Origin of the sequence: Sphaerisporangium sp. NPDC049003 (assembly GCF_043197795.1) — a bacterium.
Lineage (GTDB): Bacteria > Actinomycetota > Actinomycetes > Streptosporangiales > Streptosporangiaceae > Sphaerisporangium.
In genome coordinates this window covers 230,687-341,806 of the sequence record NZ_JBICTU010000005.1, presented here as the reverse complement: position 1 = coordinate 341,806, position 111,120 = coordinate 230,687, and the positions used below count along the sequence as shown (strand labels likewise).

Below are 111,120 nucleotides of genomic sequence, written 5' to 3'. Positions count from 1 at the left end.
AGACGCGATCAACGAGAAGAAGAACAGCGGCCAGGCCAAGGAGTCGCTGGAGGTCGTGGACGTGGCCCAGCTCCTCATCACCTCGGTCAAGGGCCGGGCCTGAGGTTCGGCCGCCGAGGAGTTCGGCCGTTCAAGATCGTTTGACGGTGCTGGGGCGATACCAGCAGGCGGGTTGATCGCGTGGACAGACAGCCATGGGGCCTTTGGCCAGGCTCCTACAAGGTCACGCGCCGCGTCCGGTGAGTGCAGGTGAACGCCACCCGGGCAGGGGCGACAGATCCCGTTGAGGAGCCCGCGGTCGGTCGGCCGCTGGGTCAGACCCGCCGGGAGGCGCCCACCTACATCCTCACGGTCAGTCGTCGGACCGGTGGTTGCCCTCCGAAGGCACGTTCGTGAGCCGCGCGAAGACGTCGATGGCCCGGGCCACCAGCTCCTCGGCCTCCTCGCGGGTCGCGCAGGCGGCCACCTCACGGCAGATTCCGCCCATGGCGTCGGTGACGATCGCGACCATCGCGCGGACGCCCAGCGCGTCGTCCTGCCCCAGCAGATTCGGGCTCTCCCGCAGCAGGGCGGCGTTCTGCCGGAACCAGTCCTGGTTGATGCGGCGCATCCGCAGCCCGAACCCGGGAGGCGTGTCGCCGTCGGCGACCAGTCGCACCACGTCGCGATGCTCCCAGGCGCCCAGAAGGTAGGCCCGCGTCCCGGCCAGGAACAGGCGCAGCCCGTTGGTGACCCCGGCGGCGCGCACGGCCACGACCGTCTCGCGCGCACGCGCCTCCTGGCTGCGCTGGTACCTCAGCCAGATGGCGAGGTAGATATTGGTCTTGCTCCCGTAGTGATAGTACAGAGAGCCCACGCTCATGCCCGCGCGCTCGGTGATGTCACTCACGGTCGTCGCCGAGAAGCCCTTCTTGACGAAGAGCTCACGTGCGGCGTCCGCCAAGCCCTGGGCGGCGTCCGTCTGCAACCGCGGGTCGTCCAGATCGATCGTCACCTCGGTCTCCTCGACCACCCGGGGCGACGTGCCCTGCTTTCTGGGCCTCGTTCCGGCCTTCACCATGTGCTCTCCGATCCAGGTCGGCGGCCGCGTTGACGACCGATCGGCTCACGCCGAGAGGTCTGAATGAGATTCAGTCTAAGGCAACCACCCGGCCCGATGGAGGCGCTTGTCGCGATCCGGTCGCGGTGAGGCGCACCCGGCTTGGCGGGTCAGGCCTCGCTGACCGCCTTCCTGGCCTGGGCGGGGTCCCCGGCCGCCAGCGCGAGCCGGGCGTGCTCCTCGCACGCGGCCATCGAGTGGCGGCCCAGCGCCTCGCGTACGGCCGGCACGCTCGGGGCGGCCATCGACAGGCTGCCGACCCCGAGCCCCACCAGGACGGTGGCGAGGAGCGGGTCGGCCGCGGCCTCGCCGCACACGCCCACGGGCTTGGACGCCTGCCGCCCCGCCTCGCCGCACATGGCGATCAGCCGGAGCAGGCCGGGCTGCCAGGGGTCGAGCAGGTCGGCGAGGTCGCCGTGCTGCCGGTCGGCGGCGAAGGCGTACTGCCCGAGGTCGTTGGTGCCGATGCTGAGGAAGTCGACCTCCTCCAGCAGGCGCCGGGCGTGCAGCGCGGCGGCGGGCACCTCGACCATCACCCCGACGTGGCTCAGGCCGCGCGCACGGGCACGCTCGGCGAAGCCGGCGGCCTCGCCCACGGTGCTCACCATGGGCGCCATCACCCAGGTCTCGGCGCCGCTCTCGCGGCCGGCGTGCGCGATGGCGTCGAGCTGGACGTCCAAAATCTCCGGCTGGATCCTGCTGGTGCGCAACCCCCGCACGCCCAGTGCGGGGTTCGGCTCGTCGGGCAGGCGCAGGAACGGCAGGGGCTTGTCCGAGCCCGCGTCCAGGGTGCGGATCACCACCCGCCTTCCCGGCACCGCCCGGAGCACCGCCGTGTAGGCGGCCACCTGCTCCTCGAAGGAGGGGGCGGCGCGGCGGTCCAGGAACAGGAACTCGGTGCGGAACAGGCCGACCCCCTCGGCGTCGCCGGATCCGAGGTCGTGCGCCGAGCCGATGTTGAGCAGCAGCGGCACCGGACGCCCGTCGGCGGTCCGCCCGGGGCCGTGGCCGCCGGCCAGGCGCTCGCGCGCCGCCGCGGCCTCGCGCTGGATCCCCGCGGCCGCGTCCTCCCCCACGCCGACCTCGACCTCGCCGCTCGCCCCGTCGACCGAGATCCACATCCCGTCGCCGATGTCCGCGGCGCCGCGGCACGCCACCACGGCGGGCAGGCCGAAGGTCCTGGCGAGGATGGCGGTGTGGCTGGTCGGGCCGCCTTTCTCGGTGACGAGCGCGAGCACGGTGCCGGTGTCCAGGTTCGCGGTGTCGGCGGGCGCGAGGTCGTCGGCGATCAGGATGTACGGGTGGCCCGGGTCGGGCACGCCGGGCATGGGCAGGCCCAGTACGGCCGCGACGGCGCGGTTGCGGATGTCGTCCAGGTCGCCCGCCCGGTCGGCGAAGTATCCGCCCGCCGCGAGCAGCGCCTCGCGGTGGTGCGCGCAGGCGGCGTCGACGGCGTGCGCGGCGCCGAGGCCCGAGGCGACCCCCTCCTCGACGGACTCGCGCAGGGCGGGGTCGGCCGCCATGAGGCTCTGCGCTTCCAGGATCTCCCGCGCGTCCGGGTTCGAGGCCTTGGCCGCGTGGCTCTCCAGGTACTGCGCGACGGTGTCCAGGGCGCCGGTCGCGAGGCCGATCTCGCGGACGGCGTCGGTGACCGGGGCGGGAGGCGGCAGTACCGGGGGCCTCGCCATGCGGTGCGCCCGGCCCGCCGCGCGGCCGGGGCTGACCCCGATGCCCCGCACGACCTCAGGCATCGGCGGACTCCTCCGCGTCTAGGTCGCGCGAAAGCAGCTCGGCGAGGGACTCCAACGCCTCCTCCGCCCCCGGGCCGTCGGCCTGCAGGGTCACCTCCGTGCCCTGCCGCGCGCCGAGGGCCAGCACTCCGAGCATGCTGGTGGCCGGCACGGACGGCTTGTCGGCCGTCCGTACGCGCACGGCGACGCCCTGCCGGGCGGCTGCCTGGACGAAGAGCTTCGCGGGCCTGGCGTGCAGGCCGCTGCGGGAGGCGATGGTGACGGTCTTCTCTGCCATGGCGGGGCTTCCTTAGGGTTCGACGGTGACCTTGATCGCCGTGCCTCGGCTGACGATGTCGATGCCTTCCAGGACCTCCGCGAGCGGGATCCGGTGGGTGATGAGGTCGCTGACCGGCACGGCCCCGGTGGCGATCAGGTCGAGCGCCCTGGCGTTGTGCGCGGGGCTCGACCCGTTGGCGCCGACGATGGTCAGCTCGCGGTAGTGCACGAGGTTGGAGTCGAGCGCGATGATCGGGTCGTCCTTGGGCAGGCCGCCGAAGAAGCTGATCCGGCCCTGGCGCGCGGTCATCTGGAGCGCCTGCTGCTGGGCGGCGCCGGAGGCTGCGGCCGTGATGACCACGTCGGCGCCCCGGCCGCCGGTGAGCTTGAGGACCTCGTCCACGACGTCCGCGTCCCGGCCGCTGATCACCGCGTCCGGCCGTACGCGGTCGGCGGCCATGGTGAGCCGTTCGGGGTTGAGGTCGGCCAGGAAGACCCGCCCGGCCCCGCGCGAGCGGGCGAGCCGCACGTGGAGGCAGCCGATGGGGCCCGCCCCGAGGATGACCACGTCGTCCCCGTCGCCGACGCGGGCCAGCTCCTGCCCGTTGAGCACGCAGGCGAGCGGTTCGGCGACCGAGGCCTCGGCGAAGCCGACGCCGTCGGGGATCCGGTTGAGACCGCCGACGGACAGCACCTTGGCGGGCACGATGGTGTGCTCGGCGAACCCGCCGTCGTAGTGGTAGCCCATCGACTCCTGGTTGGGGCAGACGGTCATCCTGCCCCGCAGGCACTCCTCGCAGCGGCCGCACGGGATGGCGGCGATGACCTGCACCCGGTCGCCCGCCGTCCAGCCCTCGACGCCCTCGCCCACCTCGGCGATCTCACCGGCGATCTCGTGGCCCATGACGCGGGGCGGGCGGATGTGGTGGTGACCGTGCCTGAAGATCTTGACGTCGGTGCCGCAGGTGGAGCAGTTGCGGACGCGGATCTTGACCTCTCCGGGCCCCGGTGAGGGCTCGGGCGCGTCCTCCACGCGGATGTCACCTGGGGCGTGGAAGCGGGCGACCTTCACTCGGGCGTTTCCTCTCTCACGGGCGGCCCGCTCACAGGTTGCGGGGCCGCGTCGTCTTCTTTCACGGGTTGCAGGAGGCGGACCACCTCGTCGACCTCGGTGGCCTCGCGGAGCGCCTTCGCGCGGTCGGGGTCGAGCAGGATCTGCGCCAGCTCGGACAGCAGTTCCACGTGGCCCTCTCCACGGGCGGCGATGCCGATGCACAGCACGACGGGGAACCCGTCCCAGTCGACGCCGCCGGGGAAGCGCACGACGCTGATGGCGTCGTGGTGGACGGCGTCCTTGCCGGCGAGCGTGCCGTGCGGGATCGCGACGCCCTCCCCGACGTAGGTCGAGATGGACCGCTCACGGTCGATCATCGTGCCGATGTAGGACTCGTCGACGGCGCCCACGGCGAGCAGCGCCCGGCCGCACTGCCGGATCGCGTCGTCGCGCGATCCGGCCTCGGCGTCGAGCCGTATGGCCCTCGGGTCCAGCGGCAGCGGCGCCGCGTCAGGCATCGACCGTGCCGCCGTTCTTCATCGTGCCGACGAGTTTGGTGACGGCGGGGTCGCCGATGAAGAGCTGGAACGGCACGAGCACGGTGCCGGGAGCGGAGGCCCTCGCACGGTCGGCCAGCCCCGCGTGGCAGACGATGACGTCGGCGTCGGCGGGGATCGAGTTGACCGGCGTGTGCTCCACCTCGACCGGGAGCCCCTTCAGGGACTTGCGGAGCTGGGTGGCGAGCATGACGCTGCTGCCCATTCCCGCGTCGCAGGCGACCACGATCTTCTTGACGTCCTTGCTGTCGATGCTCGGCATCCGCTCACACCTCTCTGATGACGGGCTGGGCTTGCTTGTCGCCCTCGGTGACGGGCGTGGTGACCCCGCCCGGCTCCACGGCGGAGGCGCCGGACGCGGCCGGGACCGGCTGCTCGGCGGGGGCGTCCGGCGCGGTGGCGGGCTCGTCGCCGTTGGCGCGGCCGAAGCCCAGCAGCGCCGAGGCGACAACGAAGGAGACCGCGGCGGCCACGAGGACACCGGCGAGGACCCCGAAGTAGCCGCCTCTGGGCGTGACCGCCAGGTAGGCGAAGATGCTTCCAGGCGCCGGGGTGGCGACCAGCCCGGCCCCCGTGACCATGAAGGTCAGGACGCCCGACGCGCCGCCCGCGATCACCGCGAGGATCAGGCGGGGCTTCATGAGCACGTACGGGAAGTAGATCTCGTGGATGCCGCCGAGGAACTGGATGATGATCGCGGCGGGCGCGCTGGGGCGCAGGAGCCTCGGGCCGAAGAAGAAGTACGCGAGCAGCAGGCCGAGCCCGGGGCCGGGGTTGGACTCCAGCATGAACAGGATCGACTTGCCGGACTTGACCGCCTCCGCGACGCCCAGCGGGCCGAGGACGCCGTGGTTGATCGCGTTGTTGAGGAAGAGCACCTTGGCCGGCTCGATGAGCACCGAGGCGAGCGGGAGCAGTTCGTGGCCGACCAGCCACGAGACGGCGCGGCCGGCCGCGGTGGTGACCGCCTCGACGACCGGGCCGATGCCCCACATGCCGAGGACCGCCATCCCCGCGCCCACGATGCCGGCGCTGAAGTTGTCCACCAGCATCTCGAACCCGGCCCTGGTCCGCTGCTGGGTGAACCCGTCGACCTGCTTGATGACGAAGGCGGCGAGCGGCCCGATGATCATGGCCCCGAGGAACATCGGGACGTCGGCCCCCACCACGACGCCCATCGTGGCGACCGCGCCGACGACGGCGCCGCGCTGGCCGTGCACCATGCGCCCGCCGGTGTACCCGATCAGGATGGGGAGCAGGGTGCTGATCATCGGCCCGACCAGCTCCGCGAAAGCCTTGTTGGGCAGCCAGCCCGTCGGGATGAACAGGGCGGTGATCAGGCCCCAGGCGATGAAGGCGCCGATGTTGGGCATGATCATGCCGGCGAGGTGACCGCCGAAGCGCTGGATCGTCGCCTTGACGCCGGTTCCGGTAACCGTGGGGGTGTATGTATCGGCCATGTGGTTTGCTCCTTCCGGGGCGGCCGGCGTGGGGCCGGCTGGGGGGTCGAAACGCGCCGTCTAGTCCCCGGGCGTCAACGGCGTGGCTGGATCGGGATCGAGGACGCGGACGTCGCCCCGCTCGATGTCGGCGGGCGACGGCATCCGGCTGCCCGGGAGTGACACCGCGGCCGACGCCCAGGCCAGGGCCTCGACGAGGGCCATCTCGCCGGCGGCTCCCGCGGCGAGGAAACCGGCGAGCATGGCGTCCCCCGCGCCGACGGTGCTGCGCGGCTCGCGCACCGGGCACTGGCCGTACCACACCCGGCCGTCCTCGACGAGGACCGCGCCGTCGGGGCCGAGGCTCGCGAGGACGGACCTCGCGCCGAGGGCCAGCAGCTTGCCCGCCGCGTCGATCGCGTCCCCCAGCGACGCGATCGACGTTCCTGTGGCCTCGGCCAGCTCCTCACGGTTGGGCTTGACCAGCGCGGGCGCCGCGGCCAGCGCCGACACCAGCGCGGGACCGCTGGTGTCGACCGCGACGTTGATGCCCGCCCGCGTGAACCGCCGGCACAGGCGGGCGTACATGTCGACCGGGACGCCCGGCGGGAGGCTCCCGGAGGCGACCACCCAGTCGGCCGACTCCGCCGCGCTGAGCACCGCCTCGGCGACGGCGTCCAGCTCGTCGGCCGAGAGCGCCGTGCCCGGCTCGTTGATCTTGGTGATGGTGCCGTCGGGCTCGGCGAGCGCGACGTTGGACCGGGTGGTCCCGGCGACCGGCACGGTGATCATCTGGATGCCCTCCTCGGAGAGCAGCCTGACGAGCTGGCGCCCCTCGGCCCCTCCGTAGGGGACGACCGCGCACGACCTGACCCGGTTGGCCAGCAGGGCGCGGCACACGTTGACCCCCTTGCCACCGGGGTCGAGGTGGGCCGTCGCGGCGCGGATGACCGTGCCGCGCGCGAGGGTCGCGATCTCGATCGTGCGATCGAGGCTCGGGTTGAGCGTCAGGGTGAGGATCACGCCCGTACCACCTCCGGCCCGGCCTGCGCCACCTCGGACACCGTCGCGGGGTCGAGCCCGGTGTCGGTGATGACCACGTCGATCTCGGACATCGACGCGAACCGGGCGAGGTAGGTGTCGGCGAACTTGGTGTGGTCGGCGAGCAGCACGCTGCGCTTGGCCGCCTTGATCATCGCCCGCTTGATGGCCGCCTCGGCGGGGTCCGGCGTGGTGAGGCCCCTGGCCACCGAGCAGCCGTTCGCCGCCATGAACGCGACGTCCACGTTGAGCCGTGAGAGCGGCCGCATCGCCCAGTCGTCGACGGTGGCCAGCGTGCGCCCCCGTACCCGGCCGCCGAGCATGATCACGTTGAGGTTCGCCCGCGTGGCCAGCACCGTGGCCAGGGGCGGGGAGTTGACGATCACGGTGAGCTCGCGGTCGGCGGGGAGCACCTGCACCAGCCGGCCCGTGGTGGTGCCCGCGTCGATGATGATCGCGCCGTCCTCGGGCAGCTCCGCGACGGCGGCCTTGGCGATGCGCTCCTTCTCGGCCGTCATGACCTCGTCGCGGGTGGCCAGCGCGGGCTCGAAGCCCAGCCGCTCGACCGGGATGGCCCCGCCGTGCACGCGGCGCAACACGCCCGCACGCTCAAGAACAGTCAGGTCGCGGCGGATGGTCTCGGTGGTGACCGAGAACTCCTCGCCCAGCGTCACGACGTCCACCCTGCCGATGGCCCGTGCCCGACGCAGGATCTCCTGCTGCCGCTCCTCGGCGTACATCGTGTTGATTCACCGCCGTTTCAAGTTGGTTTCGTCTTTGTTTATACCCGCCCTTGTTGAGGCGTCAAGGATTTCCGGTCATTCCACCCGCGGCCTCGGCGAGGGCGGGCGCAGACCGGCGAAAGGCGCAGACCAACGAAACAGGCGGTGAACCCCACCGCGGGGAGCGGCACTCCAGGCGCGAGCAGGTGGCCGCGCGACGCCCTCAGACCCCGGAAAGCGCCAGGGTGAGCAGGGCTGTGCCTCCTCCGGCGACGGCCCCGGCGGCGACCTGGGCGATCGTGTGGTGCGCCAGCCGTACGCGGGCCCAGCACACGACCGCGACGACCACCGCACCGGCGACCAGCGTCGGCGTCGCCGGCAGGACGCGGGCGAGCACCAGCACGGTGCCGGCCGACACCGCCGCGTGGAAGGAGATCTTCCACCGCAGGGTCACAGGGACGGTCACCGCGAGGCCCGCCAGCATCGCGGCCACCGTGGCCACCAGCAGGCGCGGGGCCCCGAGGCCCGCCAGCAGCATGAGCGCCGCCAGCACGGCCGCGACCGCCACCAGCAGCGGCACCGTCCTGCGCGAGCGGTCCACGATGTGCCGCGAGTCGAGCCGTCCCGAGCGGACGCCCATGGCGATCACCAGCGCCGGGACGCCGCCGCACAGCAGCGACGCGAGCAGGCCCCACTGGAAGCCGGCCCAGCCGTCGGAGACCAGGCCCACCACCGGCGGCAGCCCGATGACGAGCACCTGCGGGGCGAACAGCTCGGTGACCCATCGCGCGACCCGGTCGGACAGGCCGGAGGCCCCGCTTGCCCCTTCCTCGGCACTCGCCACACGCTGGCCACCCATCGGCACTCCCCCGTCGAGACTTCCCGCAGCTACGCAGACTGCCATACCTGGCCGACCGGGGGACGCCGCGACGCGATCTTCGCCTCACTCCCGCTCGGCCGCCTGGCGTGGAGCCGGTGGCGAAATCCTCCGGCCGCCTATACTTTCGAGGAGATCAGCGTCATGGGAGGGGTATGCGAAACGCCGAGCCCCTGGTCGTCGGCGTGGACGGCGGCGGCACGAGCACGCGCTGCCTGGTCGCCACCCTGAGCGGCGAGATCGTCGCCCGAGGCCGGGCGGGAGGCGCCAACCCCCGCTCCGCCCGCGACCCCGGTGGCAACCTCACCCACGCGCTCACCGAGGCCCTGCTCGGGCTCGGCCCGCGCTTCCACCCGCGCGACGTCGCGGGCGGCGTCTTCGGGCTCGCCGGCGCGAGCGCGGCGGGCCGCGAGCGGGCGCTCGTCCTGGCCGAGGACGCGTGGCGCGCCGCCGCCCTGCCCGGCCTCCCCGTCGTGGTCCCGGACATCCTGGTGGCCTTCGCCGGAGCGACCCCTGTCCCCAGCGGCAGCGTGATCATCGCGGGTACGGGCGCGGTGGCGGCCCGCATCGCCGGCCGGCTGATCATCCGGCGCTGCGACGGCTACGGGTGGCTGCTCGGCGACGAGGGCTCGGGGGTGTGGATCGGGCGGCAGGCGGCCCGGGCGGCGCTCGCGGCCCTCGACGGCCGGGGGCCGCCGACCGCGCTCACCGCCCGTGTCCTGCCCGCCTTGCTGAGGCACGCTCCTGGAAGGGACGCCGGCGCCGCCCCTCTGGCGGGCGAGGCGCTCGCCCAGGCCATCGTCGCCGCCGTGTACGACGGCGAGCCCGCGCGGCTCGGAACGCTCAGCCCCCTGGTGGAGTCGGCCGCCCGCGAGGGTGACCGGGTGGCCCTCACCATCCTGGACGACGCCGCCCGCCTGCTCGTCCGCACCCTGGACACCGTGAGAGCCCCCGACCCCGCGCTGCCCGTGGTCCTCGCCGGCTCGCTGCTGACGCGGCCGACCCTGGTGGCCGACCGGGTCAGGGAGGCGCTGATCGGCCGTACGGTCGTGCCGGCCAAGGACGGCGCGGCCGGAGCCGCCGCGCTCGCCCTGCGCGCCTTCGCCGCCGCCGGGGGTCCCGGCGCGGCCCGCGACGCCGAGATCGAAGCGGCGCACCGGCGGATGCTCGCGGCCGGCGACACTCCCGGTCAGGCCTGACCCGGCGGAAAGGGTTCAGCTCACCCAGAGGGTGGGCGGGCTCTGGCGTCCCGCCGCGTCGACGGCCGTGACGCGGTAGCGCGAGCCTGGCTCCCACGCCGGGTCGGTGAACCGGCCTCGGGGCCCGCCGGGCACGATCGCCAGCAGGTACCCCTTGTCGTCCGCGTCGTGACGGTAGACCGCGTACAGGCGGGGCTCGGCACGGCCCTCGGAGGCGAAGGTGAGCTCGGCGCTCCGGCTCGTACGGCGGGCGCCGGTGACGACGGGCGGCGGAGGCGGGGCGCCCGCGGCCAGGCGCGGCGGCACCGGGCCGAGGGCCGGTCGCGCGTAGTGCTCCCGCTGGAGTCGGGTCATCGCCCCGAGCCGGTCGGCGCGCACGTCGCCCGAGTTGTAGTAGACGTCGCCGCCGATGCCCGGATGGTCGCCGTTGAGGGTGAGGTGCCGCGACAGCTCCTCGGGGTCCTGCCAGGCGGCGGGCTGCCCGGCGGCTCCGGCGTTGTAGACCGACTGCCCGATCCACAGCTGGGTGCCCGTGCCGGCCACCGCCTTCGCCCACCAGGCGGCGAGCACGGCGTAGTCGGCCACCGGCAGGCCGATGTTCCAGTAGAGCTGCGGGACGACGTAGTCGAGCCAGCCCTTCCGCACCCAGCCCCGGCTGTCGGCGTGCTGGTCGTCGTACGACTGGGAGCCCGACGTGGCCGAGCCGAGGGGGTCGGTGGCCGCGTTGCGCCAGATGCCGAACGGGCTGATCCCCCACTGGACCTCGGGCTTCTCCTCGCGGACGCGCCGCCCCATCTCGTGGATCAGCAGGTCGACGTTGTGCCGCCGCCACGCCGCCCTGTCGGCGAACCCCTTGCCGTGGCGGGCGTAGGCCTCCGCGTCGTCGAACTCCTGGCCCTCGACCGGGTAGGGGTAGAAGTAGTCGTCGAAGTGCACGCCGTCGACGTCGTACCGGGTGACCGCGTCCATGATCGCGTCCTGGACGAAGGCGCGGACCTCCGGCAGCCCGGGGTTGTAGTAGAGCCCGCCCGCGTAGGCCACGCCCCAGCCCGGGTTGCGGCGCAGGGGATGATCGGGCACGAGCCGGGCGGGGTCGGGCTGCGTGGACACCCGGTAGGGGTTGAACCACGCGTGGAACGCCAGCCCGCGCTCGTGCGCCGCCTCGACCATGAACGCGAGCGGGTCGTACCCGGGGTCGCGCCCCTGGACGCCCGTGAGGAACTGCGACCACGGTTCGCGCGCCGAGGGCCAGAAGGCGTCCGCCGTGGGCCGCACCTGCACGAACACCGCGTTGAACCGGCGCGACACCGCGAGGTCGAGCCACGAGATGAACTCGCTCTTCTGCCGCTCCACCGGCAGGCCCGTGCGCGAGGGCCAGTTGGTGTTGTTCACCGACGCGATCCACATGCCGCGCATCTGCCTCGGCGAGGCCAGGACGGCCGCGTCGCCGGGGCCGGTGGCGCGGAGTGCGCCGCCGGGACCGCCGGGGGGCAGGGCGCCGCCGGGATCCGGTGCCTGCCCTCGGGCGAACGGGGCGAGCGCCGCCACGGCCAGGCCACCCAGTACGGCCCTGCGGCTCAGCGGGCGGCCGTTCACGCGGACTCCGGACGTCCCGGCGACACCGGTCTCCCGGCGGCTCCGGCGGGGAGGGCCCGGTGCCGGCCATGGCCTGGGTGCCGGCCGAAGCCTCCGGCGTGAAGATGACAGATGACTTTCACCGGATCAATGAGTCTGAAGAATGTTGTCATCAGGCCGTGACCTAACCGGGAGCGAATGAAGGAAAGCTTCATAGAAGATATGCGCAATGGCGCAGGATGCCACATCGGCGTCAAGACCATGCAAAACCACACGTAGCACGCAAGTCAGACGGTCCTCGAAGGGGAAGATCGATAGGGCCGCCGCCGACACGAGCGGAAGTCGCCAATGCCGCACAGTCCCGATCTCGACCGCCTCGCCGCCACGGTGCTCCAGCCGGGGTTCGAGGGCACCGCCCCACCCGGCTGGCTGCTCAGCCAGCTCGCCGGCGGCCTCGGCGGGGTGGTCCTCTTCGCGCGCAACGTCTCCCCCGGCACCGCCGGGCTCGTACGGCGGCTTCGCGAGGAGAACCCCGAGGTCGTCGTCGCCGTGGACGAGGAGGGCGGCACCGTCACCCGCCTGGAGGCCGCCACCGGCAGCTCGTGGCCCGGCAACGCCGCCCTCGGCCTCGTCGACGATCTCGGCCGCACCGAGCGGACCGGCCGGGAGATCGGCCGCCTCTTGGCCGCGACCGGCATCACGCTCGACTACGCCCCCGACGTGGACGTCAACGCCGACCCGGACAACCCGGTGATCGGCATCCGCTCCTTCGGAGCCGATCCGGGGCTCGTGGCCCGGCACGCCGCCGCGTGGATCTCCGGGCTGCAGGGCGCGGGGGTCGCCGCCTGCGCCAAGCACTTCCCCGGGCACGGCGACACCGTGACCGACTCCCACCTCGCCCTGCCCGCCGTCCACGCGTCGCGCGAGGTGCTGGAGCGGCGCGACCTGCCGCCGTTCCGCGCGGCCGTCGCGGCGGGGGTCCGGGCCATCATGTGCGGCCACCTCATGGTGCCGGCCCTCGATCCCGAGCTGCCCGCGACCCTCAGCCGCCGTGTGCTCACCGGGCTGCTGCGCGAGGAACTGGGCTTTGAGGGCCTGCTGGTGACCGACGCGATCGAGATGAGGGCCGTGGCCGCGCTGATGCCCCAGCCGCAGATCGCGGTACGGGCGCTCGCGGCGGGCGCCGACGCGATCTGCGTGGGCGCCTCCTCCTCGCCCGGCGGGGAGAACGTCGCCGAGCTGCGCGAGGCGATCGTCCGGGCCGTCCACGAGGGCGTCCTGGACGAGGCGCGGCTGGCCGAGGCGGCGGGCCGCGTACGCGGCCTGGCGGCCTGGCACGAGCGCGAACGCCTCACGGAGGCGGGGGCGACCGAGCTCGACGCCGAGCACGGCGTCTCCCTGCTCGGGCTGGACACGGCCCGCCGGGCGCTTCGCGCGAGCCCCGGCGACGGCACGCTCGTACGGCCGGTCCTCACCCGGCCCCCGCTGGTGATCGAGATGACCGCACGGCCCCACCAGGCGATCGGCGGCGGCGTGCCGTACGGGCCCGGCGAGGCCCTGGCGGCTCTGCTTCCCGGCACCGCCCGTACGATCCTGACGCCCGGCCTGCACGAGCTGCCCGAGCTGGGCGAGTCGCCCGTGGTGGTGGTCACGCACGACGCGCACCGGCACGCGTGGATGGCGGCGGGCCTGGCGGAGATCCTCCGCCGCCGCCCGGACGCCATCGTGATCGAGATGGGCCTGCCGGGCCGTCCCGTGGGCTCGGTCTACCTGGCCACCGGCGGCAGCTCCCGGGTCTCGGCACTCGCCGCCGCCGAGTGGCTCACCGGCCGCTGAGCCACCGGCACGCGAGTCCACGGGCCCGTCACGAGCGCGATCCGGATGGGCGCGCGGTCCCGCACGAGCACGGTCCCGATGGGTCCGCGGTCCCGCACGAGCACGATCCGGATGGGCGCGCGCGGTCTCGTACGAGGGGGATCTGGATGAGGGTCCGCGGGTTCCCTACGACCAGGATTGAGTAATCTGTCGGTAACAGTAAAGGAACCCAATGATCGACCCGCAACGCTCGACCCCCGAGAACCTGGTCGCCCGGGTGCGGGCCGTGCTTCCCTCACTCACGCCGTCCGCACAGATCATCGCCCGGCTCATCCTCGACGACCCGGCGACGGTCGCCCGCAGCACCATCACCGAGCTCAGCGCCGCCTCCGCGACCAGCGAGGCGACCATCGTGCGCACCGCGCGGGTGCTCGGCTTCTCCGGGTACGCCCAGCTCCGGCTCGCGCTCGCCGCCGCCGCGGCCACCACCCGCCAGGGGCCCGACCGCCTCGTCCCCGGCGACCTCGCCCCCGACGACCCCCTCTCCGACGTGATCGCCAAGGTCACGCGGGCCGAGGCCGAGGCCATAGAGGACACCGCCGCGCAGCTGTCCCCCGAGCGGCTCGGCGAGGTGGTCGACGCGATCACCGGGGCCCGCCGCGTCGACGTGTACGGCGTCGCGGCCTCCGGGCTCGTGGCGGCGGACATGTCGCAGAAGCTGCTGCGCATCGGCCTGTCCGCCCACGCGTTCACCGACGCGCACCTCGCCCTGACCAGCGCCGTGCTGCTGAGGCCCGGCGACGTCGCGGTCGGCGTGAGCTGCACGGGCGAGACCCCCGACGTCCTGGAGCCCATGCGCCGGGCCCAGAAGGCCGGGGCGACCACAGTGGCGATCACCAACAACCCCCGGTCGGCCCTCGCCGAGGTCTCCGCCCACGTGCTGATCTCGGCCGGGAGGGAGAGCGCGTTCCGGCCCGGCGCGCTGGCCAGCAGGATCAGCCAGCTCCTGATCGTCGACTACGTCTTCGTCGGCGTGGCCCAGCGCACGTCCGAGGTGTCCAACGGGGCCCTGCGCGCGACCCGCGACGCCATCGACCACTTCGTCATCGAGTCCCGGCCCCGCAGCAGGAAACCGTCGTAGCGCCTGAGGGCCGGCGCGGCCGTTTCAGGATGAGCGCGCCGGTGGCGACCCTCCCCCGGGCCGTCAGCCGGCGTCCCGGGATCGGAAGATCTTGGAGAGGGCGGTGACGGCGAGGATGACCACCCCGATGATCAGTGCCCACTTGACGATGCCGGCGACCAGGCTCAGCAGCGCGCCGAGGAGGAAGAAGGCGGCGATGACGGCTACGACGAGAAGAAGAATGCGTCCCATGGCTTCACGCTAAGCGCCCGCCGGTCCCGGCGACATACGTGGAGATCGAGTTCAGGGACGAGTCAGGGTCGGCACTCAGGGTCGCGTGGGGGTCCGGCGAGGAGGCTCACAGGACCGCGCAGCCGATGCGCACGGGCACGCGTGCCGACCAGCGGCCCGAGAGCACGTCGTAGGCCTGGGCGTAGCCGTTGGCGGGCTTGCCGGCGGAGGCGCAGTCGAACACCCCGGTCTTCTTGCCGAAGCTGCCGCCCGCGAAGCCGCTGTGCGCTCCGGCTGTCACGGTCCCGCTCCAGAACAGGCGGCCGGTGTTGTACCGGAGGTAGAGCTTGACCTGGCCGAAGTTGTAGTGGTCACCGCTGATCTTGATGCGGGGGATGTCGTCCACCGAGGTCGAGGTCGCGGTGCCGTCCCCGTTGTCGGTCAGGGGAACGGTGTACCGGTTGATCCACAGGCGGGCGGAGACCTTGCGGTTCGCGGCCTGGGCGTTGTCGGCGGCGGCCTGCGAGCGGACCGAGGGGACCACGCAGACGTCGTCGCCGGTGAACGCCTCGCGCCACACGTACCCGGTGACGCAGGTGTGCGCGCCGAAGGCCCCGGAGGTCCAGCGGCCGGCGGCGGCCGCGTTGTCCGAACGCGTCTGGGTGCGGGTGGCGGAGCTGACGCAGACGTGGTCGGAGGGGCGGGCCTCGCGCCAGACGTAGCCTTCGCGGCAGGTGTCGGGGCCGAAGTCGCCGGTGGCCGCGGAGGCGGACGTCGAGGGCAGGGTGACGACGGACAGGCCGGCCACGGCGGCGACGGCGAGACCGAGCAGGCTGCGCTTCATCTTTGTCTCCTGAGTGTGAGTGTGTTCTCCCGGTCCTGTTCGCTCGGCCCCGGGGGTTCTTACACACTCAGTGATATCGGCCTCCACCTGCACGTTCATTGACAACCGCTTGACGCCTACCGATGCAAGGGCGTGCAAGGGCTTCAAGCGCCCCGCCGGGCCGCCGGCAGGCCGTACGCCGCCTCCCGGATCAGGGGTCGCCGCAAGCGGCCGGCGCCTCTCACACGGGCGCCTCTCACACGGGCGCCCCTCACACGGGCGCCCCTCACACGGGAACCCCTCACACGGGAACCGCGAACACCACCCGGCGGCCCTTGAACTCGGTCACGCTCCACAGCTGGTTCTTCTCGGTCCAGCAGGTGAGATCCTCCGGGCCGACAGGGAACTTCTTCACCTGGGCGGGCTGCCCGGCGGGGACGACCAGCAGCGAGCCGTTCTTCGTGGAGGAGGCCGCCTGGCTGAGATACCAGCGGCCCTTGTACGAGAGCCCGCCCTGGATCTTGGCCGCCGGAAGCGTGAAGGCGTCCGCCGCGTTCGCCAGGCCGTCGGCCCCGGCGACGAGCGTGCCGTCCGAGGCGAGCGGCCAGCGCGCCACGCGCCCGGTCCTGCCGGGTTCGTCCGCCGGGTCCACGTACTCTCCCGAGACGAGCATGTGCGGGGTGAGGCTCCTGTCGACGGCGGCGAAGGAGTACCGGGCCGCCCCGGCGGTGCTCCAGGCGTCCACCTGCGGCATCACGTAGCGGTACCCGAAGGCGTGGTACTTCCCGCCCTTCAGGCCGATCTTGTCGTCGTCGCCGCCGACCTCGTAGATGTGCCGGGTGTCGAACACCCGCAGCCCCCGCGAGGTGTCTACCACGTAGATCAGGTTCCCGTACCACGCGATTCCGCCCGCGTGGATGTTGATCGGGCCGTACGAGGTGCCCTTGGGCTCGACGAGCAGCACGTGCCGGTACTTCAGCGTCTTCGCGCTGAGGAACGAGACCCGCACGCCGCGCTCGGTCGCCGCGCCGTCCGGCTTCCAGTACCAGGTGACGGCGAACGCCTGGACGTCCGCGTGGCCCGCCTCCGAGCTGGCGGCCACGCCCTGCGGGTACCAGTCGGTGGTGTCGTTGTCGCCGGACTCGAAGCAGTACCAGTCCGCCGGTCGCGGCGACATCGAGCCGAACGCCGTCGTGCTCCCCTTGCGGGTGGCGGTGCGGTTTGCCTGGGCGAGCACGGCCTTCAGGTCGCGAGCGGGCAGCGCCTTGCCGAGCGTCTCGACCGCCTGTGGCAGGTCGCGGGTGCTCCGCCGGAGCAGGAACGGCCCCGGATCCGTCCCGGTCATGAGGCTCGGGCTCATGGGGGCGCCCCCGTCGTACGTCAGGAGCGGGAACGCGTCATCACGCCACCTGCCCGCGCCCCCACCCAACCGGTGATCAACCCGGCCAGTCTCCCGCAGGAGTGACATATACGTCTACGTAATGACCAATTAGGCGCAAGGCACGGCCACCTCCATTGCCGAACATCCCCGCCCAAGCGCAATGAGATGGCCCCGGACCGGAACAGCCGGAAGACGTCGAATCGACGGGACGGCACGAGCCCGCTTTCGGGCCGATGCCGAGGACCGGCCGGTGGTGTCGCAGTTCGGTCAGGACCGAAACGCATTGACGTGCGGCAGCGCGGACCTTGATCCTTCAAGAGCGCTCCACAGCAAGCCCCTCACGAATCTCGATTTCCCTCCAGGTGAAAGCCGGGAGGGTCGGTCGCCGACGGCCCGGCGCGCCTCATCGGAGTAGGCAAAGGCGACAAAGACGCGCGTACACACCTACGGGGGAGCGTATGCATCTGACCTTCGGTCTTCTGGGTCCATTGTCGGTACAGCGCGACGGGATCGCGCTTTCTCTCGGTGCGGCCAAGCAGCGTGGCCTGCTCACCGCCCTGCTTCTCGACGCTCGTACCGTGGTGTCGGTCGACCGCCTGGTGGAGCTTCTGTGGGAGGACGAGCCCCCTCGGTCGGCCGTGGCCAACATCCGGACCTACGCCTCGCGCCTCCGCTCGACGTTACGGGACGCGGCCGGCGAGCGGCTGGTGAGCCGGCCACCGGGATACCTGCTCGCCGCCGATGCCGGCGAACTGGACCTGCTGCGCTACGAGGAGTTATCGCGCCGTGGACGGGACAGTCTGTTCCAGGGTGAAACGGCGGCGGCGGAGACCGCCATCCGTGAGGCGCTCTCGCTGTGGAGAGGCGCGGCGGCGGAGGACGTGCCAAGGGGCGTCCCCCTCGGTGCCCGGCTGGCCGCCCTGGACGAGGAGCGCGTCACTCTGATCGAGGACTGGATGGAGGCACGGCTCCGGCTCGGCGACCACCGGGCCGCGGTCGGGGAGTTACGCGAGCTCACCAAGTCCCACCCGCTGCGCGAGCGACTGTGGTTCCATCTGATGGTCGCGCTCTACAGGTCCGGCAACATCGGTGCGGGGCTGGCGGTGTTCGCCGAGGCCCGTCAGACCCTGGTGGAGCAACTGGGCATCGAGCCGGGACCCGAACTGAGCGGACTGCAAGCGGCCATGCTCGCCCACGACCCGGCACTGGTGGCCGATCCCTACCCGCCCTCTCCCGAGAGGGTGACCACTTGGGCGTCCCTCGTGCCCCGGGAACTGCCTGCCGACTGTGCCGGGCTGTCCGGGCGGCAGGCGGAACTCGCGGCGATTCGAACCGCGATAGCCGGCAACCCGCCCATCGTGGCGCTGCACGGACCGGCCGGCAGCGGTAAGTCCGCACTCGCCCTGCGTGCGGCGCACCAGTTGCGGGACCTGTACCCGGACGGCGAACTGTACGTCGACCTGCAAGGCTCCACCCTTGTGCCGGAAGATCCCGTCAATGTGCTCGACCGGCTGCTCAGAGCCCTGGGCGACCGCGGTGACCACGTCTGGAACGGCCTCGCCGAGGCGGCGGCGCGTTTCCGTACCGTCATTGCGGGCCGGAGGATGCTTCTCCTGCTGGACAACGCCGTCGACGAGGCACAGGTCCGGCCCCTGCTGCCCGGCACGGCGGAGGTCCGGGTCATCATCACCAGCCGGCGCATGCTGGCGGCACTGGACTGCGGAACGAACATCGACGTCGGGCAGGTCGGCCTGAGCCGTGGTCGTGAGATGTTGCGCCATCTGACGGACGGGCTGTGCGACAGGTTCGACGATCACGACCTCGACCGGCTGGTCACCCTGTGTGAAGGGCTGCCGCTGGCCTTGCGCATCGTGGGCGCGCGGATGGTGTCCCAGCCTCATCGGTCGAGCCGAGGGCTGGTCGCGCGGTTGTCCGACGAACGGACTCGCCTGCGGACGCTCTGCTACGGAACGCTCTCGGTCCGGTCCGCGTTCGCGGCGAGCCATCGACGGTTGACCTACGGAGCCGAGCTCTTCCGCCTCATCGGCGCGCTGCACCTGCGACGGCTCTGCCCCGGGGTGGCCGCCGCCGCGCTCGGGCAGTCCGCCGTGGACGGCGAGCGCGCCCTGGACGACCTGGCCGGCGTCAGACTCCTCGATCAGGTCGACGCACGGACGTACCACGTACCGGACCTGGTGAGGCTGTACGCCGCCGAGGTGAACGCGGGCGGCGATCCGAGGGAGCCGGTGAGGCGGATCCGTGCGGGAACACGCCCGGTTCTCACCTCGATCGAGCTGCTGGACCAGCACAGCGGCGCCCGGCCGGCGCCGTGGAAGGAGTGACCGATGCGTCTGTCCCGGATGGTGGCCGCCGGCGGCCTGTTATGCGTCGCGGCGGCCACAGCGGCTCGTCGACGGCTCGTAGTGATCACTGTGGAAGGCCACAGCATGGAGCCGACCCTGCTCGACCGCGACAGGGTGCTCGTACTGCGCCGCCCCTTGCGCCGGGTGCGGCGCGGGCAGATCGTCGTGCTCGAAAGTCCCCACCCCGAGGGGCTGTGGGCCCGCCTCCCTCCCCCGGGGCACCGGCTCCAAGGCCGCGAATGGGTGGTCAAAAGGGCGGTCGCCCTCCCGGGAGATCCGGTCCCGCCCGCGGTGGCGGCGGCGGCCGGAATCGAAGACGAAGACGCCCGGGTGCCGTCCGGTTCCCTGGTCCTCATAGGCGACGGTAAGAGGAGCGGGGATTCTCGTAAATGGGGACCGTGCCCCGGCGATCGGTTATTGGGGGTGGTGGTGGCCCGGTTGCCCCGCCGGAATTCCGCCGGACCGCCGTCGGCATTGGGCTGATCGGTGAATGTACCGAAGGTGTATTCCGGCTTCGTAGTCTCGGCGCGTGCACTACATCGATGTCGGCTGCCGCGCTCTTATCGCCCTGGTCTTCATCGTGTCGGCCACGAGTAAGCTCCGTGGCCGGGAAAGGCTGAGGGCGTTCGCCGAGTCTCTCCCGGCCCTCGTGCCCGTCAGGGCCGGGCAGGCGAGGTCGCTGGCGCCCGCTGTCGCGCTCGCCGAGCTGGCGATCGTGCCACTGGTGGTGACGCCTTTCACCGCGTCCGTGGGGTGCGTCCTCGCGTTCGCCCTTCTGGCGGGCTTCACCGTCGCGATCGCGGCCGTCGTGCGCCGGGGCCGGACCGCGACGTGCCGCTGCTTCGGCCCGGCTGCCACGCCGATCGGTCGTCACCACCTGGTGCGCAACGGCCTGTTCATGGTCGCCGCGCTGGGCGGCGCGGTGCCCGCCGCCGGCCAGGCCCACCCGGGCGGGCTGGTCGTCGCCGTCGTCGCCGGGCTCGCGGCCGGATCGATCCTGATCCGCCTCGACGACCTGGTCGCACTGTACGCCGCCCCGGCCGTAGGCCGGAACAAATCCCCCTAGGAGGCGAAATGCTCATCACCGCCGTCATCGTCGTCGGCGTCCTCGTCCTGCTCGATCTCGTCCTGACGTTCGGAGTGATCCGGCGCCTGCGCGAACACACCGAACAGCTCGGCCAGGCACACCACGGCCCGACGGACCTCATCTGCGGCAAGGGGACCGAGATCGCCGGATTCGCGGCGGTCACCACCGAGGGGGAACAGGTCTCCCGCGGCCTGCTGTCGGGCGAGACCCTGGTCGGCTTCCTGTCCCCGACCTGCCAGCCCTGTGAGAAGCTGCTTCCGAGTTTCGTCGAGTACGCGGCGGCCATGCCTGGCGGGCGCGACCAGGTTCTCGTCGTCATCGCCGACGACGGCCCCGGCAAGGAGAAGGTGCCGGAGAAGGTCGCCATGGTGAGCCCGTACGCGCGCGTCGTCACCGAGGGCTACGAAGGCCCGCTCCACAAGGCCTTCGCGGTGAGCGGCTACCCCGGAGTCTGCCTGGTACGGGACGGGATCGTGGAGGTCAGCGGGTCCAGCCTCGACGCCTTCCCGGATCACGTCCGGAGATGAGCGGGTCGCGCCCGGCCTCGTCCGGCGGACCGGCGGGAAAGGAGGCGGGACCGTCCGCGACGTACAGGGCCCTGGGCGTGGCCGCCCGGCTCACCTGGCGGGCCTGCCGTGGCGCCACCGTCATGTACGTCGTGTGCAACCTGGTCCTCGCGGCCGTGCCCGTCGCCGTGGCCTGGCTGACCAAGCTCCTCCTCGACGGCCTGTCCGCCGGCGCCGCGCTCTCCTCCCTGCTGGCGATCTCCGCGGGACTGGCCGTCGCGGGAGTCGCGGTGGCGGTGGTCGGCCAGTCCGTCCAGTTCCTCCGGGGGGAGATCGGCCGCAAGGTCGGGCTGGCGGCCGAGGACGAGCTGTACCGTTCGGTCGAGCGGTTCACCGGGCTCGCCCGCTTCGAGGATCCCCCCTTCCTCGACCGGCTGCATCTGGCGCAGCAGGCGGCGAGCACGCCGGCGCTGCTGGTGGACGGAGCGCTCGGCGCGGTCAGAGGCCTGCTGACGGCGTCGGGACTGATCGTTTCGCTGGCCGTCATCAGCCCGGTGATGACGGCGGTCGTGCTCGGCACCGCCGCGCCGATGCTCGTCATGGAGTTGCACCTGTCCCGCAACAGGGCCGCGATGTTCTGGGACATCGGATCCGCCGAGCGGCGGGAGCTCTTCTACCGTCTCCTGCTGCAGGACCCGCAGGCGGCCAAGGAGATCCGCCTGTTCGGCATCGGCCCGTTCCTGCGTGCGCGGATGCTCACCGAGCGGCAGACCGCGGACGCGGCGAAACGCCGGGTCGACCTGCGGGAATCCCTGGTGCAGAGCGGCCTCGCGCTGCTGGGCGCGGCCGTCGCCGGGGGCGGTCTGGTCTGGGCGGCGATGGCCGCCCAGAAGGGGGAGCTCACGCTGGGGGACGTCTCGATGTTCATCGCCGCCGTGGCGGGAGTGCAGGCGGCGCTGACCGGCCTGCTGCAGTCCTTCGCCCAGGCGTATCAGCAGCTCCTGCTGTTCGGCCACTTCACCGCCATCCAGGACATGCCCCCGGACCTGCCGCCGGCCCTGACACCGGCGGCCCTGCCCGCGCTGAGGCGCGGGATAGAGCTGCGCGACGTCTGGTTCCGTTATGGCGAGGACCACCCGTGGGTGCTGCGCGGGGTCAGCCTGTTCATCCCCCAAGGGAGCTCCGTCGGGCTGGTCGGTGTCAACGGCGCGGGAAAGAGCACGCTGGTCAAGCTGCTGTGCCGCTTCTACGACCCGACCCGCGGCGCGATCCTCTGGGACGGGGCCGACCTGCGGGACACCGACGTGGCCGTGCTGCGACGGCGCATCAGTGCGGTGTTCCAGGACTACATGGAGTACGACCTGACCGCGGCCGAGAACATCGCGGTGGGGGACGTCGACTCACCCGCGGACGAGGACCGGCTCCGCCTGGCCGCGCGGCGTGCCGGGATCCACGACGTGCTCGAAAGGCTGCCTGGCGGGTACCACACGCTGCTGACCCGCATGATCTGGAGTCAGGCCGAGGACGGAGACCCGTCGACGGGCGTCCGCCTCTCCGGCGGCCAGTGGCAACGCCTGGCGCTGGCCAGGGCCTTCCTGCGTGACCGCCGTGACCTGATGATCCTCGACGAGCCCAGTTCGGGCCTGGACGCCGAGGCCGAGTACGAGGTGCACGCCAAGCTCCGCGTACACAGGCGCGGGGCCACCACGCTGCTGATCTCCCACCGGCTCGGTTCCATCCGGGACGCCGACGTCGTCGTCGTGCTCGCCGACGGCGTCATCGCCGAGCAGGGATCGCACGCGCGGCTCATGGCCTCCCAAGGCCCCTATGCGCGCCTGTTCGGCATGCAGTCGGCCGGTTACCGGGACGATTCCCATGCTGACGGGATAGACCCGGCGGCCGAAACGCGGACGGCCTAGCTCGCCGTATGGCAGCGAGTCGCCGCGTTGCCGTCGCGAGCGGCGGCCGGTGACCTTCCAACGCACAAAAGGGGATGAATCTCTCCCAGGTTCGGTGCGAGGCTGGGCTCGTGAGCGACACGCGAACCGTGGTCCTGGTCGAGGGAGCCAGTGACAAGTCCGCCATCGAAGCGCTGGCCGAGCGCCGTGGCCGGGACCTGGCGGCCGAAGGCATCTCCGTTGTGGCCATGGGCGGTGCCACGAATATCGGGACGCATATCGGCAGGTTCGGCCCTGCCGGTCGCGATCTCCGGCTGGCCGGTCTGTGCGACGCCGGGGAGGAAGGCGCCTTCCGGAGGGTTCTCGAGCGCGCCGGCCTTGGATCCGGTCTCGGCAGAAGCGACCTGGAGGCGCTCGGATTCTTCGTGTGCGTCGCCGACCTGGAAGACGAGCTGATCCGCGCCCTCGGCACCGCCACGGTCGAGCGCGTTGTCGATGCCGAGGGCGAGCTCAGCTCGTTTCGCACGCTCCAGAAGCAACCCGCCTGGCGCGGGAGCACCACTCACGACCAGTTGCGCCGGTTCATGGGTTCGGGCGGTGGCCGCAAGATCCGCTACGCCGGCCCGCTCGTCGCGGCACTCGATCTCGATCGCGTGCCGAGGCCTCTGGACAGGCTGCTGGCCCACCTCCTGGGCAGCCGGAGATGGTGATTTCGTCATCGCCGGGTGAGACCGGGGACGGCGGTGAACCGCCTCTGGTGATCCGTCCCCGCGCCGGTCGCCGTCAGTGGCCCGGCCCCCCGGTCCCGAGGCGCTTCGCGTCATTCTGGTGATGCGAATCGTTCTCGGCTGGCGGGCATGATCCGGCCGGGCACGATGATGTATCACACGTCAAATGCGAATGTATCCACCCCTCCTATGGTTGCTTCATGGAACTGAAGAGGGGGTGAGAATATGAAGATGCTCGGGAAGATGGCGGACCGTATGCTGACGGCATTCGTGCCCAAGGCGGGGGCCGGCGCGTGCTGCGTGGAAAGAGGTCTGTGTTACGACGAACCGGGCCCCTGCGCGTCGGGCAAAAAGCGGAAGTGCTGCTTTGACTGCAATTGCCGCCCTGTCTGTGGTGGCTGCAGCTGATCCGGTCCCGCGGTGGGTCTCCGTAATCCTGTATGGCCTCATGAGGCCATACAGGATTACTCACCGCGTCGATCTCCCCGGCCAGACGGTACGGACGCGGCGGGCCGAGCAGAACCGGCCCCCGGCCTCACCGATGGCCGCGCCCAGGACCGGTGTCACGCGGGCCCGCCCTCCATGGACCTCCTGGCCCTTTCGATGACCTCCTCCGTGGTTAGCGGACTCTTGGGATGGTGGCTCAGGCACAGAGGAGCCTGCGTCTTCTCGAACCTCGCCCCCTCGATGGCCGCGTAGAACTGCCCGGTGCTGAGCCGGCCGATGTCGGTGATGTGGCTGCCCTTGGCCTGGGCCATCTCCCTGGCGGCGTCGATCTGCGTCGGGCTGTTCAGCAGGCCGAAGAACTGGGTCGCGGAGTTCCCCGGAATCCGGTTGTGCAGCCCTCTCGGAGCCTGCGTCGCGAACACCAGCCCGAGCCCGTACTTCCGAGCCTGGGATGCCAGAGCCAGCGTGCTGTGCGTGCAGGCGGTCATCGCACCGGACGGGGCGAACGTCTGCGCCTCGTCCATGACGAACAGACCCCCCAGCGGGCGGTCCCCGGACGGATGCTTCTTGATCCAGGCGAACAGCGCCATCTGCAACTGGTTGACGAAGCTCTGCCGCTGGTCGTCTGACGGCAGTCCGACGAGACTGATCACCGAAACGCGGGCCCGCTTCCCCTCGGGCGGGGTCAACAGGATCCCCGGGTCCATGGGCGCACCGGCACCGCCGAACAGCGGATCATTCACCATCGCCGCAGTGAGGTTCTGCGCGATGTCGGCCGCGAGCTTCTCCGCGTGGAGAAGCTCGCTCACCCCCTCCGGCAGCGCGGCCAGGACGTCGATGAGGCCCCGAAGACTTGTCGGGCCCCGGTGTCCGTAGTACCGCAGCGTCTCGCGGAGCACTGCCAGTCCCTGGTGGACTTTGTTGGTGTTGCCCACGAGCTTGGCGCGGGGAGCGATGGACGCGACGGCGGCGTCCACGGCCTCGCGGAACTCGTCGGGATCATCTGACACGCCGCTGAAGTCGGGCAACGGCTGGAAGCTGAGCGGACGCCCCGCGTCGCGCAGCGGTGTCCAGACCACGACGTCGGTGTTCGCCAGGTACTCCTTCGCCTTCCCCGCGTCGCCCATGCCCCAAAGCGGCGGCTCTTCCGGCCAACCGTCCCCAAGACGAGCGAGGTCGTTGTTGGGATCGAGCACGATGGACGAGACCCCCTGGAGCGCGCACTCCTCGACCAGACGCCGGATCAGCACGGTCTTGCCCGACCCCGATCCGGCGAAGATCGCGGTGTGCTTGCGAAGCGCCTCCAACTCCACGTTGACGGCCCTGCCGCCCGTGATCGTCGTGCCGATCGTGATGGACGGCGCCCATCCCATGACCGTCTTCTTCGCCGGGGGCGGTGCCGGCGCCGATGCCTCCTGAACGCTCCCCGTGGGAACGCTCCATGCCCCACCCGCCGGTTCTTCGGCAGATGTCGAGCCGGAGGCCCCGTTCGCGGCCACTGTCGTCGGGTGCCCGGCCTCCCCCGATGGCATGGACAAGCCCGTGAGCCAGGCGACGTCCTCGGGACGTCCGGACGCAACGTCCCCGTTCTCGCCCAGGGCCTCTTTGAACAGAAGGATCTTGTTGGCAGGCTTTCGCTCCACGAGCCAGGCATGCAGGTTCGGGGGATTCTCAGCCAGTAGATCCCGCAGCGCCGCGAGTCTCCTCAGATCGTCCTCCCCGACGGGAAGGGCCCTACCACCGGCCTTCTCGAACGCCGCGACAGCCTCCTGCGTGCGAACACCGGGAGACCAATCGTCATTTCGCAGGACGAACAGCCGTCGTTGCGGCACCTCGGCGTCCAGTCCGGCCGCCACACAGGCGGTGCGCAGCCGATTGAGCGCGGCTATCGCGTTGGGAGCCGCGATCCCGCGAAAGGACCAGTGCGCCTCGTCTTCGTTGTGCTCACTCAGGCTGCGGCGGAGTCGCGCGTGCAGAGAGGGCTTCGCACTGGGCGCCGCATCCTGGTCGAACTCCCTGCCGCCCTCGCCCTGCCCGGCGATCCAGGCGGCGAGCCCCGCGGACAGGAGTTTCGGCATCTCGGCGTCCTCGGTCGTGAAGTCGAGGGCCAGCTTGCCGTCCGCGTTCTTCACCAGTTCCGCGAATCGGAGGTCCAGTGCGGACAAATCGGGCAGAGGTGACACCGGTCCGTCCGGGAGAGGGATTTCGTCACCCGTCACGATCGGGTCGGCCAGGCACTCCAGCTCTTTGACCACACCACTCAGCAGGCAGCTCTGGATGTGGCTGTCGATCTTTTTGAGGAGTTCCCGCGGGTTGAAGTCGGGGGCTTCATCGAACGCGGACGGTTTCACCGGCCAGGTTGGATAGGGAGGGCGGAAACCGATCTTACGGAACCGCGCGGTGAACCTCTTCTCAATCAGGTCGTGGCCGATCTTGGCATCGGGGATCGCCATGAGCGGCACCGTCTCCCGGAACCGGTCCTGGACCGTGTCGGTCGCGATCTCCTTGATGAAGATCCAGGTCGGCGGGATGCACGAGACCATGATGAGCGTGCGGTGGGTGTACTCCCGCAGGGCCATCAGGCCCCCGGCGACCTGCTCGATAACAAGCGCCTCGCGCCAGCCTTGGGCTGTCTCCCTGTTCCTGCTGTTGATGGACGCCTGCGCGATGAGGACGTCGATCTGGTCGACGGCGATCACGGACGGCCCGGTGAAGGCGAGGAGCCGGGAAATGTCCCGGACGATCTCCTGCGGCGTTTTGCGGGTCTGCCGCATTCCCCATTTGGCGCGCTCACCCGGTTCCTCTTCGGAGTTCGAAGACAGGTACGTGAGTCCGACATCCTGCGCCCGCCAGTCTTCGGAGGCACACAGGACCAGTGCGCGAGCGGTGTCTTGGACGTCACCGCCCACGCGCGGGTCGAAGCGGCGCAACGCGTCCACGAAGGCGTCCAAGGCCTCTCTCGAAAGCGGCGCCTTCCCGATCAACTCCCGCCGGGAAAGCCGTTGCACGCCCACCAGCGAGGACAGGCGCCGCAGAAACATCCTGAGCTGGCTCTCACCGTCGACCTCGCGCGCCAGGCTGTCCTGCACCGAGACCACGACGCTTTCCCAGAAGTCCTTGGCGTCAAGCAGGCCCACCAGGAAGAAGTAGCCGCCTTCCTGCTGCACCTTCTCCCTCACCCAGCCGAGCAGGTGCGTCTTGCCGGTTCCGCGTCCCCCCTGGACGGCCACTCCGATGGGGCTCGCGTGTACGCTGTCGCCGGCCTCCGCCAATCCGTCGAGAATCGCCTGCACTGTGCTGCGGTGCAGGCCGTCGACATGGAATTCCGAGGGATGCCACACGTCACCCGGACCCTCGACCCAGTTGAATCTGAGCGCCTCCAGGGCACGCCGCTCGTCGCCCGTCATCATGCCCCAATCCAGAGCGCGTGCTTCGCCTGATCGCCGATGGTCACCGCCGCCTCGCGGTCCTCCTGGGTCAGGGTCTTCTGGTTGGACTCGGGGATGAGAGTCACGTCGGGCATCCGGTTCATCAACCTGAGCGTTTGATCGACGGCTGCTCTCGGCAAGTCGGAGATGAGCGCACGGATCTCGGTGAGCCCGATCCAGGTGCCCGGCTTCTCGGCCAGCTGGGTGTAGGCGGCACGGATACGCGCCTCGACGGCCGAATCGGGTGAAGGCCGGCCGGACGGCACAGGGAAGGCCGCCGGGGGCGAATCGTCGAGCGACGAGGATTCGCTCGACGACGCGAAGATGTCGGCGAGCCTGCGGTCGGTGCGATCCATGAATGCCTGCAGGCCGACCAGCAGCGCGTAAAGTGCAGAACCGGCCGAACCTGTAGTCCTGACGATGCCGCCGCGAAGCTCTTCACTCAAACGCGCCCAGCCAGCGTCGGTCAGTACGTGAAAGAACGTCCGACCCTGCTTCCAGCTTTCGACCAGCTTCAGGTCGTTCAGCTTGAGACGGGTCTTGCCGGTAATCGTCAGGCCGTAGCGCTCGCTGAGATCCAGATTCGAGACCTCTCCTGCCTCGCACATCAGTACCAGCAAGGCGGCGGTTTCGGACGGCTTTAATTTTTCTTCAGACATGTCCTGATCCTTCGAATGTTGGGGAGCGGCGGCCGTGGAGGAAACGCCTCAGCTGGCCGACGACGGCTTCTGTGTCGGTTAAGACCTGGTTATTCGTGAAGCGCAGGACGGCGTAGCCGTCGAGCTGGAGTTGCACGTCGCGGTTCCGGTCCGTCTCGAACTTGAGCGAGGCGCGATGCTCATGGCCGTCGATCTCGACCACGCACCGCTCCTCCTGCCACAGCAGGTCGACCCGGATGGGGTTGGCGAGGGCGTGTGACTGGTAGGTCTGGTTCCAGGCCCGTCCGCGCGCCCACGAGCACGACGCGAGCGCCGCCTCAAGGGCCCGCTCCGCCTTGCTGGCCGGATGCGGCATTCCCGCGACGGCCGGGTACCTGAGCGGACCGCCACCCTCCGGCAGCGGCGGCGCCTCCCGGCCGAGGCCGTCCACCTCACCGGGCACGCGTAGGGTCATCGCCCCCACGCGGTCGACGGCGGCCAGCGGCGGGCCGGTCAGCCAGACGCCGAAGCCGCCCCGGTCGGCCAGCCACTCGCACCCGGCGACGAGCACCTCTTCCTCGAAAGGCGTGAGGTCCTCGGGGACCTGCATGAGGATCGCGGCCTCACGCCGGCCGAAGCTGGACGCGAGCACCCGCGCGAGACCGGAGGCCCGCACCTCGGCACCGAACCGGGTGGCCTGAGGACCGGAACGGGTGGCTCCGAGCGGCGTGCCCCTCAAGGACAGTTCGGCCAGGTCGGCGAGGAACGGGCCGAAGTGGTGGCTGGTGGAGGCCATTCGCATGGCGAGGGCACGTGCGGCGCGCACCCCCGCGCCGCCCGGGCCGTCGATGGCCTCCGCGCCCGGGAGCCAGGACGGGAACAGTTCGACGGCGGCCTTCTCGAGTTCGCGCAGGGCCGTGGAGACCATTTCGGCCACGGAACGTGCCGCGTCCGGGAAGTACGTGAGAATCGCCGGCGCGCCGTCAGGGGGCGGTTCGGCCGACAATGCAGTGGTGTCGGCATTCAGCCCTGAAAGTCGCACCACGCGACCTATCGGCAGGTCCACCCACGACAGCGCCACGCTTTTCCCTCGGATTCCGGCCGTTCCCCGCTGGATTGCCGAGGTTATATTAAAAGGTCACCATGCGCACCACATTGCCCAAGACTCGTTAATTTGCACTGCTTTCACCAGCGCAAGCGCCGCAGACGCCCAGATCCGCTAATCGGTTTACCTGCCACGCGAACCGATACACCAGGTAAGCAAGAAAGGGATGGATACCGGAAAGCGGTGACGGTCCGTGTCCCTAAGGTCCGTGTCCCTAATCAGGGGGAATACAAGAAGGGCCGGGTACGGCGATGCCGTACCCGGCCCCCAGGCCGATGCCGTACCCGGCCCCCAAGGCCGATGGCGTCAGCCCAGCGTGCAGGCCGATCCGTTGAGCGTGTACGCGGTCGGCGAGGCGTCGCTCGCGGCCCAGGTGCCCTGGAAGCCGAACGAGGTGTTGCCCCCGGGCGGGATCGACCCGTTGTGCGCGACGTTCTTGGCGGTCACGGCGGCGCCGCTCTGCGTCACGGTGGCGTTCCAGGCGCTGGTCACCCTCTGGTCGCCCGGGAACGAGAAGGCGAGGGTCCATCCGTTCACCGCGCTCGTGCCGGTGTTGGTGACGGTCACGTTGGCCGTGAACCCACCCGCCCACTCGTTCTTGACGTACGCGACCTTGCAGGCCCCGCCGCCTCCGCCGCCCCCGGAGGTGGTCACCGTGACGGTGTTGGAGGCAGGCGAGGTGTTGCCGGCGGCGTCGCGGGCCCGTACCGAGAAGGAGTACGACGTCGAGGCCGAGAGCCCTGTGGCGTTGTAGGACGTGCCGCTCGCCGTGCCGACCACCGTGCTGCCCCGGTAGACGTCGTACCCGGTCACGCCCACGTTGTCGGTGGATGGGCTCCACGACAGGCTCACGCCGCTGGAGGTGACGTTGGAGGCCGTCAGGTTCGAGGGAGCGCTGGGAGCGGTCGTGTCCCCGCCGCCTGAGCCGCCGATGCTGTACGAGAAGCTGTTCACGGCGAGGCCGGTGCCGCCGACCCAGGGCTCGAACCCGGCCTGCACGCTGGTGACGTACCACGAGCTCTGGGCGTACCCCCGGCTCAGCATGTCGTTGTAGAACGCGCTGACGGGGAAGCTGATCGAGCTGGTCGGCGAGGTGCGCACGTACGAGACGACGTTCCAGCCGCTGTTGCCGTACCACACGTCCCACGTGCCGCCCGCGAGGTTCACGGTGGCGACCCGGGAGCCGACCGGCTGGACCGACCCGGTGTGGTTGAGCCAGACCATCAGCTCGGCGCCGGTGTTCTGCCCGTCGGTGCGGGCCGTCGGGTCGAACCAGATGTCGTACGACGCGTCGTACACGCCCGCCGACGACGGGTAGGTCATGCTGACGCTGGTCTGGATGCCGGCGAACCTGCTGTCCGACACGCGCAGCGGCAGCCCGCTCCCGGTGGTGCAGTTCGCGTAGTGGCATCCGGCGTAGACCGCGGGATAGGAGCCCGGGGCGCCGTTCTGCGGCTTGTTGTGGCTCGCCTGGGTGACGGTGAACCCGGTCGAGGTGACGTTGATGCACTGCTGGGTGTCGTCGCCCCAGTTGTTGTTGATGACCGCGTACTTGCCGCCCGCGATGGTGGTCGCCCCGTACTTCTCGCAGATCACGGTGTCCGCCCTGGCCGGGCCGGTGACCACCACCAAAAGGAGGATCGAGCCCACGGCGGCGAGGACGGCCGTCAGGGCTCGCAGTGCTCGACGTTTCATCTTGACTCCGGGGGATGAGGTGGTGGGAGCGCTCCCATTCCCTCGTGACATTAGGACGGGCTCACGCCCCCGCGACAGCGGCCGTGAGGGGAACCCGTACTCGCCACCGTCTGACCAGGCGTTACACGCCTTTTCAGGGTGAAACTTTCACCCCTGGACGCGGAGGTCGCCCGGCCTCGGCCACGGCGGCCCTCGCGACGTTGCCGGGCATCCCGCCGAAGATGAACCCGTGGAAGGGATAGACGCCCCACCAGTACAGGTGGCCGAGCAGGCCTCGCGGGTGGAAGATCGCCCGCTGGCCGTACAGGGTCCTGCCGTCCTGCCGCGCGCAGGTCATCTCCAGCCAGGCGAGCCCGGGCAGCCGCATCTCGGCGCGCAGCCGGAGCAGGTGGCCCGGCTCGATCTCCTCCACCCGCCAGAAGTCGAGCGCGTCGCCGACCCGGAGCCTGTAGGGGTCGCGCCTGCCCCTGCGCAGCCCGACCCCGCCGACCGCGCGGTCGAACAGGCCCCGGATCCGCCAGGCGAGCGGGAGGGAGTACCACCCGGTGTCGCCCCCGATGCTCTCGATCACCCGCCAGAGCGCCTCCGGTGGAGCGTCGACCACCTCGCTGCGCTCGTCGACGTACAGGCTCCCGCCCGCCCAGTCGGGGTCGGTGGGCAGCGGGTCGCTCGGCGCGCCGGGCGTCGAGGCCGACGACCAGCGCGTGGCCACGTCGGCCTCCTTGATGCGCAGCAGGGCCAGCCGCACCGCCTCGCGGAACCCGATCAGCCCCTGGGGAGGATCCTGGATGTACCGGGCGATGTCATGCTCCCGGCAGACCGCCTCGTTGCGCAGCGACTCCACCAGCGGCCGTGCCACCCCGGCCGGGACGGGCGTGACCAGGCCCACCCAGTGGCTGGACAGGCTGGGCGTGAGCAGCGGCACGGGGATGATGAGGCGGGGAGGCAGCCCGGCCACGGCGGCGTAGCCCTGCATCATCTCGGCGTAGGTCAGGACGTCGGGCCCGCCGATGTCGAATCCCCGGCTCGTCCCCTCCGGGAGGTCCACCGCCCTCACGAGGTAGCGGAGCACGTCCCTGATCGCGATGGGCTGGGTGCGCGTGCGCACCCAGCGTGGCGTCGTCATGACCGGGAGCCGCTCGGTGAGGTACCGCAGCATCTCGAAGGAGACCGACCCCGATCCGATGATCACCGACGCCCTGAACGCCACCGTCGGCACCCCGGAGCCGAGGAGGATCCGCTCCACCTCCGCACGCGAGCTCATGTGGGGCGAGGGCCGCTCCGCGGGGGTCAGGCCGCCGAGGTAGACGATGCGGCGCACCCCGGCGTCCCTGGCCGCCTCGGCGAACGTCGAGGCGGCCCGCCGGTCACGCTCGGCGAAGTCGCGGCCGGCGGCCATGGTGTGGATCAGGTAGTAGGCGACGTCGACCCCTTCGAGCGCCGCACGCGTCTCCCGCTCCCGGGTCGCGTCCGCCACGGCGACCTCCACCCGGTCGCTCCACGTCTGACCGCGCAGGCGGTCGGCCGATCTGACCATGCACCGCACGGCATGACCGGCGTCCAGCAACTCGGGCACCAGCCTCCCGCCGATGTAGCCGGTCGCGCCGGTCACCAGACACCGGGTCATCTGACCACCCCCCGCAGTTCGCCTTCGTACAAGGAGCCCTACCCGGTCGCGCCCGTCCCGCCCCGCGGCCGGTTCGCCGACGGCGTGGCCCGGGAGCCGGATTAGCTGGGCGCGTTGGGGTAGGCCACCCGGAGCACACGTCGATTCGGAGGGTGAACCGATGCTTTACGGCAAAGAGCACGTGGACAGATATCGCGCGACCGACGGCCAGGAGGGTCACGACTGGAACGGCACGACCGTCCTGTTGCTGACCACCACGGGGCGCAACAGCGGGCAGAAGCACACGAACCCACTGATCTACCAGAAGCACGGTGACGACTACGTCATCGTGGCGTCCAAGGGCGGCGACCCGAAGTCACCCGACTGGTACCGCAATCTTGAGGCGAACCCGGACGTCGAGGTCCAGGTCGAGGGCGACAGGTTCCGCGCCCGTGCCCGCACGGCGACGCCGCAGGAGAAGCCCGAGGTCTGGCGGCTGATGACGGCCACCTGGCCCCAGTACGACGAGTACCAGACCAAGACCGACCGCGAGATCCCGGTCGTGATCCTCGAACGCGCCGGGAGCTGAGCGACACCGACGGACGCTGATCACGCTCGCGCGCCAGGCCTGGCAGCGGTCAGCCCTGGCGCGCCACGCTCCCCCGTACGGCCGGCCTCCCCGTCTCCGGCGGCCGGTGGCCCTCTTGGCGCGAAGTTTGCGAAGATACCTGCGGAAGCGATGTCCGGGCCGTCCGGCCGGCAGGGACTCCGGCGCGCGTGCGCGCCGTCAGGGAGGCAGGGGTGGGCACCGAAAACCGGAAGGCCGAGATCATGGTCGCCGAGGCCCAGAAGGCGTTCTGGGTCATGGTGGGGTTCCTCGCCTTCATCTGGCTCGTGCAGATCGCCAACTGGGCCACCGGCTACTCCCTCAGCCAGTCCTTCGGCATCGCCGCCCGCGAGCCGTCGCGGCTGCCCGACATCGTCTCGGCGCCCTTCCTGCACTGGAGCTGGGCGCACATCGAGGGCAACTCCGGGCCGCTGTTCGTCTTCGGCTTCCTCGCGGCCTACCGGGGGGTGATGAAGTTCCTCGGCGTCACCGCGCTGATCGCCGTGGCGAGCGGCCTCGGCGTGTGGTTCGTCGCAAGCCCCCTCACCGTCACGGCGGGTGCGAGCGGCGTGGTCTTCGGCTACTTCGGCTACATCCTGGTACGCGGGATCTTCGACCGGCACCGCATAGACATCGTCGTGGGCCTGGTCATGGCGCTGTGCTTCGCCTACCAGTTCACCGGGCTGCTGCCGAGCGACGAGTTCAGCTGGCAGGGGCACCTGTTCGGCTTCGTCGGCGGCATCCTCGGCGGCTGGCTGTTCCGCGACCGGCGTCCGCGCGCCGCGGCGGCCACGCAGGGCGCCCCCGCCGCCGGGGCCGTGGGCGGCTTCCCCGCCAAGGGCCTGGAGAGGCCGCCCGCCACCAGCGGCGATCCCTCCCGGGCCGCCCTGATGAAGGAGCTCGACGACCTCGGCCTGTGAGGGCCGGCACGAACGCCGCGCGAGGCGTACGCGGGCCTCGGACCGCGAGCCTTCCCCCCTGGGCGCCGGGCACGTCCGAAACGTACAAGAGCTCAGGCCGGGCCGGTGCCAGAGTGGGGGCATGCGTCAGAGACTCGACCTCATCACGCTCGGGGTGCCCGACCTCGGCAGTGTCAGGACCTTCTACCTCGACGGCCTCGGCTGGGAGCCCGCCCTGGAAGTGCCCGGAGAGATCATCTTCCTGCAGGTCGGCCACGGGCTGCTGCTGGGGCTCTTCGGGGCGGCCGACCTGGACGCCGACGTCGGCTCCGGTGAGACCGCGGGCCGCGCCGCCCCCTTCACCCTCGCGCACAACGTGGACGACGAGGAGGAGGTGAGAGCGGTGATGGAGCAGGCGAGAAGGGCAGGGGCGACGATCCTGAAGGAGCCGCAGAGAGCCGACTTCGGCGGGTTCCATGGATACTTCGCCGACCCCGCCGGGTTCCGGTGGGAGGTCTGCTTCAACCCGGGCTGGAGCGTCGCTCCCGATGGGAAGGTCACTATCGTCCCCGTGTGACCGTCCTCATCGATCCGGCGGACCGGCCAGGGCCGCGTGGCCCGCTCGTCCCCCGGTGAAGGCGAGATCAGCCAGCTCGGCCCGTACGTTCGCGCGGGCCGCGGACTCCCACAGGTCGCGTGCCATCGGCGTGCGGTAAAGCGTGGGCATCGCGAGGAGGCTCTCCAGCACCTGTGAGCGGCCGGCCCGGAAGGCCTCGTCGGGCACGTGCCGGTACTCCTCCCGCACGGCGCGGGCATAGGCGTCGTACCCGGGCCCGGCGAGCACGGCGAGGTCGGCGTCGCACAGCACTTCGCCGTCGCGGTCGCCGGGCGCCGGGTCGTGGGTGGCCGTCAGCCGTACGAGCCTGGCCACCTCACCGACCAGCGCGGCGCCACTCCCTGAAGGCCGTGGAGACCGCGCCGGCCCGGAAGGCGCTCCCGGCAGCGGCAGGAGGCGGGGAAGGCGGGACTGCGCGAGCTGGGCGCTGCGCTCCTCGTCGCGGCCGGGCCTGCCGTCGTACACCGCGTCGTGGAACCAGGCGGCCAGCCGCACCGCCACGGGGTCGGCGGCGAGCACCGCGATCGGCTCGATCGCCGTGAGCACGCCCCGCAGGTGGTCGAGCGTGTGATAGCGCCGGTGCGGCTCGGCCCACCGGGCGATCAGCTCCGCCCCGACGGCCAGAGCCGCCGGGGACCCGCCCGCGAGCACCGACCACTCGTCCGCTAGATCACGCATCCCCCAATCGTCCCATGCGTACGCCCGCCCGAGGGCTCCCGTCCGGGCGAGGACGCCCAAGGCCCGACGGTGACCGGGAAGTCCTGGGAAGGCGGTCAGTCGGCGATGTAGGAGATCGAGCGCACCTCGTAGCCGCGCGCCGCGCTGCCACGGGTGTGCATGAACATGGCGCCGCCCTCGTAGGAGTAGGCGCAGGACTTCCCTCCCTTTTCTGGGTCGCAGCCCTGGAAGACGTAGCCGGGCCCGCCGAACCTGGTGCGGAACAGCGTCTTCACCGCGCCCGTGGAGGCGATCTCCCAGCCCCGGTTCCTGTCCCCCGCCTTCCACGCGCCGTACAGGTACTTCGCGGCCCTGTCGGCGGTGGTGAGGTGCCGTGACTCGTACACCTTGGCGACCGTGCCGCCCGAGACGATCATCCGGATGCCGTTCAGCGCGCCGGGCACGCGGACGCTGGTGTGGACGAACCGGCACGTGGTGCCGGCGCAGCCGTCGAACCGGTCAGGCGCCCGGTAGGCGTACGCGAACAGCGTCTTCACCGCCGCGGGGCTCGCCACGGCGGCCGCCGCGGTCCTGTCGCCCTTCAGCCAGGCCTTGAACAGCCTCTTCGCGACGCTCGCCGGGGCCGGCACCGCCTCCCGCGCCTTCACGGCCGTACCCGCCCGCGCCGCCGTGCGCGCCTCGGCGGGCACGGGGAGAACGAGCACTCCCGCCGCCGCCAAGACCACGGCCGCCTTCGATCCACGCATCGCCACTCCCTCTCCCCCGGAGCCTGTCCGGCTCCCGCAGGAAGACGCGGGAGCCGGCACCGGGGTTCACAAGATTCACCAGGCGACGATCTCCGGGCCTCCGGCGGCCCGCTCGTGATCGAGGGCTCCGCCACGCCGGGGTGAGGAAGCTTTCCGGGGGGTCGCGTAACCGGGCCGTGGAGAATCTTGGACCGACCATGGCGCGGCTTTCGGCAGTATTGACGGTGTGACCCTCCTCGAGCACCTTCCCCAGGACACCGGCCCCGACGCCCTCTTCGAGGCCTTCGCGGAATGGAACTCCCAGCGCGGGCTCACGCTGTACCCCGCGCAGGAGGAGGCGCTCATCGAGATCCTCTCCGGCAACAACGTGATCCTTTCCACGCCGACGGGGTCCGGCAAGAGCCTGGTCGCGGCGGGCGCCCACTTCGCCGCGCTGGCCGCCGGCGAGCGCACCTTCTACACCGCGCCCATCAAGGCCCTGGTGTCGGAGAAGTTCTTCGACCTGTGCGCCGTCTTCGGCACCGAGAACGTCGGCATGATGACCGGCGACGCCGCCGTCAACGCCTCGGCGCCCATCATCTGCTGCACGGCGGAGATCCTCGCCAACATCGCCCTGCGCGACGGCAAGGACGCCGACATCGGCCAGGTCGTGATGGACGAGTTCCACTTCTACGCCGAGCCCGACCGGGGCTGGGCCTGGCAGGTGCCGCTGCTGGAGCTGCCGCAGGTGCAGTTCGTCCTGATGTCGGCGACGCTCGGCGACATGACGCGGTTCGAGACCGACCTGACGCGGCGCACGGGGCGCGAGACGGCGGTGGTGCGCTCGGCGACGCGCCCGGTCCCGCTCTTCTACAGCTACCGCACGACCCCGCTGCACGAGACGCTGGAGGAGCTCCTCTCCACCCAGTCGGCGCCGGTCTACGTGGTCCACTTCACGCAGGCGTCGGCCATGGAGCGGGCCCAGGCCCTGATGAGCGTGAACATGTCGACCAAGGCCGAGAAGGAGGCGATCGCCTCCCTCATCGGCGGTTTCCGCTTCACGACCAAGTTCGGACGGGCGCTGTCCCGGCTCGTACGGCACGGCATCGGCGTCCACCACGCGGGGATGCTGCCGAAGTACCGGCGGCTCGTGGAGCGCCTCGCCCAGGCCGGGCTCCTGAAGGTGATCTGCGGCACCGACACCCTCGGCGTCGGCGTCAACGTGCCGATCCGCACGGTGCTGTTCACCGCGCTCAGCAAGTACGACGGCAACCGGGTGCGCCTGCTGCGCGCCCGGGAGTTCCACCAGATCGCCGGGCGCGCGGGCCGGGCCGGCTTCGACACCCTCGGCTACGTCGTCTGCCAGGCCCCCGACCACGTCGTGGAGAACGAGAAGGCCCTGGCCAAGGCCGGGGACGACCCCAAGAAGCGGCGCAGGGTCGTGCGCAAGAAGGCCCCCGAGGGCTTCGTGAGCTGGGGCGAGGAGACCTTCGAGCGCCTCCAGAAGGCCGAGCCCGAGCCGCTGAGCTCGCGGTTCAAGGTCAGCAACGCCATGCTCCTGGCCGTCATCAACCGCCCCGGCGACTGCTTCGCGGCGATGAAGAGCCTGCTCACCGACAACCACGACGAGCGCAGGGCCCAGCGCCGGCACATCAGCCACGCGATCGCGATCTACCGCTCGCTGCTGGCCGGCGGGGTCGTCGAGAAGCTGAGCGAGCCCGACGAGTACGGCCGCATGGCGCGCCTCACCGTCGACCTCCAGCAGGACTTCGCGCTCAACCAGGCGCTGTCGACGTTCGCCCTGGCGGCCTTCGACCTGCTGGACGCCGAGTCGGTGACCTACCCGCTGGACATCGTCTCGATCGTCGAGTCGACGCTCGACGACCCCCGCCAGATCCTGCACTCCCAGCTGAACAAGGCGCGCGGCGAGGCCGTGGCGCAGATGAAGGCCGACGGCATCGAGTACGAGGAGCGCATGGAGCTCCTCACCGAGATCACCTATCCCATGCCGCTCCAGGAGCTGCTGTTCGGCGCGTACGAGACCTACAGGCGCGGGCACCCGTGGGTGGGCGACTACGCCGTCAGTCCCAAGTCGGTCGTGCGCGAGATGTACGAGCGTGCGATGACGTTCACCGAGTACGTGCAGTTCTACGAGCTGGCGAGGTCCGAGGGCACGGTGCTGCGCTACCTCGCCGACGCCTACCGCACGCTGAGCCGCACGGTGCCCGACCACATGAAGACCGAGGACCTTCAGGATCTCATCGAGTGGCTCGGCGAGCTGGTGCGCCAGGTCGACTCCAGCCTGCTGGACGAGTGGGAGCAGTTGCAGAACCCCGCCGACGAGCTGGAGCGGCCCAGCCTGGAGGAGAACACCAGGCCGGTCACCGGCAACCGGCGGGCCTTCCGGGTCCTGGTGCGCAACGCCATGTTCCGCATGGTCGAGCTGGCTGCGCTGGAGCGGTACGACGAGCTGCGCGAGCTGGCCGACATCGACTGGGAGAGCGCGCTCGACGCGTACTTCGAGGAGCACGACGAGATCCGCACCGGCCCGGACGCGCGCGGTCCCGCCCTGCTGCTCATCGAGGAGGAGAAGGAGCTCTGGCGGGTCCGGCAGGTGCTCCACGACCCGGCGGAGGACCACGACTGGGGCATCAGCGCCCAGGTCGACCTCGCCGCCTCCGACGAGGAGGGCCGCGCCGTGGTCCACGTCATCGGCGTCGACCGCCTCTGACCCCTGCCCAGGTGAGGGCTCAGCCGCCGGAGGAGTCGAGCTCGGCGTCGCCGGGGACGGCGACGTCCCAGGGGTCGTCGAGCCAGCCGGCGGGCAGGTGGACCCGCTCGCGGGCGTTGGACTTGCCGCGCGGCCCGTCGGCGGCGTCCCCGGGCCACGGCTGGTCACCTGGCAGCAGGGCCAGGCGCTCGCCCACCTCGGCCAGTGAGCGGGCGGTGGCGAGCTCGCGGCGCGGTTCCGCGCCGACGGTGAAGCCCTTGAGATACCAGCCGATGTGCTTGCGGAAGTCCAGGACGCCGTGGGTCTCGCTGCCGTAGAACTCCACGAGCAGCCCGGCGTGCCGCCTCATGGTCGCGGCCACCTCGCCCAGCGTCGGCCGTACGCGCTCCTGCCCGCCCTCGAAGGCGCTGTCGAGGTCGCGGAAGAGCCAGGGACGGCCGAGGCACCCCCGGCCCACCACGACCCCGTCACAGCCGGTGCGCTCCATCATGCGCAGCGCGTCGCCGGCGCTCCAGATGTCGCCGTTGCCCAGCACGGGGATCTCGGGGACCGCGTCCTTCAGGCGGGCGATCGCCTCCCAGTCGGCCGTGCCGCCGTAGTGCTGCACCGCCGTGCGGCCGTGCAGGGCGATGGCGCTCAGGCCCTCCTCGACGGCGATGCGGCCCGCGTCGAGGTAGGTCAGGTGATCGTCGTCGATGCCCTTGCGCATCTTCATCGTGACCGGGAGCGTGCCCGCGTTCGCCACGGCCTCGCGCAGGATGCGCCGGAGCAGGTCGCGCTTGTACGGCAGCGCCGACCCGCCGCCCCGCCTGGTGACCTTGGGCACCGGGCAGCCGAAGTTGAGGTCGACGTGGTCGGCCAGGCCCTCCTCGGCGATGATCCGGACGGCCCTGCCCACGATGGCGGGGTCGACGCCGTAGAGCTGGATGCTCCTGGGCCGCTCCCCCGGCTCGAAACGGATCATCGCGAACGTCTTGGGGTTGCGCTCGACCAGGGCCCTAGTCGTGATCATCTCGGAGACGTACAGGCCACCGCCCTGCTCGCGGCAGAGCGCGCGGAACGGGGCGTTGGTCACTCCCGCCATCGGCGCGAGGACCACCGGGGGCCAGACCTCGATCGCACCTATCTTCACCTGCCCATTTGTACCCCACCTCGAAGGAGGAGTGGTGAATCGCCTGGTCCGGCCCCCTGCCGCTTGGACCGGAGGGAGCACGGACGGATAGATTGGGGGGCAGGTGCCGTCGCACGTGACACCGGAGGCCGCTGGATGCTCCTGAGACTGCGTATCTCACTGTCCGACCGCCCGGGAACCCTGGGCCAGGTGACACGCGTCCTCGGGATCGCGGGTGCCGACATCATCCAGCTCGTCGTCCTGGAGCGCGGCGAGGGCCGGGCCGTGGACGACCTCACGGTCTACTGGCCCGACTCGGCCCCCCGCGACACACTCGTCCAGGGGCTCGAAAGCGTTCCCGACATCATCGTCGAAGGGGTGTGGGGCACCCGTGAGGCCCCGGGCACCTATCCCGAGCTGGAGATCCTCAAGTACATCACCACGGCCGGAGACCGGGCCCTGGCCACGCTGATCGACTCCATGCCCGTGCTGTTCAGCGCCGACTGGGCCGCCGCCGCCACCGAGAGGACCCCGAGGACCGTCGTCCACTCCAGCTGGCGTGCGCCGGACGACGTGCCGTTCCCCTCCATCACGCCGCCCCGGCCCGAGGCGCACACCCTGCCCTCCGGCCTTCACATCGTCGCGGCGCCCCTGCCGCCGCTCGCGCTCACGTTCCTGCTGGCCAGGGCCGACGGGCCGCCCTTCCACCGCATCGAGGTCCACCGGCTCACCCGGATCCTGGAGATCTTCCTGACCCTCCCGGCCGTCGAGCGCAGCGTGGCCCGCAACTTCCGCGGATCGGCCGCCGGTTAGGCACAGGCGCGGAAAACCCGCTAGAGTTCCGTGACGTCGCCGCGGGTGGGAAACCGCCCCGCGGAAGGCACGCGGACGTGGCTCAGCTGGTAGAGCATCACCTTGCCAAGGTGAGGGTCGCGGGTTCGAATCCCGTCGTCCGCTCGGAGAGGTCTCCACTCAGAGGCCTCGCCCTGGTGGAGTGGCCGAGAGGCGAGGCAGCGGCCTGCAAAGCCGCGTACACGGGTTCAAATCCCGTCTCCACCTCTGCGTGACGATCAAGCAAGGGCGATTAGCTCAGTGGGAGAGCGCTACCTTGACACGGTAGAGGCCACTGGTTCAATCCCAGTATCGCCCACCCCCGATTCCCCAGGTCGCCGACCTGGGGAATCCCTTTTTACCAGCGTCTTTCAGGGCAGGCGGCCGACGTGCGCGAGGGCCTGCTTCAGCAGGACGTCCTGCCCGCCGATCATCTCCTGCAGCACCTGCGGTGACGCGGCCTCCTGCGGCGTGAACCAGACGAGGTCGAGGGCGTCCTGCCGGGGGCGGCAGTCTCCCGCGACCGGCACCACGTAGGCGAGGGACACCGCGTGCTGCCGGGGATCGTGGTACGGCGTGACGCCCGGCTCCGGGAAGTACTCGGCGACGGTGAACGGCTGCGGAGAGATCGGGACGCGAGGCAGCGCCACCGGGCCGAGATCCTTCTCCAGGTGGCGCATGAGCGCGTCACGGACCCGCTCCTGGTACAGCACGCGGCCGGACACCAGAGCACGGCTGACCGTCCCGTCCGCTCCGATGCGCAGCAGCAGGCCGACATGCGTCACCGCTCCGGTGTCGTCGACGCGCACCGGCACGGCGTCGACGTAGAGGATCGGCATCCGGGAACGCGCCGACTCCAGCTCCCCAGGATCAAGCCAGCCGGGCATTGTTTCGGTCATTTCGGTCACCAGCCGATCGTACTTCGCTGCCGGTCCGGTGGTGTCACGGTCTCCCCTCGCACTCCGGCAGCCGGGCGCAGGCGACGAAGTGGTCAGGTTCCTCCTCAAAGAGGCCGCCCGAGGCCCCGCTGTCGTGGTACGGGCAGGACTCGACCGGCTCGGCGTCCTGCCAGGGCTCCCGCAGCCGGGGCACGGCCGCGAGCAGCTGCCGGGTGTAGGGGTGCAGCGGCCGGCCGAACACCTTCCCGGTCAGGCCCATCTCGACCACCGCGCCGCGCCGCAGCACCACCGTGCGCTCGGCCAGGTACGTGCCGAGCGACAGGTCGTGGGTGATGTACAGCACGCCCAGCCCGCGCGCCTTCAGCTCGGCCAGCAGGTTCAGCACGTCGATGCGCGTCGAGGCGTCCAGCATGCTGGTGATCTCGTCGGCCACCAGCAGCTTGATGTCCAGCAGCAGCGCCCGCGCGATGAGCAGCCGCTGGAGCTGGCCGCCGCTGAGCTGGTGGGGGAACTTCCCGAGGATCTGGTCAGGGGTGAGCCGCACATCCTCCAGCGAGGAACGAACGCGGCCCGCCCACTCGGCCTCGGGCACGCCCGGGAAGTACACCTCCTTGATCATCCGGAAGACCCGGTCGGCCTTGAAGACGGGGTTGAACGTGCTGAAGGGGTCCTGGAAGACGCCCTGGACGTCGCGGTAGTACGCCTTGCCCGGCCTGACGGGGGCGCCGTCCAGGGTGATCGAGCCGCTGGTGGCGGGGGTCAGGCCGAGGATCATCCGGCCGAGCGTGCTCTTGCCGCTGCCGCTCTCGCCGATGAGCGAGACGACCTCGCCGGGCCGCACCTCGAAGCTCACGCCGCCCACGGCCGTCAGGGATCCGCCGCCGAAGGCCCCGACCTTGAAGACCTTCGTGACGTTGTCGAGTCTCAGCATCATGCCTTCCAGCAGGCGACGACGTGGTTGGGCTCGATCTCCACCGCCGGGGGCTCCTCGGCGCACCGGTCGAAGGCCAGCGGGCACCGCTCCCTGAACCGGCAGCCGGTGGGCGGGTCGAGCAGGGACGGGGGGCCGCCGGGGATGCCGGCCAGCTTCCGTTCGGCGTGGCGCACGCCGACCTCGGGCAGCGAGTCGATCAGGAGCTTGGTGTACGGATGGCGGGGCGCCTCGACGATCACCTTGGCCGGCGCCCTCTCGGCCACCTTGCCCGCGTACATGATCATGATCGTGTCGGCGATCTGGTAGGTGAGCGAGATGTCGTGGGTGATGAAGATCATGCTCTTCACCACCCCGTTGTCACGGAAGCCCGCCAGCGCCCGCGCCACGGCCTTCTGGGTGGAGACGTCCAGGGCGGAGGTGACCTCGTCGGCGATGAGCAGCGAGGGGTCGAGCAGCGTGGAGATCACCATCACCATGCGCTGCTTCATGCCGCCCGACAGCTCGATCGGGTAGCGGCCGAGCACCTCCCTGGACAGCCCGACCAGCTCCAGCCGCGCGTCGAGCTTGGCCGGGTCCGGCGCCACTCCCCTGGATCTCAGCAGCTCGGCGACCATCTTTCCGATCTTGCGGGTGGGGTTCATGGCGCTCATGGAGTACTGCGGCACGAGCGAGACCCGGTGGAAGCGGAAGGGGTTCATGCGCCGGTCGTCCCCGATGGGCATCACCTCGCCGTCCAGCTCGACCTCGCCGCCGATGTGGCGCATGCGCCCGTCCATCCGGATCAGGCTCTTGCCCAAGGTGGTCTTGCCGCAGCCGGACTCCCCCGCGAGGCCGAGGATCTCACCGTCCCCCACCTCGAACGAGACGCCGTCGAGCGCCCTCACCTCCCCCTTGAGCGTCTGGTAGTGCACCCTGAGATCGCTGACCCGCAGGCTCATATCTGCCTCAGTTTCGGGTTGAAGACCTCGTCGAGGCCCACGTTGGCCACGTACAGGGCGCCGACGATCGCGGTGATCCCGGCGCCGGGCGGGATGAACCACCACCACAGGCCCAGCTGCATCGCGCTCCACTGGCCGGCGTTCTGCAGCATCAGCCCGAGCGAGACGCCCTCGGTGGGGCCGAGCCCGATGAAGTCCAGCGACGAGGCGATCAGGATCGAGCCGCCGAAGAGCAGGATGAAGGTCATGAACAGGTAGGAGCTCATGTTCGGCGCGATCTCCCTGGTGATGATCTTCCAGGTGTTCGCGCCGCTGAGCCTGGCCAGGTCCACGAAGTCCCTGGTGCGCAACGAGAAGGTCTGCGCCCTGATCGCCCGCGCCGCCCACGGCCAGGAGGTCAGGCCGATGAACAGGGCCTGCGCGCCGACGCTGCGGATGCCGAGGTAGGCGTTGATGATCAGCAGCACGGCCAGGGCGGGCAGGACGAGGACGATGTTGGTCAGCATGTTGAGGATCTCGTCCACCAGGCCGCCCCGGTAGCCGGCGACGAAGCCGACCAGCATGCCGACGACCGCCGCGACCCCTCCGCCGAGGACCCCGACCAGGAAGGTGGTGCGCAGCCCGTACACGAACTGGGCGAAGACGTCCTGGCCGAAGGTCGTGGTGCCGAACCAGTACTCCCCCGACGGCGGCCGCATGGGCGGGCCGACGTACTCGTTCGGCTGCGCGGCGACCAGGATCGGACCCGCCAGCCCGAGCGCGAGGAGAGCGAGGACGATGCCGACCCCGATCAGCAGCTTGGCGTTGCGCAGCGCGAAGTACAGGGCCTCGCGCCGGACGCCCGGCGGGACCGGGGCATCGCGCGCCGGGTTTTCTTGCGGAAGAGCCGTCATGCCGACGCACCCGCCATTCCCGCCCTCGTACGCGGATCGACCACGACGTAGACGATGTCGATGATGAAGTTGGCGATCAACACGCCGAGGACGATGAACAGGAACGTGCCCTGCAACAGGAAGAAGTCCTGGTTCTGGATCGCCTTGAGGATCAGGCTCCCGAGGCCGGGATAGGAGAAGACGATCTCGGTGACGAGGGCGCCGGCCACCAGCACGCCGAGCTGGAGGGCCAGGCCGGTGATCTGCGGCAGCACCGCGTTCCTGAACGCGTACCTCCTGATCAGCCGCTGCGGGGCCCCGAGCGCCGACAGGTAGTTGGCGTAGTCGGACTCCAGCTCGTAGATGATCATGTTGCGCATGCCGATCGCCCAGCCGCCGAGCGCCACCAGGAACAGTGAGGCGAACGGCAGGGCCCAGTGGTGCAGCAGGTCCAGCACGAAGTCCAGGGACCAGTTGGGCCTGATCGAGAAGCTGTAGCCGCCCGCGACGGGGAAGATCCCGAGCACCACGCCGAAGCCCCAGGCCAGCAGGACGGCCAGCCACATGTACGGCGTCGCCGTCAGCACGTACCCCACGGGCAGGACGGTGTTGTCGAGCAGCTTCCGCCGGGCGGCGTAGGCGCCGAGCCGGTTGCCGGCGACCCAGCTCAGCAGCACCGAGGGGATCATCAGCGCCAGCGTGTACGGGACGGCGTCCAGGATGACCGTGCTCACCGGCGTGGGGAACACCCAGATGCTGATGCCGAAGTCACCGCGCAGCAGCGCGGCCCAGAAGCTCAGGTACTGCTGCCACAGGGGCTGGTCGAAGCCGAACAGGCTGGTGTAGTAGACGCGCATGGCCTCCACGGCCTCGGGCTGGGACACCCGGGCCCTGGCCAGCATGCTGGCGACCGGATCGCCCGGCATGAAACGCGGGATCATCCAGTTGATCGTGACGGCGACGACGAACGTCAGCCCGTAGATGAGCAGTTTCCGACCGAAATATCGACGCACGAGAAGTCTCCCAGAAAGGCCCCCTCCTCTTCGCGCCGTGCGAGGGAAGAGGAGGGGGCGGCATCATGCGGTCAGGAGGCCGCGGGCTGGAGCTGCGTGAGGGTCTCGAACCCGCCCATCTCCAGCCAGTTGCGCCACATCACCGGTGCGGACTTGGGCGCCCCCTCGGCCGAGGAGGGCCAGTTCTTCCACGTGCCGGTGCTGGACTGGGCCCACAGGCCGTTGTACCAGAGCGGGATGATCGGCAGCTCGTCCAGATGGATCTTCTCGATCGCCGAGACGGCCGCCTTCATGCCCGCGATGTCGTCGGTCTTGACCTGGTCCAGCTTCCGCACCAGCTCCCAGGCCGCCTTGTTCTCGTAGCGCCCGAAGTTGACCGTGTTCTGCACCTTCTGCACGGGCAGCTGGAACACGTACTGGTAGTAGGTGAACGGCGAGTTCGACAGCTGGCGCTCGTTGTTGATCACCAGGTCGAAGTCGCCCTTGCCGCGCTTCTCGACCAGCGCGTTGTAGTCCGGGAAGTCGGGCGTGACGCTGATGCCCGCCTCCTTGGCGCTGGCCGCGATCGAGCGCGCGGCCTCCATCCAGTCGGTCCAGCCCGACGGCACCATGAGGGTCAGGCTGAGCTTGGAGCCGTCCTTGTTCTCCACGAGCCCGTCGCCGTCGCGGTCCTTGTAGCCCGCGTCGGCCAGCAGCTTCTTGGCCTTGTCCTTGTCGTAGGAGAAGCCGCTCTGGCTCACCACGCCCTGGTCGACGAACTGGTCCCACTGGGGCAGCAGGCCGGTGGGGCTGGCCGCCTTCACCAGGTTCCCGTAGACGCCCTCCACGATCTTCTTGGTGTCGACCGAGGCCGCCAGGGCCTTGCGGAACGCCACGTCGTCCATGGGCTTCTTGGTGGTGTTCGGCACCAGCCACGCCGTGTTGGCCGACAGCATGTACGGCGGTTCCTTGTAGAACGTCGTGAGCCCGAAGTTGCCCTTGACCAGGTTCGCCACCCCGGGCAGGAAGTTGTTGCTGAGGTCCATGCCCTTCTGCAGCAGCAGGCCCATCGCGACCTCGTTGCTGGTGTTGACGATGTCGACGATGTACTTCGGCTTCGGGTCCATGTTGAGCGCGGTCTTGCCCCACCAGTCGTCGCGCTTGGTGAGAACGGCGCGGTCCTGGTCGTGGCCGGAGAACTTGTACGCGCCGGTGCCGACGGGGTTCTCGTTCACCCCGTTGAGCACGTCCTCCTCCGAGAGCTTGCCCCACAGGTGCTCGGGCACGATGGCCCGGTTGTAGAGGTTGAAGTCCCACTCCTGGTAGTTGGCCGTGGAGAAGGTGAACTTCACGGTCTGGTCGTCGGTGGCCTCGACGTTCTTCAGCCACTCCCAGACGTTGTGGTAGGGGATCGTCTCCATCTTGCCGAGCCCGAAGGTGAAGGCGACGTCCTTGGCCGTGAAGGGCGTGCCGTCCGACCACTTGACGCCGTCACGGATCTTGACCTCGTAGGTCGTGTCGTCGGTCCAGCCGCCGCTCTCGGCCAGCCACGGGGTGAGCTTGCCCGCGTTGGGGTCGAAGTGGAACAGGGTCTCGTAGACCAGGCCCTTCGTGCCCGTGGCCGAGTCCCACTCCCTGATCGGGTTGAAGTTCGCCGGCGGCCCCCACTGCGTGCCGCTGGTGTACAGCGTCTCGTTGCGCGGCAGGGCATTGGGGTTCGCCGGGCCGGCCGACGGCGCGCCCGCCGCCCCGGAGCCTTGGGGGGCAGGCGTCGATCCGCCGCCCGTACAGCCGGCGGCGAGCATGCCGGCCGCCAGGAGCGGGATCATGATCCGCACCCGCTTACGCATCTGTCTCTCCTTCCCCCGCCTGTGCGGCGGAGGTCCGCGTGCCTGCCAAGCCCCGATGGATCCGCTGAGCCCCGCGGAACTGTGAGAGCGCTCCCACGCTGCGACTCGCGCGCACACTCCCAGCTCTGAACCGCCGGTGGTCACACCTCGTTCGTGGTCGCGGAGCAGTCGGCCGGCGTGAGACCAGGACCGGGTCTCGACGTTTTTGCTGAACCGGATAAGTACCGAGAACGTAAAATTTCCTTGTCCGCCCTGTCAATAGCCGTGACACGTTCGAGACGTCGCGGCGGTGGACGCCCAGGACGCCGGTTATCGGCGGTGCCGAAGGACATCCCGCCGACCAGGGACGACGGCGGCCCGAAGATCCATCCGCGCCGCACATACCAGGATCAACCGCCGGACGGCGCCCCTCCGCGCCGCCCTCTGGACCCCTCGGGGACACCGGACATGAACCGATTCAGTCAGGAACGCTCACGGAACGGCGGCGACCGCCGATCGGACCCGGACGGGCCGGCCGTACGAGGCGGCGCTTGGGAGAGTGCGGGGATATCGCTTACCCGGACGTTGCCGTACAGTACCCTCGGTGCCAGTGTCGTCACCATAAGTGAACCGCAGCAGTCGTCGGCTCAAGAGAGTAGGCACGCCTATGCAGGCTTTCACACTGCCCGACTTCTACATGGCGTATCCCGCCAGGATCAACCCCCACCTGGAGCGCTCCCGCGAGCACAGCGAGGCCTGGGCCGCCCGCATGGGCATGCTCGACGCCCCGAAGCCCGGCGGAGGCGTCGTCTGGGACCAGGCGGCGCTGGCCGAGATGGACTACGCGCTGATGTGCGCCTACACCCACCCCGACTGCGACGGCCCCACCCTCGACCTGATCACCGATTGGTACGTCTGGGTGTTCTTCTTCGACGACCACTTCCTGGAGCAGTTCAAGTACTCCCGCGACCTGGCCGGGGCGAAGGCCTACCTCGACCGGCTTGAGTTGTTCATGACCGTCGAGGGGGAAACGCCGCCCGAGCCGGCCAACCCCGCCGAGGCGGGGCTGAAGGATCTGTGGGAGCGCACGGTCCCGTCGATGTCGCCCGAGTGGCGGCGGCGGTTCATCACCAGCACGCACAACCTGATGGTCGAGTCCATGTGGGAGCTCGACAACATCGACCGCGGGCGCGTCGCCAACCCCATCGAGTACATCCAGATGCGGCGCAAGGTCGGCGGCGCGCCGTGGTCGGCCAACCTCGTCGAGTTCGCCGCGCACGCCGAGATCCCCGACGGCATCGCCGCCACCCGCCCGATGCGGGTCCTGTCGGACACCTTCTCCGACGCGGTACACCTGCGCAACGACCTGTTCTCCTACCAGCGCGAGGTGCAGGAGGAGGGCGAGAACTCCAACGCCGTGCTGGTCTTCGAGCGGTTCTTCGACTGCCCGACGCAGGAGGCCGCCGAGCTCGTCAACGACCTGCTGACCTCCCGGTTGCAGCAGTTCGAGGCCACCGCGCTGACCGAGGTCCCCGCCCTGCTGGCCGAGCACGCCGTGCCCGCCCGCGAGCAGGCCGCGGTTGCGGCCTACGTCAAGGGCCTGCAGGACTGGCAGTCCGGCGGCCACGAGTGGCACGCCAGGTCCAGCCGGTACATGAACGAGGGCGCCGTCCGGGGGTCCTCGGCAGCCCTGCCAGGCCCCACGGGCCTCGGCACCACCGGCCTGGCGTTCTCCCCGGGGAGCCTCGGCCTGGAGCGCCGGGCCCGCCAGCACTCCCACCTGCCGTACCAGCCGGTGGGGCACCTGCGGCTGCCCGATCTGTACATGCCGTTCCCGATCCGCACCAGCCCGCACATCGACGGCGCGCGAGGCCACGCGGTCGGCTGGGCGCGCGAGATGGGCATGTTCGACTCGGTGCCCGGCGTGGAGCTCGGCGGCGTCTGGGACGAGCGTCGCTTCGTCGGCTTCGACTTCGCGCACTGCGCCGCCATGATCCACGCCGACGCGAGCCCCGGCGAGCTCGACCTCTCGTCCGACTGGCTGGCCTGGGGCACCTACGGTGACGACTACTTCCCGCTGGTGTTCGGGACCACTCACGACGTCGCCGGGGCGAAGCTGTGCAACGACCGGCTGCCCGCCTTCATGCCGCTGGACGCCGGGGCCACCCCCGAGCCGTCGAACCCCGTCGAGCGCGGCCTCGCCGACCTGTGGCGGCGCACCGCCGGGCCGATGGAGCTCTCCGCCCGGCGGCAGTTCCGCACGGCGGTCGAGGACATGACCTCCAGCTGGGTGTGGGAAGTGGCCAACCAGGCCCTGCACCGCATCCCCGACCCGATCGACTACGTCGAGATGCGCCGCAAGACGTTCGGGTCCGACATGACGATGAGCCTGGCCCGGCTCGCGCACACCGACGAACTGCCGCCGGGCATCTACCAGACCCGGGTGATGCGCGAGCTGGACACCGCCGCGCAGGACTACGCGTGCTTCACCAACGACCTGTTCTCCTACCAGAAGGAGATCGAGTTCGAGGGCGAGATCCACAACCTGGTCCTGGTGGTGGAGCACTTCCTCGACGTCGACCGGTGGAAGGCACGCGACATCGTCGCCGACCTGATGGAGGCGCGCATGCGGCAGTTCGAGCACATCGTCGCCAACGACCTGCCGAAGCTGTTCGACGAGTACGCCCTGGATGAGACCGCCCGCGCCATCCTCACCCGTCACGCCGACGACCTCAAGGAATGGATGTCGGGAATCCTCGAATGGCACCGCAGGTGCGCGCGGTACACCGAGGCCGAGCTCCGCCGCACCCGGCAGGCCGGCGCGCCGGAGGACTTCGCGTTCCCGCCCACGGGCCTCGGCACCTCGGCGGCACGGGTCGCCGCGCTGGTGGCCCGCCCGCAGGCCTCGTAGAGGCGGGCGCCCGGCACCGAGTGAACGGCCTCAGGTGCCGGGCGCTTTTTTTCACATCGTGAATTTAATCCGGGGATAGGCGTTGCGCCCCCGTTTCGGGCGTGTTACCACTGCTTCACGCCAGTGCGATGCCGGGCAGGGCCGTACGGCAGGTCTTCACTCCTCCTCCAGATGGAGATCCGCATGCCCTTCCCAAGATCCAGGCTGGCCCTGCCCCTCGCCCTGCTGCTGGCAGGGGTGGGGCTGGGTGTCGCTCAGGCCCCGGCCGCGCAGGCGGCCGGCGAGACCGTGAACATCTGGCTCACGACGACCTCCGACTCGGGGGGCCGCACGGTGACCAGGGGCCTCCAGCAGCAGGCGCCCGTGGCGTTCGCGGCCACCAGCCCCTCGGCGTCCCAGACGATCACCGTCAACGACAACACCACCTACCAGCAGTTCGAGGGCGGCGGCGCGTCGTTCACCGACACCGCCGCCTGGCTGATGAACAGCAGCGGCGCGCTGAGCGCGAGCACGCGCACCGCCGTCATGCAGAAGCTGTTCGACCCGAACAACGGCATCGGCCTGAGCTTCGTGCGCAACCCCATGGGGTCCTCCGACCTGGCCCGGTCCAGCTACTCCTACGACGACACGTGCTGCGACCTGACGGGGTTCTCGATCAACCATGACCTCGCCGACGTACTGCCCCTGACCAAGCAGGCCAAGGCGCTCAACCCGGCGCTGAAGATCATGGCCTCGCCCTGGAGCTCGCCGGCCTGGATGAAGGACAACAACGCCTGGAGCCAGGGCTGGCTGCAGTCGCAGTACTACGGCATGTACGGCGAGTACTTCGCCAGGTACATCCAGGCCTACCAGGCCCAGGGGGTGCGCATCGACTACGTCTCGCCGCAGAACGAGCCCACGTGCTGCGCCGGGTACCCGTCGATGAACTGGAACACCTCCGGCCTGCAGTACTTCATCAAGAGCGCACTGTGGCCGGCCTTCCGCAGCGCGGGGATCACCACCAAGACGCTCGTCAACGACTGGAACTGGGACGCCTACAACACCTGGGCCGCCCCGCTGCTGGCCGACACGGCCATCCGCAACGACCCGCTGTTCGGCGGGATCGCCTGGCACGGGTACGGCGGCGACGTCACCACGCAGACCACGGTACACAACCAGTATCCGCAGGTGAACGCGTACATGACGGAGCACTCGGGCGGCAACTGGATCCCGGACCAGCAGACCGAGGACATGAACAATTTGATCGACTACACCCGGAACTGGGACCGTAGCTGGGTCAAGTGGAGCCTCGCCGTCGACCAGAACCAGGGCCCGCACAACGGCGGGTGCGGCACGTGCACCGGCCTGATCACCGTCCACAACGGTGACGCCCGCAGCGGACAGGTCGACTACACGATCGAGTACTACACCATGGGCCACCTCACCAAGTTCGTGAAGCCCGGGGCGTACCGCGTCGACTCCACCGCCAACTCCTCGGTGAAGAACGTGGCGTGGAAGAACCCGGACGGGTCGAAGGCGCTCATCGCGTACAACACCACCGGGAGCACCCAGTCGGTCAAGGTCAACTGGGGCGGCCAGTCGTTCACCTACAGCCTGCCCACCAAGACCTCGGCCACCTTCACCTGGTCGGGAACGCAGTCGGGCGGCGGCACCGGCGGCAAGGCCATCACCGGCTACGGCGGCAAGTGCGTCGACGTCGCCGGGGCGAGCAGCGCGAACGGCACCCAGGTCCAGCTCTACACCTGCAACGGCAGCGCCGCCCAGCAGTGGACCGTCGGCACCGACGGCACCATCCGCGCCCTCGGCAAGTGCCTCGACGTCAACGCCGCGAGCACTGCCAACGGCACGAAGGTCCAGATCTACGACTGCAACGGCAGCGCGGCCCAGTCGTGGAGCTTCAACGCCGACGGCACCCTCCGCGCCCTCGGCAAGTGCCTCGACGCCACCGGCCCCAGCTCCGCCGACGGCACCCCCCTGCAGATCTGGGACTGCACGGCGGCGGCGAACCAGAAGTGGACCCTGCAGGCCTGAGCGCCCACGCCAACGCACCCCTTGACTCATGGTGGCCCACAAGCGTTAAATTCGGGTCGTGAAATAAGAAAGAACCTTTCCTGTAGGCCGGGGCTGCCCACCCGGCCCGCAGGAAGGGAGCCGAGGAACCCGCCCGCCACCCCTTCTTCCACTGCTTATTTAAAGCTCTGACCTCTAGGAAGAGGCACCCCCCGATGAATCCCGAACGCTCTGGCTCCTCCCGCCTCCGGCTGCTCCTGGGCGCCCTCGTGGCCGCCCTCGCCCTCGTCCTGACCGGCCTGTCCCCCGCGTGGGCCGCCACCGGCCAGATCACCGGCTACGGCGGCAAGTGCGTCGACGTCGCCGCGGCCAACAGTGCCAACGGCACCCAGGTCCAGCTCTACACTTGCAACGGCAGCGCCGCCCAGCAGTGGACCGTCGGCACCGACGGCACCATCCGCGCCCTCGGCAAGTGCCTCGACGTCAACGCCGCGAGCACTGCCAACGGCACGAAGGTCCAGATCTACGACTGCAACGGCAGCGCGGCCCAGTCCTGGACCGCCGGATCCGACGGCACCCTGCGCGCCCTCGGCAAGTGCCTCGACGCCACCGGCCCCAGCTCCGCCGACGGCACCCCCCTGCAGATCTGGGACTGCTTCGCGAGCGCCAACCAGAAGTGGACCCTGCCGGGCGGCGGCACCACGCCCCCGCCCCCGGCCGGCAAGATGCCCGGCGCGCCGTACCTCTACATGGGCTGGGGAAGCCCGCCGAGCGCCACCTCGGTGATGAGCGCCACCGGGGTCAAGTCGTTCACCATGGCCTTCATCCTGTCCGGCGGCGGCTGCAACCCGATGTGGGACGGTTCCCGGCCGCTGACCGGCGGTGTCGACGCGCAGACGATCTCGGCCATCAAGGGCGCGGGCGGCAGTGTGCAGGTCTCCTTCGGCGGCTGGTCGGGCAACAAGCTCGGCCCGAACTGCTCCTCGTCCTCCGCCTTCGCCGGCGCCGTGCAGCAGGTCATCAACGCCGTCGGCCCGGCCGTGGTCGACTTCGACATCGAGAACACCGACGAGTTCTCCAACTACACGGTCCAGGACCGCATCCTCGGCGGGCTGAAGATCGTCAAGCAGAACAACCCGAACGTCAAGATCGCCCTCACCTTCGGCACCGGCACCGGCGGCCCCACCGGAGACGGCATCCGGCTGATCAACCAGTCGAAGGCGCTGAACGTGCCCGTCGACAACTACACGATCATGCCGTTCGACTTCGGCGGCGGCGCCAACATGTACCAGAACACGGTCAACGCCTCCGAGGGCCTGAAGAACGCCCTCAAGAGCGCCTGGGGCTGGACCGACGCGCAGGCCTACGCGCACATGGGCATCTCGGGCATGAACGGCCTGTCCGACCAGTCGGAGGTCACCACCACCGCGATCTGGACCCAGATCCGCGACTGGGCCAAGTCCAAGGGCCTGACCCGGCTGGCCTTCTGGTCGGTGAACCGGGACCGCCCCTGCCCCGGCGGCGGCGTCTCGGAGACCTGCAGCGGCGTCTCCCAGAACAACTGGGACTTCACCCGCATCACTGCCGGCTTCTAGGCGGGAGGCCTCATGTCAGTGAGACATCCGGTCCCCGCCATCCTCGCGGCGCTGGCCACGATCGCCCTGTCCCTGGTGACGCCGCCCGGCGCGAGCGCCGCGACCGTCCCCTCCCTCGAAGCCACCACGACCTCCGCCCTGGCGGCGGCGGCCGTACCGACCGGCTGGACCACGGTGGTGAACAAGGGCAACGGCAAGTGCGTGGACGCGCGGGCCGCCGGCTCGGCCAACGGCACGGCGGTGCAGCAGTACGCGTGCAACGGCTCGGGCGCGCAACTGTGGCAGCTCCAGGCGACCAGCGGCGGCTACTACCGCGTCAACAGCAACCTCAACGCCGCCCAGGCGTGGGACGTCACCAACGTCTCGACGGCCGACAACGCCCCCATCCAGTTGTGGTCGTACTCCGGCGGCAACAACCAGCAGTGGCAGCCGGTGGAGGAGGCCGGTGGGTCGTACCATTTCGTGAATCGCAACAGCGGCAAGTGCCTGGACGTGCCCGCCGCCTCGACGGCGGACAGCGTCCAGCTCGTGCAGTACACGTGCAACGGAACGGCGGCCCAGTCCTTCACCATGGGAACCACCCCCCCGCCGGGCAACGGCCCGGATCTCGGCCCGAACGTCAGCGTCTTCGACCCGTCGATGCCGGCGTCGACCATCCAGAGCAGGCTGAACTCGGTGTTCAGCCAGCAGGAGACCAACCAGTTCGGCGGTAACCGGTTCGCGCTGCTGTTCAAGCCGGGCACCTACAACGTCGACGTCAACGTTGGCTTCTACACCCAGGTTCTGGGCCTTGGGCTTTCGCCCGACAACGTCACCATCAACGGCGGCGTGCACGCCGAGGCCGACTGGTTCCAGGGCAACGCGACGCAGAACTTCTGGCGCGGCGCCGAGAACCTCTCGGTCACCCCTCCCTCCGGCACCGACCGGTGGGCGGTCTCGCAGGCCGCGCCGTACCGCCGCATGCACGTACGCGGCAACCTCCAGCTGGACGACGGCGGGTGGTCGAGCGGCGGCTTCATCGCCGACTCCAAGATCGACGGCCAGGTGCGCTCCGGCTCGCAGCAGCAGTGGCTGTCGCGCAACGCCCAGTGGGGAAGCTGGACGGGTTCCAACTGGAACATGGTCTTCGTCGGGGTGACCAACGCGCCCTCCGGCAGCTTCCCCAACCCTCCGTACACCACGGTGGGCACGACCCCGGTCGTCCGGGAGAAGCCGTTCCTCTACGTCGACCAGGCCGGCGCCTACCAGGTCTTCGTGCCGGCGCTGCGCACCAACTCCCAGGGCACGACCTGGACCGGCGGCGCGCCGGCCGGGTCGTCCATCCCGATCGACCAGTTCTTCGTCGCCAAGCCGGGCAACTCCGCGGCCGACATCAACACCGCCCTCACCCAGGGCAAGAACCTGCTGTTCACCCCGGGTGTCTACCACCTCAACGACACGATCAGGGTGACCCGCGCCAACACCGTGGTGCTCGGCCTCGGCCTGGCCACGCTGATCCCCGACAACGGCGTCACCGCGATATCGGTCGCCGACGTCGACGGGGTCAAGGTCGCGGGGCTGCTCATCGACGCCGGCACCACCAACTCGCCGGTCCTGATGCAGGTCGGGCCGTCCGGCTCCTCGCAGAGCCACGCGGCCAACCCCACCTCGCTGCACGACATGTTCTTCCGGATCGGCGGAGCGGGGGTCGGCAAGGCGAGCCAGAGCCTGGTCGTCAACAGCTCCAACGTCATCGGCGACCACATGTGGCTGTGGCGTGCCGACCACGGCAGTGGCGTCGGCTGGAACTCCAACACCGCCGCCAACGGCCTGATCGTCAACGGCAACGACGTGACGATGTACGGCCTGTTCGTCGAGCACTACCAGCAGTACCAGACCATCTGGAACGGCAACGGCGGGCGCACGTACTTCTACCAGAACGAGCTGCCCTACGACCCGCCGAACCAGGCGGCGTGGATGAACGGCGGCACCCAGGGGTACGCGGCGTACAAAGTGGGCAACTCGGTCACCAGCCACGAAGCGTGGGGCCTCGGCAGCTACGCCTACTTCAACGTCAACCCCAGCGTGGTGGAGGCGCACTCGTTCGAGGTGCCGAACACCCCGGGCGTGCGGTTCCACAGCCTGGTGACGGTGTCCCTGGGCGGCACCGGCACCATCAGCCACATCATCAACAACACCGGAGGCCCGTCCAACTCCTCCACCAACGTCGCCAACCTCGTCAGCTATCCCTGATCGCGACCGGCCCGGAGCCCCTGGCTCCGGGCCACCACCATCCCGGCCGCCCGCGTCCACCGGACGCGGGCGGCCGCGTGTCCGGCGGCCGGAAGCGGCCGCCACCCGGGGGTGCCTTACTTCACGTCCTGATCTAACATGACCGCAGGCCGGGGGGAAGGAAATCATGGTCAGGCTCGAACGCAGGACGGTGCGCGACCTCCGGCGGGGAAACCGCGCGGCGCTGCTGCGCACCCTGTACTTCACGGGGCCGACCAGCCGCCACGAGCTCAGCGGGCTCACCGGCCTGAGCGCCGCCTCGGTCAGCAACGTCACCGGCGACCTGATCGCCGAGAACGTGATCGTCGAGGCGGGCCTGGTGGAGTCCGACGGCGGGCGTCCCCGGGTGCTGCTGCGCGTCAACCCGGCGTTCGGGTACGTGATCGGGGTAGACGTCGGCGAGACCCACGTACACGTCGAGCAGTTCGACCTCGACATGAACGAGCTGGCCAAGGCCGAGTACACCCTGCGCCCCGGGCGGCACGACGTCGACCTGGTCGTGCGGCACATCCTCGACGGCGTCGACACCGTGCTCGCCGCGAGCGGCACCGACCCCGCCGAGGTGATGGGCGTCGGCATCGGCGTCCCCGGCATCGTCGAGAGCGGCCCCGAGGCGCTCATCCACGCCCAGACGTTCGGCTGGGACGCGGTCCCGCTCGGCGCGCTCCTGCGCGCGGGCACCCCCCTGCCCCTGTACGTGGACAACGGCGCCAAGACCATGGGCCAGGCCGAGCTGTGGTTCGGCTCCGGCCGGGGGGCGCGGCACGCCATCGTCGTGCTGATCGGCACGGGGGTCGGCGCCAGCATCATCACCGACGGGCTCACCTACCGGGGCGCCAACAGCAGCGCGGGCGAGTGGGGCCACACCAAGGTCGCGGTCGGCGGGCGTGCCTGCCGCTGCGGGGCGCGCGGATGCCTTGAGGCCTACATCGGGGCGGCGAGCATCCTCGAACGTGCCGGGCTGTCCGCCGAGATGGCCCGCGAGCAGGCCACGCTGGCCGAGCTGGTGAGGTCGGGCGACCCGGTCATCGACGAGACGATCGACTACCTCGGCGCGGGCCTGGCGAACCTCATCAACCTGTTCAACCCCGAGCGCATCGTCATCGGCGGCTGGGCCGGGCATCTCCTGGGCCGGCACGAGCTGACCAAGATCAAGAAGGCCGTCGCGGAGAACTCCCTCTCCCAGCCGTTCGAGACGGCCTCCATCGTGCTCGGGCGGCTCGGCCCCGACGCGGTGGCGCTCGGCGCGGCGACGCTGGTGGTGGACGAGTTCCTGCTCGGCAAGGCCTCCTCCCACCGCCGGCATCCGGCCGCCATCTAGGCCGTCTCAGTCGGAGACCGAGACGCGGGTGCGGTGATGGCGGGGCGTCTCCACCTCGTCGATCACGGCGACCGCGAGGTCCGCGTACGACAGGTGCGGGGACTCGGGCCACGGCGGCGTGTCCCCTCCGGTCCGGTAGCGGCCAGACCTCGGGCCGCCGACGTCCAGCCCGGCGGGCGGGGTCAGCACGAGCCAGTCGACCGCCGCGCCGGAAGCGCGCAGCCTTTCCAGACCGGCGGTGTGCGCGAGGGCGAACGGCCGGAGCTCGGGGGAAAGGCCGAGGGATCGTCCAGCACCAGGCCGCCCCGGCCGTCCTCCAGGTTCGCGAACAGGCCGATCACGACGAGGCGCGGCACTCCGGCCTCGGTCATGCCGTGGACCAGGGCGTCCGAGGCCTTGACGAAGAAGCCGTCGTCGAGGCCGGCGCGGGCCAGGGCCTCCGGCCCCGAGGCCGGGGACACGGCGCTGACCACGGCGTCGTGGCCGCGGACGATCGAGGACATCTCCCCCGCGTCCGTCACGTCGCCCCCCACGACGGACACCCCGTCAGCCTCCAGGTGACCGTATCGGCCCGGATCACGCACGACCGCGGTGACGTGGTGGCCCCGGTCGCGCGCCTCCGCGGTGATGGCCCGCCCGGCCCTGCCGCCCGCTCCGAAGATGACGATGCCGCCCATTTCTCGCTCCGTTCCGGCTGTGCGTCTCACTGCCGAGCCAGACGGTATCCACGAGATACTGGTTACCTCAACGATACTTCGCTAGCCTCGGGCGCATGGCACGGCGACTGGATCCCGAGATGTTCGACCCCGTGTGCCCTTCCGGAGCCATGCCGATCCAGATCGGCGACAAGTGGACCGCGATGGTCGTGCTCTGCCTGGAGGACGGCCCGCGCCGGTTCAGCGAGATCCGGGTGCCGCTGCGGCGCGTCACGCCGAAGGTCCTCACCCAGACCCTGCGGGCGATGGAGCGCGACGGCCTGGTCACCCGCACCGCCTACGCCGAGATCCCGCCCCGGGTCGAGTACGAGCTCACGGCCCTCGGCCGCAGCCTGCTGACACTCATCGACGCCGCCCGCGCCTGGAGCAAGGACCATCTTCCCGCCCTGCTCGAAGCCCGCCACGCCCACGAGGCGTCGCTGTGACCGGCACGCTGCCCGGCATGGACGCCGGACTGCCCGGCATGGAGGCCGTGCCGTCGGGGCACAGGGTGGCGCCGCGCCGCGCCGCGGGCTACGAGATCGAGGACGAGCTGCGCGCCGCCGGAGCCGTGCTGATCGCCGGGGTCGACGAGGTCGGCCGCGGCGCCTGGGCCGGGCCGGTCGTGGTGTGCGCCGCCGTCACCGACCTGAGCCCGCCGCCCGAGCTGCTCGGACGGGGCGAGCGTCCCGTCCGGCTCACCGACTCCAAGCTGCTCGCGCGGGCGCACCGCGAGCGGTTCGCCGAGGTGCTGCCGGGCTGGCTGTCGTGTCACGCCATCGGCGAGGCGGGGCCCGGCGAGATCGATGAGGTGGGCATGACCGAGGCGCTGCGCCGCGCCACGCTGCGTGCGCTCGCGGCCCTGCCCCGGCGGCCCGACGTGGTGATCCTCGACGGCGGGCACGACTTCCTCGGCAGGCCGTGGCGGGTGCGGTACGAGGTCAAGGCCGACCAGCGCTCGGTGACCGTGGCCGCGGCGTCGGTGCTGGCCAAGGTGCGTCGCGACGGGCTGATGGCGGCCCTGGCCCCGGCCCATCCGGCCTACGGGTTCGACGTCAGCGCCGGCTACCCATCCCCCGTCCACCAGCGGGCCCTGGCGGAGCACGGGCCGACGCCCCACCACAGACTGTCGTGGTCGTACCTCGATGATCTGCCCCAGTGGCGGCACCTCAGGAAGCGCCGCGACCCGCTCGCCGGGTCGGGCCAGCTCTCGCTGCTCTAGCCCGCCGCCGGGCCGTACGCCCCGGCACACGGGGTCCTCCGCACACGGCACCTCGCCGGGCCCTCCGCACCCGGCCCTTCGCCGGGTCACCCGCACGTGGCACCTCGCCGGGTCACCCGCACGCCTCACCGCGCGGGGATGGGCTGTCCCCGCGCACCGTCGAGCGGGAAGTCGGCGAGCAGGGTCGTGCCGCCGCCCTGGGGGCTGATGATCTCCAGCCTGCCCCCGAGCGCCTCGACGCGGTCCCTCAGCCCGATGAGCCCTGACCCGTGGCCGGGGTCGCTTCCCCCTATCCCGTCGTCGTGGACGCGGAGCTCGACCGCGATGTCCTTCATCTGAAGATCGACCTCCACCACCGACGCGTGCGCGTGCTTGGCGACGTTCGTCAGCGCCTCGGACACGATGAAGTAGATGGCCACCTCGACATGCTCGGACAGGCGCCGGACATCGCGCATGCTGAGCTCGACCGGGACCCCGGAGCGGCGCGCGAGCGTCTTGACGGCGGGCTCCAGGCCTCCCACCGAAAGGATCGCCGGGTGCAGGCCGCGCGAGAGCTCCCGCAGGTTCTCGACGACGTCGTCGAGCCCTTCCCCGGCGTGCTCCAGGCGTTTCCTGAGCTCATGCGCGCCGGGCGGGACGCAGAGCACCGCCCGGCGCAGTTCGAGCCCGAGGGAGACCAGATGCTGCTGCGTCCCGTCGTGGAGATCGCGCTCGATGCGGCGGCGGGTGTCGTCGGTGGCGGCGACAACCCGGGCCCGGGAGGCCGCCAGCTCGGCCACGCTCTCGGCATTGGCGATCGCGGTGGCGACGAGGTCGGTGAAGTCGCGCATGCGGGCCTCCGCGTCGCCGGGCTGCGGGACCACCGACATGGCGATCGTCGCCCCCCACAGCCGTCCCTGGACCACGATCGGGCAGCCGACCGCGCAGGCGAGATCATGGCCCCGCGCCCACTCGGACAAGCCGCCGACGGCGGACCCGTCGAGCGCGACCCGTCCCGGCCGCCCGGTGCGTGCCACCAGCTCGGCGACACCGCCCTTCCCGACCGGCCAGCGGGAGCCGAGACGCGGCGTGGGGTCGAGACCGCCGCCACCGTTCCAGAGCCCGACCAGGGCCATCGTGCCGTCGATCTCGAACCGGGTCACCGCGATGAGCTCGGCCCTGACGATGCGGCTCATCTCGCTCGCGACCGCCTGGAACAGCTCCTGCGGCGAGGTTCCCCGGGCCACGAGCGTCGCGACGCGCCGCAGCGCGGCCTGCCGTTCGGCGACCCGGCGGAGCTCGTCGTGAATGGCTTCCAGGGCGTTGCCGATGGCCTCGCGCTCGCGTGCCGCGCCCAGCAGCCCCTCCAGGGAGGGCACGATGCGCCTGTGCAGGCGGCGCAGGGTCCCCTGGGGCAGCCCGCTCGGGACGACGAGCGTGCCGAGGACGGTGGCGCCCTCGCGCAGCGGGAACACCGTGTGGTGCTCGTCGGCGGCGGCCATCCCGAACTCGATGGAGGCGGAGGGGAGGTCGAGTGCCTGCGCCAGCCGCCGGGAGGCCTCCGGGAGCGCCGAGCGCAGGTCACGGGCGCGCAGCAGGAAACGGGCCTGGTCGGCGGCGAGATCGGCCTCGTTGCGGCGTTCGCTGACCTCCGCGGCCGAGGACCGGGCCAGCCCGGTGATGGAGCTGGCCAGTAACGCGACCACGAGGAAGGTCGGGAGGATCACCAGCTCGATGCCGTCGTCGACGGGCCACAGGACGAAGTAGTGGAAGACGACCGCGCTGACCAGCGCGGTCGCCACGGCCAGGCCGAGGCCCCAGATGGTCGCGGTCACAAAGACGCCGATCAGGTAGATCATGCCCAGTGAGGTGACGGGCGCGACCTGCTTGATCAGATAGGAGAGGACCGTCTCGACCACCACGCACGAGACGCCGACCATGATGCCCAGCACGAGAGGCGGGCGCGTCGTGCGCAGCAGAGGCGACAGCATGCCTTCGCGCACGAGACCAGTTTACCCGTCGCCTGAAATGTGATCGACACGCGTCTGTGCTGGTCAATGCGTGTTCAAGGCGATTTCTTGCCGTTACGCCGGGGTGGCCGCGCACCACCTGGACGTACGCTTGGCGGAGATGACGCGGTGTGACGAGGCGATTCCGGGACTACGGGACCATGGACGGACGGGGTACGCGCATAGCTCTGGCGGAGGACGACGTCCTGCTTCGCGAGGGCATCGCGAGCCTGCTCGAAGGGGCGGGATACGACGTCGTGTGCCAGGCAGGCGACGCCGCGGAGCTGCTGGAGTCGACCCGCGAGCACCGGCCCGACATCGTGATCATCGACATCCGGATGCCCCCGACATGTACCACGGAGGGACTCGAAGCGGCGCGCGAGATCAGGGAGCGGTTCCCCGAGGCGGGTATCCTCCTGCTGTCGGCGCACATCGAGGTCGAGGACGCGATGGGGCTGCTCTCCACCGGTCACCGGGTCGGCTACCTGCTCAAGAACCGTGTGACCAGCGTGAGCGACTTCGTCGAGACGATCGAGCGCGTCAAGGCCGGTGACTCGGTCGTCGATCCAGCCCTGGTGCGGGAGCTCTTCGCGGCGCGCCGCAGGGAGGACCCTCTGGAGCTCCTCACCCCGCGCGAGCGCGAGGTGCTCGCCCTGATGGCGGAGGGACGTTCGAACGCCGGCATCGCCCACCAGCTCTGGATCACCGAGGGCACCGTCGAGAAGCACGTCCGCAGCATCCTGTCGAGAATGCGGCTGCCGGAGACCGAGGACGACCACCGGCGGGTCCTCGCCGTGATCACCTTTCTCGAATCGCGCTGATCACCGTGCCGGCATCACCCCGCCTGCGGTGATCACCCTTCTCGCGGCGCGCTAGCCGCGCCCCTCGCCCACCGCCCGGAGGACGCTCCGGATGGCGCTTCCCGACAGGCCGGACTTCGGCAGGAACGCGACGGCGGCGCTCGTGGCGATCATCTCGGAGAAGTCGTTCTCCGCGTACGTCGAGATCAGGATGACCGCCGGACGCGTCTCGCGGGCCGACTCCAGGAGCCGCCGCACGAGCTCGAACCCGCACTCCTCGCCGAGACCGATGTCGACGAGGGTGACGTCCGGCCTGAGCTCGTGGAAGCGGCGCAGCGCCTCGGCGACCGTGGACGCCACGCCGACGACGCTTATCTCCTCACGTTCGAGCAGGTCGCGAGCGGCCACGAGGAACTGGGCGTTGTCGTCGACGATCAAGCATTGCACTGACACATCTCAAGGATTCCAGCGAGGGCCGCTCCAGGGCATTGCTGCTGGCTGCCATATGAGCACCCCGGTGGCGTGAAGGCGGGCTGGGGGCTGGCCACGATGACGCGGACCCGCGGGAGCGGCATCGTGGGAACCGGACGCGGGGCCGCCCGCCAGACGGGACAGGCCGCGGGTCACTCACATCTCCTCGGTGACGTCTTCCCGACCAGCGAGGACGGAAGGCGGAATAATGGGTCAGCACGGGGTTCCCGATCGATTCATGGAGACGCCTGACGGGCGCCGTGGAGACATCACCTACGGCGAGAGCCGGCTGGAACGACTGCTCGACCAGCAACGGCAGTTCATCACGGACGCCTCGCACGAGTTGTGCACCCCCGTGGCCGGGCTTCGGGCCCAGCTTGAGGAGGCCCAGCTGCACCCGGACGAGACCGACCTGATCGGCCTGCTCGACCGCGCGCTCGGCGACGTCAACCGCCTGCAGCAGATCGTCACCGACCTCCTCCTGCTCGCCCGGCTGAAGGCGGGCGTGCCCGTGGATCGGGAGCCGGTGGACCTGGGGGAGCTGGTCCAGGCGCAGCTGCACCCGAACAGGTTCCCCCGCACGGTGCGCCTGCGGCTCGACCCCCGGGTGACCGTCGACGCCGTACGCGCCCAGATCGCCCGGCTGATCGCCGGCCTGATGGACAACGCCCAGCGGTACGCCACGAGCACGGTGCAGATCCAGGTGCGCCTCGACGGCGGGGCGGCGGAGCTGACGGTGGCCGACGACGGCGACGGCATCCCGGAGGCCGACCGGGAGCGCATCTTCGAACCGTTCACCCGGCTGGACACCGCCCGCAGCCGTGACCGCGGCGGAGCCGGCCTCGGCCTGACGATCGCCAGGGACATCGCCTGGTCCCACGGCGGGACCCTCACCGTGGAGGAGTCCTCCGCGGGCGGCGCGCGCTTCGTCCTGCGGATCCCGCATGCCCAAGACGGACCCTCGAAAGGCCCGGACGCCGCCTCGCCCGCCGCCTCCGCGTGACTTCCGCGGCGGCCGGCGGGCCCGGCGCCTCCGTCTGACGTCCGCGGCGCCGCGCCCTTCGCGTGGACGTACCGGCGTCGGCGCGGGGGGCGCTTTCATGCCCGCCACCCCGCCCCTTCACTTTCATGCCCGCCACCCCTCCTATTCAGGGGAAATGACGGGGGCGGGAATTCCGGGCCTCACGAAACCCATCGCCTCTGGGCGTTCTATCCTAATTTCTGAGAATATTTCAGGAAATTTCTGCAAACTCTTGCATGGCGTCATGCAAATGAGTAACTTCCGGGCAACACACCAGAAACATCGCGAAAGACCGCCGAGCCGGGTGCGCCAACACCCGGCCCGGCCAGCGGGATCCCGTCCACACGAGTCCGGAGACCCACCACATGAGATCCTACAAACCCCTGTTCGCGGCGGCGTTATGCCTGGCCACGGCCGCTGTGGTCCCCATCGGCTCCGCGAGGGCCGCAAGCGGCGCCACCGTCTTCTACAAGACCGGCTGGACCTCCATCAACATCCACTATGGCATCGGCGGCACCTGGACCACCGTCCCGGGGGTGGCCATGGACGCCGCCTGCGCCGGATGGGTGAAGAGGACCGTCGACCTCGGCGGCGCCGGGACGTTCCAGGCGACGTTCAACAACGGCTCGGGCACCTGGGACAACAACAACGGCGCCGACTTCGCCATCGGGCTCGGCCGTACCACCGTCAAGGACGGCGTGGTCCGCTCGAACGCCCCCGAGCCGTGCGTGCCCGAGCCGCCCGACACGACCCCGCCATCGGTGCCGGAAGGGCTCAAGGTCACGGCCTCGGGGACCACCGCCACGCTGACCTGGACCGCCTCCACCGACAACGTGGGCGTGGCCGGGTACGAGATCAGCCGGGCCAAGGGCACCGGCACGCCCGTGGTGCTCCCGGCGGGCGGCACCTCCTACAACGACGCCCGCCTCGACGCGCAGACCACCTACACCTACAAGGTCAGGGCGCTCGACGCGGCGGGCAACGCCTCCGCGTACGGTGCCTCGGCCTCGGTGAGGACGGGCGACGCTCCCCCGCCGCCGACCCAGGGCTCGCCGCTGGGCGGCGACCCGCGTGAGGACTCGATCTACTTCGTCATGACCGCGCGGTTCGACGACGGCGACTCCTCCAACAACCGCGGCGGCAGCCAGAACATCAGGTCGGGGAACGCGGCGAACAACGACCCCATGTTCCGCGGCGACTTCAAGGGCCTGATCGACAAGCTCGACCACGTCAAGGGACTGGGCTTCTCCGCGATCTGAATCACCCCGGTGGTGCTCAACCGGTCCGACTACGACTTCCACGGCTACCACGGATGGGACTTCTACCGGGTCGACACCCGGCTGGAGACGCCCGGCGCCACCTACCAGGACCTGATCAACAAGGCGCATGCCAAGGGAATCAAGATCTTCCAGGACGTCGTGTACAACCACAGCTCCCGCTGGGGCGCCAAGGGACTGTTCACCCCCACGGTGTACGGCAGGCGCGACGACCAGTGGCGGTGGATGTACAGCAAGCAGGAGGCGGGCCGGGAGTACGACCCCATGGTGAAGAGCCAGGGCGAGGACCCCGAGCTGACCCCCGCGCAGAAGGAGATGGCCAAGGGCCGGCCGTACAACGGCGACCTGTGGTCCACGGCCGAGCCCGCGGGCGGCACCTGCCGGGACTGGGGCAAGCCCACCCAGTACGTCAGCCCCGAGGGCTTCACCATCTACAACTGCCAGTGGCCCAGCCCCACCTCGGGCATGTTCCCGGCGAAGTACTATCACACCTGCTGGATCGGCAACTGGGAGGGCGCGGACTCCAAGAGCTGCTGGCTGCACGAGGACCTGGCCGACTTCAACACCGAGGACGCCGACGTCCAGAACTACCTGATCGACGCCTACAACCGCTTCATCGACATGGGGGTCGACGGCTTCCGCGTCGACACCGCCGTGCACATCTCGCGCCTGATGTGGAACCGCCGCTTCCTGCCCGCGCTCCAGAAGCACGCCGTGGAGAATCACGGCGAGAAGGGCAGGGACTTCTACGTCTTCGGCGAGGTCGCGGCGTTCGTCAACGACAAGTGGAACCACGGCTCGGTCAACCACTCGCCGCAGTTCTACACCTGGAAGGAGCGCAGGGAGTTCGACCCCGACGACGCCAAGGCCGTGGTCGAGCAGTACGACTACGAGAACCTGATGGGACCGGCGGGCCAGCCGACCAGCGACAACGCGTTCCTCAAGGGCAACGTCTACCACGCCCCCGACCACTCGAAGTTCTCCGGCATGAACGTCATCGACATGCGGATGCACCAGAACTTCGGCGACGCGGGCAACGCCTTCCGCAACGGGAAGGACTCCGACGACAGCTACAACGACGCGACGTACAACACCGTCTACGTCGACTCGCACGACTTCGGCCCCAACAAGTCCAACGTCCGCTACACCGGCGGCACCGACGCCTGGGCCGAGAACATGAGCCTGATGTGGACCTTCCGCGGCATCCCGACCCTGTACTACGGCTCGGAGATCGAGTTCCAGAAGGGCAAGCCGATCGACTGCGGCCCCACCTGCCCGCTGGCGACGACCGGCCGCGCGTACTACGGCGACAAGATCGCGGGTACGGTCACCGCGAGCGACTTCGGCGTGGTCTCTTCGGCCACCGGCGCCGTCGCGGAGACGCTGAACCAGCCGCTGGTCAAGCACCTGCAGCGGCTCAACCAGATCCGCAGGGCGATCCCGGCGCTCCAGAAGGGCCAGTACTCCACCGAGGGCGTCAGCGGGGGCATGGCCTACAAACGGCGCTTCACCAGCGGGAGCGTCGACAGCTTCGTGCTCGTCACGGTCTCCGAGGGCGCGACCTTCACCGGCGTCCCCAACGGCACCTACACCGACGCGGTCACCGGTGAGGTCAGGACCGTCACCGACGGGACGCTGGCGATCGCCCTGAGCGGCAAGGGCAACATGCGTGCCTACGTCCTCACCCTGCCCGGCAACCCCGCCCCCGGCAAGATCGGCGTCGCGGGCCCGTACCTGAAGTAGCGAATCCGAGCGAACGTATCCGAAATAGCACTCCGAGCGGAAAGGACCCCGGAACGGCGGGGGCGCGCACGCGCCCCCGCCGTTCCGGGGTCTCACCTGGCCGTGAACAGATCTGTGCGGGGGTCTTGACGCCGCCGATATGGGAGCCGTACCTTCACAGCTAAATTTACTCCCAAAGAAAGCACCCCCCACCGATGGCCGTTCATCGTTACAGCACGGACCGCGGTGACCTGACGCGCACCGCGATCCTCGCCCTGTTAGGCACCGTCGGCCCCCTCAGCAGGACCGAGATCGCGCGCCGGCTGACCCTCAGCCCGGCCACGGTCACCCAGCTCACCCGCGAGCTCATGGGCCACGGCATGCTGGTGGAGCTTGAGCTGGAGCGCTCCAAGGGCGGCCGTCCCGCGCAGAAGCTCGGCCTGGTCGGCAGCGCCGGCCGCGCCCTGGGCGTCAAGGTGATGACCGACCACATCGTGATCGTCGACGTGCGGCTCGACGGCGAGGTGCTCGGCTCGTGGGAGCGGCCGATCGACACGGCCGCCCCGACCGCCCTGGACGATCTCGCGGACTCCGTCGCGGCCGCCGTCGCGCGCACGGCCACCGAGCCGGGCCCGCCGCTCCTCGGCATCGGCGTCGGCGTGCCCGGCAGCGTCGAGGACCAGGCCGTGGGCACGGTCGACGCGCCCACGCTCGGCTGGCGGGCGGTGCCCGTGGGACAGCGGCTGCGACGCCGCCTCGACCTGCCCGTCCTGGTCGAGAACGACGTGAACGCCCTCGCCGCCGCCGAGAGGCTGTACGGCAGGGGACGTACGCACGGGGACTTCCTGGTCGTCACGATCGGCCGGGGCGTCGGTGCCGCCATCGTCACCGACGGGCGCGTCTACCGGGGCGCGAGGGGCGGCGCGGGCGAGTTCGGCCACGTGCCGGTCGACGCCGCGGGCCCGGTCTGCGGGTGCGGTACGACGGGGTGCCTGGAGGCGCTGGTGGGCGCGTCGGGGCTGCTCGCCTCTGCCCGCGCGCGCGGCCTCACCGTCACGACCGTGGACGAGCTGGGACGCGCCGCCTCGACGGGCGAGGAGGCCGCGCGGGAGGTGTTCGCCGAGGCCGGCGCGATATTCGGCAGGGCCGCCGCGGGCCTGATCAACGTGGTGGACCCCGAGGTCGTCGTGATGCTCGGCGAGGGCACGGCCGACTGGCCGTTCTGGAACGCCGGCTTCGAGCGGGCGATCCGCGCGCATCTGCTTCCCGGGCGGCGTGACATCGCGGTCGAGGTGGAGGGATGGGACGACACGAGCTGGGCGCAGGGAGCGGCGGCGCTGGTGCTCGCCACGCCGTTCGACGCGGCGGGGGCGGCGGGCGAACAGGGCAGGCTCGTCCGCGCCCGCCTGATCGGGGCGACCCCATGACCATGACCGCCGCCCGGCCCGAGGCGCCCGTCGCTCCCGCCCGCCGCGCGCCGAGGCGGCGCCTGCGCTACGCGGGCACCGTCGCGCTGTTCCTGCTGCCGAGCGCGATCCCGCTCACGCTGTTCACGCTCGCGCCGATGGCCGCCTCGTTCTGGACGAGCCTTCACGAGTGGGACCTGATCACGCCGATGAAGTGGGTGGGGTTCGGCAACTACGCCGACCTGCTCGGCGACGAGGGCACCCGCGCGGCGTTCCTGCACACGCTGGCCTTCATCGCCGGCTACCTCCCGCTGGTGTACGCCGGCGGCCTCGGGCTCGCGTTGCTGCTGAACCGGGCGATGGCGGGCCGCGACCTGTTCCGCGCGATCTACTTCCTGCCCGTCATCACGAGCTGGGTCGTCGTCGCGCTGCTGTGGAAGTGGCTGCTGAACCCCTCAGGGGGCATCGTGAACTGGGCGCTCGGGCTGCTCGGCGTCCACGGCCCCGGCTGGTGGACCGACCCGGCGTGGGCGATGCCGTCGATCATCCTCGCCTCGGCGTGGAAGGACCTCGGCTTCGTGATGATCATCCTGCTGGCCGGGCTGCAGGCGATCCCGAAGGAGTACCTCGACGCCGCGAGCGTCGACGGCGCGACGGGCCTTTCTCGGTTCCGCCACATCACCCTCCCCCTGCTCTCCCCCTCGACGTTCTTCGTCGTCGTGATCTCGCTGATCAACGGCTTCCAGGTGTTCGACCAGGTACACGTCATGACCAAGGGCGGGCCGGGCGGGGCCACGCAGGTCGTGGTCGAGCAGGTCTACGACCTCACCTTCAGGTACGGCAGGGCGGGCGCCGCCTCGGCGCTGTCGTGGCTGCTGTTCGCCGTCGTCCTGCTGGTGACCCAGCTCCAGGTCCGCGCGCAGAGGCGGTGGGTCCACTATGGCTAGGTACCTGAGGTACCTGGTGGTGGTCGCCGGGGCGCTGGTCATGCTGTTCCCGTTCGCGTGGGCCGTCGTCACCTCGTTCACCCCCGACGGTGCCCTGCTCAGCACGCCGCCGGACTTCACCCCCGACAACGCGGGGCTGGACGCCTACCGCCGGCTGCTGGAGACGCTGCCGTTCTGGCGGATCCTGCTCAACAGCGCCTGGATCGGGGCGGCCTCGACCCTGCTCCAGCTCGTCACCAGCGCGATGGCCGCGTACGCCTTCGCCCGGCTGCCCTTCCCCGGCCGGGGCGCGCTGTTCGCGGTCTACCTGGCCACGCTGATGGTGCCGCTGCAGGTGCTGGTCGTGCCGCTGTTCATCGAGATGCGCTCCTTCAACCTCGTCGACACCTACTTCGCGATCCTGGCCCCGAGCATCGCCTCGGCGTTCGGCGTCTTCCTGCTGCGGCAGGCCATCGCCCAGGTGCCGAGGGAGTTCGACGAGGCGGCGGTGCTCGACGGTGCCGGGCACCTGCGCATCTTCGTCCACGTGGTGCTGCCGCTGATCAGGCCGGCGCTCGCGACCTTCACGGTCTTCGGGTTCATGGCCAGCTGGAACAGCTACCTCTGGCCACTGGTGATCATCAGGTCGCCGGAGTTCATGACGATCCCCCTCGGCCTGGCCTCGCTGCACGGCCGGTTCACCACCGAGTGGAACGTCGTCATGGCCGGTTCGGTGATCAGCGTGGTCCCGATCCTCGTCCTCTACGTCTTCGCCCAGAAGCACGTCATCGCCAGCGTCGCCCAGTCAGGCCTCAAGTAAGACAAGCAAGACCCCCCAGGAGAACCACATGTCCAAAATCATGAAGGCCGCGGCCACGGCCCTGGTCGCCGGCCTGCTCGCCACGGCCTGCGCGCAGGGCTCGGCCACCAAGAGCGCCGAGAGCACACCGGGCGGCAAGGTGACGGTGCGCTACTTCACCTTCTCCGCCGCGCCCGACCACGTCAAAGACCTCGACACGATCGTCGCGGCCTTCGAGAAGGAGCACCCCGACGTGGACGTGGTGGTGGAGACCGCCCCCTACGACGAGTACTTCACCAAGCTCCAGACCAGCATCGCCGGGGGCACCGCGCCCGACGCGTTCGAGCTGAACTACGAGAACTTCGTGACCTACGCCGCCGCGGGCTCGCTGCTCGACCTCGGGACGGTCTCCGGCGACGGCGACGACTCGGTGTACGCGCCGGAGTCGCTGGCCGCGTTCAGGCACGACGGCAAGCAGTACGCCCTGCCCGCGTCCTTCTCCACGGTCGTCCTGATCTACAACAAGGACCTGTTCAAGAAGGCCGGGGTGGCCGAGCCGACGGCCGAGTGGACCTGGTCCGACGAGCAGGCCGCCGCCCAGAAGCTCACCGACAAGGGCAAGAAGGTGTACGGCGACTTCCAGCCGGTGCAGTTCTTCGAGTTCTACAAGACGCTCAAGCAGGCGGGCGGCGAGTTCCTGTCGGCGGACGGCACCAAGGCCACGTTCGACAGCCCAGCGGGCGAGAAGGCGGCCACCTGGCTGGTGGACAAGGTCGGCAAGACCATGCCGACCGAGGCCGAGATCGGCGGCACCGCGGACTACGACACCAACCTGTTCAAGTCGGGCAAGCTCGCGATGTGGCACAACGGCATCTGGCAGTTCGCCGGGCTCAAGGACGTGCCGTTCGGCTGGGACGTGGTCGTCGAGCCCGGCGACGCCACCAAGGCCAGCGCCGTGTTCCACAACGCGGTCGCCGCCTCGGCGACGACCAAGCATGGCAAGGAGGCCTGGGCCTTCGCCCGCTTCCTCAGCTCGTCCGGCGTCGCGGCCACCACCAGGATCGCCTCCTCGTGGGAGCTGCCGCCCGTCTCGGACCAGGCGGTGCTCGCCGGGTACCTCAAGGACCCGGTGCCGGCCAACCGGCAGGCCGTGTTCGACTCCCTCAAGTCGATCGCCCTGCCGCCCGTCATCAAGCGCCAGCAGGAGATGCAGGACGCGGTGACCAAGGAGCTGAGCAACGCCGCCGCCGGACGCGAGAGCGTCAAGGACGCCCTCGCCGCCGCCGCCGCGAAGGTCGACGAGCTGCTCCGTTAGGCGCCCGCCCGTACCCCACCAAGCAGGAGATCTGACCCAGTGAGTGCAGGACGCGACGTGACCCGGGCCGGGCTGTCCCAGCTCGTCTCGCGCAGCATCGATGTGATCGACACGCATCAGTCGCCCTCGGGGGCCTACCCGGCGTGTCCCGGTTTCTCCGCCTACAGCGGCTACTCGTGGCTGCGTGACAGCGCTTTCATCGCGGAGGGGATGAGCCGCAACGACCAGGCCGACGGGCCGACCAGGTTCCACGCGTGGAGTGCCCGGGTGGTCGGCGCCCGGGCCGGGCAGGTGGCCTCGCTGGTCGAGCGGGCCGGGTGCGGCGAGGCCGTGAGCGCGGCCGAGATGCTCCCGACCCGGTTCACGCTGGACGGCGAGGACGGCACCGACGAGTGGTGGGACCACCAGCTCGACGGCTACGGCGCCTGGATGTGGGCGCTCGCCCGGCACGTCGAGCGGCACGGCGCCGAGGTTCCCGGCGCCGACCGGGCGGTGCGGGTCGCGACGCGCTACCTCACCGCGTTCTGGGACCGGCCCTGCTACGACTGGTGGGAGGAGCACGTCGAGCACCGGCACGTGTCGACGCTCGGCGCGATCCACGCGGGGCTGCGGGCCGCGATCTCCCTTGAGGCGCTCGACGGCGCCTTGGCCGAGGCCGCCGCCGAGGCGGTCGAGGGCATCGCCGCGCTGGTGGCGGCCGAGGGCGTCGCGCGCGCCGAGGACACCACCGGCGACGCCGGGAGGCCCGAGAGCACCACCCGGGGCCACCTGACCAAGTGGCTCGGCACGGACGCGGTGGACGCGAGCCTGCTCGCCTGCGTCCACCCGTTCGGGCTGTACGCGCCGGGCCATCCGGTGGCGGCGGCCACGGTCGCCGAGGTCGAGCGGCGGCTCGCCCGGGAGGGCGGCGTCCACCGCTACCTCGGCGACACCTTCTACGGCGGCGGCCGGTGGATCCTGCTCTCGGGCTTCCTCGGCCTGAACCACGCGCGCGCGGGCCGCCCCTCGGAGGCCATGCGCTACCTCGAATGGATGGCCGCGCAGGCGAACGCCGAGGGCGAGCTGCCCGAGCAGGTCTCCACCCTCCTGCTCGCCCCCGGGCGCCGGCAGGAGTGGGTCGAGCGCTGGGGCCCGGTCGCCACCCCGCTGCTCTGGTCACACGGGATGTACCTCATGCTCGCCGGCGAACTGGGAGTGACGCCATGATCCGCCATCGCCCGACGGGGTCGGGACACCCCTACGCCACCACGGAGGACCAGCGGGTCCCGGCGTTCCCCGTCGACGGGGACCCGCTGGAGCTGCGGGTCAGGGCGGCTCCCTCGGTACGGTCGGTGGTGTGCGAGTGGACCGTCGACGGCGGCCCGCCCGTCGTGCTCGACCTGGCCCCGGTGCGCGCATCGGACGGCGCCGACGCCGGGGGCGGCCACCTCGCCGCGGCCCAGGCGCGCGCCGCCCGGGGGCCCGGTTCCTGGGCGACGCGCACTCCGCCCCTGCGTGCGGGGCACCGCTACGCCTACCGCTTCCGCGCCACCTCCGACGGCGGCGGCCGTACCACCCGGTGGTACGAGGTGACGGCGGCGGCGTGGAGCGAGAGCGGCGGGACGCTGACCGTCGAGGGCACCGACCGTGTGGTCGCGGGCAGCGTGGCATGGCTGGCCGGCGGCGAGGGCCCGCGGCGGGTGCGGTTCGACCTCGCGCTGGGCGAGGGCGAGCACGTGGTGGGCTTCGGCGAGCGCTACGACGCCGTCGACCAGCGCGGTCGCGCGCTCGACGCGGTGGTTTTCGAGCAGTACAAGGGGCAGGGCCGCCACGCCCGTACGTACCTGCCGATGCCGTTCGCGCTGGTCGTGGGGGGCGAGGCCGGGTGGGGGCTCCACGTCGCCACCTCGGCGCGCACCTGGTACGACGTGGGCGCGTCCACGCCCGGCCGCCTGCGGGTCGAGGCGGAGGCCGACGGCCCCGAGCTGACGCTGCGTCTGTACGACGGCGACCCCGTCAAGGTCCTCGGCGCCTTCCTCGCCGACGTGGGCATGCCCACCGAGCTGCCGCCCTGGGTGTTCCGGCTCTGGGCGAGCGGCAACGAGTGGAACACCCAGGAGCGGGTGCTCGCCGAGATGGACCGCCACCGCGACCTGGACATCCCCGTGGGAGCCCTGGTCATCGAGGCGTGGAGCGACGAGTCGACGTTCACGGCCTTCCGGGGGGCGCGGTACGAGCCGGGCGAGGAGCCGCACCGGCTGGGCGACTACCGGTTCCCTGCCGACGGTCCGTGGCCCGACCCGAAGGGCATGGTCGACGAGCTGCACGCGCGTGACGTCAAGGTGCTGCTCTGGCAGATCCCGCTCATGAGGATGCGGCCGCATCCGTCGGGCCAGGCCGCGGTGGACGCCGCCACGGCCGTCCGGCGGGGCCTGGTGGTGCGCGAGCAGGACGGCCGGCCGTACCGGAACAGGGGGTGGTGGTTCCCGCTCGCCCTGATGCCCGACCTCAGCTCGGCCGAGGTGCGCGACTGGTGGACGGCCAGGCGGCGCTACCTCGTCGAGGAGGTGGGCGTCGACGGGTTCAAGACCGACGGCGGCGAGCACGCCTGGGGCCACGACCTGCGCTACGCCGACGGCCGCCGGGGCGCGGACGGCAACGGGCTGTTCCCCGTGCACTACGCGCGCGCGTTCGGCGACCTGCTGCGCTCGTGCGGCAAGGCCCCGGTGACGTTCAGCAGGGCGGGTTTCGCCGGGTCGCAGCCGCACGGGGCGTTCTGGGCGGGCGACGAGGACTCGACGTGGGAGGCGTACCGCTCCTCGGTGATCGCGGGGATCACCGCGTCGGCCTGCGGCGTCGTCTACTGGGGATGGGACCTCGCGGGGTTCTCCGGCGACGTCCCCTCGGCCGAGCTGTACCTGCGGGCGGCCGGGACGTCGGCGTTCATGCCGATCATGCAGTATCACTCGGAGTTCAACCACCACCGCTCGCCGTCGCGCGACCGTACCCCGTGGAACATCGCCGAGCGCACGGGCGACGAGCGGGTCCTCCCGGTGTTCAGGAGGTTCGCGCACCTGCGCGAGCGGCTCGTGCCCTACCTGGCCGAGCAGGCGCGGGTCGCGGTGGAGGGCGGGCCGCCGCTGATGCGCGGGCTGTTCTTCGACCACCCCGCCGACCCTCTGATCTGGCGCTACCCGCTGCAGTACAAGCTCGGCGACGCCCTGCTCGTGGTGCCCGTCGTCGAACCGGGCGCCTCGCAGGTGCGGGCGTACGTGCCCGCCGGGGAGTGGGTCGACGTCTGGACGGGCGCGCCCGTGAGCGGAGCGCGGGAGGTCACGCTCCCGGCGCCGATCGACCGCCCGCCGGTGCTGTGCGCGGCGGACCACTGGCCACGGCTGGCCTCCGTCTTCGCCACCTCACGCGGGTAGGGCCGTCGAGGCCGCCGGGAGGTCTCAGCCACCGAGCCTTTCGAGGTCGCCGAGCTGGGACGACCTGGTCTTCTCCATGGTGGCGGCGAGGGCCTTGGTGTCCTGGTTGGCGCCCGAGCGCTGCTCGCCCTGGGCCACCACGACCGACTGCTTCAGGTGCTCGCGAAGGTGCTCGGTGACCAGGCGGTCGAACGCGGCGCCCGAGGCGCGGCCGATGGTCGCGAGCTCCTCGGGGGTCACCATGCCGGGCATGTTGTGCCCCTGGTGGGGGTTGGTCTCCGGGACGCCCGACCGCAGCAGGAGCTGGCGGAGCTTCACCAGCTCGGAGCGGTGGACCGTGCTGATCCGCGCGGCCAGCTTCCTCATGCCCGGGTCGGAGGACCTGTCCTGGACCAGGGCCAGCATGCGCAGGGCCAGCTCGTCCATCGGGATCATCAGCTCCACCCAGGCGACGTCGGTGGGACCGAAGTCCCCCGCGGCCGTGAAGGCCGCGGGGGAAGGGGCGGGCACCTGGGCGCTCGGCGCCGCCGAGGGGCGCGGCGCCGGTGCGGTGGCGGCGCACCCCGTGGTGAGCGACGCGGCGAGCACCACGACGGCCGTGACCGGCCCCGCGAAGAAGGCGGATGCTCTCATGCCGGGTCCTCTCTGGTGGTGCCCCAGGGGCGAGGCGGCGGATTCGGCGTGGCCGCACTCCCCGCCCCTGGGAGACTCTGCGGGAACCTGCGGGTTACGGGTGCCCGTCGGCTCCGCACTTGATGATCGGACGGATGCAGTCGTTCACGCGGCGCGCCATCTCGGCCTCGGGCCAGGCGTTGAAGAAGTCGCCGTGCATGGTGAACCCCGCCCCCGACGCGAGCCGGAAGTGCGAGGGGTCACCGGTGACCGGGTACCGCAGCACCTGGCGCAGCTTCGGCACCGGAACCGGGTGGGTGGCGGGGCAGGTGCCGTTGACCGGGTAGGCCATGTGGCTCTTGTGGTCCGCCGAGTCCAGGTCCCTGCCGTTCCAGCACTGCGGGAAGTCGAGGTACGACTCCAGCATGGTGCCGGCCGGGCAGTTGACGAAGTCCTTGCCGGGAGGAACCTCTCCCGCGTGCAGGCACGACCAGCGGGAGATGGTGGTGGCGTCCGGGGCGGTCGCCTTGGCGTTGCCCGCCACGATCCGCAGGCCCAGGGGCAGGGGCTGCGTCCGCGCGATGACGTCGTTGTTCACGCCCTCGCCCAGGTAGTAGAACGTGGTGATGACCGGCTCCACGGGGACGTTGTCCTTGTAGAGGGTCGGCACCCAGTACGCCGACTTGTCGACGGCCGGGTTGCAGTTGCTGTTGGCGTTCTGCAGGCTGCCGAGCGTGCTGCTCGCGTTGGTCGTCGTGCTGCCGAAGAAGCTGTGCATGTGGGAGGCGCCGGGCAGGCCCGGGAAGATGATCGGGTCGTCGGGGAGCCGGTGGCTGAACGGGCAGTCCGCCAGGAACTCCGCGACGCGCACGACGTTGCCGGGGGGCGGCGAGGGCGGCGGGGCTCCGCCGGTGCCGAACACCTGGAACTCCCACAGCGAGACGCCCCACTGGGTGGCGCGCTTGGTGGTCTGCACCCTGACATAGCGGCCGGTGCCCGCGACGGCGAGCGTCTGGTTGCCGCCAGTGGAGCCGGTCACGGTCTTGATCGTCGTCCATGCGCTGCCGTTGGCGGACGTCTGGATCGTGTAGTCGGTGGCGTACGCGTTCTCCCAGTTCAGCACGACCTGGCTGACCGTGGCGGACGCGCCCAGGTCGACCTGGAGCCACTGGGGGTCGCTGGCGGCGCTCGACCAGCGGGTGCCGCCGTTGCCGTCGACGGCGGCCGAGGCGGGGGTGCCGGCGTTCTCGGTGGAGGAGGCGGTGGCCGTCCTGCCCTGTGAGATCAGGGCGTCCGCCGCGCTGGCGGGTGAGGCGGCGGTCACGATGGACCCGCCGAGCAGCGCCACGAGGGCGCCGATCAGCACGGCCGTACGTGAGCGCCCCCGGCGGATACGGGGTGGGGGGATGTCCCGTTCCATGGTGGAGTCTCCTTTGTTAGAAGGATTCCGGTACGGCCCGTGGGGGGCCGTACCGGAACCGGTGCGCCTACTGGTAGACGCGGACGTAGTCGACGAGCATCCGCTTCGGGAACCCGGTGGTGGCGTCCGGCGGACCGGGCCAGTCACCGCCCACCGCGAGGTTGAGGATCAGGTAGAACGCGTGGTCGTAGACCCACGGGCCACGCGTGGCCTCGACCTGGGCCTTGTCCAGGGTGAAGACCGTGCGGCCGTCCAGGGTGTAGACGATGCCCTTGCTGTCCCAGTTGGCGGCCCAGACGTGGAAGTCGTCGGAGTAGTCCGCCCCGCCGGGCAGGGTGTACGGCGAGCCGATGCCACCGCCGCCGTTGTAGGCGGGGGCGTGGATCGTCGAGTAGGCGGTCTTCGTGTCCTTGCCGAGGATCTCCATGATGTCGACCTCGCCGTTGTACGGCCAGGGCCGCCCGGTGAGGAAGTCGGCGCCCATCATCCAGAACGCCGGCCACAGGCCGTTGCCCTTGGGCACCTTGATCCGGGCCTCGACGCGGCCGTAGGTGAAGTTGAACTTGTTGCCGGTGTTGATGCGCCCGGAGGTGTACTGGCAGGGGCCGCCGGGGCAGGCGGTTCCCGCCGTGGTCTCCTTGCGGGCCTCGATCACGAGGTTGCCGGCTCCGTCGGTGGAGGCGTTGTTGTTGTTGGTGTAGTACTGCAGCTCGCCGTTCTGGCCGGTGCCGTAGTCGGCGACCCACTTGGCCGGGTCGGGCTTGGTGCCGGCGGCGCTGTTGAACTCGTCGCTCCACACCAGTTGCGGGGGGTTGCGGGGGTCGGGCGGGAGCGGCGGCGGGGTGATGGGGGCGCCGCCGGTGCCCCAGACCTGGAACTCCCACAGCGAGTACCCGTAGGCCGAGGAGCGCTGGGTGCCGTACATCCGCACGTAGCGGCCGGTGCCGTTCACGGTCAGGGTCTGCTTGAAGCCCGTTCCGGTGGTCGTGGAGTAGATCGAGGTCCAGTTGGTGGCGTCCGGTGAGACCTGGATCTGGAAGGCCTTGGCGTAGGCCGGGTCCCACTGGAGGATGACCTTGTGGATCTGGGCCGTCGCGCCGAGGTCGACGTAGATCCAGCCCGGGTCCACCCAGCCAGTGGTGGAACTGGTGGCCCAGCGGCTGGCCGGGTCACGGTCGAACGCCCTCGCGGGAGTGCACTCGTAGCAGTTGCCGTCGCTCTGCGAGCTGGAGGCGAAGCCGGGCTTGTTGTACGAGAGCAGCTTGTCGCCACCCGGGTCGCCGGTGGGGGTGATGGTCGGCGTCGGGGACGGCGAGGTGCCGCCAACGGTGCCGTAGACCTGGAACTCCCACAGCGAGTAGCCGTACTGGGTGGAGCGCTGGGTGCCGTACAGGCGTACGTACCGGCCGGAACCGGTGACCGCGAGGGTCTGGTTGCCGCCGGTGCCGGTCGTGGTGGAGTAGATGGTGGTCCAGGTGGCGGCGTCGGCCGAGGTCTGGATCTGGAACGCCTTGCCGTAGGCGGTCTCCCAGTTCAGCACCACCTGGCTGACGGTGGCGGTGGCGCCGAGATCGACCTGGATCCACTGCGGGTCTGCGAACCCGCTGGACCAGCGGGTCCCGGCGTTGCCGTCGACGGCCGCGGTGGCCGGGAAGGCGATGTTCTCCGCGGACGAGGCCGTCACCGGCTTTCCCTGGGAAAGCAAGGTGTCGGCGGCCATGGCGGGCACGATCGTCAGACAGGACGTGATCAGGGCGACCGCCAGGGCGACGAGCAGGCCCAGGCGGTTGCGAGCAGTTCTTGGGGACGGCGGCATCGCGTCTCCTGAAGATGGGGGGGTAGTACCACAGGGGCTCGGGGAGCGCTCTCTCAACGAGAGAGTGCTCTCCTCCGACAATGCCTGTCAAGGGCCTAATTAACCGCCCGGAAACGTGATGCACATGGTCCAGCAATCCGGAGTGCGTCTCAGGGAGCGCTCCCTGAAGATCGGCTTGAAACGAAACAATGCCCCTTGAACTGCGGGAACGCGCGGCGCCTCCAGGGAGCGGTTTCTCGCCTTCGCTTGATCGTTCCGCGCGCGATCCTGTAAAAGATCTTGATTACGGCAACACGGAAGACGTCCCGCAGCGGTCCCGGATGAGGGAGCGCGTTCTTCATGATCTTCCTGTGTGCGCGGAGGGAGCCTGTCCTGTAAGCGAGGCCGTGATGGCGCGCCCGCGCGTGGCGAGGGCCGGGACACGGGTCCCGGCCCTCGGCGCCCGGCCCGCCGGCTCCCGGCGAGGGCCCTGGTGACGCTGGAGACGATCGAGGCGAGTTAGGCGTCCGCGCCGCCGCCGCCCATGAGCGGCCGTACCTCGATGCCGGTGTACCGGGCGTCCGGGATCAGTGCGGCGAGCTCGACGGCGCGTTCCCTGCTCTCGCAGTCGACCAGGTAGTAACCGCAGAAGAACTCCTTGGCCTCGGCGTAGGGCCCGTCGGTCGCCTGGGTGACCCCGCCGCGCACCCGCACGGTGGCGCTGGTCGCGGGGTCGGCCAGCGCCTCGGTGCCGACCATCTCGCCGGACTCGGTGATCGCCTTGATGAGCGCGTCGTGTCCGGCGAACACCTCGTCACGCTGCGTCTCGGACAGTGAGTCCCAGGTCTCCGTGTTCATGTAGATCATCAGCATGTACTTCACGGCTCGTGCTCCTCAGGTCGGGACGCCCGCTGCGGGCGCCTCACACACCTGGGTCGGAGCCGGGGACGCGTCCTCTACATCCGACGGGAAGAAAATTCAGGGGGTGGTCACGCGCCGTCTTCGGCGGTCAGGGTTTCGCAGGCGCGGAGTTCCCAGTGACTGATCGCCGGATCGGTGAGAGCCGCGATGACCGTGGCCTGGATCTCGGCGCTGCTGGTGTCGTCGGCGGTGTCGACCCGGATGACGATGTCGCCATTGCCCTGTCTGAGGTCTTTATGCCATTTTTCGGGCAGGAGTGCCAATATGCGTATTCCGTCGATCGGGGAATTGGCCGATGACCGCGATGCGGTGGTGCGGTGCATCGTCAACTCGACCAGCATCGTCACCCGTCCCATTCAGTCCCAGGTGGTGCCCGGGGTCCGCTTTCCCTGGCCACCTAAGCCGATGGTACCGGAGACGGGGGCCGGGACGATCGCGAAGGACAGATCGGCGTGGACGGTCGAGTTCGTCATTTCACTTTCTCTTTCCCGAGGCTGTGCATTTGTTCTCGGACAAACAACTCGGCGGGATTTCACGGCCCGCCAACCAGGTAAACCGGCGGCGAGTCGCGCGGCCGAAAGCGGGCTAGGCGAACAGCCTGCCGAGCCAGCCCTGCCAGGCCCGCTCGGACTCCTCGGGGTCGGCGTCGTCGGTGAAGCTGTGGTGGCCGATCACCACCGAGTCGCGCGTCCCGGAGATGAACCTGTACAGCCCGTCACCGGTGCGCACCCCGAGGAAGCCGGGGGCCACGAAGTCGGCGACGCCCTCGATCGGCTCCATGCCCTCGGGGGTGAGCATGATCCGGTCGCCCTGCACGATCTCACGGTGGATGCCGAGCCCGCGCCGCAGGATCCGCCAGACCGGCTCGCCGCCCCCCTCCGGACGGCTGAAGACCACGAGCGCGAAGTTGTCGGGGAAGTGGGTGAGGTACTGGTCCAGCGTGTGGAGGTACATGTCCCAGCCTCGGTGCAACGCGTCCATCTCAGCCTCCCAGCCGTCGCCGAGGACGCCGGCCTGCGCCAGGAGCGGCCTCGTGCCGCCCCGCTCGCGTCCTTCGATCTGAAACTCCGGTGTGCCGCCGCCGGTCTCGTTCACCGTCGCTTCGGCCATGACCCAACGGTCTCACCGAACAATTTTTTTGTCAAGACTATTGGAGTTGTCGGGACGGAGGGCGACCGCCATCGGCGCCGGTCGCGGGAGGGAGGTGGGGGCGCGCGTACGGCCCTGAGAGCCCCGTGAACGCGCGAACGCCGCCTGCCCTGCCCCGTTTACGCGGGCCTTATGGCAGGCGGCGTCGTGCCGCTTCTACGCGGACTCGCGGATCTACGCGGACTCGCGGACGATCAGCTCGGTGGGGAGGACCACGGGGTCGGCGGGACCGCCTTCGAGGAGGCGGAGCAGCAGCAGCACCATGGCCGCCGCCTGCTCGCGGAACGGCTGGCGGACCGTCGTCAGCGGGGGCTCGGTGTACGACGCGGCCTCGATGTCGTCGAACCCGACCACGGCCACGTCCTCGGGCACCCGGCGGCCCGCGTGGCGCAGAGCCTGGAGCGCCCCGATCGCCATCAGGTCGTTGGCGACGAAGACGGCGTCGAGCCCGGGGTCGTCCTCCAGGAGCTGCCTCATGGCGATCGCCCCCGACTCGCGGGTGAAGTCGCCTATCGCGACGATGGAGCGCCGGTCGGAGCCCTGAAGGACCGATCGGTACCCGGCGAGCCGGTCCTGGCCTCCGATCATGTCGGGTGGCCCCGCGATCGTGGCGATCCGCCGCCGTCCCCGGTCGAGCAGGTGGCGTACGGCCGCCTCGGCTCCGCCCACGTTGTCGTTGTCGACGTAGGGCAGGTTGACGTTGACGGCCGGCCTGCCGTACGAGACCACCGGGACCCGCATGCGCATGATCGCGGCGGGGAGCGGGTCGGCGCCGTGCATCGAGATCAGCATGACGCCGTCGACGTGCCCGCCCGTGAGATAGCGCTCCACGCGCGCGTGGCTGGTCGGGGTGCCGGCGAGCATCAGGATGACCTGCTTGTCGGCGGCCTCCAGCTCCGCGCTCGCGGAGCGGATGACCGTGGAGAACATCGGGTCGTCGGAGAAGACCCTCGTCGGCGGTTCGGAGACCACCAGGGCGATCGAGTCGGTCCGCTGGGTGACCAGGCTCCGCGCCGCGAGGTTCGGCACGTAGCCCATCTCGTCCACCGCCCGCATCACCGCGTCACGGAGCTCCGCGGTGACGGTCTGCCCTCCGTTGACCACCCGGGAGACCGTGGCACGGGACACTCCCGCCCGTGCCGCCACGGCCTCGAGAGTCGGTCGTCTCATACCAGTGACCTCCACGATGAAGTGATCACGCCGACTCCCTGATCACCAGTTCGTTGGGCATGATGACCGGGTCGCCGGACCCGCCTTCGAACAGGCCGAGCAGCAACCTCGCCGTGGCCAGCGCCTGGTCCCCCATGGGGCTGCGCACGGTGGTCAGCGGCGGCACGGTGTACGACGCGGCCTCGATGTCGTCGAAGCCCACGACCGCCACGTCGTCGGGCACCCGCCGCCCCGCCTCGCGCAGGGCGCGCAGGGCGCCGATGGCCATCAGGTCGTTGGCCGCGAACACGGCGTCCAGTGCCGGATCGTCGTCGAGCAACTGCCGCATGCCCTCGGCGCCGGAGATCCGGGTGAAGTCGCCGATGGCGACGATCGACCGGCGACCGGTGTCCCGAAGGGTCTCACGGTAACCCGTGAGACGGTCCTGCGAGGCCACCATGTCGAGCGGGCCGGTGATCGTGGCGATGCGCCGCCGCCCCAGGTCGAGCAGGTGCTTGACGGCGACGGTCGCGCCGCCCAGGTTGTCGTTGTCGACGTAGGGCACCCCGGCGGCGGACTTGCCGTGCGACACCATGGGGACGCCCATCCGCGCCAGGGAACCCGGGAGGGGGTCGGCGCCGTGCATCGACACGAGCATGACCCCCGCCACGTGCCCGGCGGCCACGAACTGCTCCACCCGGAGCTGGCTCTCGGGCGACCCGGCGAGCATGAGCGTGACCTGCTTGCCCGCCGCCTCCAGCTCGCGGCTCACCGTGCGGACGACCGCGGAGAACATCGGGTCGTCGGACACGAGCCCCTTGGGAGGGTCGGAGACGATCACCGCGACCGCGCTGGTGCGCTGGGTCGCGAGGCTCCTGGCCGCGCCGTTCGGCACGTACCCAAGCTCCCGTACGGCCCGTATGACCAGGTCACGGATCTCCGGAGTCACCGTGGCCTCGCCGTTCACCACCCGGGAGACGCTCGACTTCGACACCCCCGCCCGGGCGGCGACCGCCTCCAAGGTGGGTCGTCTCATACCAGCCCATTCTCCCTGATGACCCCGCGGTACCACTCCGCGCTGTCCTTGAGGAGCCGCCGCTGGGTGGCGAAGTCGATGTGGACGATGCCGAACCTGCGGTGGTAGCCCTCGGCCCACTCGAAGTTGTCCAGCAGCGACCACACGAGGTAGCCGCGCAGGTCGGCCCCGCCCTCGATGGCGGCGTGCACGGCCCGCAGGTGCGCGTCGATGTAGGCGGTGCGGTCGGCGTCGTGGACCCGCTCCCCCGCGTCCGTCCTGGTCACCACGTCGTCGAAGGCGGCGCCGTTCTCGGTGACCATCAGGCCGACCTCGGGATAGTCGTGCGACAGGCGCAGCAGCAGGCGCGACAGTCCCGTGGGGACGATCGGCCACTCCATGGCGGTCTTCGGGACGTCGAGGGCGGGGAACAGGATGTCCTCGGTACCGGGCCACGCGGGGTTGGAGGGCTCTCCCGGGCTCGCCTGCACGATGCAGGGGTTGTAGTAGTTGATGCCGATGACGTCGGTCCGCTGGTTGATGTCGCCGAGGTCGTCGTCGTGGATGTGGTCGAGACCGGCGATCCGCTCGACGATCTCCAGCACCTCGGCCGGGTAGCTCCCGCGCAGCACGGGGTCGAGGATCTGCCGGTTGAGCAGGCAGTCGACGCGGTTCACGGCCTCGGCGTCGGCCTCCGACAGCTCGGCGGCAGGGTCGTTGCCCTGGGCCGGGGTCAGCACGGGCGAGGAGTTGATGACCAGCATGATCTCCTCCGCCCCCGCCGTGCGGAGCGCCTGGGTGGCGAGGCCGTGCCCGAGCAGGAAGTGGTGCGAGGCGATCAGCGCGGAGGCGGGGTCCTTGCGTCCCGGCGCGTGCACGCCGGAGCCGTACCCGAGGAAGGCCTGCACCCAGGGTTCGTTCAGCGTGGCCCAGTTGCGCACCCGGTCTCCCAGGCGGGCGTGGACGGCGGCGGCGTAGTCGGCGAGCCGGTACGCGGTGTCCCTGTTGGTCCAGCCGCCGCGGTCCTCCAGCGTCTGGGGCAGGTCCCAGTGGTAGAGGGTGACGTACGGCGTGATGCCGGCGCCGGCCAGCTCGTCGACGAGCCGGTCGTAGAAGTCGAGGCCCCGGGGGTTGATCGGCCCCGTCCCGTCCGGCTGGACGCGCGGCCAGGCGACGGAGAACCGGTAGGCGCCGAGGCCGAGGTCGCTCATCAGCCGTACGTCGTCGGCGTAGCGGTAGTAGTGGTCGCAGGCCACGTCGCCGGTGTGCCCGAAGGCGACCTTGCCTGGCGTGCGGGAGAAGGTGTCCCAGACCGAGGGGCCGCGGCCATCCTCCCTGGCCGCCCCCTCGATCTGGTAGGACGCCGTGGCGGCGCCCCAGATGAAGCCTTCGGGGAAGACCGCCCGTCCCTCCGTCAGATATGAAGGCAGGGTCCCCCGAGTGGTGACGGTCATGGTCATCCCTTCACAGCTCCTTGCATGATTCCTCCGATGACCTGCTTTCCGAGCAGGGCGAACACGATGACCAGCGGCAGCGTGCCGAGTGCCGTTCCGGTCAGGCTGAGCGCGTAGTCGCTGACGTACCCGGCGGCGAGCGTCGACAGCGCGACCTGCACGGTGGGGTTCTCCGGGGTCAGCACGACCAGCGGCCAGAAGTAGTCGTTCCACGCGGACATGAAGGTCAGCATGCCGAGCACGGCCGCCGCGGGGCGCGCGGCGGGGAGCACCACGTGCCAGAACAGGCCCCAGGTGGTGCAGCCGTCGACCCGGCCGGCCTCCAGCAGCTCGGTCGGCAGCGCCCGCGACAGGTACTGCGTCATGAAGAACACGCCGAAGGCGTTGGTGAGCGCGGGGACGATCAGCGCGTACATGGAGCCGGTCCACTCCAGCTTCACCATGAGCAGGTACAGCGGGATGATGCCGAGCTGGGTCGGCACCATCATGGTCGCCACGGTGACCACCAGCAGGATCTTGCCGCCGCGGAAGCGCAGCTTGGCGAAGGCGAACCCGGCCAGGGTGGAGAAGAACATCACCGAGATCGCGATGGCGCCCGAGACCAGGACGGAGTTCAGCAGCGCGAGCGCGAAGGGCACGGTGTCGAAGACCCGTTCCACGTTGGCGAGGAGGTTGCCGCCCGGGAACAGCGGGGGCGGCACGTCGGCCAGCGCCGAGTTGTCGCGCGAGGCGACGACCACGCTGTAGTACAGCGGGAGGGCCGAGAAGAACGCCACCGCCAGCAGGGTGAGGTAGGTGAGCGTGCGGGCCGAGCTCGCACCGAGGCGCCGGTTCACGTCAGGCTTCCTCTCGTCCGGCGGGTGAGCAGGTAGTTCACACCCGCGATGACGACGATGAAGAGGAACATCATCCAGGAGACGGCAGAGGCGTAGCCGAAGTCCAGCTTGGTGAAGTTCTCGTAGATGAACAGCGACAGCGTCTGGTACTGGCGGTCGGGACCGCCGGTGATGCTGTAGGTGCCGAACAGCAGCGGCTCGGCGAGCACCTGCATGGCGCCGATCGTGGAGGTGATGACCACGAACACGATCGTGGGCCGGATCATCGGGACCGTGATCTTGCGGAGCTGGGTGAAGCCGCTCGCCCCGTCGATGGTGGCGGCCTCGTACAGCTCGCGCGGCACGGCCTGCATGGCCGCCAGGAAGATCAGCGTGTTGTAGCCCGTCCACCGCCACATGATCATGATCGAGATCGCGGTGTGGGAGGTGGCGGTCCCGGCGTTCCAGTCGATGGCGCCGCCGCCGAACCAGGACAGAACCCAGTTGATCAGGCCGTAGTCCCGGCCGAAGAGCTGACTGAAGATGACGACGACCGCGACCACGCTGGTCACGTTCGGCAGCAGCAGCGTGACCCTGAACAGGGTCTGGGCCCGTAGCGGGCGGTTCAGCAGGTGCGCCAGCCAGATGGCCAGCAGCAGTTGGGGCACCGTCGACAGCACGCCGATGGACAGCGTGTTGAACGTGGCGTTCCAGAAGTAGTCGTCGCCGAGCAGGGTGGCGAAGTTGTCGAGCCCGACGAACTTGTGCACGTCGGACAGCAACGTCCAGTCGTGCAGGCTCACCCAGGCGGTGTACGCGAGGGGGAACAGCCCGAACGCGCAGAAGAGCAGGAAGAACGGGGCGACGTAGGCGTACGGCGAGGCCTTGACGTCCATCCGGTGCGCCAGGTGGCGCCGGTGCGTCCCGGGTCCGGGCCGCACCGGCGGATGAGGCGGGATCGCCGCCAGGTTGTCGGGGGCACGGGTGGCCATGGCAGCTCCTTTCGGCAAGCCATCGGATCGGGCAGGGCGGGCCGTCGGTGCGGCGCGCCCCGTCATCGGATGCGGAGGGATCACCTGGTCAGGCACGCCCGGCGGCGCGTCCGGCAGGTGTGTGGCCGGCCCGGTGTCACCGGGCCGGCCACCCCCGGCGGGTTACTTGATCCTTTCGAGGTCCTTGAGCGACTGCGCCCAGGACTCCTCCGGCGTCTGCTTGCCCTGCTCGATGCGCTGGAGGGCGTTGCCGAAAGTCGTCAGGACGTCGCCGGCCTTCGGACCCACGTGCTGCGGCTTGAGGGCCTTGGCGGCGTCGGTGAAGATCTTTCCGGTCGGCGCGTCGCTGAAGAACGGGTTCTTGAACCCGGTGATGGTCGGGTCGTCGTAGAGGGCGGGGATGGAGGGAAGGGCCCCGGCGTCGGTGAACAGCTTGAGCTGGGTGTCCTTGTTGGTCAGCAGGTCGATGAGCTCGGCCGCCTCCTTGGGGTGCTTGCCCTGCTTGGGGGCCATCAGGTGCGTGCCGCCCTGGTTGCCGCCGCCACCGCCGGGCACCGCCGCCACGTCCCACTTGCCGGCCGTGGTCGGGGCCGCGTCCTTGATGCTGCCGGTCTTCCAGGACGGGCAGATGATGGTCGCGAACGAGCCCTTGGTGAGACCGGTGTTCCACGGCGGGCTGAAGGCGTTGAGCTTGGCCGACTCGTCGGCCTGGATCATCTGGGCCGACAGGTCGAACGCCTTCTTCACGTCCGGGTTGGTGCCGGCGACCAGGTTGTTCTGCTCGTCGTAGAACCCGACGGGGGCCTGGTCGACCATGGCGCGGAAGTTCTCACCGGGGCCGTCGAACCACTTGGCGCCCGACACCTTCGCGCCGACGAACTTCTTGCCCGCCTCCAGGTACGCCTCCCAGGTGGGCCAGAGCTGCGACACCTCGTCCCGGTTGGTGGGCAGGCCGGCCTTCTTGAACAGGTCGGTGCGGTAGCACATGGCGAGGCCGCCGACGTCGGTGCCGAGACCCAGCAGCTGGGTGCCGTCGGTGGACAGACCCTGCTTCCACTTCCAGTCGAGGTAGTCGCTCTGCCGCTTGCCGAGGCCGTAGTCGTTGAGGTTGTAGAACTTGCCGGCCAGCGGGGTGAACGTGGCGATGTAGCCCGCCTCGACCGCCTCGACGTCGGCAGCGCCCGCCCCCGTGGCCAGCTGCGTGGTGAGGTTCTTGTGGTGGTCGTTGAACTGTGCCCGGCGCTCGACGATCTCGACGTTCGGGTGCGTCTTCTTGAACTCCTCGTACAGAGGAGCGAAGTGGAAGTCGCTGAACAGCGCGACCGTCAGCTTGATCTTCTCGGCCGGCTGTGTGGCGCCCGAAGAGGCACCCGCGCCGCCACCGCTGTCACCGCCACATGCGGTCACGCTGACGGCCAGTACGGCGGCGAGTAGCGGGGTGACGAGCATCCCGGGGCGAAGCTTGCCCATAGACCCTCCCTGGGGGGCTATTAATGATCATGGAGGGAGCGCTCCCTGAGAAGGTTCATTCCGTTGCGCCCCCCGTGTCAACGGGTTCGCCGATAACGATCGTCGTGACCTGGACACCGGTTCCGCCCCCTCCCCTAGGGAGCGCTCTCTCTGTTCCCTCACCGTTCATGCAGGTCAGAGGGCAAGAAGGAGTGTTTCCTGAGCAGATTGAGAGCGCTCTCAGATCTGCGTCACCGATTGCGCGCGGATGTGCGCAAGGTTTCCTCCGAGTTAATTGGGCCCTTGACAGCTCCTGGCGAGAGAGCGCACTCTCGATCTCCGGGAGCGCTCCCCGAACCCCATGCCTGCCGAGGAGACGCCGTGATCGTCCGCACCGGCCGCGGTCCTTGCACGCCGACCATCGCCCCCACGGTCGACCCGGGCGGCGGCGAGCTCCTGTCGTACGGCGACGCGACCACCGTTCTCCCGGAGAAGCTGCTCGTCGACTACGTCCGCGTCTACCAGTGAGCGCCACCGGGGGCCCGCGCCAGTGGGGCCCCGGTCACCCCCCACCCCCTGGATGCCGCCATGCCCGCGAAACCCTCGATCCGCCGATGGGCTGGTGCCACGCTGCTGGCGCTGGCTCTCATCGCGCAACCGCTCCCGGCGCACGCCGCGCCGGTCGACCCCGCCCAGTTCCAGCAGGTCACCCTCGCCAAGGGCGTGGCCGAGGTGGGCGAACCCATGTCCATGGCCGTGATGCCCGACCGCTCGGTCGTGCACACGGCCCGTGACGGCACAGTGCGCGTCACCGACGCCGCCGGGAACACGAAGGTCTCCGGCAAACTGGCCGTGTACTTCAACGACGAGGAGGGCCTGCAGGGCGTCGGCGTCGACCCCGGGTTCGCCTCCAACCGGTTCATCTACCTGTACTACGCCCCGCCGCTCAACACCCCGCCGAACGGCTCCCCGCTGGACGGCACCCCGGCCGACTTCGCCAAGTTCGAGGGCGTCAACCGGCTGTCGCGCTTCACGCTGAACGCCGACAACACCCTCAACACCGCCAGCGAGAAGACCGTCCTTGAGGTCAAGACCAACCGGGGCGCCTGCTGCCACGTCGGCGGCGACATCGACTTCGACGCCGCGGGCAACCTGTATCTGACCACCGGCGACGACACCGAGCCCGGCTTCAACGACGGCTACGCCCCGCTGGACGACCGTGCGGGCCGTGCGCCCTTCCTGGACGCGCAACGCGGCGCGGCCAACACCAACGACCTGCGCGGCAAGGTGCTGCGCATCAAGGTCAACGCCGACGGCTCGTACTCGATCCCGGCCGGCAACATGTTCGCGCCGGGGACGGCGAACACCAGGCCCGAGATCTACGCCATGGGGTTCCGCAACCCGTTCCGGATGAGCGTGGACAAGGCCACCGGCGTGGTCTACCTCGGCGACTACGGCCCGGACGCCGGCGCGGCGGGCCCGCGCGGCCCCGGCGGCCAGGTGGAGTTCGACCGGATCACCTCGCCCGGCTTCTACGGCTGGCCGTACTGCACCGGCAACAACACCCCGGCCGAGACCTACGCCCAGTACAACTACGCGACCGGCACGGTCGGCGCCAAGTACGACTGCGCGGGCGGGCCCACCAACAGCTCGCGCAACAACACCGGGCAGGCCAAGCTGCCGCCGGCCAAGGCCGCGTGGATCACCTACGACGGCTGCTCGCTGCCGGAGTTCGGCTGCGGCGCCGAGTCGCCGATGGGCGGCGTGGTCTACCGCTACAACACCGGCGTCAGCTCGCCGGTCAAGTTCCCGCAGTCACTGGACGGCCACTTCTTCGCGGGTGAGCTCCAGCGCGGGTGGATCAAGGACATCGTCGTCAACGGCGACGGAAGCCGCGGCGCGATCCAGCCCTTCCCCTGGTCGGGCAAGACCGTGATGGACATGGCCTTCGGCCCCGACGGGGCGCTTTATGTGCTCGACTACGGCACGGGGTGGTTCAACGGCAACGCCGACTCCGCCCTCTACCGCATCGAGTACATCGGCGGCGGCACCGGCGGGCGGGCGCCCATCGCGGTCGCCTCGGGCAACCCGGTGAGCGGCAAGGCGCCGCTCAACGTGGCGTTCTCCTCGGCCGGCACCTCCGACCCCGACGGCGACGCGATCACCTACGCGTGGGCCTTCGGCGACGGCGGCACCTCGACGGCGGCCAACCCGACCCACACCTACACCACCAACGGCACCTACGTCGTCACGCTGACGGTACGCGACAGCACGGGCAAGACCGCCACCGCCAACGTCACGGTGACCGTCGGCAACACCGCGCCGGTGGTGAGCATCCAGCTCCCGCAGAACGGCCAGGTGTTCTCCTTCGGCGACGCGGTGCCGTACCGGATCACCGCGACCGACGCCGAGGACGGCACGATCGACTGCTCCCGGGTCAAGATGAACTACATCCTGGGGCACGACACGCACGGCCACCCGATGGCCACGGCGACCGGCTGCACCGGCACGATCCAGACCCCGCTCAACGGTGAGCACGATGGCGCGGCCAACCTGTTCGGAGTCTGGGACGCCGAGTACACCGACGCGGGCGGCCTGACCACGCACGCGCAGGTCGTCACCCAGCCGAAGACCCGCCAGGCCGAGCACTACACCACCTCGCAGGGCATCGCGCTGTTCGACAAGACCGCCGCCCACGGCGCCAAGACCGTCGGCAACATCGAGAACGGCGACTGGATCGAGTTCGACCCGTACGTCCTGTCCGGCATCCCGTCGTTCAGCGCGCGGGTCAGCTCGGGCGGCGTCGGCGGATCCATCCAGGTCAGGGCGGGATCCCCCACCGGCACGCTGCTCGGCACCGCGACCGTGCCCGTGACCGGAGGCTGGGAGACCTTCACCGACGTCACCGCTCCCCTGTCGGGGGCCCCGGCGGGCACGACCAAGCTCTACCTGGTGTTCACCGGCGGCGCGGGCTCGCTGTTCGACCTGGACGACTTCACCCTGGGCACCGGATCGGGCCCGCCGCCGACCTCGGGGCTGCTGTCGCAGGGACGTCCTGTCACCGCCTCCTCGGTGGAGAACGCCGGCACCGCCGCCGCCAACGTCAACGACGGCAACGCCGGAACCCGCTGGTCCTCCGCCTTCTCCGACCCCCAGTGGATCTCCATCGACCTCGGCGCCAACCGCTCGGTCAACCGCGTCAAACTCACCTGGGAAGCCGCCTACGGCAAGGCCTACCGCATCGAGACCTCCACCAACGGCACCACCTGGACCCCCGCCTACACCACCACCACATCCGACGGCGGAACAGACGATCTCACCTTCACCGCCACCACCGCCCGCTACGTACGCCTGTACGGCACCCAGCGCGCCACCGGCTACGGCTACTCCCTCTGGGAAATGGAGGTCTACGGTGTCTAAACTCCTTGTCGCTCTGATGAGCGCCCTGATCCTGGCCGTCTTCGGGATCGGCGCGCAGAGCGCCCTCGCGGCCGATCCCGCCTACAAGGTGCTCGTGTTCTCCAAGACCGCCGGGTTCCGGCACGACTCGATCCCCGTCGGCATCCAGACCATCCGCGACCTCGGCGCGGCGAACAACTTCACCGTCGACGCCACCGAGGACGCCACCGCGTTCACCACCGCCAACCTGGCCCAGTACAAGGCCGTCATCTTCCTCAGCACCACCGGGGACGTGCTCGACGCCACCCAGCAGACGGCGTTCGAGTCCTACATCGCCGCGGGCGGCGGCTACGTCGGCGTCCACGCGGCGGCCGACACCGAGTACGACTGGCCGTACTACGGCCAGCTCGTCGGCGCCTGGTTCCAGTCGCACCCCGCCATCCAGCAGGTCACCGTGCGGGTGGAGGACCGCGCGCACCCCTCGACGGCCGGTCTTCCCGCCGCCTGGGTGCGCACCGACGAGCTGTACAACTACCGCACCAACCCGCGTGACGTCGCGCACGTGCTGGCGACGCTCGACGAGTCGACCTACACCGGCGGGTCGATGGGCGCCGACCACCCCATCTCGTGGTGCCGCCCCTTCCGTGGCGGTCGCGCCTGGTACACCGGCCTCGGCCACACCCAGCAGTCGTACGCGGAACCGCTGTTCCGCACCCACCTGCTCGGCGGGATCCGGTGGGCGGCGGGCGTCGCCACGGGCGACTGCACGGCGCCGCCTCCCTCCGCCGCCACGCAGGCCGAGAGCTTCACCTCCCAGCTCGGCACCCAGGTGGTCGACAAGGCCTCCGCGCGCGGCGGCAAGGCGGTCGGCTACATCGACAACGGTGACTGGCTCGGCTTCTCCGGCGTCTCCACGGCCGGAGCCACGGGCATCTCGGCGCGGGTCGCGTCGGCGGGCACGGGCGGCACCATCCAGGTGCGGTCGGGTTCGGCCACCGGGACGCTGCTCGGATCGGTGACCGTCCCGGTGACCGGCGGCTGGGAGAACTGGCAGACCGTGAGCGCCACGCTGACCGGCACCGCCACCGGCCCGCTGTTCCTGGTGTTCACCGGTGGCGCGGGCTCGCTGTTCGACCTCGACGAGGTCACCCTGACCACCGGTCCCGTGACGACTCCCACGCCCACCCCGACCGTCACGCCGCCGCCGACCTCGGGGCTGCTGTCGCAGGGACGTCCTGTCACCGCCTCCTCGGTGGAGAACGCCGGCACCGCCGCCGCCAACGTCAACGACGGCAACGCCGGAACCCGCTGGTCCTCCGCCTTCTCCGACCCCCAGTGGATCTCCATCGACCTCGGCGCCAACCGCTCGGTCAACCGCGTCAAACTCACCTGGGAAGCCGCCTACGGCAAGGCCTACCGCATCGAGACCTCCACCAACGGCACCACCTGGACCCCCGCCTACACCACCACCACATCCGACGGCGGAACAGACGATCTCACCTTCACCGCCACCACCGCCCGCTACGTACGCCTGTACGGCACCCAGCGCGCCACCGGCTACGGCTACTCCCTCTGGGAGATGGAGGTCTACGGCACCTGACACGCCAGCGGCCCCGTTGATCCCCGGCCGGGGCCACGCGCCGCACCCTGCTCGCCGTCACGAACCGGCGAGCAGGGCGTCGGCGGTTCGACGGCCGGACACCAGGGCTCCCTGGATGGAGCCGGTGTCGCGGTGGTCGCCGCAGACGTAGCGCCCCCGGCCCAGCCTGACGGCGCGCCGCAGCGGCATGGGCGGCGGCATCGCGGGCAGTGCCGCCTCGATCGGGTAGGTGGCGATGTGCTCCCAGGAGGAGGTGTCGCCGTAGATTTCGGTGAGGCGTGCGCGTATCCGGGGTTCGTCCTGGTCCCCCGCGACGCCGAGAACCGACGTCGAGATCAGCGCCCGGCCGTACGCGGAGTACTCCGGGGCCGCGTCGGTCAGCACGACCGTGTCGGCAAGGATCCCCTCGGGGTCGACGACCTGCGTGGGCTCGCCGAGGGGAGATCGCGGGGCGGCGTGGTAGAAGGTCGTGACGGCGCGCATCGCGGGCACGTCCAGGCCGGGCACCAGCGCGGCGGCGGTGCCGGGGTCGGTGGCGACGACCACGGCGGAGGCGCGGATCTCCGTACCGTCCGCGAGCGCGACGCCATCGGCGGTGACGGCCGCGACGGGGGTCTCCAGCGAGATCGTCCCCTCGGGGAGCCGGGCGGCGAGCTGCGCCGGGATCTCCCCCATGCCCCGGGCCGGCAGGCCGATCGTGCCCCGGGCGAACGAGCGCCAGAACAGATGGAAGACGCGGCTGGAGGTCTCCAGCTCCCGTTCCAGCAGCACGCCGGACAGGAAGGGGCGCAGCAGCGTGTCCACCATCTCGTCGGAGATGCCCCAGTGCCGTAGCTCGGCGGCGGTCGTGCGTTCCTTGCCCCCTCGGATGAGCGAGGCGGGAAAGGACAGGTCGCGGCCGGTCATCGCCACGAGCGCGGCCTTGTCGGCGATCGACCCGACCTGCGCGAGGACGCCGCTGAGGGCGTGCTCCAGGTGCTTCCACGGGAGCATCACGCGCTCATGCCCGCCGTCGCGGGCGACGAGGAGCCCGGAGCTGAACGGCCGCAGATCCAGGGCGCCGATGTCGAGGACCCGCGCGGCCTCGGGGTAGGCGGTGTTGAACACCTGGAACCCCCGGTCGAGCAGGAAGCCTTCCACCCGGTCCGTGCGCACCCGGCCGCCCACTTTGGCGGACGCCTCCAGCACCCGCACCGGCACCCCCGCCGCACACAGCCGCACGGCACACGCCAGGCCCGCGAGCCCGGCCCCGACGACCACCACCGTGTCCGCCCCGAAGTCCGGCATGGAGTCCTCCTCTTCCCCTTTCTTTCGGAGCCGGCGCCCTCGCGGATGCACCGGACCGCGGCTCAGGCGGCGGTCAGGCACTCCCGTACCGCCGTAACAAGCCGCCTGGCACGCGCGTCGCCGTAGCCGATCATCCGGTTGGCGACGTAGGCGAAGCCGATCCCGAACTCGTCGTCTCCGAAGGCGAACTGGCCGCCCGCGCCGTCGTTGCCGAAGCTGCGCGGGCCGAGCATGGGGCGGAAGCCGGAGTCGAGCAGGAAACCCGATCCCCACCGGGCGCCCACGTCGGGGAACCCCGACCACGTGGCCCCGGATGACAGTTCCCGGACGGCGCCGGTGACGGTTTCCGGTGTCAGCAGCCTCGGCGAGCCGCCGACTCCGGTCACGGCCGAGGCGTACAGCGCGGCGAGGCCGCTCGCCGAGGAGACCGCGCCGGCGCCGGGGACCTCGGCGCCGAGCAACGCGGGGTCGTTCCACCCGTGAGGCTCGTCCAGGCCGGGGAAGACGAACGCGCCGTTCATCGTGACCATGCGCATAGGCAGTGTCTCGGGGCCGGGCATCGGGGGCCGTCCCTCGGCTTCGGCGAGCCGGGCGAGCCGTCCGAACTCGCTCCGGGGCAGGCCGATCCAGGTGCTGAGTCCCCGTTCGTCCCCGATCGCCTCGCGGAAGTACGCGCCGGGGGTGAGCCCGGTGATCCGGCGGATCACCTCGCCGACGAGGAAGCCGAAGACGTGCGCGTGGTACTCGTAGGCGGCGCCAGGCTCCCACAGGGGCTCCTGCTCCTCGATCGCGTCGATCACCGGTGTCCACTCGGTGATCTCCTCGAAGCTCAGCGTGCGGTCGAGGACGGGGAGCCCGGCGCGGTGTCCGAGCACCATGCGCGTGGTGATCGCCTCCTTGCCGGCCCGCGCGAATCCCGGCCAGTACCGGCTCACCGGGGCGTCGAGGTCGAGCCGTCCCTGCTGTGCGAGCAGGTGGGCGCAGATGCCGACGACGCCCTTGGCACAGGAGAAGACCGGGACGATCGTGTCCCGCTCCCACGGCCGGCCGCCGCGCTCGTCCGCGACGCCGCCCCACAGGTCCACGACCTTGCGCCCGCCCGCGAAGACGGTGACGGCCGCGCCGAGCTCAGCGAACTCGGCGAAGTTACGGGAGAACGCGTCCGCGACCGCTCCGAAGCGCTCGTCGGCCCATCCGCTGTGGCGCATGGTGTCTCTTCCTTCTCACAACAGGTTGTTCGGCGGTTCCGGCCTGCTCCGCGCTCGCGGGCGGCCGATCGGGGCGTCCCGGCTCACGCCATGACCTTGTCCAGGAAGGCGGACAGCTTGATCCTGGTGCGATCGATCTGCTCCTCCACCGTGAGGGACTCTTCGAGCCGCCCTCCGAGGTCGGGGATCTTCTTGCCGCGCACGTACAGGGAACAGTCGAGGTCGGTACACACGTACACGCCGACCGAGTTGCCGTCCCGCCCGGCCTGCCCCGCCCGCAGGGCGGTCATCAGCGAGACGCCGGTGCCGGGATGCGTGGTCAGGCACAGGGAGCACATGCCACGGCGGAGCCCCCCGCGCTGCTGGGCGGACAGGCGGAGCGCCACGCCGACGAGCCCGCCGCCGCGTTCGGTGACGAGATAGCCGCGATCCGGCGCGCCGGGGTCGCGCCATCCGAGGAAGTCGAGGTCGTCCCAGGGCTGCTCGGCCAGGCCCCGCAGGAGGGTCAGCCGCTTGGCCTCCCCCTTGGAGCAGTTGACGAACGACGCACGGATCTCGTGCTCACTTACTGCTTTCATGCCGCGGAACGCTACAACGCCTAGGGACGGCATGCAATATATTAATCAACTACCTAGGGTCTCTAGGAAATGGAGGTGCCGGATGGCTCGTGCGGGACTGACGACCGAGCGCGTGACGGAGGCGGCCGCGGACCTCGCGGACGCCATCGGGTTCGAGAACATCACCGTGTCCGCGCTGGCGCGGAGCTTCGGGGTCAAGGACGCGAGCCTGTACTCCCACGTCCGCGGCCTCAAGGATCTGCGGGAACGCGTCGCGCTGCTGGCCGCGGGCGAGCTCGCCGACCGCATCGCCGCGGCGGTCGCGGGCCGGGCCGGGAAGGACGCCATGGTCGCGTTCGCCAACGCTTACCGGGACTACGCGCTGGCCCACCCCGGCCGTTACGCGGCGACCCAGGCGGTCCAGATCGACCCCGCCGTCCTCGCCGAGTGCACCGCCTACATCCGCACCATCGAACTCACCCACGCGATGCTCCGCGCGTACAGGCTGGTCGAGCCCCACCTCACCGACGCGGGCCGCCTGCTGCGCAGCGCCTTCCACGGCTACATCACCCTTGAGGCCAATGGCGGATTCAGCCACTCCCGCGACGTGCGGACGTCCTGGGAGCGATCCCTCGACGCCCTCCACCTGGTACTGGAACACTGGCCCGGGAATCCAGAGTGATCACACGCCGCGTGGCGCAGGTGGATGATCGACGTTTCCCACCCATATGCGGGGAATTCTTACTGACCAGGCTCGAATGCCTGACGGCTGCCTTGCGGGCCTTCTGTACGTGGCAGGGAAAAGCGCTCGCTCAACCAATGCGCCCATGGGTGCCTTTGTTTCCAGACGTGTTGTGAGGAGCCCTCGGAACGCTTCCGGGGCTCCTGCGCGCATCCCCTTTCTGCTTCCCTCGTGATCGCCAGAAATCCGGGCTTCTTTCTCTGGTTCGACCCTTACGCGGTCGTGGGAAGACCGTCATGACCATCCCCACGCTTGTATTTCACCTGGAACCAGACGGTTCGCCCCGCCGGATGGTCGTAGACGTCCCAGCGATGCGAGAGCGTCTCGACCAGAATGAGCCCTCGTCCGCCTTCGGCGAGAAGGTCTCCGCCGACATGCGGAGCGGTGTCACCACCGGCGTCCACCACGTCGACGTGTATGAGGTCGTGACAGTCGGCGATGGCGAGCGTCACCCTCCCGCCGTTTCGCGAGTTGGAATGAACCACAGAATTCGTGACAACCTCGGAAACCAGTAGCGTCACGTCGTCCAACGCCGGATGACCCTCCCCGAGTTTATGCCTCACGTACTCTCGTGCTCGTGAGACCGACTCGGGAAAACCGAGCAGGTCGGTAACGCCTAGCAGGCTTCCTGTTCTCATGCGCTTGCCTTTTCGCCTCGCCGGAAAGGTTCGTGCGTCGTTGGAGACTTCGCTTTACCAGAGTGTCAAGAGAGGGCTACGATCGGTAGCGATTTCCGCTCACACCCCGGGCACACTTGGGTTAGCGGAATGGTTAGTCAGCTTAAATGTCCCTATTCTGATGGTAGGTGAGACATGCCCCCCGGCAGCGATGTCGACCCTCACGAGTCCCCGCGTGCCCTTTTCGCCTTCGAGCTGCGTCAGCACCGGGCCACGGCCCAGCTCACGCAAAGGCAGCTCGCCCAGCGCATGGGGTATTCGGACGCCATGGTCGCCATGGTCGAGACCGCCAAACGCCCCCCGTCCGAACGCTTCGCCGAGCTGTGCGACGAGGTCTTCGGCCTCGACGGCACCATGAAGCGGCTGTACATCGCGACCACCTGGAACAAGGCACCCGAGCATTTCAGGCCCTGGCTGGAGGAGGAAGAGGAGGCGACAGCCCTGAGAGGCTGGGAGCCGATGCTCGTCCCGGGCCTGTTCCAGACCGAGGCGTACGCACGAGAGATCTTCGCCGCAGCGCCGGGCACCCGGCCAGAGGAGGTCGACGAACGTGTGGCGGGGCGCATGCAACGACGGGCGATCCTGCACCGCGATACCCCCCCACTGGTCGCGGCCCTGGTTGACGAGGCCGTAATACGTCGCCGAATAGCAGATGCCGAAGTCATGCGGGGACAACTAAACTACCTGCTTGAGGTCGCTCAGTACCCAGGGGTGATCCTCCAGGTTGTGCCCTACTCCGCATGGGCCATCTGCGGCCTTTTAGGAGGCTTCATCATCGCTGAGCGCAACGGGGTCCCCTACGCGGCCTACGTGGAAGCACAACCCCACGGGCACACAATTGACGACCGTGATGCGCTGGGCAAGCTCCTACGTCTATACGACGTGATCAGGGCTGAAGCCCTCTCGTGCAGACAGTCTCTGAAGCTCATACAACAGGAAGTGGTGAACCAAAGTGGCTCTTGACCTTCGCGGCGCTCAGTGGCGAAAGAGCACCTACAGCGGCCACGACGGCGGCAACTGTGTCGAGGTGGCGTCGAACGTTCCTGGGCTGTTCGCGGTCAGGGACAGCAAGAACCCGGCCGGTCCGGCGCTGGTCTGCGCGCCGCGTGAATGGTTTGCGTTCCTGAACGGCGTCAAGGGTGGCACGCTCGCCTGAGGAGTACCGCTCTCGGCGACGGAGCCCGACCAGGCGATGAACTGGAACCCGTCGACTTCAAGGAGCGAGTACGCAGCCCGACCGCACAAGTGGTCGGGCTGCGTTTTCCCTCTCATGAATGCCTTCGCAAGACATGACGGATCGCAGGTCAGGCCGTACCGTCAAGACAGTCCCCTCCGGCTCGTCGAGGAAGCGGTGAACCAAAGTGGATCATGATCTTCGGGGTGCGCGGTGGCGCAAGAGCACTCACAGCGGTAGCGACGGCGGCAACTGTGTCGAGGTGGCGTCGAATGTTCCTGGCGTGTTCGCGGTCAGGGACAGTAAGAACCCGGCCGGTCCGGCGCTGGTCTGCGCGCCGGGTGAGTGGTCCGCGTTCCTGAGCGGCGTTAAGGGCGGCACACTCGCCTGAGGAACACGACGCTTCTGGGCTACCGGCCCCTGTAGTGGGCACCGAGCGGTCCCGCCGCCGGCGTCGTCGTGGCTATTAACCGCGAGGAGGCCCTGGATGCGATCATGGTGATCGTGGGCGAGCTTCCCTCCTGTTGTTCACTGCGGTGATTTGTCCCATAAGGAACTCGTGACCGTTAAGTAACTTTCCCTTACTAAGGTCCCCGGCATGAGTTCCAGAATTGGGCGGGCCCTCGCCGCCGGTGCCACGGTCGTCGTGGCCCTCGGCCTCACCGCGCCCGCAGCGCCCGCCTCCGCCACGCCCGACCACTCGGTGAAGATCACCGTGATGGCCAGTTCCGACATTCACGGCAACGCCCTGAACTGGGACTACTTCAAGAACGCCGAGTTCGACGACAGCGCGCACAACGACGTGGGCCTCGCCAAGGTGTCCACGCTGGTCAACCAGATCCGCAAGGACCGCGGAGCCGACCACACGCTGCTGTTCGACTCCGGCGACACCATCCAGGGCACCCCCCTCGACTACTACTACGCCAAGGTCGAGCCGATCACCGAGACCGGCCAGACCCACCCGATGGCCAAGGCGATGAACGCCATCGGGTACGACGCCGTGACCCTGGGCAACCACGAGTTCAACTATGGCCTGCCCATGCTGGCCAAGTGGGTCAAGCAGATGAAGGCCCCGGTGCTCGGCGCCAACGCCGTGTCCGCCAAGACCGGCCTCCCCGCGTACCTGCCGTTCATCATCAAGACGATGAACGTCAAGGGCGACAAGCCGGTCAAGGTCGGCGTGCTCGGCCTGACGAACCCCGGTATCGCGATCTGGGACAAGGCCAACGTCGACGGCAAGCTGAAGTTCCTCGACCTGGTCGCCACCGCGAAGAAGTGGGTGCCGGTCATCCGCGCCCTCGGCGCCGACGTCGTCCTGGTCACCGCGCACGCCGGCGACAACGGCATGTCGTCCTACGGCTCCGACCTCCCGATCGAGAACGCCGCCGGCCTGGTCGCCGAGGAGGTCCCCGGGATCGACGCCGTGCTGTTCGGCCACGCCCACAACGACGTGCCGCAGAAGTTCGTCACCAACAAGGCGACCGGCAAGCAGGTTCTGCTGACCGAACCGAGCAAGTACGGCCAGCGTCTCTCCGTGGTGGACTTCACCCTCGCCAAGGAGCGCGGCAAGTGGGCCGTCACCACCAAGTCGTCGGCCACGATCAACACCAACACGGTCGCCGAGGACCCGAAGATCGTCGCCCTGATGAAGGGCCAGCACGACAAGACCGTCAAGTACGTCAACCAGGTGATCGCCCAGTCGAAGGAGCAGCTGTCCGCGGCGGAGTCGCCGTACAAGGACACCGCGATCCTCGACTACATCCAGAAGGTGCAGACCGACCTGGTCACCAAGGCCGTCGCGGGCACGGCCGACGCGTCGCTGCCGGTGCTGTCGATCGCCGCTCCCTTCAGCCGCACGGCGATCTTCCCGGCCGGGCCGGTGAGCGTCCGTGACATGGCGGGCCTGTACGTCTACGACAACACGCTGCTCGGCGTCAAGCTGACCGGCACGCAGATCAAGGACTACCTGGAGTACTCCGCCAAGTACTTCAACCAGGTGGCCCCCGGCGCGCCGATCGACCTCGGCACCCTGACCAACGCCGCCGGCACCCCGGACTACAACTACGACCAGCTTTCGGGTGTCACCTATGACATCGACATCTCCAAGCCGGTCGGGGACCGTATCGTCAACCTGTCGTACAAGGGTGCGCCGCTGGCTGCCGGCCAGCAGTTCGTGGTGGCGATCAACAACTACCGGCAGTCCGGCGGCGGCGGCTTCCCGCACGTCAAGACCGCCCCGGTGGTCTACAACGCCCAGGTGGAGATCCGCCAGGCGCTGATCGACGCCGCGAGCGCCTCCGGCACCATCGACCCCGCCACCTTCGCCGACCCCAACTGGAAGCTCGTCCGCGCCGGCGTGCCCGTCTTCTAGGACGCCTCCAGGACCGATTCCTAGGGGCCGACTCCTAGGGTCGGGTTCCCGGAACCGGTTCCCAGGGCTGGTTCCTGGGACGGCTTTCGCAGGACAGTGGCCGGTACCACCCTTTTGGGAGGTGCCGGCCACTAATGATCGTTATCATCCTCACATCGATACTCCTGTCCGCCGACGCCACCCCCAGGCGGAGACCGACGTCCGCAAGAGGTGCGCCAGGTTGAGCCCGCGAACCGGCCGGAAGCCTCCGTGAGGTTCCGGGTCATCGGTGACGTGGCCGTCGCCGGCGACACGGCCCCGGTGCGGCTGGCGTCACGGCGCCAGGAACAGCTGCTGGGGCTGCTCATCTGCTGGCGCGGCCGTACGGTGCCCGCGGAGACGCTGACCGACGCGCTCTGGGGCGAACGGCCGGCCTCGCGCCCCGGGAAGAACCTCCAGGTCCTCGTCCACCGGCTGCGCCGGTCGCTGGGCAGCGCCGACCGGATCCGGCACGACCGCTCCGGGTACGCGTTGCTCGCGCACAGGGCCGAGGTGGACGCCTGGCACTTCACCGACCTGGCCGAACGAGGCCGCCGCGCCCTCGCCCAGGGCGACCCCGAGATGGCGGCGGCACTCCTCACCGAGGCGCTGGCCCTGTGGGGAGGCGGCACCGCCTACCCAGGCCTGCACGACGTCCCGCAACTCGCCGAGGCCGCCGCCGAGCTGGAGCAGGAACGCAGGCGCGCGCTGACCGACCGCGTCGACGCCGAGATGGCGCTGGGACGGCACGACCAGGTGATCCCCGAGCTGACCGCACTCCTCGCCGAGGACCCGCTCGCCGAGTCGTCCGCCGCGCGCCTGATGGTGGCGCTGCACCGGGCGGGCCGGCGCGCCGACGCGTTGAACGTGTACCGGAGCACCCGTACGGTCCTGGCCGAGGAGCTGGGGGTCGAGCCCGGTCCCCTGCTGCGGGAGCTGGAAGGCGCCATCCTGCGCGGGGACGAGGACATCATGCCCGTGCCTCTCCAGCCGGTCGGCCAGGGCCCGGTCCCCGCCCTGCTTCCCGCGCCCACAGGGGACCTCACCGGCCGGGACGCCGAGCTGCGCCGGATCACCGGCCTGCTGCTCGGCCCGCCCGTGGTCTGCGTCGTCTCCGGCATGGCGGGCGTCGGGAAGACGGCGCTCGCCGTGCAGGCCGCCCAGCTCACGCGGGAACGGTTCCCCGACGGCCAGCTCTTCGTCAACCTGCGCGGCGCCGGAACCGGCCGGGTCGAACCGCGCGAGGCGCTCGGACGCTTCCTTCGCGCGCTCGGCGTCGCCGGAGCGCTCGTACCCGACAGCCTGGACGAGCGTGCCGAGGTCTACCGTGACCTGCTGTCGGACCGGCGCGTGCTGGTCGTCCTCGACGACGCCGCCGACGAGGCCCAGGTGGAGCCGCTCATCCCCGCCGGCGCCGGCTGCGCGGTCCTGGTCACCAGCCGTGGCAGGCTCACCGCGCTCCCCGCCGCGAACCTGGTCGCTCTCGGGATGCTCGGCACCGGCGACGCCGTCGAGCTGCTGAGCAAGATCACTGGACGTGCCGAGCTCCGCGAGGGCGGACCGGCCGCGCGGGAGCTGGCCGAGCTGTGCGACCGGCTGCCGCTGGCCCTGCGCATCGCCGGGGCACGGCTGGCGGCCCGGCCGCACTGGACGGTGTCGCGGCTCATCTCCCGGCTGGAGGCCGAGCACGACCGGCTCGACGAGCTGACCCACGGCACGCTGTCGGTCAGGGCCGGCCTCGCGCTGGGCTACTCCGGGCTGACCGAGCCGGCCCGGTCGCTGTACCGCAGGCTGGGGCTGGTGGAGACCCCCGACTTCGCGGTCTGGGTCGCCGCCGCGCTCCTTCCCGCCGCCTCGCGCGAGGCCGAGGACGTGCTCGAAAGCCTGGTCGAGGCGCAACTGGTGGAGTACGCGGGCACGGACGGCATCGGCGAGCCCCGCTACAGGATCCACGACCTGGTACGGCTGCACGCCAGGGAGCGGGCAGCCGAGGACGAGGCGCCGGGCGAGGCCGAGGCCGCGCTGACCAGGCTGACGGGCGCGTACCTGGCCCTGGCCGAGCGCGCGCACCGGCTCCAGTACGGCGGCGACTACACCGTGCTGCACGGTGGCGGTGCCCGGTGGGACCTGGAGGAGCCCGCCGTGGGCCGCCTGCTGGCCGACCCGGCGGGGTGGCTGCGCAGTGAGCGGCTCGGCCTGGTCGCGGCGGTCGAGCAGGCGGCCGGGCTCGGTCTCAGCGAGATCTGCTGGGACCTCGCGATGTCCACGGTCACGCTGTTCGAGTCGCAGGGCCACTTCGACGACTGGTCGCACACGTGCGGTACCGCGCTCGCCGCCGCCAGGCGTACGGGAGACCTGCGGGGGGAGGCGGCCATGCGGTACTCGCTCGGCACGCTGGAGATCTTCCGGCAGCGCTACGCCGCCGCCCGTCCGTATTTCGAGGCGGCGCTGCCCATCTTCGAGACGGTGGGCGACCCGCACGGGCAGGCGCTCGCCCTCCGCAACGCGGCCCTGCTCGACCGGGTGGAGGGGAACGCGGAGACGGCCCTGGCCCAGTACGGGCGGGCGCTGCGGATGCTCCGCGACGTCGGCGACCGGCACGCCGAGGCGCACGTGCTCGGGAGCATCGCGCAGATCCACATCGAGAACGACCACGCGGAGAAGGCGGCCCCGCTGCTGGAGCAGGCGCTCGGCGTCTACCTGGAGCTGGGCGACGCGCGGGGCAGCGCGCAGATACTCAACCGGCTCGGGCTGCTGTACCTGCGCCAGAACAGGGCGACCGAGGCGGAGGCCGCGTACTGGCAGGTCCTCGACGCCTCCCGGAACACCGGGGACCGTATCGGCGAGACGTACGGCCTGCTCGGCATGGGCGAGGCCGCTCTGCTGGGCGGGGAGCTCGACCGCGCCGCGGACTACCTGGACGCCGCGCTGGCCAAGGCCGTCACGATCGGCGAGCCGTTCGTCGCCGCCCGCGCCCGGCTGGCAGGGGGGAACCTCGCGGCCGAGCGCGGCGAGCTTCGGCTCGCCAGGTCGATGCTGGAGCGGGCGGCGGCGGAGTTCGACGCGATCGGGCTCCCGCTGTGGCACGAGCGCGCCCGCGAGGCCCGCAGCGCCCTCGACACGCTCTGCTCGCCGCCCGCCTCCGGCTGAACTCACCCTCAGCCCGCGCCGGGGTCCATCCAGTGACTGTCGCAGCCGTACTGCCGGCTGTGGCAGGGGTCCACCTCGACGGCGGCGGCCGGCGCGGCACCGGCCCCCAGCAGCCCGGCCACCACCAGGGCGAGCAGCGCCCCCTTCAGCTTCTTCACGCGGTTCCTCCTGCGATCGCGGTGGCGAACGGCCGATCATCCGGCCAGGCGCGACATTATGCACGCCTGGGCGTCCCCGTGGCCGCCGCCGCCCCAACTTCCCCGTGGCGACGGCGGCCCGTGATGCCCGCGAAGCGCGTATCGCGTCCCAGCCGGTCCGGCGATGACGCGCCCGTGGTCATCGCCGGTTCCACCCGCCCGGCGGTCATCACGAGAGCACTCTAGAAAACGCCGGTTTCACGGGGGTTTCACCGTCTCCTCCGCGACCCGGAGAACTACTTCGCCGAGATCGAGCAGGCGGCGTTCGACCCCGCCGCCCTCGTACAAGCGGCCGAAGGGGTTCCGGCCTTAGCATTTCGCAGGTGACCACCTACGACGATCCTGACGCGTTCGAGTACCTGGACTTCTCGGCCCTGCCGCAGCGCCAGCAGCGGATCCTGGCCACGATCCGGGACTGGGTGGGCAGGTACGGGTATCCGCCGAGCACCCGCGAGATCGGCGACGCGGTCGGGCTGCGGTCGTCCTCATCGGTGTCGAAACTCCTGAAGAGCCTGGAGGAGAAGGGGTTCCTCCGCCGGAGCACGGCCATGACCCGGCCGATCGACGTGCGTCTGTTCCTGCGAGCCTCGGCGCCGGAACCGGCCGCGGACCTGGTGACCGTGCCGGTGGTCGGAGACATCGCCGCGGGCAGTCCCATCGTGGCCGACCAGCACCTGGACGACATGCTGACCCTGCCCCGCGACATCACCGGGCGTGGCAACCTGTTCGGTCTGCGTGTGCGGGGCGATTCGATGATCGACGCCGCGATCTGCGACGGCGACATCGTCGTGGTACGGCAGCAGCCCGAGGCGCACTCGGGCCAGATCGTCGCCGCGATGATCGACGGCGAGGCCACCGTGAAGGTGTTTCGCCGGCGCGACGGGCACGTCCATCTCGAACCGCGCAACCCCGCCTACGACGTCATCGACGGTGACGGCTCCGTGGTGCTGGGCATCGTGGTCTCGGTCCTTCGCAGCGTCTGAGCACACCCCGCCTCTCGCCGCGGGCGCGTCGCGGCATCGCGTGCCGGTACGTCAGGGCGGCGTAACGGATGGCGAGGACGAGGGCCGGCCCCCGGGCGGTGAGGCCGGGGGCCGGGATGGGTGGTCTGTGGCGGTTGGACGGAGCGGTTACCGGTACACGCCGAACTCCCAGAGGGAGTAGCCGTAGGCGGTGCCGCGCTGGGCGAGGTTGAGGCGGACGTATCTGGCGGACACGTTCACGTCGATCTCGTCGAAGCCGCCGTCACCGGCCGTGGTGGAGTAGGCGTTGGTCCAGGTGGTGCCGTCGTTGGAGGTCTGGATCTGGTAGGCCTTGCCGTAGGCGGCCTCCCATCCGAGCTCCACGTGCTTGATCGCGGTGGCGCTCCCCAGATCGACCTGCAGCCACTGCGGGTCGCTCCAGTCGCTCGCCCACCGGGTGGTGAAGCTGCCGTCCGTCGCCTTGGAGGGCAGGAACGGCCCGCCGTCCCCGGTCGGCTGGTAGGACGAGGCGGTGGTCGTCTTGCCGAGCGCCACGTTGGTGCCGGGGATCGTCGGAGGCACGACGCGGAACGACTTCTGCTCGATGCCCACGTTGCCCTGGCCGTCGAAGGCGTAGACGTAGACCTTCCACACGCCCATCTGCTCCGGCGCGGTGACCGAGAACTGGCCGGGAGCCGTCTCGGTGAACCGCAGGTGCGAGAAGCCGGTGTTGCCGGTGATGTGCTTGTTGCTCGCCATCAGGTTGTAGCGGATGGGATCGCCGTTCGGGTCGTTCGCGGTGACGCCGACGGTGAACTGACCGCCCGCGGGGACGCTGGTCTGTGAGCCGACCGTCATGGCCGTGATCTCCGGCGGCGTGTTGGCGAACGCCTGGCCGGTGTAGGCCTGCTTGAGCGCGTGGTAGCCGAGCCGGCGCCATCCGCCGGTGAAGGTGTTGAGCCACACGCCGCCGAAGTCGTTCTCCAGCCCGTAGTGGAACTCGGTGGCTCCGAGCGCGACGCCCGGGTGGCCCTTGATGGCGTTCCAGCTCGCGGTGTACCCCGCGCGCTTCTGCAGGTCGGTGGGCTCGGTGGGGACGCCGTTCACGTCGTTCGGCACCTCCCACTCACCCGCCGGGCCGCCCTCGGTGATGATGTACGGCTTGGTGTGGCCGCCGTCGATCCACGCCTGCTTGACCCCGCCGATCGCGCCGTAGGAGTTGACCGCGAGCAGGTCGAGCGCCGGGGAGTACGTCTTGTAGTACGGCCAGGCGCCGGTCCACGCGTCGGTCGAGGTGACCGGGTGGTTGGGGTCGGCGGCGTGGATGGCCACGGCGACCTCGTTCACGAACTTGGCGTAGCCGACACGGCGCGCCTCGACCTCGGCCGCCGACAGGCCGTGGTCCTGCATGGTGAGGATGACCTCGTTGCCGACGTCCCACATCAGCACGCCCTGGTACCCCTTGAGCGCGTTCACCCGGGCGACGATCTCGTTCTTCACGCTGGTCTTGTAGGCGGTGTCGTTCACGTAGTCGGCGCCCTGGTTCAGCCAGTGCCCGACGACGACCTTGATGCCCTGCTGCGCGGCCCTGTTGAGCAGGGTCGGCGTGTTGGCGTCGTCGACGCCCCAGGTGCGGATCGTGTTGACGCCCATGCCCTTCAGGTCACGCATATAGCCGTCGGCGGCGCCCTGCGGCGGGCCGTACGTCAGGCCCCTGAGCTCGTACGGCGAGCCGTTGACGTTGAGCTGCCAGTTGCCCTGGGTGCCCGTCACCCTGACCACGCTCGGGCCGGCGGGGGTGGCCGGGTCGGTCATCGCGGCCGGCACGGTGCCGACGCTCCTGGAAACCGAGACGGAGTCGACGCTGAGGACGCCGCCGGAGGTCGTGGCCGGGGTCGGGGTGGTGAATCCGGCGATCGCGTTCGGCAGCGATCCGCCGATGGCCAGGTCGAACCGCAGGTAGAAGCCGTGCTGGACGGCGGCCTGCCAGGCGGCGACCCCGACCTGGCTCTCGCGGACGATCCAGGTCTGCTTGCCGTCGAGGTAGAAGCGGATCTCCTCGTCGGTCTTGGTGCGGTCGATGATCTGGGTGTACTCGTGGTACCCGGTCTGGCAGCCGGTGCAGGAGGCGAGGCCGCTGGTGCGGCCGTTGTACTCGGCGCACACGCCGTCGGGGGCCGTGCCGCAGTGCAGGGTATTGGAGAGCTGGTTGCGGCCGTTGACATCGGTCATGATGTCGGTCTCGCCGACGCCCGGCCAGTTGTTGTAGTTGCCGCGGTAGGCGGCGCCGGTCGCGCGGAAGCCCGGCCAGTAGCCCATGGCGTTCGCCACGTCGGGCTGCTTGAGCGTCGCGGTGAACCTGAGCTGCTCGCCCGGCTGCGGGGTGAAGTCGGTGCGCTGCGTCTCGACGCGTCCCGAGGTCCAGTTGCCCGCGCCGTCCTTGATCGCCTTGATGGAGAGCTTGCCGGCGCCGTCGAGGGAGACGTTGGCGGTGGAGGCGCTCATGGTCTCGACCTCGCCGGTGCCCCAGTTCGCGGCGCCGCCGGGGTACTGGGTGCCGGTGCGCAGGAGCCAGTTCGCCGCCGAGGGCGAGGTGCCCGCGGCTCCGTTGAAGTCGTCCTTCCAGATCTCTGTCCAGTTGCCGGGGGGAACGGACGGGGTGATGGTGGGCGTCGGCGACGGGCTGGTGCCGCCGATGGTGCCGTAGACCTGGAACTCCCACAGCGAGTAGCCGTAGCCGGTGCCACGGACCGTGCCGTACATCCGCACGTACCGGCCGGTGCCCGAGACGGCGAGCGTCTGCGTGCCCCCGGTGCCGGTCGTGGTCGAGTACACGTCGGTCCACGCGGCGCCGTCAGGCGAGGTCTGGATCTTGAACGCCTTGCCGTACGCCGCCTCCCAGGTCAGCACGACCTGGGTGATCGACGCGGAGGCGCCCAGGTCGACCTGGAGCCACTGGGGGTCGCTGAAGGCGCTGGCCCAGCGCGTGCCGGTGAGGTTGCCGTCGACGGCCATGGCAGGGCTCCATGCGGCGCCCTCGGATGAGGAGGCCGTCGCCGGCTTTCCCTGCGACAGCAGGGTGTCGACGGCCATGGCGGTGCCTGACAGAGCCAGGCCGGAGGCGACCAGCGCGACCAGCGTGGCGATCAACAGGCCCAACCGGTATCTGCCTGGGCTGCGGGATGGGTGCACGATCTCTCCTCGATACGGGGGGTGCCTGCCAGGTCGGCGAAGGGTAATCAGAGGGAGAGCGCTCTCCGAATGGAGAGTGCACCGATCGGTCAAGCGCTGTCAAGACCGATTCGCAACCGGAACGAAACGTGCTGCTCATGTGGCCGAAACCCTCTCGCCCGGAGGGGGGGGGTGGCGGGTGCCCCATTGACATCCTCGCCTCCGGCGGTGAATCTATGGCCAGGACGGAGAGCGCTCTCCAATCCCCCGAGAGGAACCAGAGTGACCGACGAGCAGTTCGATGACGTGGTGCGCAAGTTGGATCTGGAGCAGAAGGTCAGACTGCTCACCGGAGCGACCGCGTGGCGGACCCACGCGCTGACGGACATCGGCCTGCGTTCCATCGTCACCTCCGACGGGCCGATCGGCGTCCGCGGCCAGGGATGGGACGAGCGGAGCACCTCCCTGACCCTCCCCTCTCCCACCGGGCTCGCCGCGAGCTGGGACGAGGACCTGGTGGAGCGGCTCGGCGAGCTGCTGGGCGACGAGGCCCGCCGCAAGCGGGTCGACGTGCTGCTGGCTCCCACGATCAACCTGCACCGCTCGCCCCTCGGCGGCCGTCACTTCGAGTGCTACTCCGAGGACCCGCTGCTCACCGCGCGCATCGGCGTCGCCTACATCCGGGGAGTGCAGTCGCGTGGGGTCGCCGCGACGGCCAAGCACTACGTGGCCAACGACTCAGAGACCGAACGGCTCACGCTGGACGCGCGCGTGGACGAGCGGACGCTGCGCGAGGTGTACCTGGCGCCGTTCGAGGCCGCGGTCGAGGCCGGGGTGTGGGTGGTCATGGCCGCCTACAACGGCGTGAACGGCGCCACCATGAGCGAGAACCCGCTGCTCGCCGAGCCGCTGAAGGGCGAGTGGGGGTTCGACGGCCTGGTCATCTCCGACTGGGGGGCGGTGCGCTCCACGGTCGCGTCGGGACGCGCCGCGCAGGACCTCGCCATGCCGGGACCGGACGGGCCGTGGGGCGAGGCGCTGGTCGCGGCCGTACGGGCCGGAGAGGTGCCCGAGGAGGCGGTCGACGAGAAGGTCCGCCGCCTGCTGCGCCTGGCCTCCCGCGTGGGCGCGCTGTCCCCTGACGATCCCCCTTCCGGCGTGGCGGCCCTGTCCCCCGACGATCCCCACTCCGGCCTGGCGGCTCCCTCCCCCGGCGGCGCGCCCGTCGCGGAGGCCCAGGGTGGTTACTCCGCGCTCGGGGGCCCGCACCCCGGCACGCCGACCGACGCGGGCAGCCGGGCGCTGCTGCGCGACGCGGTCGTGGCCGGCACCGTGCTGCTGCGCAACGAGCGGTCGGTCCTCCCCCTCGACCCCGGGCGCCTGACCCGGGTGGCGCTGATCGGCCCGAGCGCCGCCTCGCCGCGCGTGCAGGGCGGGGGCAGCGCGGGCGTCTACCCGGTCTCCACCGTCTCGCCGCTCGACGGCGTCCGTGACGCGCTGGCCGGCCTGGCCGAGGTCACCCACGCGGCCGGCGTACACCTCCCGAGCCGTCCCACCCCGCTCGACCTCGGCAACGCCCGCGACCCGCTGACCGGCGAGCCCGGCGTGCTCGTACGGCTGCTGGACGCCGACGGGGCCGAGCTGCACGCCGAGCACCGGCTCACCGGCCGCATCCTCGAACCGGCCCTCGTCGACTCCTCGGCCACCGTCGAGATCAGCGCCCGCCTGTGCCCCGAGGTCGGCGGAGAGTGGAACCTGGCCGTCTCCGGATGGGGCCACGTGTTCCTTTCCGCGGACGGCACGACGCTGATCGACGAGGAGGTCGAGCGCGACACCGACGACCCGGCGACGGTGCACCTCACCCCGCCGTACCGGCACGCCACGCTGAGCCTCGCGGCGGGCCAGGAGGTCGAGCTGGTCGCGCGGCGCCGCCTCGACCCTGACAGCGGGCTGGCCTCGGCGCTCGCCGCCGACCCGCCGAAGCGCGGGGACGCCGAGGAGCTGGAGGCGGCGATCGAGCTGGCGAAGGCGGCCGACGTCGCCATCGTGGTCGTCGGCACGACCGAGGAGGTCGAGAGCGAGGGCTACGACCGCGACGACCTGGCCCTGCCCGGCGACCAGGACGCCCTGGTCCGCGCGGTGGTCGCGGCCAACCCCGACACGATCGTGGTGGTCAACGCCGGAGGTCCGGTCGCCATGCCGTGGCGCGAGGAGGTGCCCGCCGTGCTGCTGAGCTGGTTCGCCGGCCAGGAGTACGGGGACGGCCTCGCGCGGGTGCTCTTCGGCGGCGCCGAACCCGGCGGGCGCCTGCCCACGACGTGGGCCGACACCTCGCTCATCGGCACCACGCCCGTGGACGGCGTGCTGGAGTACGCCGAAGGCCCCGACATCGGCTACCGGGCGTGGCTGCGGGAACCGGCCGCCCCTGCGTACTGGTTCGGCCACGGGCTGGGATACACCACCTGGGCGTACGAGAGCGTCGTCGCGCCGGCGCACGCCGAGCCCGGCCGCCCGTTCACCGTGCGGGTGCGGCTGCGCAACACCGGCGAGCGGGCCGGTGGCGAGGTCGTGCAGGTCTACCTGGCACGGCCCGAGTCCGGCGTGCGGCGCCCGGCCCTGTGGCTCGCCGGCTTCACGCGCGTCGAGGCGGGGCCGGGGCAGACCGTGGAGGCCGAGGTCGAGGTCCCGGCCCGCGCCCTCCAGCACTGGTCCCCTGAGGACCGGGACTGGACCAACGAGCCCGGGTCGTTCACCGTACTGGCGGGCCGCAGTGCGGGCGACCTACCATTGAGCACCGGTACTGTGAGCCGGTGACTGAGACCTGTTACGACCGATATGGCCGCCTACGCGTGATGTAGGAGGCCAGGGCGGGCGAGCGCGTTGGAGAGCGCTCTCCCGCCATGCTATAAAAGCCACATGAGCGAAGGTCGCCCGCCTGTGTCGGCATCCCCCACCCTGGAGGACGTGGCGCGCGCGGCGGGTGTCTCCCGCGCCACCGTCTCCCGCGTCATCAACGGCATCCGCAACGTCGATCCCACGATCCAGGAGACGGTCAGGCGGGCCATCGCCGACACCGGCTACGTCCCCAACCGCGCGGCCCGCTCCCTGGTCACCCGCCGCACCGGCGCGATCGCCCTGGTCGTGTCCGGGGCGGGCGAGGAGAGCGGGGAGAACCCCTTTCACAGCCAGGTCTTCGCCGACCCGTTCTTCGGCCGCGTGGCCAGCGGCGTGGTCGGCTTCCTGCGCCCCCGGGGCATCCACCCGATCTTGATGTTCGCCGAGACCGCCGAGGCCCGCGCCCAGGTCATCGCGTATCTCCGCCAAGGGAACGCCGACGGCGCCGTCCTGGTCTCCACCCAGTCGGAGGACCCGCTCCCCCGGCTGCTGGTCGACGCGGCCCTGCCCGCCGTGCTCTTCGCCAGGCCCGCGGAGCCGATCCCCATCAGCTACGTCGACGTCGCCCACCGCGCGGGGGCGAAGCTCGCCGCCGACCACCTGGTGGCGCGGGGCTGCCGCCGTGTGGCGACCATCTCCGGGCCTTTGGACGTGGCGGCCAGCCAGGACCGGCTTTCGG

94 protein-coding genes and 3 tRNA genes (1 of these 97 running past the window's edge) are annotated in these 111,120 nt (G+C 70.5%); 47 read left to right on the top strand and 50 right to left on the bottom strand.

Annotated features, from left to right (window positions below):
• Positions 1-352: 352 nt before the first annotated feature.
• The 10 genes from ACGFIV_RS08050 to ACGFIV_RS08005 form a co-directional block, all read right to left on the bottom strand.
• Positions 353-994, bottom strand: coding sequence for a helix-turn-helix domain-containing protein (locus ACGFIV_RS08050; protein WP_358560402.1), 642 nt, complete (start codon positions 992-994; stop codon positions 353-355).
• A gap of 215 nt (positions 995-1,209) precedes the next feature.
• Positions 1,210-2,850 (bottom strand): phosphoenolpyruvate--protein phosphotransferase, encoded by a 1,641-nt coding sequence (gene ptsP, locus ACGFIV_RS08045; protein ID WP_392833035.1) that lies wholly within the window; start codon positions 2,848-2,850, stop codon positions 1,210-1,212.
• Complete coding sequence (locus tag ACGFIV_RS08040; RefSeq protein WP_358560406.1) at positions 2,843-3,127, bottom strand: HPr family phosphocarrier protein; 285 nt, start codon at positions 3,125-3,127, stop codon at positions 2,843-2,845. Before ACGFIV_RS08040 ends, ptsP begins: the two co-directional genes overlap by 8 nt.
• Before the next feature lie 12 nt (positions 3,128-3,139).
• Positions 3,140-4,180: a zinc-dependent dehydrogenase gene (locus ACGFIV_RS08035; RefSeq protein WP_358560407.1), complete on the bottom strand. Its 1,041-nt coding sequence runs from the start codon at positions 4,178-4,180 to the stop codon at positions 3,140-3,142.
• Positions 4,177-4,680 (bottom strand): PTS sugar transporter subunit IIA, encoded by a 504-nt coding sequence (locus tag ACGFIV_RS08030; protein WP_358560409.1) that lies wholly within the window; start codon positions 4,678-4,680, stop codon positions 4,177-4,179. The genes ACGFIV_RS08035 and ACGFIV_RS08030 overlap by 4 nt, the downstream gene beginning before the upstream one ends.
• Complete coding sequence (locus ACGFIV_RS08025; protein ID WP_358560411.1) at positions 4,673-4,981, bottom strand: PTS lactose transporter subunit IIB; 309 nt, start codon at positions 4,979-4,981, stop codon at positions 4,673-4,675. Before ACGFIV_RS08025 ends, ACGFIV_RS08030 begins: the two co-directional genes overlap by 8 nt.
• Before the next feature lie 4 nt (positions 4,982-4,985).
• Complete coding sequence (locus ACGFIV_RS08020) at positions 4,986-6,179, bottom strand: PTS mannitol transporter subunit IICB (RefSeq protein ID WP_358560413.1); 1,194 nt, start codon at positions 6,177-6,179, stop codon at positions 4,986-4,988.
• A gap of 60 nt (positions 6,180-6,239) precedes the next feature.
• A complete protein-coding gene (gene pfkB / locus ACGFIV_RS08015) occupies positions 6,240-7,181 on the bottom strand; it encodes a 1-phosphofructokinase (protein ID WP_358560415.1) in 942 nt (313 codons plus the stop codon).
• Positions 7,178-7,939: a DeoR/GlpR family DNA-binding transcription regulator gene (locus ACGFIV_RS08010; protein WP_392833029.1), complete on the bottom strand. Its 762-nt coding sequence runs from the start codon at positions 7,937-7,939 to the stop codon at positions 7,178-7,180. The genes pfkB and ACGFIV_RS08010 overlap by 4 nt, the downstream gene beginning before the upstream one ends.
• A 205-nt stretch (positions 7,940-8,144) precedes the next feature.
• Positions 8,145-8,780 (bottom strand): hypothetical protein, encoded by a 636-nt coding sequence (locus ACGFIV_RS08005; RefSeq protein ID WP_358560419.1) that lies wholly within the window; start codon positions 8,778-8,780, stop codon positions 8,145-8,147.
• A gap of 173 nt (positions 8,781-8,953) precedes the next feature.
• Here ACGFIV_RS08005 and ACGFIV_RS08000 point away from each other — a divergent pair, with 173 nt between their 5' ends.
• Positions 8,954-9,997 (top strand): N-acetylglucosamine kinase, encoded by a 1,044-nt coding sequence (locus tag ACGFIV_RS08000; protein ID WP_392833025.1) that lies wholly within the window; start codon positions 8,954-8,956, stop codon positions 9,995-9,997.
• Between the two features lie 15 nt (positions 9,998-10,012).
• Here ACGFIV_RS08000 and ACGFIV_RS07995 read toward each other — a convergent pair whose 3' ends face one another.
• Positions 10,013-11,593, bottom strand: coding sequence for a family 10 glycosylhydrolase (locus tag ACGFIV_RS07995; protein WP_358561020.1), 1,581 nt, complete (start codon positions 11,591-11,593; stop codon positions 10,013-10,015).
• Between the two features lie 327 nt (positions 11,594-11,920).
• On the opposite strand from ACGFIV_RS07995, the gene ACGFIV_RS07990 reads away from it, so the two are divergent.
• Both ACGFIV_RS07990 and ACGFIV_RS07985 read left to right on the top strand, forming a co-directional pair.
• Entirely contained in the window at positions 11,921-13,408 is a 1,488-nt protein-coding gene (locus ACGFIV_RS07990) for a glycoside hydrolase family 3 protein (RefSeq protein ID WP_392833022.1), read from the top strand.
• Positions 13,409-13,619: 211 nt separating this feature from the next.
• Positions 13,620-14,528: a MurR/RpiR family transcriptional regulator gene (locus ACGFIV_RS07985; RefSeq protein WP_358561026.1), complete on the top strand. Its 909-nt coding sequence runs from the start codon at positions 13,620-13,622 to the stop codon at positions 14,526-14,528.
• Positions 14,529-14,591: 63 nt separating this feature from the next.
• On the opposite strand, the gene ACGFIV_RS07980 is transcribed toward ACGFIV_RS07985, so the two are convergent.
• From ACGFIV_RS07980 to ACGFIV_RS07970, 3 genes are all read right to left on the bottom strand, one after another.
• The gene (locus tag ACGFIV_RS07980; RefSeq protein WP_392833018.1) at positions 14,592-14,759 is read right to left on the bottom strand and encodes a hypothetical protein; all 168 of its coding nucleotides are present in this window, start codon (positions 14,757-14,759) and stop codon (positions 14,592-14,594) included.
• Positions 14,760-14,865: 106 nt separating this feature from the next.
• A complete protein-coding gene (locus ACGFIV_RS07975; protein WP_392833015.1) occupies positions 14,866-15,582 on the bottom strand; it encodes a hypothetical protein in 717 nt (238 codons plus the stop codon).
• A gap of 280 nt (positions 15,583-15,862) precedes the next feature.
• Complete coding sequence (locus ACGFIV_RS07970; RefSeq protein WP_392833012.1) at positions 15,863-16,906, bottom strand: hypothetical protein; 1,044 nt, start codon at positions 16,904-16,906, stop codon at positions 15,863-15,865.
• 494 nt (positions 16,907-17,400) lie between these two features.
• Between ACGFIV_RS07970 and ACGFIV_RS07965 the strand changes: the two genes are divergently transcribed.
• The 6 genes from ACGFIV_RS07965 to ACGFIV_RS07940 all read left to right on the top strand — a co-directional run bounded on the left by ACGFIV_RS07965 (position 17,401) and on the right by ACGFIV_RS07940 (position 23,506).
• On the top strand, positions 17,401-19,284 hold the full coding sequence (locus ACGFIV_RS07965) for a BTAD domain-containing putative transcriptional regulator (RefSeq protein WP_392833010.1): 1,884 nt from the start codon (positions 17,401-17,403) through the stop codon (positions 19,282-19,284).
• Positions 19,285-19,287: 3 nt separating this feature from the next.
• Positions 19,288-19,788 (top strand): signal peptidase I, encoded by a 501-nt coding sequence (gene lepB, locus ACGFIV_RS07960; protein WP_392833007.1) that lies wholly within the window; start codon positions 19,288-19,290, stop codon positions 19,786-19,788.
• 46 nt (positions 19,789-19,834) lie between these two features.
• Positions 19,835-20,371, top strand: coding sequence for a MauE/DoxX family redox-associated membrane protein (locus tag ACGFIV_RS07955; protein WP_392833004.1), 537 nt, complete (start codon positions 19,835-19,837; stop codon positions 20,369-20,371).
• An 8-nt stretch (positions 20,372-20,379) separates the two neighbouring features.
• A complete protein-coding gene (locus ACGFIV_RS07950) occupies positions 20,380-20,919 on the top strand; it encodes a TlpA family protein disulfide reductase (protein ID WP_392833001.1) in 540 nt (179 codons plus the stop codon).
• A complete protein-coding gene (locus ACGFIV_RS07945) occupies positions 20,916-22,817 on the top strand; it encodes an ABC transporter ATP-binding protein (protein WP_392832998.1) in 1,902 nt (633 codons plus the stop codon). Before ACGFIV_RS07950 ends, ACGFIV_RS07945 begins: the two co-directional genes overlap by 4 nt.
• Positions 22,818-22,927: 110 nt before the next feature.
• Positions 22,928-23,506 carry a TOPRIM nucleotidyl transferase/hydrolase domain-containing protein gene (locus ACGFIV_RS07940; protein WP_358554142.1) on the top strand — a complete coding sequence of 193 codons (579 nt, stop codon included), beginning with the start codon at positions 22,928-22,930 and terminating at the stop codon, positions 23,504-23,506.
• 581 nt (positions 23,507-24,087) lie between these two features.
• Here ACGFIV_RS07940 and ACGFIV_RS07935 read toward each other — a convergent pair.
• The 5 genes from ACGFIV_RS07935 to ACGFIV_RS07915 all read right to left on the bottom strand — a co-directional run bounded on the left by ACGFIV_RS07935 (position 24,088) and on the right by ACGFIV_RS07915 (position 32,464).
• Positions 24,088-27,381, bottom strand: coding sequence for an ATP-binding protein (locus tag ACGFIV_RS07935; RefSeq protein ID WP_358554145.1), 3,294 nt, complete (start codon positions 27,379-27,381; stop codon positions 24,088-24,090).
• Entirely contained in the window at positions 27,378-28,058 is a 681-nt protein-coding gene (locus tag ACGFIV_RS07930) for a hypothetical protein (protein ID WP_358554148.1), read from the bottom strand. Before ACGFIV_RS07930 ends, ACGFIV_RS07935 begins: the two co-directional genes overlap by 4 nt.
• Positions 28,051-28,965, bottom strand: coding sequence for a DUF559 domain-containing protein (locus ACGFIV_RS07925; RefSeq protein WP_358554151.1), 915 nt, complete (start codon positions 28,963-28,965; stop codon positions 28,051-28,053). The genes ACGFIV_RS07930 and ACGFIV_RS07925 overlap by 8 nt, the downstream gene beginning before the upstream one ends.
• A 483-nt stretch (positions 28,966-29,448) precedes the next feature.
• Positions 29,449-30,837 carry a cellulose binding domain-containing protein gene (locus tag ACGFIV_RS07920; RefSeq protein WP_358554154.1) on the bottom strand — a complete coding sequence of 463 codons (1,389 nt, stop codon included), beginning with the start codon at positions 30,835-30,837 and terminating at the stop codon, positions 29,449-29,451.
• Between the two features lie 133 nt (positions 30,838-30,970).
• On the bottom strand, positions 30,971-32,464 hold the full coding sequence (locus ACGFIV_RS07915; protein ID WP_392832990.1) for an SDR family oxidoreductase: 1,494 nt from the start codon (positions 32,462-32,464) through the stop codon (positions 30,971-30,973).
• Between the two features lie 160 nt (positions 32,465-32,624).
• Between ACGFIV_RS07915 and ACGFIV_RS07910 the strand changes: the two genes are divergently transcribed.
• From ACGFIV_RS07910 to ACGFIV_RS07900, 3 genes are all read left to right on the top strand, one after another.
• Positions 32,625-33,032 carry a nitroreductase family deazaflavin-dependent oxidoreductase gene (locus ACGFIV_RS07910; RefSeq protein WP_358554159.1) on the top strand — a complete coding sequence of 136 codons (408 nt, stop codon included), beginning with the start codon at positions 32,625-32,627 and terminating at the stop codon, positions 33,030-33,032.
• Positions 33,033-33,244: 212 nt separating this feature from the next.
• Positions 33,245-33,970 (top strand): rhomboid family intramembrane serine protease, encoded by a 726-nt coding sequence (locus tag ACGFIV_RS07905; protein ID WP_358554162.1) that lies wholly within the window; start codon positions 33,245-33,247, stop codon positions 33,968-33,970.
• 121 nt (positions 33,971-34,091) lie between these two features.
• Positions 34,092-34,526 carry a VOC family protein gene (locus tag ACGFIV_RS07900; protein ID WP_392832985.1) on the top strand — a complete coding sequence of 145 codons (435 nt, stop codon included), beginning with the start codon at positions 34,092-34,094 and terminating at the stop codon, positions 34,524-34,526.
• 6 nt (positions 34,527-34,532) lie between these two features.
• Here the strand turns inward: ACGFIV_RS07900 and ACGFIV_RS07895 are convergent, their stop codons facing one another.
• The gene (locus ACGFIV_RS07895) at positions 34,533-35,243 is read right to left on the bottom strand and encodes a metal-dependent phosphohydrolase (RefSeq protein WP_392832982.1); all 711 of its coding nucleotides are present in this window, start codon (positions 35,241-35,243) and stop codon (positions 34,533-34,535) included.
• 95 nt (positions 35,244-35,338) lie between these two features.
• Complete coding sequence (locus ACGFIV_RS07890; protein ID WP_358554170.1) at positions 35,339-35,989, bottom strand: hypothetical protein; 651 nt, start codon at positions 35,987-35,989, stop codon at positions 35,339-35,341.
• 217 nt (positions 35,990-36,206) lie between these two features.
• On the opposite strand from ACGFIV_RS07890, the gene ACGFIV_RS07885 reads away from it, so the two are divergent.
• A complete protein-coding gene (locus tag ACGFIV_RS07885) occupies positions 36,207-38,699 on the top strand; it encodes a DUF3516 domain-containing protein (RefSeq protein WP_358554194.1) in 2,493 nt (830 codons plus the stop codon).
• A 19-nt stretch (positions 38,700-38,718) separates the two neighbouring features.
• Here ACGFIV_RS07885 and dusB read toward each other — a convergent pair whose 3' ends face one another.
• The gene (dusB, locus tag ACGFIV_RS07880) at positions 38,719-39,831 is read right to left on the bottom strand and encodes a tRNA dihydrouridine synthase DusB (RefSeq protein ID WP_392832978.1); all 1,113 of its coding nucleotides are present in this window, start codon (positions 39,829-39,831) and stop codon (positions 38,719-38,721) included.
• Between the two features lie 189 nt (positions 39,832-40,020).
• On the opposite strand from dusB, the gene ACGFIV_RS07875 reads away from it, so the two are divergent.
• The 4 genes from ACGFIV_RS07875 to ACGFIV_RS07860 all read left to right on the top strand — a co-directional run bounded on the left by ACGFIV_RS07875 (position 40,021) and on the right by ACGFIV_RS07860 (position 40,960).
• Positions 40,021-40,623, top strand: a complete 603-nt coding sequence (locus ACGFIV_RS07875; RefSeq protein WP_358554176.1) for an amino acid-binding protein — start codon at positions 40,021-40,023, stop codon at positions 40,621-40,623.
• A gap of 71 nt (positions 40,624-40,694) precedes the next feature.
• Positions 40,695-40,767 (top strand) — tRNA-Gly (locus tag ACGFIV_RS07870).
• Positions 40,768-40,798: 31 nt separating this feature from the next.
• Positions 40,799-40,869 (top strand) — tRNA-Cys (locus ACGFIV_RS07865).
• A 19-nt stretch (positions 40,870-40,888) separates the two neighbouring features.
• Positions 40,889-40,960, top strand: a tRNA-Val gene (locus ACGFIV_RS07860).
• Between the two features lie 52 nt (positions 40,961-41,012).
• Here ACGFIV_RS07860 and ACGFIV_RS07855 read toward each other — a convergent pair.
• The 6 genes from ACGFIV_RS07855 to ACGFIV_RS07830 all read right to left on the bottom strand — a co-directional run bounded on the left by ACGFIV_RS07855 (position 41,013) and on the right by ACGFIV_RS07830 (position 47,126).
• Complete coding sequence (locus ACGFIV_RS07855) at positions 41,013-41,540, bottom strand: NUDIX hydrolase family protein (protein ID WP_358554179.1); 528 nt, start codon at positions 41,538-41,540, stop codon at positions 41,013-41,015.
• A gap of 43 nt (positions 41,541-41,583) precedes the next feature.
• A complete protein-coding gene (locus ACGFIV_RS07850; protein ID WP_392833057.1) occupies positions 41,584-42,471 on the bottom strand; it encodes an ATP-binding cassette domain-containing protein in 888 nt (295 codons plus the stop codon).
• Complete coding sequence (locus ACGFIV_RS07845) at positions 42,471-43,412, bottom strand: ABC transporter ATP-binding protein (RefSeq protein ID WP_358554182.1); 942 nt, start codon at positions 43,410-43,412, stop codon at positions 42,471-42,473. Before ACGFIV_RS07845 ends, ACGFIV_RS07850 begins: the two co-directional genes overlap by 1 nt.
• Positions 43,409-44,305 (bottom strand): ABC transporter permease, encoded by an 897-nt coding sequence (locus ACGFIV_RS07840; RefSeq protein WP_358554185.1) that lies wholly within the window; start codon positions 44,303-44,305, stop codon positions 43,409-43,411. The genes ACGFIV_RS07845 and ACGFIV_RS07840 overlap by 4 nt, the downstream gene beginning before the upstream one ends.
• Positions 44,302-45,297, bottom strand: coding sequence for an ABC transporter permease (locus ACGFIV_RS07835; protein WP_358554188.1), 996 nt, complete (start codon positions 45,295-45,297; stop codon positions 44,302-44,304). Before ACGFIV_RS07835 ends, ACGFIV_RS07840 begins: the two co-directional genes overlap by 4 nt.
• A gap of 71 nt (positions 45,298-45,368) precedes the next feature.
• Positions 45,369-47,126, bottom strand: coding sequence for an ABC transporter substrate-binding protein (locus ACGFIV_RS07830; protein ID WP_358554191.1), 1,758 nt, complete (start codon positions 47,124-47,126; stop codon positions 45,369-45,371).
• 646 nt (positions 47,127-47,772) lie between these two features.
• On the opposite strand from ACGFIV_RS07830, the gene ACGFIV_RS07825 reads away from it, so the two are divergent.
• From ACGFIV_RS07825 to ACGFIV_RS07805, 5 genes are all read left to right on the top strand, one after another.
• Positions 47,773-50,016, top strand: coding sequence for a family 2 encapsulin nanocompartment cargo protein terpene cyclase (locus ACGFIV_RS07825; protein WP_392832972.1), 2,244 nt, complete (start codon positions 47,773-47,775; stop codon positions 50,014-50,016).
• A 183-nt stretch (positions 50,017-50,199) separates the two neighbouring features.
• The gene (locus ACGFIV_RS07820; RefSeq protein ID WP_392832969.1) at positions 50,200-52,047 is read left to right on the top strand and encodes a ricin-type beta-trefoil lectin domain protein; all 1,848 of its coding nucleotides are present in this window, start codon (positions 50,200-50,202) and stop codon (positions 52,045-52,047) included.
• A 194-nt stretch (positions 52,048-52,241) separates the two neighbouring features.
• Positions 52,242-53,621 carry a ricin-type beta-trefoil lectin domain protein gene (locus ACGFIV_RS07815; protein ID WP_392832966.1) on the top strand — a complete coding sequence of 460 codons (1,380 nt, stop codon included), beginning with the start codon at positions 52,242-52,244 and terminating at the stop codon, positions 53,619-53,621.
• A 12-nt stretch (positions 53,622-53,633) separates the two neighbouring features.
• Positions 53,634-55,853, top strand: coding sequence for an RICIN domain-containing protein (locus ACGFIV_RS07810; protein ID WP_392832963.1), 2,220 nt, complete (start codon positions 53,634-53,636; stop codon positions 55,851-55,853).
• A 166-nt stretch (positions 55,854-56,019) separates the two neighbouring features.
• Positions 56,020-57,213, top strand: coding sequence for an ROK family protein (locus ACGFIV_RS07805; protein ID WP_392832960.1), 1,194 nt, complete (start codon positions 56,020-56,022; stop codon positions 57,211-57,213).
• Positions 57,214-57,219: 6 nt separating this feature from the next.
• Here ACGFIV_RS07805 and ACGFIV_RS07800 read toward each other — a convergent pair whose 3' ends face one another.
• Entirely contained in the window at positions 57,220-57,402 is a 183-nt protein-coding gene (locus tag ACGFIV_RS07800) for a hypothetical protein (protein WP_392832957.1), read from the bottom strand.
• Positions 57,396-57,890: an NAD(P)-dependent oxidoreductase gene (locus ACGFIV_RS07795; protein ID WP_392832954.1), complete on the bottom strand. Its 495-nt coding sequence runs from the start codon at positions 57,888-57,890 to the stop codon at positions 57,396-57,398. Before ACGFIV_RS07795 ends, ACGFIV_RS07800 begins: the two co-directional genes overlap by 7 nt.
• 95 nt (positions 57,891-57,985) lie before the next feature.
• Here ACGFIV_RS07795 and ACGFIV_RS07790 point away from each other — a divergent pair, with 95 nt between their 5' ends.
• Entirely contained in the window at positions 57,986-58,354 is a 369-nt protein-coding gene (locus tag ACGFIV_RS07790; RefSeq protein WP_358558624.1) for a helix-turn-helix domain-containing protein, read from the top strand.
• A gap of 38 nt (positions 58,355-58,392) precedes the next feature.
• Positions 58,393-59,130 carry a ribonuclease HII gene (locus ACGFIV_RS07785; protein ID WP_392833055.1) on the top strand — a complete coding sequence of 246 codons (738 nt, stop codon included), beginning with the start codon at positions 58,393-58,395 and terminating at the stop codon, positions 59,128-59,130.
• Between the two features lie 125 nt (positions 59,131-59,255).
• Here ACGFIV_RS07785 and ACGFIV_RS07780 read toward each other — a convergent pair whose 3' ends face one another.
• Positions 59,256-61,112, bottom strand: a complete 1,857-nt coding sequence (locus ACGFIV_RS07780) for a DUF4118 domain-containing protein (protein ID WP_358558622.1) — start codon at positions 61,110-61,112, stop codon at positions 59,256-59,258.
• Positions 61,113-61,249: 137 nt separating this feature from the next.
• Between ACGFIV_RS07780 and ACGFIV_RS07775 the strand changes: the two genes are divergently transcribed.
• The gene (locus ACGFIV_RS07775; protein ID WP_358558620.1) at positions 61,250-61,939 is read left to right on the top strand and encodes a response regulator transcription factor; all 690 of its coding nucleotides are present in this window, start codon (positions 61,250-61,252) and stop codon (positions 61,937-61,939) included.
• Between the two features lie 51 nt (positions 61,940-61,990).
• Here ACGFIV_RS07775 and ACGFIV_RS07770 read toward each other — a convergent pair whose 3' ends face one another.
• The gene (locus tag ACGFIV_RS07770; RefSeq protein ID WP_358558618.1) at positions 61,991-62,371 is read right to left on the bottom strand and encodes a response regulator transcription factor; all 381 of its coding nucleotides are present in this window, start codon (positions 62,369-62,371) and stop codon (positions 61,991-61,993) included.
• A 256-nt stretch (positions 62,372-62,627) separates the two neighbouring features.
• On the opposite strand from ACGFIV_RS07770, the gene ACGFIV_RS07765 reads away from it, so the two are divergent.
• The 9 genes from ACGFIV_RS07765 (at position 62,628) to ACGFIV_RS07725 (ending at position 74,262) form a co-directional block, all read left to right on the top strand.
• Positions 62,628-63,392 (top strand): ATP-binding protein, encoded by a 765-nt coding sequence (locus ACGFIV_RS07765; RefSeq protein ID WP_358558616.1) that lies wholly within the window; start codon positions 62,628-62,630, stop codon positions 63,390-63,392.
• Positions 63,393-63,775: 383 nt separating this feature from the next.
• Positions 63,776-64,669: a carbohydrate binding domain-containing protein gene (locus tag ACGFIV_RS07760; RefSeq protein ID WP_358558615.1), complete on the top strand. Its 894-nt coding sequence runs from the start codon at positions 63,776-63,778 to the stop codon at positions 64,667-64,669.
• A 9-nt stretch (positions 64,670-64,678) separates the two neighbouring features.
• Entirely contained in the window at positions 64,679-66,430 is a 1,752-nt protein-coding gene (locus ACGFIV_RS07755) for an alpha-amylase family glycosyl hydrolase (protein WP_358558613.1), read from the top strand.
• Between the two features lie 194 nt (positions 66,431-66,624).
• Positions 66,625-67,836, top strand: a complete 1,212-nt coding sequence (locus ACGFIV_RS07750; RefSeq protein WP_358558611.1) for an ROK family transcriptional regulator — start codon at positions 66,625-66,627, stop codon at positions 67,834-67,836.
• Positions 67,833-68,762, top strand: coding sequence for a sugar ABC transporter permease (locus ACGFIV_RS07745; protein WP_358558609.1), 930 nt, complete (start codon positions 67,833-67,835; stop codon positions 68,760-68,762). The genes ACGFIV_RS07750 and ACGFIV_RS07745 overlap by 4 nt, the downstream gene beginning before the upstream one ends.
• Positions 68,755-69,561, top strand: coding sequence for a carbohydrate ABC transporter permease (locus ACGFIV_RS07740; protein ID WP_358558607.1), 807 nt, complete (start codon positions 68,755-68,757; stop codon positions 69,559-69,561). The genes ACGFIV_RS07745 and ACGFIV_RS07740 overlap by 8 nt, the downstream gene beginning before the upstream one ends.
• A gap of 28 nt (positions 69,562-69,589) precedes the next feature.
• Entirely contained in the window at positions 69,590-70,855 is a 1,266-nt protein-coding gene (locus tag ACGFIV_RS07735; RefSeq protein ID WP_358558605.1) for a sugar ABC transporter substrate-binding protein, read from the top strand.
• A gap of 39 nt (positions 70,856-70,894) precedes the next feature.
• Positions 70,895-72,061, top strand: a complete 1,167-nt coding sequence (locus ACGFIV_RS07730; protein WP_392832944.1) for a glycoside hydrolase family 15 protein — start codon at positions 70,895-70,897, stop codon at positions 72,059-72,061.
• Positions 72,058-74,262 carry a TIM-barrel domain-containing protein gene (locus tag ACGFIV_RS07725; RefSeq protein WP_392832941.1) on the top strand — a complete coding sequence of 735 codons (2,205 nt, stop codon included), beginning with the start codon at positions 72,058-72,060 and terminating at the stop codon, positions 74,260-74,262. Before ACGFIV_RS07730 ends, ACGFIV_RS07725 begins: the two co-directional genes overlap by 4 nt.
• Before the next feature lie 24 nt (positions 74,263-74,286).
• On the opposite strand, the gene ACGFIV_RS07720 is transcribed toward ACGFIV_RS07725, so the two are convergent.
• From ACGFIV_RS07720 to ACGFIV_RS07665, 12 genes are all read right to left on the bottom strand, one after another.
• Positions 74,287-74,895, bottom strand: a complete 609-nt coding sequence (locus tag ACGFIV_RS07720; RefSeq protein ID WP_392832938.1) for a DUF305 domain-containing protein — start codon at positions 74,893-74,895, stop codon at positions 74,287-74,289.
• Positions 74,896-74,989: 94 nt separating this feature from the next.
• Positions 74,990-76,294, bottom strand: coding sequence for a DUF1996 domain-containing protein (locus ACGFIV_RS07715; protein WP_392832935.1), 1,305 nt, complete (start codon positions 76,292-76,294; stop codon positions 74,990-74,992).
• Positions 76,295-76,361: 67 nt separating this feature from the next.
• Positions 76,362-78,110 (bottom strand): discoidin domain-containing protein, encoded by a 1,749-nt coding sequence (locus tag ACGFIV_RS07710; RefSeq protein WP_358559958.1) that lies wholly within the window; start codon positions 78,108-78,110, stop codon positions 76,362-76,364.
• A 498-nt stretch (positions 78,111-78,608) separates the two neighbouring features.
• Positions 78,609-78,962 (bottom strand): YciI family protein, encoded by a 354-nt coding sequence (locus ACGFIV_RS07705; RefSeq protein ID WP_358559963.1) that lies wholly within the window; start codon positions 78,960-78,962, stop codon positions 78,609-78,611.
• A 116-nt stretch (positions 78,963-79,078) separates the two neighbouring features.
• Entirely contained in the window at positions 79,079-79,351 is a 273-nt protein-coding gene (locus ACGFIV_RS07700) for a hypothetical protein (RefSeq protein ID WP_358559962.1), read from the bottom strand.
• A gap of 244 nt (positions 79,352-79,595) precedes the next feature.
• Entirely contained in the window at positions 79,596-80,120 is a 525-nt protein-coding gene (locus ACGFIV_RS07695; RefSeq protein ID WP_358559956.1) for a hypothetical protein, read from the bottom strand.
• Between the two features lie 213 nt (positions 80,121-80,333).
• Complete coding sequence (locus ACGFIV_RS07690; RefSeq protein ID WP_358559954.1) at positions 80,334-81,329, bottom strand: LacI family DNA-binding transcriptional regulator; 996 nt, start codon at positions 81,327-81,329, stop codon at positions 80,334-80,336.
• Between the two features lie 25 nt (positions 81,330-81,354).
• A complete protein-coding gene (locus ACGFIV_RS07685) occupies positions 81,355-82,344 on the bottom strand; it encodes a LacI family DNA-binding transcriptional regulator (protein WP_358559952.1) in 990 nt (329 codons plus the stop codon).
• Positions 82,341-83,777, bottom strand: a complete 1,437-nt coding sequence (locus tag ACGFIV_RS07680) for a GH1 family beta-glucosidase (protein ID WP_358559950.1) — start codon at positions 83,775-83,777, stop codon at positions 82,341-82,343. The genes ACGFIV_RS07685 and ACGFIV_RS07680 overlap by 4 nt, the downstream gene beginning before the upstream one ends.
• Before the next feature lie 2 nt (positions 83,778-83,779).
• Positions 83,780-84,613, bottom strand: coding sequence for a carbohydrate ABC transporter permease (locus ACGFIV_RS07675; protein WP_358559949.1), 834 nt, complete (start codon positions 84,611-84,613; stop codon positions 83,780-83,782).
• A complete protein-coding gene (locus tag ACGFIV_RS07670; RefSeq protein WP_392832929.1) occupies positions 84,610-85,584 on the bottom strand; it encodes a carbohydrate ABC transporter permease in 975 nt (324 codons plus the stop codon). The genes ACGFIV_RS07675 and ACGFIV_RS07670 overlap by 4 nt, the downstream gene beginning before the upstream one ends.
• A gap of 162 nt (positions 85,585-85,746) precedes the next feature.
• A complete protein-coding gene (locus ACGFIV_RS07665) occupies positions 85,747-87,054 on the bottom strand; it encodes an extracellular solute-binding protein (protein WP_392832925.1) in 1,308 nt (435 codons plus the stop codon).
• Between the two features lie 360 nt (positions 87,055-87,414).
• Here ACGFIV_RS07665 and ACGFIV_RS07660 point away from each other — a divergent pair, with 360 nt between their 5' ends.
• The 3 genes from ACGFIV_RS07660 to ACGFIV_RS07650 are packed head-to-tail and all read left to right on the top strand — an operon-like array spanning position 87,415 to position 92,032.
• Positions 87,415-87,561 (top strand): hypothetical protein, encoded by a 147-nt coding sequence (locus ACGFIV_RS07660; RefSeq protein WP_392832922.1) that lies wholly within the window; start codon positions 87,415-87,417, stop codon positions 87,559-87,561.
• Between the two features lie 60 nt (positions 87,562-87,621).
• Positions 87,622-90,453, top strand: coding sequence for a PQQ-dependent sugar dehydrogenase (locus tag ACGFIV_RS07655; protein WP_392832919.1), 2,832 nt, complete (start codon positions 87,622-87,624; stop codon positions 90,451-90,453).
• Complete coding sequence (locus ACGFIV_RS07650; protein ID WP_392832916.1) at positions 90,446-92,032, top strand: ThuA domain-containing protein; 1,587 nt, start codon at positions 90,446-90,448, stop codon at positions 92,030-92,032. Before ACGFIV_RS07655 ends, ACGFIV_RS07650 begins: the two co-directional genes overlap by 8 nt.
• Positions 92,033-92,089: 57 nt before the next feature.
• On the opposite strand, the gene ACGFIV_RS07645 is transcribed toward ACGFIV_RS07650, so the two are convergent.
• From ACGFIV_RS07645 to ACGFIV_RS07635, 3 genes are all read right to left on the bottom strand, one after another.
• The gene (locus tag ACGFIV_RS07645) at positions 92,090-93,319 is read right to left on the bottom strand and encodes an NAD(P)/FAD-dependent oxidoreductase (protein WP_392832913.1); all 1,230 of its coding nucleotides are present in this window, start codon (positions 93,317-93,319) and stop codon (positions 92,090-92,092) included.
• 62 nt (positions 93,320-93,381) lie between these two features.
• Positions 93,382-94,527, bottom strand: coding sequence for a serine hydrolase domain-containing protein (locus ACGFIV_RS07640; protein WP_392832910.1), 1,146 nt, complete (start codon positions 94,525-94,527; stop codon positions 93,382-93,384).
• A gap of 83 nt (positions 94,528-94,610) precedes the next feature.
• A complete protein-coding gene (locus ACGFIV_RS07635) occupies positions 94,611-95,105 on the bottom strand; it encodes an FBP domain-containing protein (protein ID WP_358557044.1) in 495 nt (164 codons plus the stop codon).
• Between the two features lie 82 nt (positions 95,106-95,187).
• Here ACGFIV_RS07635 and ACGFIV_RS07630 point away from each other — a divergent pair, with 82 nt between their 5' ends.
• Positions 95,188-95,766 (top strand): WHG domain-containing protein, encoded by a 579-nt coding sequence (locus ACGFIV_RS07630; protein ID WP_358557041.1) that lies wholly within the window; start codon positions 95,188-95,190, stop codon positions 95,764-95,766.
• A 272-nt stretch (positions 95,767-96,038) separates the two neighbouring features.
• On the opposite strand, the gene ACGFIV_RS07625 is transcribed toward ACGFIV_RS07630, so the two are convergent.
• Entirely contained in the window at positions 96,039-96,464 is a 426-nt protein-coding gene (locus tag ACGFIV_RS07625; RefSeq protein WP_358557039.1) for an ATP-binding protein, read from the bottom strand.
• Positions 96,465-96,638: 174 nt separating this feature from the next.
• Between ACGFIV_RS07625 and ACGFIV_RS07620 the strand changes: the two genes are divergently transcribed.
• From ACGFIV_RS07620 to ACGFIV_RS07600, 5 genes are all read left to right on the top strand, one after another.
• Positions 96,639-97,466, top strand: coding sequence for a helix-turn-helix transcriptional regulator (locus ACGFIV_RS07620; RefSeq protein WP_358557036.1), 828 nt, complete (start codon positions 96,639-96,641; stop codon positions 97,464-97,466).
• Complete coding sequence (locus ACGFIV_RS07615) at positions 97,456-97,659, top strand: DUF397 domain-containing protein (protein WP_358557033.1); 204 nt, start codon at positions 97,456-97,458, stop codon at positions 97,657-97,659. The genes ACGFIV_RS07620 and ACGFIV_RS07615 overlap by 11 nt, the downstream gene beginning before the upstream one ends.
• Positions 97,660-97,864: 205 nt before the next feature.
• Positions 97,865-98,068: a DUF397 domain-containing protein gene (locus tag ACGFIV_RS07610; protein ID WP_358557030.1), complete on the top strand. Its 204-nt coding sequence runs from the start codon at positions 97,865-97,867 to the stop codon at positions 98,066-98,068.
• A 207-nt stretch (positions 98,069-98,275) separates the two neighbouring features.
• A complete protein-coding gene (locus tag ACGFIV_RS07605; RefSeq protein ID WP_358557027.1) occupies positions 98,276-100,048 on the top strand; it encodes a 5'-nucleotidase C-terminal domain-containing protein in 1,773 nt (590 codons plus the stop codon).
• A gap of 249 nt (positions 100,049-100,297) precedes the next feature.
• The gene (locus ACGFIV_RS07600) at positions 100,298-103,216 is read left to right on the top strand and encodes a BTAD domain-containing putative transcriptional regulator (protein WP_358557024.1); all 2,919 of its coding nucleotides are present in this window, start codon (positions 100,298-100,300) and stop codon (positions 103,214-103,216) included.
• A gap of 8 nt (positions 103,217-103,224) precedes the next feature.
• Here the strand turns inward: ACGFIV_RS07600 and ACGFIV_RS07595 are convergent, their stop codons facing one another.
• Positions 103,225-103,374, bottom strand: coding sequence for a hypothetical protein (locus ACGFIV_RS07595; protein ID WP_358557021.1), 150 nt, complete (start codon positions 103,372-103,374; stop codon positions 103,225-103,227).
• A gap of 288 nt (positions 103,375-103,662) precedes the next feature.
• Here ACGFIV_RS07595 and ACGFIV_RS07590 point away from each other — a divergent pair, with 288 nt between their 5' ends.
• Both ACGFIV_RS07590 and lexA read left to right on the top strand, forming a co-directional pair.
• Complete coding sequence (locus ACGFIV_RS07590) at positions 103,663-103,740, top strand: hypothetical protein (RefSeq protein ID WP_358557059.1); 78 nt, start codon at positions 103,663-103,665, stop codon at positions 103,738-103,740.
• A complete protein-coding gene (gene lexA, locus ACGFIV_RS07585) occupies positions 103,737-104,396 on the top strand; it encodes a transcriptional repressor LexA (RefSeq protein WP_392832900.1) in 660 nt (219 codons plus the stop codon). Before ACGFIV_RS07590 ends, lexA begins: the two co-directional genes overlap by 4 nt.
• Before the next feature lie 147 nt (positions 104,397-104,543).
• On the opposite strand, the gene ACGFIV_RS07580 is transcribed toward lexA, so the two are convergent.
• Entirely contained in the window at positions 104,544-107,567 is a 3,024-nt protein-coding gene (locus ACGFIV_RS07580) for a discoidin domain-containing protein (protein WP_392832897.1), read from the bottom strand.
• Positions 107,568-107,828: 261 nt separating this feature from the next.
• Here ACGFIV_RS07580 and ACGFIV_RS07575 point away from each other — a divergent pair, with 261 nt between their 5' ends.
• Positions 107,829-110,360, top strand: coding sequence for a glycoside hydrolase family 3 C-terminal domain-containing protein (locus ACGFIV_RS07575; protein WP_392832894.1), 2,532 nt, complete (start codon positions 107,829-107,831; stop codon positions 110,358-110,360).
• A gap of 102 nt (positions 110,361-110,462) precedes the next feature.
• Positions 110,463-111,120, top strand: partial view of a LacI family DNA-binding transcriptional regulator gene (locus ACGFIV_RS07570; protein ID WP_358558738.1) — the 5' portion only. It continues 395 nt past the right edge of the window; the window shows 658 of its 1,053 coding nt (coding positions 1-658); the start codon lies at positions 110,463-110,465; its stop codon lies off the right edge, out of view.

Bases quoted from the DNA above. Each gene is read 5' to 3' on its own strand.
- ACGFIV_RS07980 (WP_392833018.1), bottom strand. From the start codon at position 14,759: ATGGGACGCATTCTTCTTCTCGTCGTAGCCGTCATCGCCGCCTTCTTC.
- lepB (WP_392833007.1), top strand. From the start codon at position 19,288: ATGCGTCTGTCCCGGATGGTGGCCGCCGGCGGCCTGTTATGCGTCGCG.
- ACGFIV_RS07710 (WP_358559958.1), bottom strand. From the start codon at position 78,110: ATGCCGCCGTCCCCAAGAACTGCTCGCAACCGCCTGGGCCTGCTCGTC.
- ACGFIV_RS08040 (WP_358560406.1), bottom strand. From the start codon at position 3,127: ATGGCAGAGAAGACCGTCACCATCGCCTCCCGCAGCGGCCTGCACGCC.
- ACGFIV_RS08030 (WP_358560409.1), bottom strand. From the start codon at position 4,680: ATGCCTGACGCGGCGCCGCTGCCGCTGGACCCGAGGGCCATACGGCTC.
- ACGFIV_RS07820 (WP_392832969.1), top strand. From the start codon at position 50,200: ATGCCCTTCCCAAGATCCAGGCTGGCCCTGCCCCTCGCCCTGCTGCTG.
- ACGFIV_RS07935 (WP_358554145.1), bottom strand. From the start codon at position 27,381: ATGATGACGGGCGACGAGCGGCGTGCCCTGGAGGCGCTCAGATTCAAC.
- ACGFIV_RS07665 (WP_392832925.1), bottom strand. From the start codon at position 87,054: ATGGGCAAGCTTCGCCCCGGGATGCTCGTCACCCCGCTACTCGCCGCC.
- ACGFIV_RS07805 (WP_392832960.1), top strand. From the start codon at position 56,020: ATGGTCAGGCTCGAACGCAGGACGGTGCGCGACCTCCGGCGGGGAAAC.
- ACGFIV_RS07635 (WP_358557044.1), bottom strand. From the start codon at position 95,105: ATGAAAGCAGTAAGTGAGCACGAGATCCGTGCGTCGTTCGTCAACTGC.
- ACGFIV_RS07655 (WP_392832919.1), top strand. From the start codon at position 87,622: ATGCCCGCGAAACCCTCGATCCGCCGATGGGCTGGTGCCACGCTGCTG.
- ACGFIV_RS08020 (WP_358560413.1), bottom strand. From the start codon at position 6,179: ATGGCCGATACATACACCCCCACGGTTACCGGAACCGGCGTCAAGGCG.
- ACGFIV_RS07850 (WP_392833057.1), bottom strand. From the start codon at position 42,471: ATGCTGAGACTCGACAACGTCACGAAGGTCTTCAAGGTCGGGGCCTTC.
- ACGFIV_RS07815 (WP_392832966.1), top strand. From the start codon at position 52,242: ATGAATCCCGAACGCTCTGGCTCCTCCCGCCTCCGGCTGCTCCTGGGC.
- ACGFIV_RS07620 (WP_358557036.1), top strand. From the start codon at position 96,639: ATGCCCCCCGGCAGCGATGTCGACCCTCACGAGTCCCCGCGTGCCCTT.
- ACGFIV_RS07605 (WP_358557027.1), top strand. From the start codon at position 98,276: ATGAGTTCCAGAATTGGGCGGGCCCTCGCCGCCGGTGCCACGGTCGTC.
- ACGFIV_RS07900 (WP_392832985.1), top strand. From the start codon at position 34,092: ATGCGTCAGAGACTCGACCTCATCACGCTCGGGGTGCCCGACCTCGGC.
- ACGFIV_RS07990 (WP_392833022.1), top strand. From the start codon at position 11,921: ATGCCGCACAGTCCCGATCTCGACCGCCTCGCCGCCACGGTGCTCCAG.
- ACGFIV_RS07795 (WP_392832954.1), bottom strand. From the start codon at position 57,890: ATGGGCGGCATCGTCATCTTCGGAGCGGGCGGCAGGGCCGGGCGGGCC.
- ACGFIV_RS07680 (WP_358559950.1), bottom strand. From the start codon at position 83,777: ATGACCGTCACCACTCGGGGGACCCTGCCTTCATATCTGACGGAGGGA.
- ACGFIV_RS07855 (WP_358554179.1), bottom strand. From the start codon at position 41,540: ATGACCGAAACAATGCCCGGCTGGCTTGATCCTGGGGAGCTGGAGTCG.
- ACGFIV_RS07920 (WP_358554154.1), bottom strand. From the start codon at position 30,837: ATGAAACGTCGAGCACTGCGAGCCCTGACGGCCGTCCTCGCCGCCGTG.
- ACGFIV_RS07740 (WP_358558607.1), top strand. From the start codon at position 68,755: ATGGCTAGGTACCTGAGGTACCTGGTGGTGGTCGCCGGGGCGCTGGTC.
- ACGFIV_RS07640 (WP_392832910.1), bottom strand. From the start codon at position 94,527: ATGCGCCACAGCGGATGGGCCGACGAGCGCTTCGGAGCGGTCGCGGAC.
- ACGFIV_RS07690 (WP_358559954.1), bottom strand. From the start codon at position 81,329: ATGAGACGACCGACTCTCGAGGCCGTGGCGGCACGGGCGGGAGTGTCC.
- ACGFIV_RS07985 (WP_358561026.1), top strand. From the start codon at position 13,620: ATGATCGACCCGCAACGCTCGACCCCCGAGAACCTGGTCGCCCGGGTG.
- ACGFIV_RS07670 (WP_392832929.1), bottom strand. From the start codon at position 85,584: ATGGCCACCCGTGCCCCCGACAACCTGGCGGCGATCCCGCCTCATCCG.
- ACGFIV_RS08025 (WP_358560411.1), bottom strand. From the start codon at position 4,981: ATGCCGAGCATCGACAGCAAGGACGTCAAGAAGATCGTGGTCGCCTGC.
- ACGFIV_RS07725 (WP_392832941.1), top strand. From the start codon at position 72,058: ATGATCCGCCATCGCCCGACGGGGTCGGGACACCCCTACGCCACCACG.
- ACGFIV_RS07945 (WP_392832998.1), top strand. From the start codon at position 20,916: ATGAGCGGGTCGCGCCCGGCCTCGTCCGGCGGACCGGCGGGAAAGGAG.
- ACGFIV_RS07695 (WP_358559956.1), bottom strand. From the start codon at position 80,120: ATGGCCGAAGCGACGGTGAACGAGACCGGCGGCGGCACACCGGAGTTT.
- ACGFIV_RS07925 (WP_358554151.1), bottom strand. From the start codon at position 28,965: ATGGTCTCCACGGCCCTGCGCGAACTCGAGAAGGCCGCCGTCGAACTG.
- ACGFIV_RS08000 (WP_392833025.1), top strand. From the start codon at position 8,954: ATGCGAAACGCCGAGCCCCTGGTCGTCGGCGTGGACGGCGGCGGCACG.
- ACGFIV_RS07970 (WP_392833012.1), bottom strand. From the start codon at position 16,906: ATGACCGGGACGGATCCGGGGCCGTTCCTGCTCCGGCGGAGCACCCGC.
- ACGFIV_RS07705 (WP_358559963.1), bottom strand. From the start codon at position 78,962: ATGCTGATGATCTACATGAACACGGAGACCTGGGACTCACTGTCCGAG.
- ACGFIV_RS07810 (WP_392832963.1), top strand. From the start codon at position 53,634: ATGTCAGTGAGACATCCGGTCCCCGCCATCCTCGCGGCGCTGGCCACG.
- ACGFIV_RS07910 (WP_358554159.1), top strand. From the start codon at position 32,625: ATGCTTTACGGCAAAGAGCACGTGGACAGATATCGCGCGACCGACGGC.
- ACGFIV_RS07965 (WP_392833010.1), top strand. From the start codon at position 17,401: ATGCATCTGACCTTCGGTCTTCTGGGTCCATTGTCGGTACAGCGCGAC.
- ACGFIV_RS07840 (WP_358554185.1), bottom strand. From the start codon at position 44,305: ATGACGGCTCTTCCGCAAGAAAACCCGGCGCGCGATGCCCCGGTCCCG.
- ACGFIV_RS07930 (WP_358554148.1), bottom strand. From the start codon at position 28,058: ATGTCTGAAGAAAAATTAAAGCCGTCCGAAACCGCCGCCTTGCTGGTA.
- ACGFIV_RS07845 (WP_358554182.1), bottom strand. From the start codon at position 43,412: ATGAGCCTGCGGGTCAGCGATCTCAGGGTGCACTACCAGACGCTCAAG.
- ACGFIV_RS08010 (WP_392833029.1), bottom strand. From the start codon at position 7,939: ATGTACGCCGAGGAGCGGCAGCAGGAGATCCTGCGTCGGGCACGGGCC.
- ACGFIV_RS07760 (WP_358558615.1), top strand. From the start codon at position 63,776: ATGAGATCCTACAAACCCCTGTTCGCGGCGGCGTTATGCCTGGCCACG.
- ACGFIV_RS07715 (WP_392832935.1), bottom strand. From the start codon at position 76,294: ATGGAACGGGACATCCCCCCACCCCGTATCCGCCGGGGGCGCTCACGT.
- ACGFIV_RS08005 (WP_358560419.1), bottom strand. From the start codon at position 8,780: ATGGGTGGCCAGCGTGTGGCGAGTGCCGAGGAAGGGGCAAGCGGGGCC.
- ACGFIV_RS07750 (WP_358558611.1), top strand. From the start codon at position 66,625: ATGGCCGTTCATCGTTACAGCACGGACCGCGGTGACCTGACGCGCACC.
- ptsP (WP_392833035.1), bottom strand. From the start codon at position 2,850: ATGCCTGAGGTCGTGCGGGGCATCGGGGTCAGCCCCGGCCGCGCGGCG.
- ACGFIV_RS07745 (WP_358558609.1), top strand. From the start codon at position 67,833: ATGACCATGACCGCCGCCCGGCCCGAGGCGCCCGTCGCTCCCGCCCGC.
- ACGFIV_RS07785 (WP_392833055.1), top strand. From the start codon at position 58,393: ATGGAGGCCGTGCCGTCGGGGCACAGGGTGGCGCCGCGCCGCGCCGCG.
- ACGFIV_RS07915 (WP_392832990.1), bottom strand. From the start codon at position 32,464: ATGACCCGGTGTCTGGTGACCGGCGCGACCGGCTACATCGGCGGGAGG.
- ACGFIV_RS07685 (WP_358559952.1), bottom strand. From the start codon at position 82,344: ATGAGACGACCCACCTTGGAGGCGGTCGCCGCCCGGGCGGGGGTGTCG.
- ACGFIV_RS07890 (WP_358554170.1), bottom strand. From the start codon at position 35,989: ATGCGTGGATCGAAGGCGGCCGTGGTCTTGGCGGCGGCGGGAGTGCTC.
- ACGFIV_RS07735 (WP_358558605.1), top strand. From the start codon at position 69,590: ATGTCCAAAATCATGAAGGCCGCGGCCACGGCCCTGGTCGCCGGCCTG.
- ACGFIV_RS07765 (WP_358558616.1), top strand. From the start codon at position 62,628: ATGGAGACGCCTGACGGGCGCCGTGGAGACATCACCTACGGCGAGAGC.
- ACGFIV_RS07790 (WP_358558624.1), top strand. From the start codon at position 57,986: ATGGCACGGCGACTGGATCCCGAGATGTTCGACCCCGTGTGCCCTTCC.
- ACGFIV_RS07830 (WP_358554191.1), bottom strand. From the start codon at position 47,126: ATGCGTAAGCGGGTGCGGATCATGATCCCGCTCCTGGCGGCCGGCATG.
- ACGFIV_RS07825 (WP_392832972.1), top strand. From the start codon at position 47,773: ATGCAGGCTTTCACACTGCCCGACTTCTACATGGCGTATCCCGCCAGG.
- ACGFIV_RS07975 (WP_392833015.1), bottom strand. From the start codon at position 15,582: ATGAAGCGCAGCCTGCTCGGTCTCGCCGTCGCCGCCGTGGCCGGCCTG.
- ACGFIV_RS07645 (WP_392832913.1), bottom strand. From the start codon at position 93,319: ATGCCGGACTTCGGGGCGGACACGGTGGTGGTCGTCGGGGCCGGGCTC.
- ACGFIV_RS07895 (WP_392832982.1), bottom strand. From the start codon at position 35,243: ATGCGTGATCTAGCGGACGAGTGGTCGGTGCTCGCGGGCGGGTCCCCG.
- ACGFIV_RS07625 (WP_358557039.1), bottom strand. From the start codon at position 96,464: ATGAGAACAGGAAGCCTGCTAGGCGTTACCGACCTGCTCGGTTTTCCC.
- ACGFIV_RS07950 (WP_392833001.1), top strand. From the start codon at position 20,380: ATGCTCATCACCGCCGTCATCGTCGTCGGCGTCCTCGTCCTGCTCGAT.
- ACGFIV_RS07720 (WP_392832938.1), bottom strand. From the start codon at position 74,895: ATGAGAGCATCCGCCTTCTTCGCGGGGCCGGTCACGGCCGTCGTGGTG.
- ACGFIV_RS07700 (WP_358559962.1), bottom strand. From the start codon at position 79,351: ATGCTGGTCGAGTTGACGATGCACCGCACCACCGCATCGCGGTCATCG.
- ACGFIV_RS07630 (WP_358557041.1), top strand. From the start codon at position 95,188: ATGGCTCGTGCGGGACTGACGACCGAGCGCGTGACGGAGGCGGCCGCG.